At 65.0% G+C, this 95,270-nt stretch carries 85 protein-coding genes and 1 tRNA gene (1 of these 86 running past the window's edge); 40 read left to right on the forward strand and 46 right to left on the reverse strand.

The genetic code is table 11. The features are described from left to right. Positions 1–1,012: the 5' portion of a dipeptidase gene (locus ENHY17A_RS04190; protein ID WP_159710352.1), read on the reverse strand. It extends 203 nt beyond the left edge of the window; 1,012 of the gene's 1,215 nt are visible here — the first part of the coding sequence; its start codon is at positions 1,010–1,012; its stop codon lies beyond the left edge, outside the window. A 64-nt stretch (positions 1,013–1,076) separates the two neighbouring features. Next, positions 1,077–2,114, reverse strand: coding sequence for a ligase-associated DNA damage response exonuclease (locus tag ENHY17A_RS04195; protein ID WP_159710354.1), 1,038 nt, complete (start codon positions 2,112–2,114; stop codon positions 1,077–1,079). Between the two features lie 91 nt (positions 2,115–2,205). Here ENHY17A_RS04195 and ENHY17A_RS04200 point away from each other — a divergent pair, with 91 nt between their 5' ends. From ENHY17A_RS04200 to pdeM, 5 genes are all read left to right on the forward strand, one after another. Next, on the forward strand, positions 2,206–2,409 hold the full coding sequence (locus tag ENHY17A_RS04200) for a hypothetical protein (protein ID WP_159710356.1): 204 nt from the start codon (positions 2,206–2,208) through the stop codon (positions 2,407–2,409). Positions 2,410–2,532: 123 nt separating this feature from the next. Further along, positions 2,533–2,703: a hypothetical protein gene (locus tag ENHY17A_RS04205; RefSeq protein ID WP_159710358.1), complete on the forward strand. Its 171-nt coding sequence runs from the start codon at positions 2,533–2,535 to the stop codon at positions 2,701–2,703. Between the two features lie 101 nt (positions 2,704–2,804). Further along, on the forward strand, positions 2,805–5,219 hold the full coding sequence (locus ENHY17A_RS04210; RefSeq protein ID WP_159710360.1) for a ligase-associated DNA damage response DEXH box helicase: 2,415 nt from the start codon (positions 2,805–2,807) through the stop codon (positions 5,217–5,219). A gap of 51 nt (positions 5,220–5,270) precedes the next feature. Further along, a complete protein-coding gene (locus ENHY17A_RS04215) occupies positions 5,271–6,263 on the forward strand; it encodes a retroviral-like aspartic protease family protein (protein ID WP_159710362.1) in 993 nt (330 codons plus the stop codon). 44 nt (positions 6,264–6,307) lie between these two features. Beyond that, positions 6,308–6,970 carry a ligase-associated DNA damage response endonuclease PdeM gene (gene pdeM, locus ENHY17A_RS04220; RefSeq protein WP_159710364.1) on the forward strand — a complete coding sequence of 221 codons (663 nt, stop codon included), beginning with the start codon at positions 6,308–6,310 and terminating at the stop codon, positions 6,968–6,970. Here the strand turns inward: pdeM and ENHY17A_RS04225 are convergent. From ENHY17A_RS04225 to ENHY17A_RS04250, 6 genes are all read right to left on the reverse strand, one after another. Further along, positions 6,967–7,656 (reverse strand): head GIN domain-containing protein, encoded by a 690-nt coding sequence (locus tag ENHY17A_RS04225; protein WP_159710366.1) that lies wholly within the window; start codon positions 7,654–7,656, stop codon positions 6,967–6,969. The two genes, pdeM and ENHY17A_RS04225, sit on opposite strands and share 4 nt — an antisense overlap. Positions 7,657–7,696: 40 nt before the next feature. Next, complete coding sequence (locus tag ENHY17A_RS04230; RefSeq protein WP_159710368.1) at positions 7,697–8,443, reverse strand: head GIN domain-containing protein; 747 nt, start codon at positions 8,441–8,443, stop codon at positions 7,697–7,699. A 118-nt stretch (positions 8,444–8,561) separates the two neighbouring features. Next, complete coding sequence (locus ENHY17A_RS04235) at positions 8,562–9,095, reverse strand: CarD family transcriptional regulator (protein ID WP_159710370.1); 534 nt, start codon at positions 9,093–9,095, stop codon at positions 8,562–8,564. A 274-nt stretch (positions 9,096–9,369) separates the two neighbouring features. Further along, positions 9,370–9,711 (reverse strand): ferredoxin FdxA, encoded by a 342-nt coding sequence (gene fdxA, locus ENHY17A_RS04240; RefSeq protein WP_159710372.1) that lies wholly within the window; start codon positions 9,709–9,711, stop codon positions 9,370–9,372. Between the two features lie 33 nt (positions 9,712–9,744). Then, positions 9,745–10,059 (reverse strand): RNA-binding S4 domain-containing protein, encoded by a 315-nt coding sequence (locus ENHY17A_RS04245; RefSeq protein WP_236547741.1) that lies wholly within the window; start codon positions 10,057–10,059, stop codon positions 9,745–9,747. Then, positions 10,049–12,556, reverse strand: a complete 2,508-nt coding sequence (locus ENHY17A_RS04250; protein ID WP_236547742.1) for a helicase-related protein — start codon at positions 12,554–12,556, stop codon at positions 10,049–10,051. Before ENHY17A_RS04250 ends, ENHY17A_RS04245 begins: the two co-directional genes overlap by 11 nt. 245 nt (positions 12,557–12,801) lie before the next feature. Between ENHY17A_RS04250 and ENHY17A_RS04255 the strand changes: the two genes are divergently transcribed. Beyond that, positions 12,802–14,286, forward strand: coding sequence for a M23 family metallopeptidase (locus tag ENHY17A_RS04255; protein WP_328799126.1), 1,485 nt, complete (start codon positions 12,802–12,804; stop codon positions 14,284–14,286). A 57-nt stretch (positions 14,287–14,343) separates the two neighbouring features. Here the strand turns inward: ENHY17A_RS04255 and clpS are convergent, their stop codons facing one another. The 3 genes from clpS to ENHY17A_RS04270 form a co-directional block, all read right to left on the reverse strand. Further along, on the reverse strand, positions 14,344–14,673 hold the full coding sequence (gene clpS, locus ENHY17A_RS04260) for an ATP-dependent Clp protease adapter ClpS (RefSeq protein ID WP_159714119.1): 330 nt from the start codon (positions 14,671–14,673) through the stop codon (positions 14,344–14,346). 289 nt (positions 14,674–14,962) lie between these two features. After that, positions 14,963–15,760 carry a phasin family protein gene (locus ENHY17A_RS04265; protein WP_159710378.1) on the reverse strand — a complete coding sequence of 266 codons (798 nt, stop codon included), beginning with the start codon at positions 15,758–15,760 and terminating at the stop codon, positions 14,963–14,965. A gap of 114 nt (positions 15,761–15,874) precedes the next feature. Continuing rightward, positions 15,875–17,617, reverse strand: coding sequence for a PHA/PHB synthase family protein (locus ENHY17A_RS04270; RefSeq protein WP_159710380.1), 1,743 nt, complete (start codon positions 17,615–17,617; stop codon positions 15,875–15,877). A 169-nt stretch (positions 17,618–17,786) separates the two neighbouring features. Here ENHY17A_RS04270 and ENHY17A_RS04275 point away from each other — a divergent pair, with 169 nt between their 5' ends. Together ENHY17A_RS04275 and ENHY17A_RS04280 are read left to right on the forward strand one after the other, a co-directional pair. After that, a complete protein-coding gene (locus tag ENHY17A_RS04275; RefSeq protein WP_159710382.1) occupies positions 17,787–18,995 on the forward strand; it encodes an LL-diaminopimelate aminotransferase in 1,209 nt (402 codons plus the stop codon). Further along, the gene (locus tag ENHY17A_RS04280; protein WP_236547743.1) at positions 18,995–19,465 is read left to right on the forward strand and encodes an acyl-CoA thioesterase; all 471 of its coding nucleotides are present in this window, start codon (positions 18,995–18,997) and stop codon (positions 19,463–19,465) included. The genes ENHY17A_RS04275 and ENHY17A_RS04280 overlap by 1 nt, the downstream gene beginning before the upstream one ends. Before the next feature lie 107 nt (positions 19,466–19,572). On the opposite strand, the gene ENHY17A_RS04285 is transcribed toward ENHY17A_RS04280, so the two are convergent. Next, complete coding sequence (locus tag ENHY17A_RS04285) at positions 19,573–20,064, reverse strand: winged helix-turn-helix transcriptional regulator (protein ID WP_159710384.1); 492 nt, start codon at positions 20,062–20,064, stop codon at positions 19,573–19,575. A gap of 148 nt (positions 20,065–20,212) precedes the next feature. On the opposite strand from ENHY17A_RS04285, the gene ENHY17A_RS04290 reads away from it, so the two are divergent. From ENHY17A_RS04290 to ENHY17A_RS04315, 6 genes are all read left to right on the forward strand, one after another. Next, the gene (locus tag ENHY17A_RS04290) at positions 20,213–20,521 is read left to right on the forward strand and encodes a CC_3452 family protein (protein ID WP_159710386.1); all 309 of its coding nucleotides are present in this window, start codon (positions 20,213–20,215) and stop codon (positions 20,519–20,521) included. An 80-nt stretch (positions 20,522–20,601) separates the two neighbouring features. Next, positions 20,602–22,689: a RelA/SpoT family protein gene (locus ENHY17A_RS04295; protein ID WP_159710388.1), complete on the forward strand. Its 2,088-nt coding sequence runs from the start codon at positions 20,602–20,604 to the stop codon at positions 22,687–22,689. Positions 22,690–22,739: 50 nt separating this feature from the next. Next, complete coding sequence (locus tag ENHY17A_RS04300) at positions 22,740–23,132, forward strand: acyl-CoA thioesterase (RefSeq protein WP_159710390.1); 393 nt, start codon at positions 22,740–22,742, stop codon at positions 23,130–23,132. 46 nt (positions 23,133–23,178) lie between these two features. Beyond that, on the forward strand, positions 23,179–23,487 hold the full coding sequence (locus ENHY17A_RS04305; protein WP_159710392.1) for a hypothetical protein: 309 nt from the start codon (positions 23,179–23,181) through the stop codon (positions 23,485–23,487). After that, entirely contained in the window at positions 23,484–25,019 is a 1,536-nt protein-coding gene (locus ENHY17A_RS04310) for a methyl-accepting chemotaxis protein (RefSeq protein ID WP_159710394.1), read from the forward strand. Before ENHY17A_RS04305 ends, ENHY17A_RS04310 begins: the two co-directional genes overlap by 4 nt. A 49-nt stretch (positions 25,020–25,068) precedes the next feature. Then, complete coding sequence (locus ENHY17A_RS04315; RefSeq protein ID WP_159710396.1) at positions 25,069–26,130, forward strand: glycosyltransferase family 2 protein; 1,062 nt, start codon at positions 25,069–25,071, stop codon at positions 26,128–26,130. A gap of 67 nt (positions 26,131–26,197) precedes the next feature. Here the strand turns inward: ENHY17A_RS04315 and ENHY17A_RS04320 are convergent, their stop codons facing one another. Together ENHY17A_RS04320 and ENHY17A_RS04325 are read right to left on the reverse strand one after the other, a co-directional pair. Then, complete coding sequence (locus ENHY17A_RS04320; RefSeq protein WP_159710397.1) at positions 26,198–26,923, reverse strand: class I SAM-dependent methyltransferase; 726 nt, start codon at positions 26,921–26,923, stop codon at positions 26,198–26,200. 14 nt (positions 26,924–26,937) lie between these two features. Then, complete coding sequence (locus tag ENHY17A_RS04325; RefSeq protein WP_236547744.1) at positions 26,938–27,360, reverse strand: GtrA family protein; 423 nt, start codon at positions 27,358–27,360, stop codon at positions 26,938–26,940. A 71-nt stretch (positions 27,361–27,431) separates the two neighbouring features. Here ENHY17A_RS04325 and ENHY17A_RS04330 point away from each other — a divergent pair, with 71 nt between their 5' ends. Continuing rightward, on the forward strand, positions 27,432–29,258 hold the full coding sequence (locus tag ENHY17A_RS04330; RefSeq protein WP_159714125.1) for an AcrB/AcrD/AcrF family protein: 1,827 nt from the start codon (positions 27,432–27,434) through the stop codon (positions 29,256–29,258). On the opposite strand, the gene ENHY17A_RS04335 is transcribed toward ENHY17A_RS04330, so the two are convergent. The 6 genes from ENHY17A_RS04335 to ENHY17A_RS04360 form a co-directional block, all read right to left on the reverse strand. Next, positions 29,210–29,839, reverse strand: a complete 630-nt coding sequence (locus tag ENHY17A_RS04335) for a MarC family protein (RefSeq protein ID WP_159710399.1) — start codon at positions 29,837–29,839, stop codon at positions 29,210–29,212. The genes ENHY17A_RS04330 and ENHY17A_RS04335 overlap by 49 nt on opposite strands. Further along, positions 29,836–30,711, reverse strand: a complete 876-nt coding sequence (gene folD / locus ENHY17A_RS04340; RefSeq protein WP_159710401.1) for a bifunctional methylenetetrahydrofolate dehydrogenase/methenyltetrahydrofolate cyclohydrolase FolD — start codon at positions 30,709–30,711, stop codon at positions 29,836–29,838. The genes ENHY17A_RS04335 and folD overlap by 4 nt, the downstream gene beginning before the upstream one ends. Positions 30,712–30,727: 16 nt before the next feature. Beyond that, positions 30,728–31,033 carry a YggT family protein gene (locus tag ENHY17A_RS04345; protein WP_159710403.1) on the reverse strand — a complete coding sequence of 102 codons (306 nt, stop codon included), beginning with the start codon at positions 31,031–31,033 and terminating at the stop codon, positions 30,728–30,730. Between the two features lie 227 nt (positions 31,034–31,260). Then, entirely contained in the window at positions 31,261–32,160 is a 900-nt protein-coding gene (argB, locus tag ENHY17A_RS04350) for an acetylglutamate kinase (protein WP_159710405.1), read from the reverse strand. Between the two features lie 129 nt (positions 32,161–32,289). Further along, on the reverse strand, positions 32,290–32,949 hold the full coding sequence (locus ENHY17A_RS04355; protein WP_159710407.1) for a queuosine precursor transporter: 660 nt from the start codon (positions 32,947–32,949) through the stop codon (positions 32,290–32,292). Positions 32,950–33,129: 180 nt separating this feature from the next. Then, positions 33,130–33,567: a PepSY domain-containing protein gene (locus tag ENHY17A_RS04360; protein WP_159710409.1), complete on the reverse strand. Its 438-nt coding sequence runs from the start codon at positions 33,565–33,567 to the stop codon at positions 33,130–33,132. A gap of 166 nt (positions 33,568–33,733) precedes the next feature. Here ENHY17A_RS04360 and ENHY17A_RS04365 point away from each other — a divergent pair, with 166 nt between their 5' ends. Continuing rightward, a complete protein-coding gene (locus ENHY17A_RS04365) occupies positions 33,734–35,002 on the forward strand; it encodes a NupC/NupG family nucleoside CNT transporter (RefSeq protein ID WP_159710411.1) in 1,269 nt (422 codons plus the stop codon). Positions 35,003–35,116: 114 nt separating this feature from the next. On the opposite strand, the gene ENHY17A_RS04370 is transcribed toward ENHY17A_RS04365, so the two are convergent. Beyond that, positions 35,117–35,263 carry a hypothetical protein gene (locus ENHY17A_RS04370; RefSeq protein ID WP_201296339.1) on the reverse strand — a complete coding sequence of 49 codons (147 nt, stop codon included), beginning with the start codon at positions 35,261–35,263 and terminating at the stop codon, positions 35,117–35,119. Between the two features lie 10 nt (positions 35,264–35,273). Continuing rightward, positions 35,274–36,143: a 3-hydroxyacyl-CoA dehydrogenase NAD-binding domain-containing protein gene (locus ENHY17A_RS04375; protein ID WP_159710413.1), complete on the reverse strand. Its 870-nt coding sequence runs from the start codon at positions 36,141–36,143 to the stop codon at positions 35,274–35,276. A gap of 86 nt (positions 36,144–36,229) precedes the next feature. On the opposite strand from ENHY17A_RS04375, the gene ENHY17A_RS04380 reads away from it, so the two are divergent. Next, complete coding sequence (locus ENHY17A_RS04380) at positions 36,230–37,375, forward strand: DUF1176 domain-containing protein (RefSeq protein ID WP_159710415.1); 1,146 nt, start codon at positions 36,230–36,232, stop codon at positions 37,373–37,375. Positions 37,376–37,556: 181 nt separating this feature from the next. Here ENHY17A_RS04380 and egtD read toward each other — a convergent pair whose 3' ends face one another. From egtD to gluQRS, 5 genes are all read right to left on the reverse strand, one after another. Then, on the reverse strand, positions 37,557–38,534 hold the full coding sequence (gene egtD / locus ENHY17A_RS04385; protein ID WP_159710417.1) for an L-histidine N(alpha)-methyltransferase: 978 nt from the start codon (positions 38,532–38,534) through the stop codon (positions 37,557–37,559). A gap of 2 nt (positions 38,535–38,536) precedes the next feature. Beyond that, entirely contained in the window at positions 38,537–39,799 is a 1,263-nt protein-coding gene (egtB, locus tag ENHY17A_RS04390; RefSeq protein ID WP_159710419.1) for an ergothioneine biosynthesis protein EgtB, read from the reverse strand. A gap of 84 nt (positions 39,800–39,883) precedes the next feature. Continuing rightward, positions 39,884–40,450 carry a cob(I)yrinic acid a,c-diamide adenosyltransferase gene (locus ENHY17A_RS04395; RefSeq protein WP_159714127.1) on the reverse strand — a complete coding sequence of 189 codons (567 nt, stop codon included), beginning with the start codon at positions 40,448–40,450 and terminating at the stop codon, positions 39,884–39,886. A gap of 4 nt (positions 40,451–40,454) precedes the next feature. Then, complete coding sequence (locus ENHY17A_RS04400) at positions 40,455–40,685, reverse strand: twin transmembrane helix small protein (protein WP_159710421.1); 231 nt, start codon at positions 40,683–40,685, stop codon at positions 40,455–40,457. Positions 40,686–40,778: 93 nt separating this feature from the next. After that, positions 40,779–41,627 (reverse strand): tRNA glutamyl-Q(34) synthetase GluQRS, encoded by an 849-nt coding sequence (gluQRS, locus tag ENHY17A_RS04405; RefSeq protein ID WP_159710423.1) that lies wholly within the window; start codon positions 41,625–41,627, stop codon positions 40,779–40,781. A gap of 103 nt (positions 41,628–41,730) precedes the next feature. On the opposite strand from gluQRS, the gene ENHY17A_RS04410 reads away from it, so the two are divergent. The 7 genes from ENHY17A_RS04410 (at position 41,731) to ENHY17A_RS04440 (ending at position 50,557) form a co-directional block, all read left to right on the forward strand. Continuing rightward, positions 41,731–42,297, forward strand: a complete 567-nt coding sequence (locus ENHY17A_RS04410; RefSeq protein ID WP_159710425.1) for an HNH endonuclease — start codon at positions 41,731–41,733, stop codon at positions 42,295–42,297. Between the two features lie 188 nt (positions 42,298–42,485). Beyond that, complete coding sequence (locus tag ENHY17A_RS04415) at positions 42,486–44,555, forward strand: S9 family peptidase (RefSeq protein ID WP_159710427.1); 2,070 nt, start codon at positions 42,486–42,488, stop codon at positions 44,553–44,555. Between the two features lie 169 nt (positions 44,556–44,724). After that, the gene (locus ENHY17A_RS04420) at positions 44,725–46,842 is read left to right on the forward strand and encodes a transglycosylase domain-containing protein (RefSeq protein ID WP_159710429.1); all 2,118 of its coding nucleotides are present in this window, start codon (positions 44,725–44,727) and stop codon (positions 46,840–46,842) included. A 984-nt stretch (positions 46,843–47,826) separates the two neighbouring features. Further along, a complete protein-coding gene (locus ENHY17A_RS04425) occupies positions 47,827–48,180 on the forward strand; it encodes a glycine zipper 2TM domain-containing protein (RefSeq protein ID WP_159710431.1) in 354 nt (117 codons plus the stop codon). A 73-nt stretch (positions 48,181–48,253) separates the two neighbouring features. Then, a complete protein-coding gene (locus ENHY17A_RS04430; RefSeq protein ID WP_236547745.1) occupies positions 48,254–48,631 on the forward strand; it encodes a glycine zipper 2TM domain-containing protein in 378 nt (125 codons plus the stop codon). A gap of 16 nt (positions 48,632–48,647) precedes the next feature. Further along, a complete protein-coding gene (locus ENHY17A_RS04435; protein WP_159710433.1) occupies positions 48,648–49,073 on the forward strand; it encodes an OsmC family protein in 426 nt (141 codons plus the stop codon). Between the two features lie 152 nt (positions 49,074–49,225). Further along, on the forward strand, positions 49,226–50,557 hold the full coding sequence (locus tag ENHY17A_RS04440; protein ID WP_159710435.1) for a dicarboxylate/amino acid:cation symporter: 1,332 nt from the start codon (positions 49,226–49,228) through the stop codon (positions 50,555–50,557). Between the two features lie 17 nt (positions 50,558–50,574). Here the strand turns inward: ENHY17A_RS04440 and ENHY17A_RS04445 are convergent, their stop codons facing one another. From ENHY17A_RS04445 to ENHY17A_RS04455, 3 genes are read right to left on the reverse strand one after another with little or no spacing between them, the layout of a single operon-like run. Next, complete coding sequence (locus ENHY17A_RS04445) at positions 50,575–52,716, reverse strand: TonB-dependent receptor (RefSeq protein WP_236547746.1); 2,142 nt, start codon at positions 52,714–52,716, stop codon at positions 50,575–50,577. 40 nt (positions 52,717–52,756) lie between these two features. Beyond that, entirely contained in the window at positions 52,757–52,951 is a 195-nt protein-coding gene (locus ENHY17A_RS04450) for a hypothetical protein (RefSeq protein WP_159710439.1), read from the reverse strand. Beyond that, a complete protein-coding gene (locus ENHY17A_RS04455) occupies positions 52,948–54,108 on the reverse strand; it encodes a PepSY-associated TM helix domain-containing protein (protein ID WP_159710441.1) in 1,161 nt (386 codons plus the stop codon). Before ENHY17A_RS04455 ends, ENHY17A_RS04450 begins: the two co-directional genes overlap by 4 nt. A gap of 178 nt (positions 54,109–54,286) precedes the next feature. On the opposite strand from ENHY17A_RS04455, the gene ENHY17A_RS04460 reads away from it, so the two are divergent. From ENHY17A_RS04460 to ENHY17A_RS04470, 3 genes are read left to right on the forward strand one after another with little or no spacing between them, the layout of a single operon-like run. Next, positions 54,287–56,764, forward strand: coding sequence for a vitamin K epoxide reductase family protein (locus tag ENHY17A_RS04460; protein WP_159710443.1), 2,478 nt, complete (start codon positions 54,287–54,289; stop codon positions 56,762–56,764). 19 nt (positions 56,765–56,783) lie between these two features. Then, on the forward strand, positions 56,784–57,623 hold the full coding sequence (locus ENHY17A_RS04465) for a cytochrome c oxidase assembly protein (RefSeq protein ID WP_236547747.1): 840 nt from the start codon (positions 56,784–56,786) through the stop codon (positions 57,621–57,623). Next, positions 57,620–58,120, forward strand: a complete 501-nt coding sequence (locus ENHY17A_RS04470) for a CopD family protein (RefSeq protein WP_159710447.1) — start codon at positions 57,620–57,622, stop codon at positions 58,118–58,120. Before ENHY17A_RS04465 ends, ENHY17A_RS04470 begins: the two co-directional genes overlap by 4 nt. On the opposite strand, the gene ENHY17A_RS04475 is transcribed toward ENHY17A_RS04470, so the two are convergent. Beyond that, positions 58,072–58,602, reverse strand: coding sequence for a DUF2231 domain-containing protein (locus ENHY17A_RS04475; protein WP_159710449.1), 531 nt, complete (start codon positions 58,600–58,602; stop codon positions 58,072–58,074). The two genes, ENHY17A_RS04470 and ENHY17A_RS04475, sit on opposite strands and share 49 nt — an antisense overlap. 132 nt (positions 58,603–58,734) lie before the next feature. On the opposite strand from ENHY17A_RS04475, the gene ENHY17A_RS04480 reads away from it, so the two are divergent. The 3 genes from ENHY17A_RS04480 to ENHY17A_RS04490 are packed head-to-tail and all read left to right on the forward strand — an operon-like array spanning position 58,735 to position 62,017. Beyond that, positions 58,735–59,265, forward strand: coding sequence for a cytochrome c oxidase subunit II (locus ENHY17A_RS04480; protein WP_201296340.1), 531 nt, complete (start codon positions 58,735–58,737; stop codon positions 59,263–59,265). Beyond that, complete coding sequence (gene ctaD / locus ENHY17A_RS04485; protein ID WP_159710453.1) at positions 59,262–61,724, forward strand: cytochrome c oxidase subunit I; 2,463 nt, start codon at positions 59,262–59,264, stop codon at positions 61,722–61,724. The genes ENHY17A_RS04480 and ctaD overlap by 4 nt, the downstream gene beginning before the upstream one ends. Beyond that, positions 61,721–62,017 (forward strand): hypothetical protein, encoded by a 297-nt coding sequence (locus ENHY17A_RS04490; protein ID WP_159710455.1) that lies wholly within the window; start codon positions 61,721–61,723, stop codon positions 62,015–62,017. Before ctaD ends, ENHY17A_RS04490 begins: the two co-directional genes overlap by 4 nt. Before the next feature lie 5 nt (positions 62,018–62,022). Here ENHY17A_RS04490 and ENHY17A_RS04495 read toward each other — a convergent pair whose 3' ends face one another. The 5 genes from ENHY17A_RS04495 to kdpF are packed head-to-tail and all read right to left on the reverse strand — an operon-like array spanning position 62,023 to position 67,175. Then, on the reverse strand, positions 62,023–62,727 hold the full coding sequence (locus ENHY17A_RS04495) for a response regulator (protein WP_159710457.1): 705 nt from the start codon (positions 62,725–62,727) through the stop codon (positions 62,023–62,025). A 9-nt stretch (positions 62,728–62,736) separates the two neighbouring features. Next, positions 62,737–63,321, reverse strand: a complete 585-nt coding sequence (kdpC, locus tag ENHY17A_RS04500; protein WP_159710459.1) for a potassium-transporting ATPase subunit KdpC — start codon at positions 63,319–63,321, stop codon at positions 62,737–62,739. Positions 63,322–63,331: 10 nt separating this feature from the next. Further along, the gene (gene kdpB, locus ENHY17A_RS04505) at positions 63,332–65,359 is read right to left on the reverse strand and encodes a potassium-transporting ATPase subunit KdpB (RefSeq protein ID WP_159710461.1); all 2,028 of its coding nucleotides are present in this window, start codon (positions 65,357–65,359) and stop codon (positions 63,332–63,334) included. Between the two features lie 12 nt (positions 65,360–65,371). Continuing rightward, entirely contained in the window at positions 65,372–67,075 is a 1,704-nt protein-coding gene (gene kdpA / locus ENHY17A_RS04510; RefSeq protein WP_159710463.1) for a potassium-transporting ATPase subunit KdpA, read from the reverse strand. 10 nt (positions 67,076–67,085) lie between these two features. Next, positions 67,086–67,175, reverse strand: a complete 90-nt coding sequence (kdpF, locus tag ENHY17A_RS04515; RefSeq protein ID WP_159710465.1) for a K(+)-transporting ATPase subunit F — start codon at positions 67,173–67,175, stop codon at positions 67,086–67,088. A 252-nt stretch (positions 67,176–67,427) separates the two neighbouring features. Here kdpF and ENHY17A_RS04520 point away from each other — a divergent pair, with 252 nt between their 5' ends. Then, entirely contained in the window at positions 67,428–70,082 is a 2,655-nt protein-coding gene (locus ENHY17A_RS04520; RefSeq protein WP_159710467.1) for a sensor histidine kinase, read from the forward strand. 73 nt (positions 70,083–70,155) lie between these two features. Here the strand turns inward: ENHY17A_RS04520 and ENHY17A_RS04525 are convergent, their stop codons facing one another. Then, positions 70,156–73,260: a TonB-dependent receptor plug domain-containing protein gene (locus tag ENHY17A_RS04525; RefSeq protein ID WP_236547748.1), complete on the reverse strand. Its 3,105-nt coding sequence runs from the start codon at positions 73,258–73,260 to the stop codon at positions 70,156–70,158. Between the two features lie 430 nt (positions 73,261–73,690). Between ENHY17A_RS04525 and ENHY17A_RS04530 the strand changes: the two genes are divergently transcribed. From ENHY17A_RS04530 to dacB, 7 genes are all read left to right on the forward strand, one after another. After that, positions 73,691–76,078, forward strand: coding sequence for a penicillin acylase family protein (locus tag ENHY17A_RS04530; protein WP_159710469.1), 2,388 nt, complete (start codon positions 73,691–73,693; stop codon positions 76,076–76,078). Then, positions 76,078–77,670 carry an N-acyl-D-amino-acid deacylase family protein gene (locus ENHY17A_RS04535; protein WP_159714134.1) on the forward strand — a complete coding sequence of 531 codons (1,593 nt, stop codon included), beginning with the start codon at positions 76,078–76,080 and terminating at the stop codon, positions 77,668–77,670. Before ENHY17A_RS04530 ends, ENHY17A_RS04535 begins: the two co-directional genes overlap by 1 nt. A gap of 88 nt (positions 77,671–77,758) precedes the next feature. Then, positions 77,759–78,796, forward strand: coding sequence for an N-acetyltransferase DgcN (gene dgcN / locus ENHY17A_RS04540; RefSeq protein ID WP_159710471.1), 1,038 nt, complete (start codon positions 77,759–77,761; stop codon positions 78,794–78,796). After that, positions 78,754–79,752, forward strand: coding sequence for an N-acetyl-D-Glu racemase DgcA (gene dgcA / locus ENHY17A_RS04545; RefSeq protein WP_159710473.1), 999 nt, complete (start codon positions 78,754–78,756; stop codon positions 79,750–79,752). Before dgcN ends, dgcA begins: the two co-directional genes overlap by 43 nt. After that, positions 79,749–80,996, forward strand: a complete 1,248-nt coding sequence (locus ENHY17A_RS04550) for a dicarboxylate/amino acid:cation symporter (RefSeq protein ID WP_159710475.1) — start codon at positions 79,749–79,751, stop codon at positions 80,994–80,996. The genes dgcA and ENHY17A_RS04550 overlap by 4 nt, the downstream gene beginning before the upstream one ends. A gap of 34 nt (positions 80,997–81,030) precedes the next feature. Beyond that, positions 81,031–81,915 carry a LysR family transcriptional regulator gene (locus ENHY17A_RS04555; protein WP_159710477.1) on the forward strand — a complete coding sequence of 295 codons (885 nt, stop codon included), beginning with the start codon at positions 81,031–81,033 and terminating at the stop codon, positions 81,913–81,915. A 78-nt stretch (positions 81,916–81,993) separates the two neighbouring features. Then, complete coding sequence (gene dacB / locus ENHY17A_RS04560) at positions 81,994–83,424, forward strand: D-alanyl-D-alanine carboxypeptidase/D-alanyl-D-alanine endopeptidase (protein ID WP_159710479.1); 1,431 nt, start codon at positions 81,994–81,996, stop codon at positions 83,422–83,424. On the opposite strand, the gene ENHY17A_RS04565 is transcribed toward dacB, so the two are convergent. Together ENHY17A_RS04565 and ENHY17A_RS04570 are read right to left on the reverse strand one after the other, a co-directional pair. Beyond that, positions 83,398–84,444 (reverse strand): serine hydrolase domain-containing protein, encoded by a 1,047-nt coding sequence (locus tag ENHY17A_RS04565; protein WP_201296341.1) that lies wholly within the window; start codon positions 84,442–84,444, stop codon positions 83,398–83,400. The two genes, dacB and ENHY17A_RS04565, sit on opposite strands and share 27 nt — an antisense overlap. Positions 84,445–84,545: 101 nt before the next feature. Further along, a tRNA-Ser gene (locus ENHY17A_RS04570) sits at positions 84,546–84,637 on the reverse strand. 166 nt (positions 84,638–84,803) lie between these two features. On the opposite strand from ENHY17A_RS04570, the gene ENHY17A_RS04575 reads away from it, so the two are divergent. Continuing rightward, positions 84,804–85,595, forward strand: a complete 792-nt coding sequence (locus ENHY17A_RS04575) for a DUF1134 domain-containing protein (RefSeq protein WP_159710481.1) — start codon at positions 84,804–84,806, stop codon at positions 85,593–85,595. A gap of 1 nt (position 85,596) precedes the next feature. On the opposite strand, the gene ENHY17A_RS04580 is transcribed toward ENHY17A_RS04575, so the two are convergent. Next, positions 85,597–86,925 carry a dihydroorotase gene (locus ENHY17A_RS04580; RefSeq protein WP_159710483.1) on the reverse strand — a complete coding sequence of 443 codons (1,329 nt, stop codon included), beginning with the start codon at positions 86,923–86,925 and terminating at the stop codon, positions 85,597–85,599. 61 nt (positions 86,926–86,986) lie between these two features. Here ENHY17A_RS04580 and ygfZ point away from each other — a divergent pair, with 61 nt between their 5' ends. Then, positions 86,987–87,724, forward strand: a complete 738-nt coding sequence (gene ygfZ, locus ENHY17A_RS04585) for a CAF17-like 4Fe-4S cluster assembly/insertion protein YgfZ (protein ID WP_159710485.1) — start codon at positions 86,987–86,989, stop codon at positions 87,722–87,724. A 125-nt stretch (positions 87,725–87,849) separates the two neighbouring features. Here ygfZ and ENHY17A_RS04590 read toward each other — a convergent pair whose 3' ends face one another. The 6 genes from ENHY17A_RS04590 to ENHY17A_RS04615 form a co-directional block, all read right to left on the reverse strand. After that, positions 87,850–88,953: an OmpA family protein gene (locus ENHY17A_RS04590; protein WP_159714138.1), complete on the reverse strand. Its 1,104-nt coding sequence runs from the start codon at positions 88,951–88,953 to the stop codon at positions 87,850–87,852. A gap of 109 nt (positions 88,954–89,062) precedes the next feature. Next, positions 89,063–89,572 carry a DUF2793 domain-containing protein gene (locus tag ENHY17A_RS04595; protein WP_159710487.1) on the reverse strand — a complete coding sequence of 170 codons (510 nt, stop codon included), beginning with the start codon at positions 89,570–89,572 and terminating at the stop codon, positions 89,063–89,065. Positions 89,573–89,596: 24 nt separating this feature from the next. Then, positions 89,597–91,729: a phage tail protein gene (locus ENHY17A_RS04600; protein WP_159710489.1), complete on the reverse strand. Its 2,133-nt coding sequence runs from the start codon at positions 91,727–91,729 to the stop codon at positions 89,597–89,599. A 10-nt stretch (positions 91,730–91,739) separates the two neighbouring features. Beyond that, positions 91,740–92,144, reverse strand: a complete 405-nt coding sequence (locus ENHY17A_RS04605; RefSeq protein ID WP_236547749.1) for an NlpC/P60 family protein — start codon at positions 92,142–92,144, stop codon at positions 91,740–91,742. After that, the gene (locus ENHY17A_RS04610) at positions 92,141–92,968 is read right to left on the reverse strand and encodes a DUF2163 domain-containing protein (RefSeq protein WP_159710491.1); all 828 of its coding nucleotides are present in this window, start codon (positions 92,966–92,968) and stop codon (positions 92,141–92,143) included. The genes ENHY17A_RS04605 and ENHY17A_RS04610 overlap by 4 nt, the downstream gene beginning before the upstream one ends. Continuing rightward, on the reverse strand, positions 92,965–95,262 hold the full coding sequence (locus ENHY17A_RS04615) for a DUF2460 domain-containing protein (RefSeq protein WP_159714142.1): 2,298 nt from the start codon (positions 95,260–95,262) through the stop codon (positions 92,965–92,967). Before ENHY17A_RS04615 ends, ENHY17A_RS04610 begins: the two co-directional genes overlap by 4 nt. Positions 95,263–95,270 lie beyond the last annotated feature (8 nt).

Below are 95,270 nucleotides of genomic sequence, written 5' to 3' on the forward strand. Positions count from 1 at the left end.
AATCGCCGCCCAGCCCGACATGGTCGTGGCCTGCAACGCGCGCGATGTGTGCGACGTGATCAGCGACTTGGGTCACGGTCACCGGCGGTTCGGGATTGGCGCGGTCCCAGTTCGAAAGATCGGCACCAGCGCCGCCCAGCCGGGTGCGTTCTGCATCGCGGCCATTGCTCCATGCGCGCCAGTCGGTGGAGAGAAAGGCGGGATAGACCGCAACCATCACCACCCCGCCATTGCCCGCAATCGCCCGAAGCAGATCGTCGGGGATGTTGCGCGGGTGGTCGGTCACCGCGCGGGCATTGGAATGCGACGCGATCACCGGCGCCTTGCTGGCCGCGATCGCCGCGCGCATCGCCGCGTCGGACACATGGCTGACATCGACCAGCATGTTCAGCCGGTTCATCTCTGAAATCACCGCACGGCCGAAATCGGTCATCCCGCCCGCATTGCCAGCATCGCCGCTCGAATCGACCCAGCCGATACTCGCCGAATGGGTCAGGGTCATGTACCCGACGCCCATTGCCGCATATTCGCGCAGCACGCCCAGGCTGTCGTCGATCTGGTGGCCGCCCTCTACCCCCAGCATCGACGCGATCCTGCCCGCCTTCATCGCGGCGCGGACATCGGCGGCGGCACGCGCGAATTGCAGCCGGTCGGGGTGCGCGGCGACCATGCGGCGAACGATGTCGATCTGTTCCAGCGTCGCGGTGACGGCGTCCGCGCCCTTCATCGATGCAGGGACATAGACCGACCAGAATTGCCCGCCGACGCCCCCGCTCCGCATCCGCGCGAGATCGGTCTGGAGCGGCTTTGCGAGACGCGACGTATCGGCGGTCAAGTCGATCGCGGCCGGGTTCGACTCATATTGCTGGCGCAGCGCCCAGGGCAGGTCGTTATGCCCGTCGATCACCGGCGCGCGCTTCAACACGCGCTCGATCCGCGCCTTCATCGCCGGGTCGGGCCGCGGTGCGTCCTGCGCGGGCGCGAGAATAAGAGCGAGCGATGTAAGTAGCATGGACGACCCCCCGAAGCGATGTTGAACCCAAGGTTCAGGGTCGCGGGCGCGGTGTCAACCGCCGTTAGTCGTCCTCATCCTCGAACCCGACCAGATCGAGCGCGCGTGCCTTGATCTGGTGGAGCTGGCACCAATGGACCAATGCGTCCTCGCGGCCATGCGTCACCCACACTTCCTTGGGTGCGACCTCTTTCAGCGTCGTCGTCAATTCGTCCCAATCGGCATGGTCCGACAGGATGATGGGGAGTTCGACGTTGCGTTGCCGCGCACGCTGGCGCACCCGCATCCATCCGCTCGCCATCGCGGTGATCGGATCGGGCAGCCGCCGGGACCAGCGATCGTTGAGTGCGGAGGGCGGTGCCATCACGATCCGCCCCGCCAGCTCGCCCTTGGCAACGCCGGTCGCCGGGCGCAGCTCGCCCAGATCGACGCCATGTTCGACATACAAGTCGCACAATCGTTGGAGCGCGCCGTGGATGTAGATCGGATCGTCGAACCCCATGTCGCGCAACTCGCGGATCACCCGCTGCGCCTTGCCCAGTGCATAGGCACCGACGACGACACAGCGTTCCGGCTCGGCGCGCAACGCGGCGAGCAATTTGTCCATCTCGTCATGCGTTTCGGGGTGACGGAACACCGGCAGGCCGAATGTCGCCTCCGTGACGAAGATGTCGCACGGCACCACTTCGAACCGCGCGCAGGTGGGGTCGGGGCGGCGCTTGTAATCGCCCGATACGACGACGCGTTCGCCCGCATGGTCGAGCACGATCTGCGCCGAACCGAGCACATGGCCCGCGGGCACGAACCCGACATTGATCTCGCCCAAGCGCAGTGTCTCCCCATAGGCGACCGGATGCCCGTTCTGGTCGCCATAGCGCACCCCCATGATCGCCAGCGTTTCGGGCGTCGCCCATACCTCGCCATGCCCTCCGCGCGCATGATCGGCGTGGCCATGGGTGATGAGCGCGCGCGGCACCGGCACCGAGGGATCGACCCAAGCATCGGCAGCGGGAAGGTAGATGCCCTGCGGATGCGGATCGACCCAATGCCCGAGCCGGTCGGGGGATCGTGGCTTGGTCGGTTTCGGGCGAGCGGCGGGCATCGCATTGATATGGGGTGCGTTTCGGCAAGACGCCAGCGGATCGAAAGCGCCGCGCGCTTCGTTGGGGCACGAACGATAAGGACCAACCACCATGGCCGACACGAATCTCTGGGGCGTACTGACGATCCTCGGCCCCATCCTGCTCGCGGTCGCGATCATCTGGGCGATCCGCCACAACCGCGCCACCCCGACGGAGGAAGCGCATACCGAAGCCGCGACGAAGCACATGTACAACGAACAGGCGCGCGACGACGGGATGCACCCCGAACGCAACAGCGACCGCCCCGCGCAATAGCGTTCGGGCGATCCCCTAAAATGTGCGATACTCTGCCCCGCTGGCAAAGGACCAACGTGCCTGTCGGCATGAGTCGCATCCACGCGACCGCCGGTCCAGTCCGCCCGCATCGGGAGAAGATCGATGGGCAGCACCTGGGTGGCACTGACGATCGTCGCGGGACTGGCCTTCATGGTCGCGATCGGCTGGGCGATGTCTCACAATCGCGGGACACCGGAAGAGGAAGCCGCGACCGAAGAGGCCACGCACCGCATGTATGACGAGCAGGCGCGCGACGACGGGATGATGCGATAGGGTTTCTGGGTCGCTCCCCTCAGCCCGAACGGGGTTGGAGACAGGGCAGGAGTTGACCGAAATCGGTGCGTGCGCGTGATGCTTCTGACATAGCGATAGCCGTGCCCGCCGACTCGCTTCCCCAAATCCTGACCGACTGGTTTGCCGCGCGCGGGTGGGAGACGCGGCGGCATCAGCACGAAATGCTTGCCGCCGCACGCGCGGGATTGGATGCACTGCTGGTCGCGCCGACCGGATCGGGCAAGACGTTGGCCGGATTCCTCCCCAGCCTGGCGGACCTGATCGAGACGCCGGGCGACGGGCTCCACACATTGTATGTTTCGCCCCTCAAGGCGCTGGCGGTCGATGTTCAGCGCAACCTGCTCGCTCCGATTGAGGAAATGGCGCTCGACATCCGGGTCGAGACGCGCAGCGGCGACACCCCGTCCGACCGAAAAGCGCGGCAACGCGTGAAACCGCCGCAGATCCTGCTCACAACGCCCGAATCCTTGAGCCTGCTGCTCAGCTATCCCGACAGTTTCATCATGTTTGCGGGACTGAAAACCATCGTCATCGACGAGGTCCATGCCTTTGCCAGCGGCAAGCGCGGCGACCTGCTGAGCCTGTCGATGGCGCGGTTGCAGAAAATCGCGCCATCGATGCGCCGCGTCGGGCTGTCGGCGACGGTCGCCGATCCCGATCTCTACCGCGCCTGGTTGTCGCGCGACGGCGATGTAGAGTCGGTGGCCAAGGTGATCGGCGATCGCGGTGCCGATCCCGATATCGCCATCCTGCTGCCCGAAGGCCGCGTGCCTTGGTCGGGTCATTCCGGTCGCTACGCCGCGCCGCAGGTGATGGCGGAAATCGAAACGCACGAGACTACGATCATCTTTTGCAACACCCGCGGGCTGGCCGAGCTGATCTTTCAGGATCTGTGGAAGGTCAACGAGCTGAAGCTGCCGATCGGCATCCATCACGGCAGCCTGGACAAGGAAGCGCGGCGCAAGGTCGAACAGGCGATGGCCGACGGGCGACTGCGCGGGCTGGTCGCCACCGCCAGCCTCGACCTGGGGCTCGACTGGGGCAATGTCGATTGCGTGATCCAGATGGGCGCGCCCAAAGGTTCTTCGCGGCTGATCCAGCGCATCGGCCGCGCCAATCATCGGCTGGACGAGCCGTCCGAAGCGGTGGTCGTCCCCGGCAACCGCTTCGAATATCTTGAGGCGCGCGCCGCGCTCGACGCGGTGGAGGCGGGCGAACTGGACCACGAACAGTTTCGCCCCGGTGCGCTCGACGTGCTGGCGCAGCATCTGGTCGCCTGTGCCTGCGCCGCCCCGTTCGACGAGGGCGAGATGCTCGCGGAAATCCGCAACGCCAAACCCTATGCGACGGTCACACCGAAAATCTTTGCGAGTGTGCTGGGGTTCATTTCAGACGGCGGGTACTCGCTGCGCGCCTATGACCGGTTCAAACGGCTGACCAAAGGCGTCGACGGCGTCTGGCGGATCAGCCATCCCAAATTCGTCGCGCAGCACCGGCTGAACGCAGGCATCATCGTCGATGCCCCGGCGCTCGACGTGCGGTTCAAGAACGGACGGCGGCTGGGGCAAGTCGAGGAGGGGTTCGCGGCGTCGCTGTCGCCGGGCGATACCTTCTTCTTCTCCGGCATCAGCCTGGAGGTGGAACGCGTCGATGTCAGCGACCTGATCGTGCGCGCCAGCACCCGGCCCGCGCGCATCCCGACCTATTCGGGCGCGCGGCTGGCGCTGACCACCAATCTGGCCCAGCGCGTGCGGGGGTTCCTCCACGATCGTGACCAGTGGCAGCGCTTTCCGCCCGATGTCCGCGAATGGCTGGAGGTGCAGGACCGCCGCTCGGTACTGCCCAAACCGGGCCAATTGCTGGTCGAGACCTTTCCCCGCGATGGGCGGCATCACATGGTCGCCTATAGCTTCGAAGGCTGGAACGCGCACCAGTCGCTGGGAATGCTCATCACCCGGCGGATGGAGGCGCAGGGGCTGAAGCCGATCGGCTTCGTCGCCAATGATTATGCGCTGGCGTGCTACGGGCTGGAGCCGATCGCCGATCCGGCGTCGCTGTTCTCGCCCGACATCCTCGAGAACGAGTTTGTCGATTGGGTGCAGCAATCGGCGTTGCTCAAACGTGCCTTTCGCGAAGTCGCGGTGATCGGCGGGCTGGTAGAGCGCCAGATACCGGGCAAGCGCAAGACCGGGCGGCAGGTCACTTTCTCTACCGATCTGATCTACGACGTACTGCGAAAATACGAACCCGATCACCTGTTGTTGCGTGCCGCGTGGGAGGATGCCCGCGCGCGGATGACCGATGTGGGGCGTTTGGCCGACCTGCTCGACCGCGCGGGCGATACGATGCTGCACGTCGATCTCGACCGCATCAGTCCGCTGGCGGTGCCCGTGCTAGTTTTGATCGGGCGTGAGAACGTGGCGCAGGGGTCGACCGACGACGCGCTGTTGATCGAGGCAGAGGCCTTGGCGGCGGATGCGATGCGCGAGGATTGAGCGTTCGCGACGGCGATTGCTGCGCAGCATGGAACGGCGTATGATGCGTGCATGTTGCGGTGGGTCGCCCTGTTGGCCTTCACTGGCCTGACCGGCGCCCATCCTTTCGATCCGGCGCAACCCCAGAATATTGTCGCACCGGACAACCCCGCCGAGTCGGGCGCCGCGCCGGAGATCGATCCTGCTCTTTTCGAGACGCTGGAACTTTCGCCTCACGATCAGCGAATGGCGATCCCGGTCACGATCGGCGACAATAATGACTATCGCTTCGTGATCGACACCGGGGCGGAGCGAACCGTGATATCGCGTGAATTGGCCGACCGGCTTGCACTCGGGCCGGGACCGCAGGTCAATCTGGTATCGCTCAGCGGTCGCAGCCAGGTCGCCACCGTCGCGATTCCGGCCATCCGGTTCGGGCGCAAGCGTGACCCGAGGCGGGTGATGGCACCCGCTTTGTCCTATCGCCATCTTGGCGCGTCGGGATTGCTCGGGGTCGATATGCTCGAAGGACACAAAGTTTCGATCGACGTTGATCGTCGGACGATGCAGGTGCGCCCGTCGCGCCGTTCGGGTCGGGCTGGCGGGAGGATTTTCGGTCGCGCCGATCCCAACGAGATCGTGGTGCGCGCGTCTTCGCCCTTTGGGCAGTTGATCGTGACCGATGCCGATTACCGGGGAACGCGCATTCGCGTGGTGATCGATACCGGATCAGGTCTGAGCATCGGCAATATGGCAATGCGGCGGCTGGTGGGATCGCGGGGCATTGCGCTGGGACGGGTTCCAATCACCAGCGTTACGGGACAGCAGGTGATGGCCGAACTGCATCAGGTCGATCGGTTCCGCCTGGGCGGCATGCACCTGACCCACGCGCCGATGGCGTTCGGCGACCTTGAGCCGTTCCGCACATTGGGGCTGGACGAGGTGCCCGCGATGTTGCTCGGGATGGATGCGTTTCGAATGTTCCGCACCGTCGATATCGATTTCGCCAATCGCGATATCCGGTTCGAATTGCGCAGCCGGGGCATCAGTCTTCGGACTTCGTGACACGCGCGGTTGCTTTCGCCGACCAGGCACGGCAAGGCGGACGGATGGTTCCCCTTTCGTTCGGTGGCGTCGCGTTTCAGGCGCTTGCAGGCGGTGCGCTCTATTGGCCCGAACGCCGGGCGCTGCTGCTCGCGGATCTGCATCTGGAAAAGGGAAGCTGGTTCGCCGCGCGTGGCCAGATGCTTCCCCCTTATGATTCGATCGCGACGCTCGCGGCGGTGGCCGACGCGGTCGATCGGACGGATGCGCACGAACTCTGGTGCCTGGGGGACAGTTTCCATGATGCAAAGGGATGCGACCGGTTGCCCACCGATGCACAAACGGTGCTGCGGACGCTGTCGGCGCGTGTGGAATGGCACTGGATTGTGGGCAACCACGACCCGTCCTTCACCGATTGTTTCGGCGGTGATGTGATGGATGAGGCGGTGGTCGATGGGCTGGTGCTGCGTCACGAAGCATTGGGGGGCGAGGTGCGGCCGGAATTGTCCGGACATTTCCACCCGAAGCTGCGCATTTCGATGCGTGGGCGGAGCGTCGCGCGTCGCTGTTTCGTCGCGACCGCAACCAAGTTGATCCTGCCCGCGTTCGGCGCGCTGACCGGGGGGCTCGATGCGGGGCACCCGGAAATCACGCGCGCGGTGGGGCGAAAGGCCGAAGCGCTGGTGCCGCTGAACGACCGGTTGCTCCGGTTTCCGATCGCGGCCTAACGATTGGCGCAGGCCACCGGACCACGCCCCCGGACGGTGCATTTGGGCGTCCCGGACACGCTGATGCTGCCCAATCCCATCGCAGATATGTCGGCGGTATAGCGGGCGTTGAATGCGCCACTGCCCATGCCTTGCGACATGACGATCAGGTCGCGCGCCACCAACTGACCCGCATCGATCGCACCGGTGCCCGAATTGAGGAACCGCGCACGCCCCGTGGTGCCGCCCAGCGTCATCGCACCGGTGCCGTTCATCGTCGCGCTCAACTGATCCGCCTCGATTCTATCGACCGACAGCGCGCCCGCGCCCGCCACCGACAGGTCGACCGCCTGAGCGCGGATGCGGTCGATCCGCAACCGCCCGCCCCCTGCGACGGCGGCGGCACGCAACATCGGAGTGGTCACCCGCACCGTGACCTGCCCCTTGGCGTCGCCCGGATAGCCACCCCAGCCATTCGCCCCCGCGCTGACGATCAGCGTGCGACCCTCCACCCGGACATTGACGTGATCGATCGCGCGCGCATCGCCCGACACGATGCCGCTGGCACCCTTTCCGGTCGCGAGCGTGACATCGAACGGCCCCTCGACGCGCACCCGGTCAAAGCTGGTGAGCATCACCGTCCGGTCGCGCGCGTGGGCGGCGGTAGGAAGGGCAAGAGCGAGCAGGGCAAGCGACACACGGATCATCCGGCGACGCTGGCACTCATTTGCCGGTCAGCGCAAGCGTTTAGCTGACATTGCCGCAGCGGACTTCGCCCGAACCCATCTTGCTGACCTTGCACCGCGCATTGGCACCCAGATCGACATCGCCCGATCCCAGAATGCTGACCGATGCATCGCCGTTGACCAATGCGCGAACGTCGCCCGATCCCGCGATGTTGATGTCGGCGGCCCCGGCATTCAGTCCGGGAGCGTCGAAATTGCCCGATCCGGCGATCGACAGATCGATCCGGTCGATCTGGCCGCTGGCTGCAATCGTGCCCGACCCCGCGAGCGAGAACGCACCGCGACCCCCTTGCAGGATGCCGACCGTCATGTCGCCCGACCCGGCCAACTCGCCGTCGAAGTCACCCTGTGTGCGGTTGATCGTCAGGTCGCCCGATCCGGCCAGCGTTCCGCTGCGGATGGCGGGCATCGACACCAGGATGCGGACGTCGCCGTCATCGTCGCTGCCCCAGTTCCAGCCCGATCGATCCTTGCGTCCGACGATCAATCTGTCGCCGTCGATGCGGATTTCGAGCTTGTCGAGGATTTCGGCGTCGCCCTCTGCGCGGACCGAGAAATCGCCGCCGGTCGAAACTTCGATATCGTCGGCACCGCGCAGTTCGATCCGCGCGAAATCGCGCGCGGAATAGGTGCGGGCATTGCCGCTTCCCTGCGCCTCGATCACCGTGCCGGATTTGGAACCGACCGTCGCATCGCCGTTGCACGCGATCAGCGGCAGGGCAGATAAGGCGATCAACAGGCTGCGCATCGGAAATCTCCTCGTTAGTGTGGTATGTATATAATACACTAACGAGGACGTCAAACCAAAAGAGGCGAGCCCTTGTCAGGCCCGCCTCTCGTCGGTTCGGAAAAAGGGTGTCGCGCGGTTACGCGGGCACCTTGTCCTTGTTGTGGATCGTCGCTGCCGCACGCAGGATTTCGAGCAGCTTTTCGAGCGCGGTCGGCTCGTCCACCTGTTCCATCGCGGCGAGTTCGCGCGCGAGGCGGCTGGCAGCCGCTTCAAAGATCTGGCGTTCCGAATAGCTCTGCTCGGGCTGGTCGTCGGCACGGAACAGGTCGCGGACCACTTCGGCGATCGACACCAGGTCGCCCGAATTGATCTTGGCTTCATATTCCTGGGCACGGCGCGACCACATGGTGCGCTTCACCTTGGGCTTGCCCTTGAGCGTGTCGAGCGCTTCGCGAAGCGTCTTGTCGCTCGACAGCTTGCGCATGCCGACGCTTTCGGCCTTGTTGGTGGGCACGCGGAGCGTCATGCGCTCCTTTTCGAACCGAAGGACATAGAGTTCGAGCTGCATTCCGGCGATTTCGGACTTTTGCAGTTCGACGACACGGCCCACGCCGTGCTTGGGGTAAACGACATAATCGCCGACATCGAATAACAGGGCTTTGGAAGCCATGCGGAATACCTGCCTTTCATGGGTGAACACAGGACCGGAAGGAAATAGCGGGCGGCCAAATGGCGAACGACCCCGCAGCCGGGCCGGCGACGGTGATGTTTCGTACGTCTCCGAATAGCGCGGGCGCGACCTGTCCCTACGCGTCTTGGCCATCGTTTAGCAGATTCGTAACAAAATTACCAGCCCGGCGTCACATATGACGCAGGCACCCATGGCTGTGGATAACGAGGATAAACCCGAGCGATCAGGCCATTAGCGGCTTAAGCCGTTCCGGTCAGTCGCCCGCGCCGGGTTCGGGGGAGAAATATTTGTCGAACTTGCCCTCTTCGCCCTTGTGCGCGTCGGCATCCTCGGGCGTCTGGCCGCTATTGCTGGTGACGTTCGGCCATTGCGCCGAGAAGGTATTGTTGAGCTCCAGCCATTTTTCGAGGCCGTTTTCGGTATCGGGCAGGATGGCTTCGGCAGGGCATTCGGGCTCGCACACGCCGCAATCGATGCATTCGCTGGGATTGATCACCAGCATGTTCTCGCCCTCATAGAAGCAATCGACCGGGCAGACTTCCACGCAGTCCATATATTTGCAGCGGATGCAGGCGTCGGTGACGACATAGGTCATGGTCGGTCGGGCTCCTTGGGTCGAGCGATCCTGCTATTGCGCCCGCCCGTCCGCGTCAACGGCATTGGCCGCGCCGGTTTCTATCGCGGTATAAAGCGTCGCAGCCTCGCTGGCCGGACCGCGGCGATCGGGAAGCGCTTCGACCCGCACGATCCGCACCGCACCATTCCACGGCCAGGCGATGACCGATCCGATCCGCACGGTCGCATGCGCGCGGTCGATGCGGCGGCCGTCGATGCGCAACGTGCCCTTGTTGGCGATCGTCTGGGCCATGCTGCGCGTCTTGGCCAGGCGCGCGAACCAGAGGAAACGATCGACTCGCATCGTCGCGGTCGCGTCACTTGCCATAGGCTGACTTCAACTCGGCGAGCGCCGCAAAGGCATTGCCGGGGCGCGGCGGTGGTGCGGCGCGTTTTGGGGTGACCGGGCGTCCGCTCCATGCCCAGCGCCGCGCGCCCTCATGCGACTTGGCGGCGCGGAAGCCGAGCAAGGCCATCAGCCGCGCCTGGTTGTCCTCGTTCAGCCCGATCGAAGTGGCGAGTGCAGGGTCGGGGGCGAACGGCAGGCGTCCTTTCCGCGCGTCATGCACGGCGCGGGCGATGCGTTCGACCAGATCGATGCGGACGAGTTGATTGCCGATCGCGCGGAAGCCTGCAGGGGCAGGGTAGGGGCCGCGCGGCAGGATGGTGGCGCCGGGCGGCGGCAGGATCGGCAGCGCGCTCCCTCGCGCGGCGAGCAGCACTGACCGCCATTCCAGCGGTGCCGGCTTGAGCAGGGCAGCCGTGAACAAGTCGAGCGAACCGATCGTCACGCCCGCCTGACGCAGCCGCTTGCGCGATGCCGGGTCGAGTGCGGCCACCGCCTCCGCCAGCGAATCGCGGGCGGTCATCCCGCCGGCACCGGCCAGTCCGGCGGCGACCGCGCGCAGCGGGGGCGGCGCGTTCGGGTCGAGCGAGATGGCCTCCAACTTTGCCAGCCACGGCGCGCGCTTGCGATTGGCGGTGGCGAGCCACGCCTCGATCCGCCCGACCACCTTTTCGCGCGACGCTGGCGCAAGCGCAGCGATGGCGGCGTCCGGCGCGAGGCGCGGGCGGGCCAGCGATCCGCCGGGCTTCAGCATTGCCACCGAATGCCCCTGCCACACCAGTACCGGCACGGCGTCCTTGGCGATCACGTCGAACGCATCGTCGTTCGCATCCGCCACCAGCCCGGCGCGGTGCGCGAACTCCTTGTGCAATCGCTTTTCCGCCGCCGCGAGCAGCATTTTCTTGTCCGTCAGTCGCGCGTCGGGTGCGACGATGAAGCGGAAGCCCTCGATCCGCCCAATCGAGTGGCCCTCCACCTCGACCGCGCCGTCCCTAGATATTTCGACCGGCAGCAGATCGGGATCGGCACCGATCTGGCGCAGCAGCATCGTCGTACGCCGGTCGACGAAGCGCTGGGTCAACCGATCGTGCAGCGCGTCCGAAAGTCGTGTCTCGACCTCGCGCGTGCGGCTTGCCCAATGTTCGGGCTCGGCGAGCCAGTCGCTGCGGTGGGCGATATAGGCCCAGATGCGCACCCCCGTGATGCGCCCGGCGATCGTCTCGACATCGCCCTGAACATTGTCGAGCCGCGTGAGTTCGGCGGCGAACCAATCCTGCGGGATCACGCCTGCGCCTTCGCTCAGATGACCGAAGATACGCGCGATCAACCGGCTGTGCATTTCGCTACCCGATTTGCGGAAATCGGGCAGACCGCACGCTGCCCATAGCCGCCGCACCATCGCCGGGTGGCGACAGCGGTCGCGGACCCAGGGCTCGCCCTCCAGCCGCTTGAGCACGGCCAGATCGGTCGCCTCGGGCGCAGCCCGCAGTTCGACGCCGTGCGGGCGTTTCTCAAGACTGGCGACCAGCGCGTCGATGGAGGCGCAGTCAGGTGACCCTTCGCGCCAATAGAGGAAATCGAGCCGCGGGATGTGATGGCCCTCGATGGCCATGATCTCTTCGGGGGTGAAGGCGTTGGGGCCGTCCTCGGTCAATGCGCCGAACGTGCCGTCGCGCTGGTGCCGTCCGGCGCGGCCCGCGATCTGGGCCATTTCGGCGACGTTCAGTCGCCTCCGCTTGCGCCCGTCGAACTTGTTGAGCCCCGCGAACGCGACATGCGCCACGTCCATGTTCAGCCCCATGCCGATTGCGTCGGTCGCGACGAGATAATCGACCTCGCCCGCCTGAAACATCGCGACCTGCGCGTTGCGGGTGCGCGGGGACAATGCGCCCATCACCACTGCCGCGCCGCCGCGCATCCGGCGGATCGCTTCCGCTACGGCATAGACTTCCTCGGCGCTGAACGCGACGATCACCGACCGTTTGGGCAGTCGCGACAGCTTTTTCGCGCCCGCATAGCTGAGCGTGGAAAAGCGCGGGCGGCTCTCGATCTCGGCTTGCGGAAGCAGCGCTCGGATCATCGGCTTCAGCGCGCTCGATCCCAGGATCATCGTCTCGTCGCGGCCGCGCGCATGGAGCAGTCGGTCGGTGAACACATGCCCGCGCTCGGGGTCGGCCCCCAATTGTGCCTCGTCGATCGCGACGAACGACAGGTCCTTGTCGGTGGGCATGGACTCGGCGGTACACAGGAACCAGCGCGCGCCCGGCGGGACGATGCGCTCCTCGCCCGTGAGCAGCGCGACCTCTTTCGGCCCCTTCATCGCAACCACGCGGTCATAGACTTCGCGAGCCAGCAATCGCAGCGGAAAGCCGATCATCCCGCTCGAATGCGCGGCCATGCGCTCGACCGCGAGGTGCGTCTTGCCGGTGTTGGTGGGGCCAAGCACGGCGGTAACCGGATGGCGGTGGGGGCCGTTCATTTGGCCCAACATCGCGTGCCTGCCGTCCTGCTGCAAGGGCGAGGTTTGATCGACATTTCATCGGGTTGCATCGCGGGCGGGCGGTTCGTCGGTTGGGTGGCACCATTCGCCGCATCCGATGCGTCCGGCGGGTCCAGTTAATTTGACTTTAGTATTTGTGCTTCACAGGGTTTGGATTGGCCGGGGGTGGAGCTTTTCGGCGGTTTTCGGGGACAAGCGCCGTGTTTTTGCGCAGCGATATTGGTTTGGATCAGGCAGGGGGCACCAGTGCCCGCTCGTTCGGTCGTGCACCTGCCCCGCCCAAGCCGCTCACGCTGATCGACCGTATTCAGGATCGCTTCCCCGATTTCGATCCGGCACCCGATCTCGGCTCGCGTATCGGCAGCATCGAATGGTTCCGCGGCGTCGCGACCTGTGCCGGATTGATTACCGTCACGCTTTTGCTATCGCCCGGTTTCGAACGTCCGATCCACGGCGCGGTAACTGCGCCGCTGACCGGCACCGAATGGGAGGACGCACGCAGCCAGTCGATTTCGGCGCTGGCTTATGGCGCGACGACCGGCATGCGTGGCGAAGCGTCGGGACTGGTCCGGCCGCTGGCCGACACGCCCGAACGCCCGATCCTTGAGTTGACCGCGGTCGTTGGCGCGGGCCGTCGTTTCGCCAGCGCGCTGGAGCGAGCAGGGGTCGGCGCGGGCGATGCGTCGCGTGTCGCCGATCTGGTCGCAGGCGCGATCGATCCCACCGATATCAAGGCGGGGACGCGGGTCGACGTGACGCTGGGTCGCCGGGCCTCACGCAATCAGGCGCGTCCGCTCGAAAAGCTTGCCTTCCGCGCGCGGTTCGATTTGGCGGTCGAGGTCGCGCGCGTCGATGGCGGGCTGTCGCTCATCGAAATTCCGATCGCGGTCGATCATACGCCGCTGCGCATTCGCGGGCGGGTCGGCTCGAGCCTCTACCGCACCGCGCGCGCCGCAGGCGCGCCGGCGAAAGCGGTCGAGGCGTTCATCAAATCGATCGCCACCAAAGTGCCGATGTCGCGCATCGGCGCGAACGACGAATTCGACCTGATCGTCGAGCGCCAGCGCGCCGCGACCGGCGAAGAACAGCTCGGCAAGTTGCTCTTTGCTGGTCTCGACCAGGGCCGCCGCGAAGTTCAGCTCGTGCGTTGGGAGCGCGAAGGCCGCACCATGTGGTACGATCCCAAGGGGATGGGCGAACGCACCGAAGGCATGTTGATGCCCGCCCAGGGACGCCTGTCGTCCAGCTTCGGCTATCGCACGCATCCGGTGCTGGGTTTCCGCCGCCTGCACAAGGGCATGGACATCGCCGCGCCCACGGGCACCCCGATCCGCGCCGCGACCGACGGCACGGTACAGTTCGCCGGGCGTAATGGCGGCTACGGCAATTATGTGCGGATCAGCCATTCGGGCGGGCTTCAGACCGCTTATGGTCATATGAGCCGGATTTCGGTGCGCTCGGGCACCCGCGTCACGCGCGGACAAGTGATCGGCGCGGTGGGATCGACTGGCATGTCGACCGGGCCGCATCTCCATTACGAACTGTGGAAAAACGGCCAGGCGGTAAATCCGCGCTCGGTCAGCCTGTCGAGCACCGATCGTTTGACGGGGGGCGAACTCAACCGCTTCCGCGGCTTGGTGTCGAGCCTGCTCGGCACGCCGGTAGCGGGGACCGCGAAGGCGACATCAGAAAACGACGCGGAGGAATAGCCGCAGAAATCATCCCAGTACCGGCTTGCCAGTAACGGCTGGTAGGTCAGGCGAACTTTACGCCTTTTCAAGCGTGCACTGCAGCGGGTGGGTGTTCTGGCGGGCGAACTCGATCACCTGCGCGACCTTGGTTTCCGCGACTTCATAGGTGAAAACGCCGCACACCCCGACGCCGCGCTGGTGGACGTGGAGCATCACCTGGGTCGCTTGTTCGGCGTCCATGCGGAAGAAACGCTGGAGGACCAGCACGACGAATTCCATCGGCGTATAGTCGTCGTTGAGCAGCAGGACGCGGTACGGCGTCGGCTTTTTCGTCTTGGTGCGGGTGCGTGTCGCGACGCCGGTCGACAGATCGTCGTCACCGTCGTCGGGCGCGTCGTCCGTCATCAGCGGATAGAGGGGGTGCATTGTTCTCACGGCCCCAAAATATGGCAAGTCGCCCCCGCTTCGCAACCCGGTGATGTGCGATTTACCGCGATTGCGAAGATGAGGCACGTATTCCGTCATCCGTTTGTTTCGAGCGAAGTCGAGAAACGCGACCCAAGCGCTTGTTCCGCGCTTCTCGACTTCGCTCGAAGCGAACGGGGTGCAGTTTAGCCGTAGAACGAAAAAGGGCGACCCGTTTGCACGGACCGCCCTCTCCCTTGGATTGGTTCGAACGCTTGAAGCCGTCGGCTTACGCCGCCGTCTTCACCTTTTCGACCGCAACCGCATAGCGGCTCGACATCGGCTGTGCGGCGTCGCCGGCCAGCTTCATCATCGCTTCGGTGTTCTTCGAGGTCACCGCGATCATCGAGTCGAAGGTTTCGCGGACGAAATCGCTTTGCAGCTTGAAGAAGTCTGCGGGCGACTTGACGCTCGACATTTCCTTCATCGTGGCAGTCGCCTTTTCGAACGACTTGCGCGTGAAATCGGCGCTTTCCTGGCCGATGGTTTCCATGCCCTTGGCAGCGATCTTGCCCGATTCGACGAGCGCTTCGACGTTGCCCTTGGCGAACGCGTTCATCTCTTCGACGATCTTGGCGTTCTTTTCCATCTGGGCCTTGGCGCGCTCGTTAACGTCGCCGAACATCGCCTGGCTCTTGGTCATGGTTTCTTCGATGGTGGTCATGATGGGATTATCCTTGTTCGCTGATTTCTGGACGGTCTTCGCGGCGGTCTCGACGGCGGCTTTCACCGGCGCGGCCACCTTGGCGGCAACAGCCGCGGTCTTGGCGACGACCGTTTTGGCCTCGTCGCTGGCCTTGCGAACCGCGGTGGCACCCGTGTCGACGGCCTGAGTCACAGCCTTTTCGGCGGCGACCTGGACCGGCTTTTCGACCGGCTTGGGAGCCGGGACGGGTGCCGTTTCAGTCGCGGGAGCGGCGACCGGCGCGGCGGGCTTGGGCGCGGACGCCTTCGCTGCCGGGGTCGATGCGCCCTGCTTGCCTGCATTTGCCTTGGGTGCCGACTTGGTCGGGCCTTTGCTCGCCATCGCGCTGCTCCATTGCATTTGTTGCAATGCAGCAAATAGCGAATCTCACGCGCCGGTTCAAGTGTTTTTTGTGCGCTGCAACAAAGTTGTCATGCGCGCCTGTCCAGCGGCGTATCAGCGCGTCTTCACATAGCTTCCGGGTGCGTCCTCGAGTCCCTTGAGCTTGCCCTTGCCCGGTTGCCGAGCGCCCTTCGCCGCAATCCGGTTGGGCGCGCGTTCGGCGATCCATTTCGCCCAATCCGGCCACCAGCTTCCCTTGGTCTCGGTCGCGCCCGCGACGAATTCGGCCAGCGTCTCTACCTCTCCGTCGCAAGTCCAATATTGGTATTTCTGCGCGCTCGGCGGATTGACCACACCTGCGATATGTCCCGACCCGGCCAGCACGAAGCGGTTCTCCCCGCCGAAATGATGCGTCAGTTTCCATACGCTGGCGGCAGGCGCGATATGATCCTCCTTGCCCGCCTGAATATAGGTCGGGGTCGTCACCTTGGTCAGGTCGATCGGCGTGCCCGAAATCGCCATCGCCCCCGCCTGCACCAGCTTGTTGTCGCGGTAGAGGTCGGTCAGGTAATCGATGTGCCAGCCCGATGGCAGGTTGGTGACGTCCGAATTCCAGTGGAGCAGGTCGAACGGCACATAGTCCTGACCCAGCAGGTAATTGTTGGTGACGTAGTTCCAGATGAGGTCGCGCCCGCGCAGCAGATTGAAGGTCGCAGCCATATAGCGCCCATCGAGAAACCCGTCGGCGCCCAGCGATTTGATCAAGTCCATCTGCTCGTCACCGACGAACAGGTTGAGGTCGCCCGCATCGGCGAAATCGACCTGCGCGGTGAAGAACGTCGCCGAGGCCACCTTGTCCGCTTCGCCGCGCGCCGCAAGGACTGCGAGCGTTGCGGCAAGCGTCGTGCCCGCGACACAATAACCGATGGTGTGGACGGCCTCGACGCCCAGCAGGTCGCGCACCGTGTCGATCGCGTCGATCTGGCCGCGTTCGATATAATCGTCCCAGCGAATGTCCTTCATCGACGCATCCGCCGATTTCCACGAAACGACGAACACCGTCAGCCCCTGTTCGACCGCCCAGCGGATGAAGCTTTTTTCAGGATTGAGGTCGAGGATGTAGAAGCGGTTGATCCACGGCGGAAAGATCACCAGCGGCGTCTCGTACACCTTGTCCGTCGTCGGCGTGTACTGGATCAACTCGTAAAGCGGCGTGCGCTTGACCACCTTGCCCGGCGTGGTCGCCATGTCGCGCCCGACCTGAAACGCATTCGGATCGGTCTGGGTCATCTGACCCTTGGCGATGTCCTGCAGCATGTTCTGGAGGCCTTTCAGCAGACTCTCTCCCTTGGTCTCGACGATTTTCTCCAGCACGACCGGATTGGTCGCGGGGAAATTGGTCGGGCTCATTGCGTCGATGAACCCCTGCGTCGCGAAGCGGATCTGTTCCTTTTGCTTGGGGTGGACGCCGTCCAGGCCATCCACGCCCTTCACCAAATGGTCGGCGATCAGGAAATAGCTTTGGCGCAGGAAATCGAACACCGGTTCCTCGCGCCATTGCGGTGCCTTGAAGCGCTTGTCCTTGGCGTGTGCGGGATTTTCCTCGACCGCCTCGGTCGATGCGGGATCGAGGAAACGTTGCCACAGCTTCATCGTGTCGCCCCAGAATTCGGCCTGCGCGCGGGCAATGTTCTTGGGGTCGGCCCAGACGGGAATGCCCGGCGTCGCGGGCATCGCATCGACCGTATCCAGCCCATGCTCCATCATCATCTGCTGCGCGCGGCCCAGCACCCAGGTCCAGTGCTGCAGGTCCGCCAGATCGGGCGTGGGCGTGGGTTGGGCTTTGGTCTCGGCCATGTTCATCCTCTCTCGCCTCCCTCTACACCGGATCGTCACGCCAGCGAAGGCTGGCATCTCAGACGGTTACGCCGCCCGACAGATTTTCTGCACGATACCCCAGCTTTCGCTGGGGTGACGTCCGGTTTGGGTTTAGCTTAGATCGCGTTCGAACAAGGATCGTACCGAAATGTCCGAAGAATTCTACCGCATGAAGCGCCTGCCCCCTTACGTCATCGCCGAAGTCAACGGGATGCGGGCAGCGGCGCGCGCGGGCGGGGAGGACATCATCGATCTGGGCATGGGCAATCCCGACCTGCCGCCGCCCGAGCACGTCATCGAGAAGCTGGTCGAGGTCGCGCGCAAGCCCGATGCCCACGGCTATTCGCAGTCCAAGGGGATTCCGGGCCTTCGCCGCGCCCAGGCCAATTATTACGGCCGCCGGTTCGGGGTCGATGTCGATCCCGAAACCGAAGTCGTGGTGACGATGGGATCGAAGGAGGGGCTCGCCAGTCTGGCGACCGCGATCACCGCGCCCGGCGACGTCGTGCTGGCACCCAACCCGTCCTACCCCATCCACACTTTCGGGTTCATCATCGCCGGCGCGACGATCCGCAGCGTACCGACAACGCCCGACGACAACTATTTCCGCTCATTGGACCGCGCGATGGCCTTCACCGTGCCGCGCCCGAGCATATTGGTGGTCAACTATCCGTCGAACCCCACCGCGGAGACGGTCGACCTCGCTTTCTACGAACGGCTGGTGGCATGGGCAAAGGAGAATCAGGTCTGGGTCATTTCCGACCTTGCTTATTCCGAGCTTTATTATGACGGCAACCCGACCGTCTCGATCCTGCAAGTGCCGGGCGCGAAGGACATCGCGATCGAGTTCACGTCGCTATCCAAAACCTATTCGATGGCCGGGTGGCGGATGGGGTTCGCGGTCGGCAATGCAAAGCTGATCGCGGCGATGGCACGGGTAAAGTCCTATCTCGATTACGGTGCGTTCACCCCGATACAGGCCGCGGCCTGCGCCGCGCTCAACGGCCCGCAGGACATCGTCGAGAAGAACCGCGCACTCTATCACAAGCGCCGCGACGTGATGGTCGAGGCGTTCGGTCGCGCAGGCTGGGACATCCCGCCGCCACGCGCATCTATGTTCGCCTGGGCCCCCTTGCCGCCCGCGCTCAAGGAAATGGGCAGCCTCGAATTTTCCAAGCAACTCTTGACCGAAGCCAAGGTCGCGGTCGCGCCGGGCGTCGGATACGGCGAGGACGGGGAAGGCTATGTCCGCATCGCGATGGTCGAGAATGAACAACGGCTGCGACAGGCGGCGCGCAACATCAAACGCTATCTGCAATCGATGGGCGTCAATGTCGGGGAGAAGAAGGCAGGGTGATGCTTGATCGGACGGCAGGTTCGGGTAACCAGCCCGGCATGACCCCCCGCCCCGGCTTCGCTTTCTCCACCACATTCCGCGTCCGCTATGCCGAGATCGACGGGCAAAAGGTCGTCTTCAACTCGCGCTATCTCGAATATGCCGATGTCGCGGTGACCGATTTCTGGGACTGGACGGGAATTGCCGAAGGGGTCGGTACGGCGTGGCGGGAGAGCGAGTTTCACGTCCGCCGCGCGGAGGTCGATTATCTCAAGCCTTTCGTGTGGGGCGATACTGTCCAGGCATTCGTGCGGATCGAGAAGATCGGCAATACCAGCCTGACCAAGCGGTTCGAGCTGTGCCATGCGGATACTGGCGCGCTGCACGCGGTGATCTCGATGACCAGCGTCAATGTTCATTTACCGACGGGGAAGCCGACGCCTTTGCTGGCGGAGGTGCGGGCGTTCTTGGAGGGGTTGCCGACCGGCTGATCCACCAACTCCATTCGTTTCGAGCGACGTCGAGAAACGTGGGCTTGTTGCTTGGATCGCGTTTCTCGACTTCGCTCGAAACGAACGGATGTGGGACGGCGGTGCCGCTACTCCGCCGCCTCGGCGCTGGCGTCGCCGTACACCTCCTCCGGCAAGGCCCAGATCAGTTCGCGCTTGCCGAGCACCCGGCCGTCATGCGCGGTGACCGATACCGGGCGGATCGGCTTGCGGTCGCGCGCATCGACCAGGATCGGGGTAGCTTCCTTGCCGGTTTCCCAGCGCTCGCCCCATTGGCGAAGCGCGACCATCGTCGGCAGCAGCGCATAACCCTTGTCGGTCAGGCAGTACTCTACCTTGCGACGATCGTCGTCGCACGCCCGGCGCTCGAGGATACCGTGGTCGACCAGCCGCGCGAGGCGGTTGGCGAGGATGTTGCGCGCAATCCCCAGTTCGGACTGAAATTCCTCGAAATGTTTCAATCCGTTGAAACTGCCGCGCAGGATCAGGAACGACCACCGCTCGCCCATCGCCTCCAACGCCGCGGGGAGGCTGCACTTAACCGCGTCTTCGCGCAGAGATTCTCGCAGGGCAGGTTTCATGACAGGTCCAAGACTAGCGGCGTTTCGACGCGACACAAAGGGAAAGCTAACTTTTGCAACGCAGCACTGGTTTCTCGTTGCAACTTACATTTGTGTCAGATAGATATAGGTTGTCAATCGCAACCCTTTCTTCCCCGGAGTCGAACCGATGATCCGCCTGCTCTCCATCGCCGCCGTGGCTGCCGCCGCGCTCACCGCCACCGCACCGGCGCACGCGCAGACCGGCGGCTATTACACCGCCTCGTTGGCCGCAGCCCCTGCCAAAACCAAGCTGGTGACCCGCAGCACGATCTGGACTTGCAACGGCACGACCTGCACCGCGCCCAAGGCGGGCTCGCGCGATGCGATCATGTGCGAACTCGTCGTCCGCCAGACCGGCGCGCTGACCGGCTTCGCCGCAGGCGGCACCGCGTTCGATGCCGAAGCGCTGTCGAAGTGCAACAGCCGCGCGAAATAAGCGCGCCATCGGGCGGCAAAGCGCCGCGCGACACACCAAATTTATTGCAAAGCAGCAGCACCCGCCCCCATGTTGGGCGGGTGCTTCGCCAATATGAACTGGTCGATCGGGTCTTGGGCTACGATCCACAAGCCGATGAGGCATTGCTCAACCGCGCCTATGTCTTTTCGATGCAGGCACATGGCAGCCAGAAGCGCGCGTCGGGCGACCCCTATTTCAGCCACCCGATCGAAGTCGCCGGCATCCTGACCGACCTCCACCTCGACGACGAGACGATCGCGACCGCGATCCTGCACGACACGATCGAGGATACGGTGGCGACGCCGGAGGAAATCCTCAGCAAATTCGGCCCCGCCGTGGCGCGGCTGGTCGATGGCGTCACCAAGCTCAGCAAGATCGAGGCGCAGAGCGAGAGCGAACGCGCGGCGGAAAATCTGCGCAAATTCCTGCTCGCCATGTCCGACGACATCCGGGTGCTGCTGGTGAAGCTCGCCGATCGGCTCCACAACATGCGCACCCTCCATCACATCCCCAAGCCCGAAAAGCGGCGGCGGATCGCAAAGGAGACGATGGACATCTATGCTCCGCTCGCCGAGCGGATCGGGATGTACGAGTTCATGAAGGAGATGCAGACGCTCGCCTTCCAGCAACTCGAGCCCGAAGGCTATGAGTCGATCACGCGCCGGCTGGAGAGCCTGAAATCGGACGGCGGCGACCGCATCGCCAAGATTTCGTCGGGGCTGAAACTGCTGCTGGCGCGCAACGGGGTCGATGCGGAGATTTCGGGGCGTGAAAAGCATCCCTATTCGATCTGGCGCAAGATGTCCGAACGCCATGTCAGCCTGGAGCAACTGACCGACATCATGGCGTTCCGTGCGATCGTCGAGAATGAAGAGCAATGCTATCAGGCGTTGGGCGCGATCCACCGGCGCTGGCCGATGGTGCCGGGACGGTTCAAGGATTATATCTCGACGCCCAAGCGCAACGGATATCGCTCGCTCCATACCTCGGTGATCCATGCCGACAATATGCGGATCGAAATCCAGATCCGCACTGCCGAGATGCACGCCCAGGCCGAATATGGCCTGGCGGCGCACTGGGCGTACAAGCAGGACGGGGTGCGCCCCGATACGCAAGTGAGCTGGATTCGCGATCTCGTCGAAATCCTCGACAATACCGACAATCCCGACGAGCTGCTCGAACATACCCGCATGGCGATGTATGCCGATCGCATCTTTGCGTTCAGTCCCAAGGGCGAGCTGATCCAGTTGCCCAAGGGCGCGACCCCGATCGATTTCGCCTATGCCGTCCACACGGATCTGGGCGATCAGGCGGTGGGGGCGAAGGTCAATGGGCGCGTCGTGCCGCTGCGGACCGAAATCGAAAATGGCGATCAGGTGCAAATCCTGCGATCGAAAGCGCAGCAGCCGCAGCCCAATTGGCTGAATTTCGCGATCACCGGCAAGGCGCGCGCCGCGATCCGCCGCCATGTCCGCCACCGCGAGCGCGACGATTCGGTCGCGCTTGGCCGTAGTCTGTATGACGAGATCGTCGGACGCCTACCCGTCGCGGTCGGTCCGGACGCGCTGAACGCCGCGATCAAGCGCCTGAAGTTGACCGACGAAGCGACGCTGATGGAATCGATCGCGCGCAAGCAATTGACCGATGCCGAAGTGATGGAAGCGGTCATGCCCGGATCGACCGAGGGGATCGAGGCATCGACCCCGGTCCAGCGCCAGGCGATCTCGATCCGGGGGCTGACCCCCGGCATGGCGTACGATTTGTGCGACACGTGCCGCCCCATCCCCGGCGACCGCATTGTCGGGCTGCGCCGGGCAGGCGAGCCGATCGAGGTGCATACCATCCATTGCCAGCATCTGGCCGAAAGCGACGATTCGGATTGGGTCGATCTGAGCTGGGGCGAAGGCGCACAAGGGGGGACGGCGCGGATTGTCATTACACTCAAGAACGAACCCGGCGCGCTGGGCGCGGTCGCGACGATCATGGGCCAGCACAAGGCCAACATCCTGGGGCTGCGGCTCGATAATCGCGACACGACGTTCCACACCAATCTTGTCGATGTCGATGTGCGCGACGTCGCGCACCTGATGAAACTGATGTCGGCATTGCGTGCGGCCGACGCGGTCAGCGCGGTGGATCGCGGTTAATCATTCCGCGTTTCATTGACATTGATGTCAGCAATCCGCATCTTTGTGCGATGCCGCATGACCACAGCCTGACGATCGAACCGAACGACATCGACCATATGGGTCATGTCAACAATGCGGTCTATCTGTCCTGGGTGCAGGAAGCGGTCGTCGCCTATTGGGAAAAAATCGCGCCTGCCGAAGACGTGGCGCGTCACCTGTGGGTCGCGCTGAAGCACGAGATTACCTATCGCCGGCCGGCGTTTCTGGACGACGACGTGATCGCCACGGTGATCGCCGAGCGGGTGGAGGGCGCGCGTGCATTCTTCACCACCATCGTCAAACGCGGCGAGGATGTGCTGGCCGAGGTTCAGTCGAGCTGGTGTGCGCTCGATGCCGATACCCGCCGCCCGATCCGCGTCGCAAAGGAAATCGCGGCGCGCTTCATTCCGCAGACCGCGTAGTTTCAGCCTTAGCGGTCGGTTAACCACCACGAGTTAAGCGGAGTGCGTGATTGACGCATTCCGCCCCTCCCGCTTCCTGCTTGCGAGCCAGCTTGCGCTGGTGCTCGGCGGCGTCGGCTGGCTGACACTGCGCCCGCCGGTCGAAGGCGCGATGCTGATGATTCCGCTGTCGGATGCGGCACGCACGAGGTTGCCGCAACGCGTGATCGATCGCGGCGGGCAATTATTGAAGATGGGCGTGCTGCCGGGATCGTTCGTGGTGCATGGCCGCCGCGATGCGCTCGCCCAGCCCGATATGCTGCTGATCGCCGCCGACCGTGCGGCGTGCGGCGAAATTCCGGAGAGGGACCAATGAACGCGCGGATCGATATCCTCGACGCGCTCCGCCTTCAGGGCGTGCGTGCGATCGCGGCGGGTGGATGGCTGTTCACCTTGTGGCTCGCGGTCATGGGCTGGATGCTTGGGCGTGGCGATGCGCCGTTGGTCTTCGCCCTAGCGATCCTGGCCAATATCGCACCGACGCTGATGGCGGTTCAGCGCCGTCGCGACGCCAATGCGCGGCTGATCATGGGCACACTCGCCGCCGTTCATCCCGCGCTCGCCGTCTATCTTCTCGGTGGCCACATGTGGCAGATGGACGCGCATATGTACTTCTTCGTCGCGCTCGCCGGGCTTGCCGTGCTGTGCGACTGGCGACCGATCCTGCTGGCGAGTGGACTAATCGCCGCACATCATCTGCTGATCGGCTTTCTGGCACCCGGCTGGGCATTTACCGGGGGTGGGTCGTTCGGTCGAACGATCGTCCATGCGGTCGCGGTCGTGCTGCAATTCGCGATCCTCGCCTGGCTCGTCACGCGATTGCGCACGCTGACCGTCGCCCAGAGCGAACAACAGGACCGTGCGGAAGCGCTGACGCTGGAAGCGGAGACGCGCCGAACCGAAGCCGAAACCGCAGCCCACACCGCCCAAGCCGCCGAAGCCCGCGCGCGTCACGAACAGGCGCGTCGCGAGAGTATCGAGGTCGAGGCCGAAACCCGCCGCCGCGCCGAATGGGAGACGCTGGCCGATACGTTGCAATCCTCCGTCGCCGATGTCGTCGCCGCGATCCGGCATGCTTCGCGCAGCCTGGACTCATCGTCCGGCGCGCTGGGCGAACTGGCACGCAAGGCGAGCCGCGACACCGCCGACACTGCCATCGCCGCGAGCCAGTCGTCGAGCGGAGCGGAAGCGCTCGCAGGCAATCTCCATGAATTTACCGCCACGATCGGTTCGATCGTCGAACGGATCGATCGCCAGGCAACGCTGAGCGCCGATGCCCGCGCCGCATCCCGATCGGGCCATGACGCGGTACAGGCACTGAGCGCACGGACCGATTCGATCGCTCGCTTCGCGGAAACCATCCACGCTATCTCTACCCGGACCAACCTGCTTGCACTCAACGCCACGATCGAGGCGGCGCGCGCCGGCGAATCGGGCCGTGGCTTTGCGGTCGTCGCGCATGAGGTGAAACTGCTTGCCAGCCAGGCCGCACAGGCATCGGGCGAAATCCAGGCATTGTCCTCCACCGTGCGCGGCGGCGCCGATGTCGCCGATGGTGCATTGGGCGAGATGGCGGGATCGATCGTCGAGCTGTCCGATACCGCGATGGCGCTGCGCGCATCGGTCGATCAACAGCGCCAGACCGCCACCGCGATCGAGGCGACCGCCGCCGATACCGCGCTGGGCGCGACGTTCATGGCGCAACAAAGCCGCGCGGTCGCAGACGTGGCCGCCGAGACCGAGAAATTGTCGGATGCGGTCGCCAGCGACGCGCAGACCCTGGCGCAATCGGCAGAGCGGCTGGCCGCGACCACCGACGCCTTCATCGCCCGGCTGCGCGCTGCCTGAATGCGTGCCGACTAGGCGGCGCGCTCGCGCTGCGCTATTTGCCGCGCCCATGAACCGCCCTGCCCTCTCGATCGTCGTCCCCTGTTATAACGAGGAAGCCTGCCTCGAACTGCTGCATCAGCGGCTGTCTGGTGCGGCGCGCGCCGCGGTGAGCGAGGATTACGAGATCGTCCTCGTCAACGATGGGTCGAAGGACGGGAGCTGGCCGGTGATGCAGCGGCTTTCCGCCGCCGATCCGAAGCTGGTCGCGATCAACCTGTCGCGCAATCACGGGCATCAACTGGCGTTGACCGCGGGGCTCGACCTCTGCGCGGGCGCGCAGATCCTGATCATCGACGCCGATTTGCAAGATCCGCCCGAATTGCTGAGCGACATGCGCGCGACGATGGCGGCGCAGGACGCCGATGTCGTCTATGCCGTGCGCCGCAAGCGCGAGGGCGAGACGTTCTTCAAGAAGCTGACGGCAGCCGCCTTCTACCGCGTGCTCGACCGCGTGACCGATACGCCGATCCCGATCGACACCGGCGATTTTCGACTGATGAGCAGGCGTGCGCTCGACGCGCTGCTGTCGTTGCCCGAACAGGCGCGCTTCATTCGCGGGATGGTGGCGTGGGTCGGCTTTCGTCAGGTGCCGTTCGTCTATGACCGCGCCGAGCGCCATGCGGGGACCAGCAATTATCCGCTGGGCAAGATGATCCGCTTCGCACTCGACGCCGTTACCGGATTTTCGACCGCGCCATTGCGCTGGGCCAGCCATTTAGGGCTGATCCTGACCGGCGCGGCGATGCTGCTGTTCCTCTATATCGGGTTCGCATGGCTAACGGGCAGCGCGATTCAGGGTTGGACATCGACGATGCTGGTCGTGGTGTTCCTGGGCGCCGCGCAGATGTTCGTGTTGGGGATGATCGGCGAATATCTCGGGCGGCTTTACGTCGAGTCCAAGCGGCGGCCGCTCTATCTGGTCGCCGATGTCGCGGGGCCGGTTCAGGGTAAAGCGACGTTGGGGTACAAGGCCGAAGTGGTAACGCTTGGGCGGCAGCTACCGACGTCCGCTAGTAGCGACGCAACCCCTCCCCCGTTCGTTTCGAGCGAAGTCGAGAAACGCGACTGAAGCACCCGGCCCACGTTTCTCGACTTCGCTCGAAACGAACGGGGTTTGGTTCGGTGCGAGGTGGTGGTTATTTCCGCGCCAGCGTCAAGATCGACAACCCCGGCGTCAGCGGCACACGGCCCACAAGATGCCGTTCGACCCGGAATATCCTTTCGAAAATCGTGTTGAGAAATTTGGGCGGCGGTGAATCGTCGCTGTCGTCCTTGGCCGTAAGCTTTCCCGCCAGCCGCGACGCGACTGCCGCGGGAAACAGCAGCGAGTTGAACCAGCTCAACCCGTTATGCCGCAGCCCCGCCGCGCGGATCGCAGCCTCGAGCGTCGCTTTCGAATAGCGCCGCTTGTGGTGGTTCACCACGTCATGCGCCGACCACATCCATTGATGCGCGGGGACCGCGATCAGGATTGCGCCGCCCGGTTTCAAGCATTCGGCCATCGCCTTCAGCGCGGCCACATCATCCTCGATATGCTCGACCACATCGAGCACAGCGATCATGTCATAGGTGCCCCGCTCGACGCCCGTCAGTTCGGGGAGCGGTGCGGCACCGACCGGCTTGCCCAGTCGCTCGCTGGCAATGTCGCGCGCCGCTTCGTCGATCTCGATCGCATCGACGTCGCCGAACTGCGCCAACATGGGGAGGTTGTGCCCGGTCCCGCAGCCGATCTCCAATATGCGCGCATTCGCGGGCAGCTTGGCCTCTCGCGTCACATAATCGGCCAGGATGTCGCGGCGCGCGCGATACCACCAATGGTGGCTGTCATGCGCGGCCATCCGGTCATAGACGATGCGGTCCATCAGCGATTGGCCATCTACTTGAACACCCACAAGCGGTTGAGCGTAAAGGTCGCAAGTGGCGTCACGAACAGGATCGGCAGCACCGGCGTCCAGCGCGGCAATTCGAACCCGCGCACCAATGCCCAAGTGAAGAAGGCGTTCATCGCATAGCTGATCAGCGATACGACGACGAAGCGTCCGGTGGTCGCCGCCACATTGTCGCGGCTGCCATGCCCGCGAAAGCTGAAACGGCTGTGCATGACGTAACCGATCGCAACACACACGACATAGGCAGCGAACACCGCGATCTGTTCGTGCACGGGCGTCAGTGCGACCATCGCGGCATAAAGCCCGGCCCCCAACGCGGTCACGAAGCCGCCGGTGATGGCGAAGCGCAGCAACTGGCCGAACACCGGGTTCGACCGCCATCCATCGATCTTGTGGAATATCGTCGTCACGTGCGCCTTGCCCTAGACATGCTCGCCGCCCTAGAGCGCCCGCAAAGCAAGGGAAAGCGATTTTGACCGGCGTGACCAGTGGCCCGCACAAGCTCGAAGCGTGGATCGACCGCCATTGGGTGCGGTTGGCGCTGGGCGCGATCGCGATCATGGCGGGCTGGTTTCTGTGGCAGCGTTGGGGCGCGATCCAGTGGCTGGCGCTGGGCGATACCGACGACAATCTGCGGCTCGCACAGGTCCGCGCATGGCTGGACGGTCAGGGCTGGTACGACCTGCGCCAATATCGGCTGAGCCCGCCAGAGGGGTTCAACATCCACTGGTCGCGCATCCCCGATTTGCCGATCGCCGGGCTGATTGTGCTGACCGAGCCGTTCGTCGGACGCGCGATCGCGGAGCGGATCGCGGTGGGTGGTGCGCCGCTAATCCCGCTGTTCGTTGCGCTGATGGCGCTGGCGTTCACCGTGCGCAAGCTGGTCGCGGGCGCGGCATGGCAGCTCACCTTCATCTTTTTCACCGGCTGCACCGCGACGCTGTTGATGTTCATGCCGCTGCGCATCGACCATCATAATTGGCAGCTTGCGTGCCTCAGCCTGACGCTCGCCGGGCTTGCCGATCCGCGCAAGGCGCGCGGCGGCGCGATCATCGGGCTGTCGAGCGCGTTCAGCCTGTCGATCGGGCTCGAAATGCTGCCTTATTGCGTGATGGCGGGCGCCATCACGGGCCTGCGCTGGGTGATCGACCGCGACGAAGCCCGCCGGTTGCAAGTCTATGCGCTCACGCTTGTCGGCGGCTGTACGCTGGGTTTCGCGGCATTCGCGTCGAACGACAATTGGGCGATGCGCTGCGATGCGCTGACCCCCGTCTGGCTCGCGGCGATGGTCGCAGCGGGAGGAGCGCTGTTCGTCGCCGCGCGGGTCGATCCCGCCAATCGCTGGGTGCGGCTGGGATTGCTGGGGCTGGCTGGCGGCGTCATCGGCGGCGGTTTCGCGTTGCTGTTCCCGCACTGCCTGTCGCGCCCCGAAGGCGTGTCGGACGAACTGATGGCAAGCTGGCTGAACAATGTACGCGAGGCCAAGCCGATCTACGAACATCCCTGGCGCGCGATCGTGCCGCTGGCGACGATCCCCGTCATCGGCATGATCGGCGCGGGGCTCGCCTTATGGCGCGCAAATACTCATGACCGCATCGTCGGCTGGATCGCGGTCGCCCTATTCGGCGCCTTCGCCTTCCTGATGCTGTTCTGGCAAGTCCGCGCCGGACCTGCCGCGCAGTTGCTCGCGCTGCCGGGTGCGACCGCGCTGGCATGGATGGCGCTGGCGCTTGTCACCGACCATCCCAAGCGTTGGGTCCGCATCGGCGCGGGGGCTGCGGTGGTGCTGACCGTCGCGGGGCTGTTCGTCAGCTATATCATCCGCCAGTTGAACGTCGATCCGCCGTCGAAGATGATGCAGACCGTCAGCCGCGCCAACCGCCAATGCGCGATGCTGTCGTCAATGCAGGCGCTGAACCGCGCGCTGCCGCCGACGACTTTGTTCACCCATGTCGATCTCGGCCCGCGCCTGATCGCGACGACGCATCATTCGGCGATTGCGGGGCCGTATCACCGCAACGGCGATTCGATCTTGGCGGTGCATAATGCGTTCAAGGGCAGCCCGGAGACGTTCCTGGCGAACGCCCGCAAATACGGCGCGACGCATCTGCTGACCTGCCCGATGATGGCGGAGACGACGGTCTATCGCGCACGCGCGCCGGGCGGCTTCTACGACCGGATGGCGAAGGGAGAGAATTTCCCGTTCCTCGTCCCCGTTCCGCTACCGCGCCGGTCGCCCTACCGGCTGTGGCGGATCGATTACGACGCCGCGCCGAAGCTGCCGATCAGCCCATCCACCACGAACTGAACCGACAGCGCCGCAAGCAGCACGCCCAATAGCCGGGTGATCACCGCCTCGATCTTGGCACCCAATACCCGCATCATCGGCCCTGCCGCGATCAGGGCGGCCAGCGTCAGCGCCAGCACCGTCACCGCTGCGCCGCCGACCACCAGCCGTTCCTCGACCGTCGGATTCTGCGACCAGAGCAGCATAATCGCCGCGATCGATCCCGGACCCGCGATCATCGGCATCGCCATCGGAAAGATCGACACATCCTCGATCTCGTCGTCGTCCAGCACCTTTTGCGCGCGTTCCTCGCGACGCTGAGTGCGTTTTTCGAACACCATTTCCAGCGCGATCAGGAACAGCATGATGCCACCCGCGATGCGGAAGCTGTCGAGGCTGATACCCAGCGCACGCAGCAATTGCTGGCCGAATAGCGCGAACACCACCAGGATCGCGGTCGCGACCAGCACGGCGCGGATCGCCATCGCGCGACGATGCGTGGCGCTCGCGCCCTTGGTCAGCCCAGCGTAGATCGGTGCGCAGCCCGGCGGATCGATGACGACGAACAGCGTCAGAAACGCCGAGATATACAGCTCGATCACAACGCCCCCTCGTCAAATGCGATGCCTTCGCGGCGGTGCGCCGCAACCAGCGTGTTGCGTAGCAGGCAGGCGATGGTCATCGGCCCGACCCCGCCCGGCACCGGGGTGATCGCACCCGCGACCGACGCCGCGCCGTCGAAGTCGACATCGCCGACCAGCCGCCCGTCAACCCGGTTGATCCCGACGTCGATCACCGTCGCGCCCGGCTTGATCCATTCGCCCTTTACGAACTGCGCGCGTCCGACAGCAGCGATCACGATATCGGCGCGGTGGACATGGCTCGACAGGTCGCGCGTGCGCGAATGAGCGATAGTTACGGTGCAGTTCGCGGCGGTCAGCAGCGCCGCCATCGGCTTGCCGACGATGTTCGACCGCCCGATCACCACCGCGTCCAGCCCCGACAGATCGCCCAGCCGCTCCATCAGCAGCATCAGGCACCCGAGCGGCGTACACGGCACGAAGCCGGGCATTCCGGTCGCCAGCCGCCCGGCATTGACCGGGTGGAACCCGTCCACATCCTTGTCGGGGTCGACCGCGCGCAGCACCCGCGTCTCGTCGAGATGATCGGGCAGCGGCAACTGAACGAGGATACCGTCCACCTGGGGGTCAGCGTTCAATTGCTCGACCAGCGCGATCAGCGCGTCCTGGCCGATATCGGCGGGCAGGCGGTGTTCGAAGCTTTCCATTCCGGCGGCAAGCGTCGCCTTGCCCTTCGAGCGGACATAGATCGAGGATGCGGGGTCTTCGCCGACCAGCACCACGGCTAGTCCCGCCTTGCGCCCGCTCTGCGCGGTGAAGTCCGCCGCGGCCACGGCGATGCGCCCGCGCAACGCTTCGGCGAATGCCTTGCCGTCGATGATGTCCGCGCTCATGGCCTCGCTCCCGCGATCAATAGACCGTCGGCGCCATCAGCGATTGGGCGATCGACGGGATGACGATGTCGGACAGGATGAAGATGATCAGCAGCACGACGAGTGGCGACAGGTCGAGCGCGCCGAAATCGGGCATGATCCGGCGAATGGGGCGATAGATCGGCTCGGTCAGCTTGCGTAAGCCTTCCCACAGCGACCGCACGAAATCATTGCTGGTGTTGATGACGTTGAACGCGATCAGCCACGACAGCACCGCCTGGATCACGATGATCCACCACAGCACGTTGAGCAGCACCTGGACGATTTGCAACAGGACGAGCAACGATCGGTCTCCGGAAAAATGGGCGCGGCCTGCCTAGCGGATTGGCGAAGCCCGCGACAAGCCCTGTGGGCGATTCGCCCACCCCATCCCGTTGGTGTCGAGTAGGGTTCGAGCGAAGTCGAGAAACCGTATCGAGACAGTGTTGTCGCCCTCCCCTCCCTCGATACGCCTTCTCGACAAGCTCGAAGGCCACTCGGGACGAACGGTAAAGGGGGATATTGTGAGCCTCAGGCCCGAACCAGCGTCCCCGCACCCCGCGCCGTGAAAATCTCTAGCAGCATCGCGTGCGGCACACGTCCGTCGAGGATGACGGCGGCCTCGACCCCCGCCTCGACCGCAGCGATGCAGGTATCGACCTTGGGGATCATGCCCCCCGAAATCGTGCCGTCGGCCTTCAGCGCCTCGATTCCCGCCCGGTCCAGGTCGGTCAGCAGCGCCTTGTCCTTGTCCAGCACGCCCGCCACGTCGGTCAGCAGGAAGAAGCGCCGCGCGCCCAGTGCTCCCGCAATCGCGCCCGCCATCGTGTCGGCGTTGATGTTGTAGGTCGCGCCGTCCGCGCCCAGCGCGACGGGGGCTACGATCGGAATAAAATGGTCGTCGGTCAGCTTGCGCAGGATCGTCGCATCGACCTTCACCGGCTCGCCGACGAAGCCCAGATCGACATGGCGCTCGATCCCCGAATTGGGGTCGGGCTCGGTACGTTTGACCTTTTCGGCGAGCACCAGATTGGCGTCCTTGCCCGAAATGCCCACCGCGCGCCCGCCAAGTGCTGCGATCCAGCCGACGATTTCCTTGTTGATCTTGCCCGCCAGCACCATTTCCGCGACTTCGGCGGTCTCGGCATCGGTGACGCGCAGGCCACCGACGAATTGCGATTCGACGCCCAGCCGTTTGAGCATCGCGCCGATCTGCGGCCCGCCGCCATGGACGACGACCGGGTTGATGCCGACCGCCTTCAACAACACGACATCCTCGGCGAAATCGCGTTGCGCTTCGGGATCGCCCATCGCGTGCCCGCCATATTTGATCACGAACGTCTCGCCCGCGTAACGCTGGAGATAGGGCAAGGCTTCGACAAGCGTTTCCGCCTTGGCAAGCATCGCGGGATCGGGTGCGTGGTCGGTCATTGGCTGGCCAATCAAATAAAATCGTCATTCCCGCGAAGGCGGGAATCCATAATCGCCGACATGGGTTATGGATTCCCGCCTTCGCGGGAATGACAGAACAGGGTCAAGAGATAATTGGATCGCTGCCGCTCAAGCCCGCTCGAACGTGCCGGCGCCGCGATCCAGCTTGTGGCCCAGCGCCACGAACGCGATGATCAGCGGCGGCACCAGTACGATCGACAGCACGACCTTTGCCAGCATCTGGCCCGCGAGCAGCCCGGCGATCGGGAACACGCCGTAAAAGGCGACGAAGACGAAGATCAGCGTATCGACGATCTGGCTCAGCACGCTGGCGACCCCGGCGCGCAGCCAAACGAGACTGCCCTCTTTTCGGCGCAGCGCGTCGAAGATAGTGACGTTCAACGTCTGCGAAATACCATAAGCGAGCAGGCCGCCGAGCCAGATTCGCGGCGTGCCGGTCATCATCAGCTGAAACGCTTCGAGCCGGGCAGGCTCCATCTTCGACGAGGCGGGCAAAGCGAGCACGATCAGCGACAGCACCAGCGACGCCAGCAGCGGAATGAAGCCGATCTGCACCAGCCGCGTCGCGGTTTTTCGTCCGTGCAATTCGGCGACGGCGCTCGACACCACCACCAGCAGCAAAAACGCGAAGATCCCGGCTTCGACGGCCAGCGGCCCCAAGGCGACCTGCTTGTTGCCCAGCACGCCCGCGATGCAGCACATGCCGCCGTAGAAGATGCCGAAGAAGAAGAGCGAGCGCGAAATCGGCGCGGGCGATGATCCTGTCATCGCCCGCTGCTAGCGCGAATCGCAGGAGCCGAAAAGCCCCGATGGGTGGGAGCGCAATACCCCATCCCCGTTCGTGCTGAGTAGCCGCGCAGCGGCGTATCGAAGCACTGTCCTTACTTGGCACAAAGAAAAGGACAGTGCTTCGACAAGCTCAGCACGAACGGGGATAGGGCATTCCGATCAATCGCGTTCGATGATCCGCAAGGTTCGCCGATCGAGTTTCAGGTCGTTGTCGCGCCCGTTCCGCATCCGGGCGTCGTCGACTTCCCAATAGCCGTCGCTGTCGAGCTTGACCGACTCCCAGCGCGTATAGCCCTGTTGGCGCAGCGCCCGTTCGATCGCGGCCTGCTCGCGGGCGTTGGCCGGGCGGTCACCATCGCGGCGCACGATCCGCATCGAACGCGGGTCGATCTTCAGATCATATTCGCCGCCATTGCGCGTGCGTGCATCATCGATCTCCCACAGCCGGTCGTCGAGTTCGATATCGTCCCAGCGCACGAAGCCCGCCTGTCGCAACACCTGTTCGATGCGCGCACGCTCGCGCGGGTTGGGATCGCGCAGTTCGAGTGCGGCGGTGGGCATCGACAGTGATGCGGCGATCATCAGGGTCAGCGACATGGCAGGAGAACGTCCTTGTTCCGGTGTGATTTCATCACATCAATGCCCGGCCGTTCGTCTTGTTCCGGAAACGCGCCATCTGGTGTGCCGCCCAAAACCCTCTATGGTCGCGCGCTTGTGCCCGCGTCGCGGGTGGTTCGAGTTCACCCTGGGGCGGGGCTAATTGATGGAACGTTTTCTGATCGGCATCGCCGGGATCGCCGTGATCCTGGCCATTGCGGTGCTGCTGTCTTCCAATCGCCGCGCGATCCGCCTGCGCGTGGTCGGTGCGGCATTTGCGCTGCAAGTGGTGATCGCGACGCTCGTCCTCTACGTCCCCGCCGGTCGCGCGGCGATCAACGGGGCATCGAATGGCGTGTCGGCACTGCTCGGCTATGCCAAGAACGGCACCGATTTCCTGTTCGGCCCGCTCGCCTCGCCAGAGATTGGCGGCAACAGCTTCGCGATCGCGGCGCTTCCCGTGATCGTGTTCTTCGCCAGCCTGATCTCGATCCTCTATTATCTGGGCGTGATGCAGTTGATCGTGCGCTGGGTGGGTGGCGCAATCGAGAAAGTGACCGGAATTTCCAAGGTCGAATCGCTGTGTTCGGCCGCCAACATCTTCGTCGGGCAAAGCGAATCGCCTTTGGTGGTCAAACCCTATCTGGCGAGCCTGAACCCGTCACAGCTCTTCGCGATCATGACCGTCGGCATGGCGGGCGTCGCGGGGACGATCCTCGCGGCTTACGCGACGTTCCTCGGTAGCGACTACCTGCCCTTCCTGCTCGCGGCATCGTTCATGGCCGCGCCCGGCGGGTTGCTGATGGCCAAGATCATGATGCCCGACGTGCCCGTTCCCGCTGCGGGCGAACTCCCGCTTGAGGGCGGCAGCGACGACGAAGCCGTGCGGCTGGCCGACGAAGTGGTCGAGGAGGAAAAGGCCGCCAACGTCATCATGGCTGCGGCGATGGGGGCGCAGACCGGCGTGAAACTGGCCGTCGCGGTCGGCGCGATGGTGCTGGCGTTCGTGGCACTGGTGGCGCTGGCCAACGGACTGCTCGGCGCGGTCGGCGGCATCTTCGGTTATCCCGAATTGAGCTTCCAGGCGATCGTGGGCACGATTTTCGCGCCGATCATGTTTCTGCTCAACATCCCCTGGGAAGAAGCGCAGATCGCAGGCGGGTTGTTCGGGACCAAGGTGGTGCTCAACGAATTCGTGGCCTTCATCGATCTCGGCAACCTGACCCAGCTCAGCGACCGCAGCCGCGCGATCATCACCTTTGCGCTATGCGGTTTCGCCAATTTCTCGTCGATCGCGATCCAGATGGCGGTCACCGGCAGCCTGGCCCCCAACCAGCGTCCGATGATCGCCAAGCTGGGGATCAAGGCGCTGATCGCGGGGAGCCTCGCAAACCTGATGTCGGCGGCGCTTGCGGGGCTGTTGCTGCCGGGTTGATCGATAACGCTTCATCCCATTCCCGTTTGTTTCGAGCGAAGTCGAGAAACGTGCCACAGGCGTTGCGCAACGTTTCTCGACTTCGCTCGAAACAAACGGGGTGGGGTGGCCTCCTCACTCGTCGGTCCGCCGTTTGACCTTGTTGGGCAAATCCTTGCCCTTGGTCCGGCGCGAGGGCAACTGGACGGGATTTTTCTTCTTCCACTCGGCATAGGTCATCGGACCTTCGGGCGTATCGATGATGGTGTCGTCGATGCTCATGGCATCCCCCTCAGCGCGTCGGCACGGGTTCGTCACCCGAATAATCGTAAAACCCCTTGCCGACCTTTCGCCCGTACCAGCCAGCCTCGACATATTTGACGAGCACCGGCGCGGGGCGGAATTTGGGGTCGCCGGTGCCCTCGAACAGCACGCGGGTAATCTCCAGACAGGTGTCGAGCCCGATGAAGTCGGCCAGCGTCAGCGGACCCATCGGATGGTTCAGGCCCAGGCGGCAAGCGGTGTCGATGTCGCGGATGGTCGCGACGCCTTCACCGAGCGCGAAGCACGCTTCGTTGAGCATCGGCATCAGCACGCGGTTGACGATGAAGCCCGGCGCGTCGTTGGCATGGACGATTTCCTTCCCCAGCGACTGGCCGAATTTCTCCACCGCCGACACCGTCGCGTCGCTAGTCGCCAGCCCGCGGATCAGTTCGATCAGGCCCATGACGGGCACGGGGTTGAAGAAATGCACCCCCATGAAGCGTGCCGGATCATGGCTTGCCTGGGCCAGCCGCGTGATCGGGATCGACGAGGTGTTGGACGCCAGGATCGCAGTATCCGACAGCACCGCACCGACGCTTTCGAAAATCTTGCGCTTGATCTCCTCGCGCTCGGTGGCGGCTTCGATCACCAGTTCGCACACGCCCATCGCCGACACATCCGCGACAGGTTCGATATTGGCCAGCGTCGCGTCGCGCGCGTCGACCGTGATCTTTTCCTTCGCCACCAGCCGGTCGAGCGATTTGCCAATCCCCGCCTTGCCTTTTTCCGCCTGTGCCAGCCCGATGTCGGACAACAGCACGCGGTAACCCGAGGCGGCTGCAACCTGCGCGATCCCCGCCCCCATTTGACCCGCACCGATCACGCCCACCGTCTTCATCGCATTCTCCATCGTCTTTTTCGGGAATTTACGCCGCGATAGCGACTTTTCGGGAACGATGCAGCGCGTTAATCCTTCCCTCCATCATGAAGTTCGCCTTGCCGCTCGTTGCGCTGATCCTCGCTGCCTGCAATACCGATCCGCAGCCGCAGGAAAGCGATGCGCGCGCGCGGGCCGCCGCCCAACCCAATGTGCCTGCGCAACCCGGTGCGCCCAGCCCAACGCCGTCGCCCAGCGAGGCTGCCGAACCGGTCATCGCCCCCGCGCTCGCCAGCACAGGCCCGCGCGCCACGCCGGGCGAGATGCGGACCTTTCGCGACTGGGTGGTCGGGTGCGACAATCGCCTGTCCTGCACCGCCGTCGCGCTCGGCCCCGACGATGCCGAATTTCCGACGCTGAGGGTCGTGGTGATGCGCGCGGGCGGCGGTGCGCTGCCCCGCGTAATCGTCGATTCGAACGACGATATCGCCGCACCCGTCACGATCACTATCGACGGCAAACCCGTCGCCAAAGGCGGACGCAATGACGACGAAGGCGTGATCTTTACCGGCGAGGAGGCTGGGCGGCTGATCGAGGCGATCGCCCAGGGCAAGGCAGGTCGGATCGGCCACGGCAAGACGGAGGACGCCATCGCGCTGAACGGCGCGGCGGCGGCACTGCGCCACATGGACGAACAACAGCGCCTGACGGGTACGACCGCGGCACTGATTGCGCGCGGCAAGGACCGCCCGACCGCTTCGCCCCCCGCATTGCCGGTCGTCGCGCGTGTTCGCCCATCGGGTCGCGCCACTCGCCCCACGCCCGCGCAGGTCACCGCGATGCGGCGAGCCGCCGATTGCCAGATCGAATTTCTCGACGAAGCGCAGACCCGGCCCGAGGCGCATGCGTTGGGCGGAAGCGCGACGCTGATCCTGCTGCCATGCGGTGCGGGTGCGTATAATTTCATGTCGGCGGTGTTCGTGATCGGCAAAGACGGCGTGCTGCGTCCGGCGACCTTCGACACATCGGTGGGCTTCGATGTCGAGGCGGGAGCGGTGCCGCAACTGGTGAATTCCGGCTTCGGCGAGGGGCGCCTGACCAATTATTCCAAAGGTCGCGGGATCGGCGATTGCGGCATCGGCCAGGATTTCGTCTGGGACGGTCAGCGCTTTCGCCTGATCGAGCAAAGCGAAATGACCGAATGTCGCGGATCGACACGGTTGGTGACGACATGGCGGGCAGAGGTTCGGTAAGGCATATCAATGCCCCCTGTTTCGTCACCCCGGCCGAAGTGCCGGGGTCCACTTGGCAGCCCGCTCAATCGCAAGAAAGCCTGGACGCTGCGCTTGTCGCACGGTGGACCCCGGCACTTCGGCCGGGGCGACGGAATTTTTTGGGTCGATCGATTACCTCACAACCGAATGGCGACCAGCTTCAGGGCGCGGGCGGCCTAGGCTGTGCTTCACCCAACAGCAGCGCGAACGCATCGTCGGGCGCGCTCCATTCGCCGATGACGGTCCATCCGCCGGCGTCCATCAGCATCCGGGCATCGCGCGGGCCGTATTTGTGGCTGTTTTCGGTGTGGATGCCCTCGCCCTTGCGGATCTGGAAATTGCGTCCATCGACGCTGAACGCCATGTCGCGCGTCGCGATCAGGTGCATCTCGATGCGCGACGCGTCTTCGTTCCACCTCGCTTCGTGGACGAAGCCATCGACTGGGATGTCGCCGTCCAGCTCGCGGTTGATACGTTCCAGCAAGTTCAGGTTGAACGCCGCCGTCACCCCCTGTGCATCGTCATAGGCGGGGACCAGGATGTCCGCCGATTTCACCCGGTCGATCCCGATCAGCAATTGCGCAGCCTCGCCCAGCGACCCGCGCATCGACCGGAGGAGATCGACCGCGGCATAGCGTGTGAGGTTGCCGATCGTCGAACCGGGGAAAAAACCCAGCTTGGGCAAGCTCCCGACATCGCGCGGCAAGGTCACCGGCGACATGAAATTGGCCTCTAGCGGATAAACGTCGATCGCCGGAAACCGCGCCGCTAGATCGCGCGCCGATGCCCGCAGAAAATCCCCCGAAATGTCGATCGGCACATAGGCCGAGGGCGAAATCGCCGACAGCAACAAGGGCGTCTTGGCCGATGACCCCGATCCGAATTCGACCACCGCGCGCCCCGGTCCGATCGCGTCGGCCAAGTCTGGCCCCGCCGATTTCAGCAACGCCGCTTCGGTGCGCGTCGGATAATATTCGGGCAGGTCGGTGATCGCCTCGAACAGTTCGGAACCCCGCCGATCGTAGAACCAGCGCGCCTGAATCGCACGCGGAGTACGCCCCAACCCTTCTACCACATCGCGGCGGAATTCGGGATCGACCAAACCATGCTGGCCGTCTTCGGCCTCCTGCTTCAACATCGTCACAAATCCTTGGCCAGCCGAACGCCGGTGAATTGCCAACGCTGGTGGGGGTAGAAAAAATTGCGGTAGCTGGCGCGCACATGCCCGCGCGGCGTCGCGCACGATCCGCCCTTCAGCACGAACTGCCCGCTCATGAACTTGCCATTATACTCGCCCACCGCGCCTTCGCAGGCCGCGAAACCCGGATAGGGACGGTACGCGCTGCCGGTCCATTCCCACACATCGCCGAACCAGGCCGGACCACCGGTCGAGGGGCGAGGTTCGACCGGCCCGGCGCAGTCGAGCAGATTACCCTCGCGCGGATCGCCCGCGCGCGCGGCGGACTCCCATTCGAATTCGGTCGGCAATCGCGCGCCCGCCCAACTGGCATAGGCGTCGGCTTCGAACAGACTGACATGCGTCACCGGCGCGGCGGGGTCGATCGCGCGCCGCCCGTCGAGTCCGAAACGCGTCCAGCCACCATCGTCACCGCGTGCCCAGTAAAGCGGCGCGTCGATGCCCTCCGCCTGCACCCACGCCCAGCCATCCGACAGCCAATGACGGGCGTCGCGATAGCCGCCATCGTCAATGAACGCGGCCCATTCGCCATTGGTCACGGTGCGGTCGGCGATGGCGTGGGGGTGGAGCAGCGCGCGATGCCGCGGCCCTTCGCAATCGAAGGCGAAGCCGTCGACATCATGCCCGATCTCGACCAGTCCCTCGCGCCCTTCGATCCAGCCGAGCGGTCCTGGCATTTGCACAGGCCGCTTGCGGTCGCCTTGCCAGATCGCAGGCTCGCATGGGTTTTCGGACAACAGGTGCAGGATGTCGGTCAGCAGCAATTCCTGATGCTGCTCCTCGTGATGGCATCCCAGCGCCACCAGATCGCGCGCCGCATCGGGCAGGATTTCGAACGCCGCCAGCACCGCTCCGTTGATGGCCGCGCGATAGTTCAGCACCTCGTCCAGGCTGGGGCGGGTGATCATTCCCCGCCGTCCGCGCGCGTGCCGCCTGCCTTCGGCCTCGTAATAGCTGTTGAACAGGAACGGATAGCGCGCGTCGTACAGCCGATATTCGGGCACATGATCGCGCAGCACGAAGGTTTCGAAGAACCAGCTCGTGTGCGCCAGATGCCATTTGGCGGGCGATGCGTCGTCCATCGACTGAACGGTGGCGTCGGCGTCGGACAGGGGTGCGGCCAGCGCCTCGGTCAGATGACGGACGTCCGAAAACCGCGCGGCAAGCGCCGATGCGGGGCTGGCAATGGTGGATTGCGGTCGCATCGCCTCTCCCTCATGCGATGACACGCGAGCGACGGATGCGAAGCGCCGCCCAGCTTCATTTACGGCGCAGAAAAGCGCGCCGACCTAGCGCGAAGCGCCCGGCACCCAAAGAACGTCGCCACCCGCCTTTTTGTTCACGTCGCGCGCAAGAATAAAAAGCAGGTCGGACAAGCGGTTAACATAGGTTAGCGCAAAAGGATTGAGCGACCGTCCTGCGTTGGTGGCAACACAAGCCCGTTCGGCCCGCCGAACGATCGCGCGCGCCAGATGCAGCGCCGCTGCACCGGGCGTTCCGGCGGGCAGAATGAAGCTTTTGAGCGGGTCGAGATCGGCGTTGACCCGGTCGATCGTCGCCTCCAGCCATTCGACCTGGGCAGCGACGATCCTGAGCGTCATTTCCGAGGGTTGGAAATCATCGCCCGGCGTCGCAATGTCGGCGCCCAGATCGAACAGGTCGTTCTGGACCCGCGCCAGCAAAGCGTCATGCAGCCCGTCCAATGCCGCGCGGGCAACCCCGATCGCGGAATTCGCTTCGTCCACATCGCCGATCGCCGCAAACAGCGGATCGGACTTTGCCCGCCGCGACCCATCGACCAGCCCGCTGGTCCCGTCGTCGCCGGTGCGGGTGTAGATTTTGTTGAGCTTGACGATCGTCCTAGCGCCCGCCGCCCAGCACCAGCAGCGCCAGACAGACGATCAGGATGGTCACGCCCTGAAAGATCACGCGCTGCTGCATCATCTTGTTCGATTTGACCGCGGACGTGGCCGGCGCATCGCCCTTCAGTTCCGCCTCCGTCGTCTTCAGGAAGATGACGATACCACGAACGAGCGCGACGAGCGTCGCGATCATGCCCGCGATGATGAGCAGGGGAAGGATGGTGGACATGGGTCGGATATAGCGCGTCGGAGCGAATGTTCCAACCGGACCAACGGCGATAATTCCCGCTCGCTCTGATCGGATTTGATCACCGATGGCAGGTCAGAAGAGTTGCCCGCGAAGGCCGTCAGCGACCTTCCGCCCATCCTCTCCTGCTTCGCGCATCGCCGCCAGCGTCGGCGCGCCGTCGCGCTTGGCCAGCCGCTTGCCTTCCCTATCCACCAGCGACGGGTGATGGTGATAGGCGGGCGTCGGCAATCCCAGCAGCGCTTGCAACAACCGTTGAACATGCGTCGCGTGAAACAGATCGACGCCCCGCACCACGTCGCTCACGCCTTGTGCGGCGTCGTCCACCGTGACCGCCAGATGATAGCTGGTCCCGGCATCCTTGCGCGCCAGCACCACATCACCCAGCGACAGCGGGTCGGCGACGATGGGGCCTGCCCATTCGTCATGCCAGTCGAGCGGCCCCGCCAGCGCCACCGCGCGGCCCATGTCGATCCGCCATGCATGATCTTCGGTGGCCAGTCGCGTGGCACGTTCGGCGTCCGACAATCCCCGGCACGTCCCCGGATAAAGCGGCCCGTCCGGCCCGTGCGGTGCCGACTGGCTCCCCGCAATCTCACGCGCAATGTCGGCACGGGTGCAGAAACAGGGATAGACGACCCCCAGCCCCTTCAACCGGTCGAGCGCCTCGGCATAGAGCTTCATCCGCTCCGACTGAACTACCACCGGTTCGTCCCAATCGATCCCCAGCCAGCGTAGATCGTCAAAGATCGCCTGCACATGCTCCGCCCGGCACCGCCCCCGGTCGATATCCTCGATCCGCAACAAAAACCGCCCGCCGTGCGCCCGCGCGAAATCATGCGCCATCAGCGCGGAATAGCCATGCCCCAAATGCAGCCGCCCGGTCGGGCTGGGCGCAAATCGCGTAACGACGGCTTCGTGCATTCAGGACTCTTGACCGCGAGTCACGGCTCGTGCTGTCATGCGGCTGTCACGCCTGTCCGCCAAGGACACGGACGAACGACGCGGGAAAGGGGGAACGTCCTTCATGTACCATCCCGATCTGATCCGGCACCCGGACGGATGCCCGGCGCTCGTCCTCAACGCCGATTATACGCCGCTCAGCTATTATCCGTTGTCGGTCTGGCCGTGGCAGACCGCGATCAAGGCGGTGTGGCTGGAGCGGGTCGATATCGTATCGCATTACGAGCGAGAGGTGCGAAGTCCCAGCGCGACGATGAAGCTGCCCTCGGTGATCGCGCTCAAACAATTCGTTCGTCCTTCCGCCTATCCGGCCTTTACCCGTTTCAACCTGTTCCTGCGCGACAAGTTCGTCTGCCAATATTGCGGCTCTCCGCGCGACCTGACCTTCGACCATGTCATCCCCCGTGCACAAGGGGGCCGCACGACGTGGGAAAATGTCGCGACCGCGTGCGCGCCGTGCAACCTGCGCAAAGGGGGCCGCACGCCCAAGCAAGCACATATGCCGCTCCACATCGCGCCCATCCGTCCGACTAGCTGGCATTTGCAGGAACATGGCCGGTCCTTTCCGCCCAATCATCTGCATGAAACCTGGCACGACTGGCTCTATTGGGACATCGAACTGGAGGCGTGAGCGCCCGCCTAACCTGCCGCGCTCCCGCGCAGGCGGGAGCCTAGGGCCATGAAGTGCGGCGCCCACGACCCTGGACTCCCGCCTTCGCGGGAGTATGGATCCGGGGTGCTCGCTCTCCGAATCATTTCGCTTCCCGACTCATATCGCACGCGATAGCCTCCCGGCTTCATCCTGGGAGGGAATTCATCATGTCGATCAAATCGTTCACGCGCACTGTCTTGCTGTGCGCCAGTCCGTTGGCGTTGCTCGTTCCATCCGCGCTGTTCGCCCAGCAATCGGGGGCGCAACAGCTCATCCCGCGCGAACTGATCTTCGGCAATCCCAGCCGATCGGGGGCGCAAGTCAGCCCCGACGGCAAGCATGTGTCGTGGCTCGCGCCGGTCGATGGCGTGATGAACGTGTGGGTCGCGCCGATCGCCACCCCGACCCAAGGCAAAGCCGTCACCGCCGACAAGTCGCGCGGCATCAGCCAGTATTTCTGGGCACCCGATGGCAGCCATGTCCTGTTTTTGCAGGACGCGGGCGGGAACGAGAATTTCCACGTCTTCGCCGTTCCCGCAATGGGCGGCACCGCACGCGACCTGACGCCGGTCGCGGGTACCGTTCGCGCCGAAGTGCTCGGCGTCAGCGAGCTCCGCCCCGATGTCGTGCTGGTTGGCCTGAACGACCGCAACCCGCAATTCTTCGACCCCTACGAAATCAATTACCGCACGGGTGAGAAGAAGCTGGTGATGGAAAATCCCGGCTATGGCGGGCTGGTCGCCGATAACATGCACAAGATCCGCTTCGGCATGAAGCAGGTGCCGGGCGGCGGGTCGGTGGTCGACCGGCTGGAGGCCGACGGGAGTTGGAAGACCGCGTTCAGGATCGAGAACGAAGACGCCTTCACCACCAACCCGATCGGCTTCGACCGCGACGGCAAGACGCTGTTCATGGTCGACAGCCGCGGTCGCGACAAGGCGGCTTTGGTCCGGATGGACCCGGAGACGCTGAAGACCGACATCATCGCCGAAAGCGACCGCGCCGACATTCAGGGCATCCTGCCCGACCCGCGGACCCACGCGCCGATCGCCTATTCGGTCAATTATCTGAAGAACGAATGGACCGCGCTGACGCCGGAGGCCAAGGCCGACCTCGATTTCCTGCGCGGCAAGCTGCCGGGCGAATTCGCCATCACCTCGATCACCGACGACGGACGGCTGGCGACGGTTTCTTCCTTCGCTGCGGAGGCACCTGGCACGTCCTGGCTCTACGATCGTCAGGCCAAAACGCTCGCCAAACTGTTCGACGTCCGCCCCGATCTCTCCAAATACGCGCTGCAACCGATGACGCCGGTGGAAATCCCGAGCGGCGACGGCAAGACGCTCGTCAGCTACCTGACGCTGCCTGCAGGGGCCGACACCAATGGCGATGGCAAGGCGGACAGGCCCGCGCCGTTGGTCCTGAACGTCCATGGCGGTCCGTGGGCCCGCGACAATTACGGCTATAACGGCGCGCATCAATGGCTCGCCGATCGCGGCTATGCGGTGCTTTCGGTCAATTATCGTGGCTCTACGGGTTTCGGCAAAGGCTTCGTCAATTCCGCCATCGGCGAATGGTCGGGCGCGATGCACCAGGATTTGATCGACGCGGTCGACTGGGCAATCAAATCAGGCGTCACCACGCCGGACAAGGTCGCGATCATGGGCGGCTCCTATGGCGGCTATGCGACGCTGGTCGGCGTCACCTTCACGCCCGATCGCTTTGCCTGCGGGGTCGATATCGTCGGGCCTTCAAATTTGAAGACGCTGATGGAAAGCTTCCCCGCATACTGGCGCCCGATCCTGGAGGGCACCTTCTACAAGCATATCGGCGACCCCAATAAGCCCGAGGATGTGAAGCGGATGATGGCGCAGTCGCCGATCAGCCGCGTGGACGCGATCAAAGTACCGTTGCTGATCGGCCAGGGCGCGAACGACCCGCGCGTGGTGAAGGCCGAAAGCGACCAGATCGTCGATGCCATGCGCGCCAAGAAACTGCCGGTGACGTACGTGAACTATCCGGACGAGGGCCACGGCTTTCAGCGTCCGGCCAACCGGCTGAGCTTCTTCGCGATTACCGAGGGCTTCCTCTCGCAATGCCTGGGCGGCAAGGTCGAGCCGATCGGCGACGACTTCACGGGATCGTCGCTGGAGGTGCTGGAAGGCGCGCAGCATGTGCCGGGGCTGGCGGGCGCGTTGCCCAAGGCCGCAGCAGGGACGACGCCGACAACGGAGTAACCACCTGACCCCGTTCGTGCTGAGCCTGTCGAAGCACTGTCCTTTCTTCGTGCCAAGAAGGACAGCACTTCGACAAGCTCAGTGCGAACGGGTTTTTTGGGCACCGATTGCCACCGTTCACCATCTTGCCGCCCCTGTCCTATCTCTATAATACAGCGCGGCTAGCACCATGAATTACGACCGCCCCATCTCCGCAGACCGCGACCCGCTGCCTTACCCGCATAGCCGGCGCGAGGCGCGCTATCGCGGGATGCCGGTCGGCGATTTCGACGGGTACGACACGCCCCCACCCCCGCCCGAGCCGCCCAGAAAGCCGCGCCGCTGGGGTCGCTGGATCGTGCGCGGGCTCGCGGCATTCCTGGCGCTGCTGATCGTCTCGATTGCCTATCTCGCGATCACCGCGCCGCTGTCGCAGTCGTTGAAGCCACCCGCGCCGCCATCGATCACCTTGCTGTCGGCAGAGGGCACGCCGATCGCCAAATCGGGCGCAGTCATCGGCGACCCGGTCGATGCGACCGCGCTTCCCGATCATGTTCCCGGCGCGTTCCTGGCGATCGAGGACCGGCGCTTTTACGGTCATCTGGGGATCGACCCGCGCGGCATATTGCGCGCCTTCTGGAACAACAGCTTCACCGACAATAGCCGCCAGGGTGGCAGCACCATCACCCAGCAACTGGCCAAGAATGCGTTTCTGGATTCGGACCAGACCTTCACCCGCAAAGCCCGCGAGGCGATGATCGCGCTGTGGCTGGAGGCGTGGCTGACCAAGGACGAAATCCTCTCTCGCTACCTGTCCGCGGTCTATTTCGGCGACAATGTTTACGGCCTTGATGCCGCCGCGAACCATTATTTCAGCCGCGATCCGGATGATCTGACCATCGGCCAGGCAGCGATGTTGGCGGGGCTGGTCAAGGCGCCCAGTCGCCTTGCCCCCACCGGCAATCTGTCGGGCGCACGCGCGCGTCAGGAACTGGTGGTCGCGGCGATGGCGGAAACCGGCGTCATCACTCCGGCTGAGGCGGACGACGTCTCCCCTGCCACGCTTCGCGTCCGCGCGCGCGGCACGCGACTGCCCACCGGCGGCTATTTCGCCGACTGGGTCATGCCCGCTGCGCGCGACCGGGCAGGCGAGATCGCCACCGAACAGACCGTCACCACCACGCTGGAAACCCGCGTCCAGCGCGCCGCCGAAGCCGCCGTCCGCCGTGCAGGGCTGCGCGAAGCACAGGTCGCGATCGTCGCGATGCGCCCCGATGGTCGGGTCGTCGGCATGGTCGGGGGCAAGGACTACGCCAAAAGCCCGTTCAACCGTGCGACCCAGGCCCGCCGCCAGCCGGGTTCGACCTTCAAACTGTTCGTCTATCTCGCCGCGCTGCGCGATGGCATGTCGCCCGACACGATGATCGAGGACGAACCCGTCACCATCGGCGAATGGTCGCCCAAGAATGACGGCAATCGCTATCGCGGTGAGATCACATTACGTCAGGCATTCGCCGCGTCGTCGAACGTCGCCGCTGCGCGGCTGACCCAGCAGGTCGGGCCCGCCGCCGTGATCCGCGCCGCGCGCGACCTGGGCCTATCGACCGAAATCCCGAACGAAGCGTCGATCGCGCTCGGCACTTCGTCGGTGTCGCTGCTCGAACTCACCGCCGCCTATGCCGCGATCGCCGCAGGCGAAGCGCCGGTACGCCCGCGCGGACTGGACGATGCCCGCGAACAGAATTGGCTCGATCGGTTGCGCGACGACACCAGCCCATTGTCGCGCCGCGAAGTCGAAGGGATGCGCTCGCTGCTGGCGGCGGGGATCGAACGCGGCACGGGCCGCGCCGCTGCGCTCAACGTCGAGGCGTTCGGCAAGACCGGCACCACCCAGGACTACCGCGACGCGCTGTTCGTCGGCTTTACCGAGGATCTGGTGGTCGGTGTGTGGCTGGGCAATGACGACAACTCGCCCAATAGCGGCCTGGCAGGCGGCGGCGTCGCCGCGCGGATCTGGCGCGACGTGATGGTGAATGCGACCGACGCCAGCGCGCCCGCGCGTCCGGCGGTGGTCGAAGCCGAATCGGACGAGGATATCGGCAACCTCAGCAGCAACATCCTGGACGGCATCCTGCCCCAAGACCCGCAAGCGCTGGAATTCGAAGGCGATATCGGCGGCATGGGCCTGAACCTGCGCCTCGACCGCGAAGGCGGCATCCAGTTGCGCGGCGGCGAACCCCGGCGCGACGAGCCGTTGCCCGAAGAGACGGAACCGCGGATGCGTGAGGACGAACCGGGCGCGTTCTGAACCGCTGCGTCGCCGGTCGCAATGCCGGCGCGTCAATGAGGCGGGGCGTGCCGGGCACCCATCGCCCAACGCAAAAGGGAGCCGACATCGCTGCCAGCTCCCCAGTGTCGCCGTATCCGGCGGCGGATGCTCCCTCATCGGGCGCGTCGCCGCCTTCGCTCGGCGGCTTCACATCAGCTTGGCTCGAACCGGCAAGGGCGTGAGCGGTTGCATGATGTGAGGTCGGTCACCGGGGCCGGTTGCCGGTCCGCGCCGACCCGAGGGTCGATGCTTCCCACATTTCCGGCCTCGGCGGCCAGCTCCGCTTCGCTGCCCAAGGGCATCTTCCGCGTTGCTTTTGGCCATTTCGTCGATCGCAAATTCCCAGGACGTTTCCGTCCAAGCAAAGCGCGTTCATGTATCCGTGGCCTGCCTCCCGCACGGCGAACCGTTTGTTCGGCTTTGGTCGTTCTTCTCAGACCCGGTTCGTCCGGTCATTCCAAACCGATAACGCGAGCGTCACCCATTCTTCCTAGAACCCTTCGATCCGGTCGATCCGACCGACCGACCCAATTCGACTCAGGCAGTTTCCCTAAGGCACCCACTTGCGTCTGACGAGCCACAAGTGATTGACTTTCCTCTGGTTTCCCGTCGTTCCGTCGATCGCTTGCAGACAGATGGTGTCACCCTTTGCGAGTCGCACAAAGGGGTAATCGACGCGGTCCTGCCTGTGGATAACGTGGATAACGGGGACAGGCGGGTGTCGCGTGGCGCGCGGTCTCGCGACCATCGGGAATCGTTGGTCGCGCACGGGCACCGTTTCGCCGCGCAGGCGCTGCGGACCATCTGTGGTTCAGGTCGCACCGTTCATTCCGGGGCCGCTTGCTCGTAATCAATTCGGGTGAGTTCGGAATGCCCGGTTTTCCTGTCATTCCGTTCATGAAACTTACTCGCGCGTCGATGCGTTGGGAGCATCTATTCCGAGGTAAGGAAGGGAGTATTCAAATGAACAAGCTCATGATCGCAGCCGTCGCTGCCGCCGTCGCCATCCCGGCAGGGGTCAGCGTTTCGGAAACCAACCGCGTCGAGATTTCCTCGTCGACCGCCAGCGCGGCATCGTTCGACCAGAATCGCCGCTATCGCGAATGGAAGGGCCGTGACGGTCGCCATTATTGCACGCGTCCCGATGGCACGACCGGCCTGCTGGTCGGCGGCGTCGCAGGGGCACTGGTCGGTCGTACGATCGATACCCGCGGCGACCGTACGCTCGGCACGCTCCTGGGTGCAGGTGCGGGCGCACTTGCCGGTCGCGAAGTCGAGCGTAGTGGCCAGAAACGCGAGTGCCGCGCGCGCCGTTAATCGCAAACCATCAGGGGCGTCCCAGCCGGGGCGCCCCTTTTGCCGTGGGTGGGAAAACAGAGGGAGAGAAGACATGAAGAAGTTGATGATTGTCGCCAGTGCTGTGGCAACCGCGATGACGCTGGGTGCGTGCAGCCAATATGGCAGCGGTTACGACCGGCCGGGCTATGTCGGCGACAATTGGGATGCCCCGCGTTATTATCGCGATGGCCCCAATTACACCGAACGCCGCCTGAGCCGCAACGATCGCGTCTATCGCGGATCGGATGGCCGTTATTATTGCCAGCGTCCCGACGGTACGTCCGGTCTGGTGATCGGTGCGGCAGCCGGTGGCGCATTGGGTGCGGTGATCGCGCCCGGCGGATCGTCGCTGCTCGGCGCGCTGATCGGGGGTGCCGCAGGTGCCGCGATCGGCGAATCGGTCGAAAAGGGCGAAGTCCGCTGCCGCTAAACGAAGGAAGTTTGCCATGACCATCCGCAGCGGCTCTGCCCGCTACGACGGCCTGGGCAAGGACGGGAAAGGGCACGTCTCGACACAGTCGGGCGTGCTCTCCGACCAGCCTTACGGCTTCAACACCCGGTTCGAAAACGAACCCGGCACCAATCCCGAAGAGTTGATCGCGGCTGCACACGCGAGTTGCTTCACCATGGCGCTGTCGTTTGCGCTGGCCAAGGCCGGCCATTCGGCAGGCAGTCTGGAGACCACGGCCAAGGTCGCGCTCGAAAAGGACGGGGACGGGTTCAAAATCACGCGGTCCGATCTGACGCTGTCGGGCCATGTCGACGGCATCGAAGAAGCCGAATTCCGTCGCATCGCCGACGAGGCGAAGGCGGGTTGTCCGGTATCCAAGGTGCTGAACGCCGAAATCTCGCTGGAAACCAGCTTCGGCTGATCTCTGGGCGGTTTCCCCAATTTTGATGACGGGTCGATGCCACGCGGCGTCGGCCCGTTTCCGATTCCACCCCGCGACCCGATGATTTGCCGTCGTCCCCCACCTGCCCTATCGCCGCGTGACTCGCCCGACGACAGGATGACCACCCCCTTATGTTGCACGCCGCCGCCGACACGCCGCCCGTCGTCAGAAAGCCCTGGTATTTCGCCCTTTACGCACAGGTTCTGATCGCGATCGTCGCGGGCATCCTTCTGGGGCATTTCGCACCCGAAACCGGCGAAGCGATGAAGCCGCTGGGCGATGCGTTCATCAAACTGATCAAGATGATCATCGCGCCGGTCATCTTCCTGACCATCGTCACCGGCATCGCGGGGATGCGCGACCTGGCATCGGTCGGGCGCGTCGCGGGCAAGGCGTTCGCCTATTTCCTGTTTTTCTCCACGCTGGCGCTGATCATCGGGATGATCGTCGCCAATGTCGTCCAGCCCGGCGCGGGGCTGAACATCGATCCCGCGACGCTCGACGGATCAGCGGTTGCAACCTATGCGTCACAGGCGAAAGATTCGACGCTGACCGCGTTCCTGCTCAACATCATTCCCGACACCTTCACCGGCGCACTGACGCAGAGCAATATCCTGCAGGTGCTGTTCGTCGCGATCCTGTTCGGCATCGCGCTGGCGATGATCGGCGAGCGCGGCGAACGCGTGCTCGACCTGCTCAACGACGTCTCCACCGCCTTTTTCAAGGTCGTGGCCATCGTGATGAAGGCAGCCCCCATCGGCGCATTCGGCGCAATGGCGTTCACGATCGGCGCTTACGGCGTGGAGGCGCTGAGCAGCCTCGCGGCGCTGATCGGTACCTTCTACCTGACCTCGTTCCTGTTCGTGATCGTCATCCTGGGTTCGGTCTGCGCGCTGTGCGGATTTTCGATCTTCAAACTGATGGCCTATCTGAAGGCCGAATTGCTGCTGGTGCTCGGCACCTCGTCGTCGGAAAGCGCGCTACCCAGCCTCATCGAAAAGATGGAGCGCGCGGGCTGCCCTAAATCAATCGTCGGGCTGGTCGTGCCGACCGGCTACAGCTTCAACCTCGACGGCACCAACATCTATATGACGCTGGCCGCGCTGTTCATCGCTCAGGCCGTCGGGGTCGACCTGTCGATCGGCGAGCAGTTGCTGTTGCTCAGCGTGGCGATGCTGTCGTCCAAGGGTGCCGCGGGCGTCACCGGTGCGGGCTTCATCACGCTGGCGGCGACGCTGACCATCGTACCCAGCGTGCCGGTGGCGGGCATGGCCCTGATCCTGGGCATCGATCGGTTCATGAGCGAATGCCGCAGCCTGACCAACTTCATCGGCAACGCGGTCGCGACCGTCGTCGTCGCCAAATGGGAAGGCGGGTTGGACAAAGCGCAGTTCGATGCTGCGATGGCGGGCCGCTCGCCACGCATCGACGAGGTCGATGCGAGCGAGGTGCCCGCCGGCTGAGGTCCGCTGGACCGGGTTCAGAAATCCGCGGAGATCGACGCCTTTACCGTCCGCGGCATTCCCTGGAGCAACGCCGCGCCAAACGTGTCGAAGGCCGATGCCCAGAAGCGTTGGTTCGCCACATTGTCGACGGTCAGGCGCAATGTCACCGGGGTCTCGCCCGCCGCAAACACATAACGCGCACCGACATCGAAGCGGGTCCAATCGTCGAGGCGCAGCGTGTTGGTCGCATTCGCCCATTGCCGACCAGTGTGGACGACGCGCCCCGTCAACGTCGCACCGGGGGCGAAGGGCAGATCCCATTCCATATTGGCGTTGGCGGTCCAGTCGGGCACGCCCGCGACCTCCGCGCCATCCACGAATGCGGCATCGGTGACCGCGACGCCCGAGATCAGGCGCAGTCCCGGCGCGACTTCGCCGTTCAGAGTGAACTCGACCCCCGAATGGCGCTGGATGCCGATATAGCCATATCGACCGGGATTGCCCGCTTCGCCCGCGATCGTGCCTTCGCCCGGACGTTCGATCCGGTACAGCGCCACCCCGGCAAAAATCGGTCCGAGCGCCAGCTTTCCGCCGATTTCATATTGCACCGATCTGCGCGGCGCGAGCGGCGTGCCCGAATTTTCGAGTCCGGGATCGATCGGCGCATTCGGCCCCTGCTGAAGCGCCTCGATACGGTTGGCATAGAGGGAGAAGCCGTTTGCCGGCTTGACGACGATGCCGACGACCGGGGTGATCGCATCCTCGTCATAGCTTGCCGCTGGATCGGGCTGCCCGCCATTATAGGCGTTATACCCCTCCACCCGGATCGACTGGAGGCGAAGCCCCCCGGTCAGCAGCACGCGATCGTCCCATAAGCCGATCGTGTCGGACGCAAACGCGCTCAACAACCGCGTGCGCGATATCGGGAAAGGATCGTCGAGATCGCCGCCGACCAGAGTCGAGCTGGGCAAGGCGACCTGAACCGGATCGTAGAGATTGTTCGCGAAACCGGCGAAACCGGGACCATAACGGAAATCGAACGCGTTGCGGTTGACCTGCCACACGGCATTGCCGCCGAAATTGATCTCGTGGGTGATGCCGGTGCCCAGCTTTACGCGCAGCCCAGCCTCGACCGCTTCGTTATTGTCGGTGCGCGGTACGATCAGCGCATTGCCGTTCGACTCCCCCGTCGCCGCATCGAGTATGGTGAGACCCGAATAAATCCCGTCCTCGCGCCCGTCGCGCGCACCGCCGCGGGCATAGAGCAACGCATTGTCGGCCAGATCGTACTCGGCCGAGAAGGTGCCGAACATGTCGCGCATCTCGGTGAAGCTGAAATCCTGGGCATAATTGGCATCCGCGTCCGGCACGGCGGGAATCGCGGCACTGCCCAACGTCACCTTCGGCCGCAAGCGATCGACGCGGACAAGCTGATAGCCGAGGTCGAGCGCGAGGCGAAGGCGGTCGCCGCGCCAATCGAACCCGGCGCCCAGCACCTGGCTGCGACGATCCTCTCCATCGATCGTCACTTCGCCATCACGGTACGCACCGTTGATGCGGACACCGAATTCGCCGCCATTGCCGAAACGACGCGATACATCGAAACTGCCGCCAAAATGCGCGTCGCCGCTATAGCCCAGGGTCGCACGCGTCAGCGGCGCGTCCCCTGCACGCTTGAGGATCAAATTGACGCTGCCCCCCAGTCCGGAGCCGCCGGGGGCGGCACCGTTCAGAAATGCGCTCGCGCCATTCAATACCTGAACGCTGTCGAACAGTTCGGGCGCGACCAGCTGGCGCGGTGCGATGCCGTACAGACCGTTCAACCCGACATCGTCGGCGAACAGCGGGAACCCGCGCACCACGAATTGTTCGGACGCATTGCCGAAGCCGTAGGTGGTGCGGATCGTCGGATCGTTCTCCAGTACCTGACCCAGCGTCTGGGGCTGCTGGTTGAGGATCAGCGTCTCGTCATAGCTGCGGATCGAAAAGGGCAGGTCTTCGGCCGGCTTGTCGCCCAGCACACCCGCGCTGCCGCCATTGTCGACCTCGGTCGCGTTTTCGGCCTGGGCCGTCACGACGATATCCGTCGCGCGCTCCGCATCCTGCGCATAAGCGGGCGCGGCAAGCACCGTGGCGATGACGAAGGCGGGCAGCGCGGCAAGACGGACGGTCATCATTTCAGCTTTCGAGACATTCGGATTGAGAGAAGAATTTGGGTCAGCCGCGACGGCGCCAAGCGATGGCAACGACCGCGACGGGAAGCGAAAGGAACAGCCAGGCGATCAGGTCGCGCACGCCGTCGCCGGTCAGCCCGGCGATCAGGCCGATCAGACTGGTGAGTGCGATAAGGCCGGGAATCGCGAACAGGCGCGCGGCAGAACGCTGGCGCGGGCGGGCGGCGGGCGCGTTCATGCCGCTGCCCCAATGCGCGACGCGCCGCTGTGGATTTCCTCGATCCGGCGTTCGACTTCGCCCGGACGACGACGCAGCCACAGCAAGATGCCGGTCCACAAAACCCAGATCGTCGCCAGCGTCAGCAGCGCCCACAAGATCTTTAGCGGCAATCCGCCATAATCGCCGAAGTGCAGCGGCTTCGACAGCATCAACGCTTGATTGAGTGCCGGCATCGCGCGCGCATCGGTCAATGCGCCGGTTTCTGCATCGATCAGCGCAGGCGTCAGCAGGTGCTGGGTCAGCGGCGTATCGCCCTGAAAGAACACCGCATAATGATGCCCCGAACTCCACGCCCCGCCGGGAAAGGCGATGAACTGCGGCGCGCGGCCGGGAAGCGCTGCCTGCGCCTGCGCCATCGCGCGGTCGAGCGAGCCGTAACGGGCAGGCGGCAGCGGCTCGGCATCGGCATACGCTGCGGCCATCGCGGCCACTTCGCCATCGCGCCAATTGTCGGTCAGCGGGTCGGCAAAGGCGTTGATCGCGCCGGTCGCGCCGACCACCAATGCCCAGGCGAGCGTGACGATGCCGATCAGATTATGCTGGTCCAGCCGCCCCACCCGCTTGCTGCGCCGCGTACGAAGTGTCCCGAAATCGAGCCGCCGCATGAACGGCGCGTAAAGCACCACGCCGGATATGAGCGCGACGACGAACAGCAACCCCATTACCCCCAGGAACAACATGCCCGGCAGGCCCAGGAACATGTCGGTATGAAGTTGCAGCAGGAACTCCATCACCCCGCCCGCAGGCGCCGGGCCCAATGCTTCGCCGGTTGCCCGGTCGAAGAACAACAGGCTCATCTCCGCACCCGGTGCGTCGGGGGACGGCCCGGTCGTGACCGTCAACAACGCGCTGTCCTGGCTGAACGCCATGAACAGGGGCACCTCGCCCGGTCGCTCGGCGAGCGCGGTCGCGAGCATCGTGTCGAGTGGCAATCCCGCCTGCGACGAAGGCGCGCCGCCGATCCGTGCTTCGTAATCCTGCCCCATCGCCGCTTCGATTTCGTCGTGAAAGATCAACGGGAGCCCGGTGACGCACAGCATCAGCAGGAACAGCGTCGGCACGATGCTGCTCCATTTATGCACCAGGTACCAGCGGCGGATGGCGATGCGAGTCACGCCGCGCCGACTAAGTCAGCACGCCTCAGTCGTCAATGACAATCATTCGCATTAGCGTTCGCAGCCCCTGCGGTGGGCGTGATCGATGCTGGAAAATTGGCGCGGTACTGATCGATGCGCGCGCGACGGATCGAAATTCGGACGCGTGGCGTTTGCTTCAGGAACAAGGGGTATCGTTATGCGACCAATCGTGCTGTTGACCGGTGCGGCGGGCAATCTGGGCCGTTCGATCGCGCAAGGGTTGGCGCGCGACTATCAGGTCGTCGGACTGGACCGCGAGGCCGCCGAGATTGACGGCATGACCGTGATCGAAGCCGACCTGACCTCCGCCGAGTCGATCCGATCCGCGCTGGGCAAGGTTCGCGATACGCATGGCGACACCATCGCAAGCGTCGTCCATCTCGCCGCCTATTTCGATTTTACCGGCGAGGATCACCCGCTCTACGACAAACTGAACGTCGAGGGGACGGGGCATCTGCTCGACGCGCTTCAGGCGTTCGATGTCGGGCAGTTCGTCTATGCCAGCACGATGCTGGTCCACGCGCCGGGCGAGCCCGGCGAAGCGATCGACGAAAACCAGCCGATCGAACCCGGCTGGGCCTATCCCAAATCCAAGGCCAAAGCAGAGGCTGCGATTGCCGAGCATCATGGGCGCATCCCCTATGTGCTGCTGCGGCTCGCGGGCATTTACGACGAAGCAACGATGGTGCCGACGCTCGCGCAGCAGGTTGCGCGCATCTATGCCCGCGATTTCGAGAGCCATTTTTATTCGGGCGACACCGATGCGGGGCAGGCGATGCTCTACCGCGACGACATGGTGGACGCGATACGGCGGACGGTCGATCGGCGCGAGGCACTGGAAAGCGGCACAGCGATCCTGATCGGCGAGGAAGAGGCGATCGGTTACGACGATTTGCAAGACCGCTTCGGCCAACTGATCCACGGCGAGGCGGAATGGGCGACGATCCGCCTGCCCGGACCGGTTGCGGCGGCGGGCACGTGGGCGCAGGCCAAGCTCGAACCGGTCATCCCCGATGCGATCGATCAGGGCGAGGAACCCTTCATCAAGCCGTTCATGACGCGGATGGCGAGCGATCATTATGCGCTGAACATCACGCGCGCCCGGCAGTTGCTGGGCTGGGAACCCCGCCACAGCCTGGCCGATACGCTGCCGAAGATCGTCGCCAAGCTGAAGGACGATCCGCTAGGCTGGTACGAAAAGAACGGGGTCACCCCGCCCGACTGGATGACCGAGGCGGACGACGCGGGGTTCGATCCCCACACCCTTTACGAGACCGACGCCAAGCGCCGCCAAGGCGAACATGGACGCTTCCGCTGGGCGCACGCGGTCAACATCGCGCTTGGGCTGTGGGTGCTGACCCAGCCGAGCATCGTCGATGTGACCGACCCTTTGCTGATCGCAGCGGAAATGCTGATCGGCGCGGGGATCGTGCTGTTCGCGACGATCTCTTTGTCGTGGCGCGCGGTGTGGGCGCGCTATGCCACCGCCGGGCTCGGCATCCTGTTGATGTTCGCGCCATTTGCGCTGTGGAGCGACAATGCCGCGGCCTATACGTCCGACACCTTGGTCGGGATGCTGGTGTTTGGATTGGCGCTGGCGAGCTTCCCCGAGCCCGGACCGTCACCGCTTGCTGCCAATGCGGGACCGACCGTGCCGCCGGGATGGAGCTACAACCCGTCAGGCTGGATTCAGCGTATGCCGATCATCGCGCTGGCGCTGCTCGGGCTGTTCGTCTCGCGCTATCTGGGCGCGTATCAGCTCGAGCATGTACCCGGCGTGTGGGAGCCGTTCTTTGCGGGCGATCGTGCCAATCCGCAGAACGGCACCGAGGAAATCATCACCTCCGACGTGTCGAAGATGATCCCCGTGCCCGACGCGGCGCTGGGCGCCTGGGTGTACGGGATCGAAGTCGTCACCGGCCTGATCGGCTCGGCGCGGCGGTGGCGGACGATGCCGTGGCTGGTGATCGCGTTCGGAATCCTGATCGTGCCGCTCGGCCTCGTCTCAATCTTCTTCATCATCATCCAGCCGATCGCAATCGGGACGTGGAGCACGCTGACGCTGATCGGCGCTTCCGCGATGCTGATCCAGATCCCCTATTCGATCGACGAATTGCTCGCGTCAGCGCAGTTCATCGATCGGCGGCATAAAGCGGGCAAGAACTGGCTGCGCGTGCTGTTCGTGGGCGACACCGACCAGAAGTCCGATGCCGACGCCTCCGCCACCGCCACCGCCACCGACGAATTCGATCGCCCAACCGGGGAAATGGTCAAGGACTTCTTCGTCGGGGGCGTGTCGCTGCCGTGGAATCTGGTGCTGGTCGTTCCCATCGGCGTCGCGTTGATGCTGAGCCGCGTGACCTTCGGCACCGAGGGCACGCTGGCGCATTCGGACCATGTCATCGGCGCGCTGATCCTGACCACCCTGTCGGTTGCCGCAGCGGAAGTGACGCGACCGGCGCGCTATTTCCTCGTGCCGCTGGCGCTGGCGTTGATCGCTTCGCCCTTCCTGTTCGGCGCGCCGACGGGGGCGATGCTGTTCAACGTGATGGCGGGCGTGGCATTGGTCGTGCTTTCCCGCAATCGGGGGGCCATCCGCGAACACTATGGGAATTGGGACAAGCGGATCGTATGACGGTGGCCGAGGGGACGCCGTGATCGATCTGAACGACATTGCCTATTGCGGACCGGCACCGGTGCCGGGCGAAATCTGGAGCGCGTGGAACAGCGACCCCACGCTGGTCGGCGCGTTGTGCGCCGCATTCGTGGTCGCATCGATGCAGGGCGCGGTGCCGCGCAACCGGATGCTGGCGGCGATCGGCGTGCTGGCCATCGCCTTCGTCTCCCCCTTCTGCGCCATGACCAGCGCGTTGTTTTCGGCACGGGCGGCGCATCACCTGGTGGTTATTGCGGTCGCGGCGCCAATGATTGCGTGGGCAATCCCATTTTACCCAAACCGTTGGTGTCGAGTAGGGTTCGAGCGAAGTCGAGAAGCCATATCGAGACAGGCATCCCTCGATACGGTTTCTCGACAAGCTCGAAGCCTACTCGGGACAAGCGGGGAGGGGCGGCGTGCATCGCTGCCCCTAGCCCCCACCTTCATCGCCGCGACCGTGACGCTGTGGGGGTGGCACGTTCCTGCCTTCTACACCGCGGCGCTCACCGAAACCTGGCTCTACTGGCTGATGCAGCTTAGCCTGCTCGGCACCGCGACCCTGTTCTGGCGCGCGCTGTTCACCGCGCCTGCGCCGCAAGCGTTGATCGCGATCGCCGCGACGATCGGCCAGATGGGATTGCTCGGCGCGCTCCTCACCTTTGCGCCCGAGCCGATGTATCTCCACCATATGGTTGCGCCCGTCGCCTGGGGGCTGACGCCGCTTGCCGACCAGCAACTGGCGGGGCTCATCATGTGGGTGCCGGGGAATATTCCCTATGCCATCCTCGGCTGGGTGATCGCACGGCGGATGTGGCGGTTGCAGGAGGCGGCGGCGTGAGTCTCGCCATCGCGCTTTTCAAATTCCTGCACATCGCGGCGCTGCTGGTCTGGTGCGCGGGGCTGATCGCATTGCCGATCATGCTCGCGCAGCATCAGCATGGCGACAGTCAGGACCGTTATGCGCGCATCCGCAAATTCACCCATTACAGCTATACGCATCTGGTGACGCCCGCCGCAGTCCTTGCGGTGGCGGCCGGAACCGTACTGATCTTCCTGCGCGAAACCTTTGTGCCCTGGTTCTTTGCCAAGATGGCGTTCGTCGGCGCGCTGGTCGTCCTCCACGCGCTGATCGGCAATGTCGTGGTTCAGATGGGCGAGGAAAAAGGCGATGTCATCGCCCCGCGTCCCTATCTGCCCGTGGCGCTGGTGATCGGCGTGATCGTCGCGATCCTGACGCTGGTGCTCGCCAAGCCGGTGATCTCGCCGGGCAGCGCGCCGGAATGGCTTCAGTCGCCGCGCAACGAATCGCTTTTGGTCGAAGAGGTGCCGACTTGATAGTCGAACACCAATTTGCCCCCATGCCACCCGGCAAAGCCCGTGAACCCGGCGGCGAACACCGACAACAGGATGCCGTAAGGCAGCAACGTCTGCTCATATCCGTACAGCCGGAAACCCCAGTTCGCGCCCAGAATCGCGAGCAGGGTCATGGCAATGATGAAATGCGTCCAGCTTGCCGCGCGGGCGCGGATGCCGGGGACCATCAGCAGCTCGACCGTGCCCGACGCCCCCGCCAGCAGCCCCATCAGGAACGCCATTCCGGCGGCCCAGAGCGCCGCGCGTGCCCAGAACACATCGCCCGTCCACCAGTAGAACAGGTCCGCACCCAGCGTGCACATGGTGAGCGCGATGGGAAACGAGACGAACATCGCGTGGATCGGATGTCCCGCGACCGCGATCTTCGATTCCGCGCGGTTGAAACTGGGGTTGGCGCTGATCGGATCGATCAGTCGTTCCTCTTCGCGCAATCCCTTCGACATCTCGGCTCCCGTTTTCGTGTTGCCACCTTAACGCCGATCGCGGCCTTTCTTTCAACCGGTTGTTCGGGACCGCTGTCGACTCTCGACACCGCAGGCCCGGCTGCGGGCACGATTGCGACGCTCTGGTGGGTGATGCTCGCAGGATCGGTGGCGATCCTGACGCTGGTCCTGGCACTGCTGGCGCTAGCCTTTACGCGCAAGGGCGGCGCCTCGCCATCGCAGCGAATATGGATCGTCTGGCTGGGGCTCGCCTTTCCCGGCGCGGTGCTGGCGGCATTGCTCGCTTATGGTCTGGTCGTGGGCGAGAAACTGTTGCCGCGCGCCGGGCCGGAAGTCGTACAGGTCGCCGCCGAGGCCGAGCGCTGGCGCTGGACTTTCACCCAATCCGCCCCCGACGGCACGCGGTTCGTGAGCGTCGGTACGCTCCACATCCCCGCCAACCGCCCGGTCGATGTCGCGATCACCACTCGCGACGTGATCCACAGTTTCTGGGTGCCGCGCCTGGCGGGCAAGCTCGACGCGATCCCCGGTCGCATCAACGTGCTGCGGATCGAGGCGAGCGCGCCCGGTACCTATGAAGCGCAATGTGCCGAATATTGCGGCATCGGTCATTCGGGGCATAATTTCCGCGTGATCGCGCATGACTGGGGTTCGGGGCAATGAAGGCGCTGAGGCTCCACCGCGAATTCTCGAAAATCTGGGGCACGCAGGGCGGCTGGCGCGGGTCGATCGAGAGCGTAAACCATTCGGACATCGGCAAGCGCCTGATGCTCGCCGCCTTCTTCTTCTTCCTCGTCGGCGGCGTGCTGTCGATGCTGATCCGCGCGCAACTCGCGACGCCCGACAGCGCATTCGCCGGACCCGAAGTCTACAACCAGATCTTCACGATGCATGGCAGCATCATGATGTTCCTGTTCGCGATCCCGATGTTCGAAGGCTTCGCGATCTACATGCTGCCCAAGATGCTCGGCGCGCGCGACCTCGCCTTTCCGCGTCTGTCGGCTTACGGTTGGTGGTGTTATTTGTTCGGCGCGTCGATGCTGTGCGTGTCGATGCTTCTGGGGCTGGCCCCCGACAGCGGCTGGTTCATGTACACGCCGCTATCGTCCAAACCCTATTCGCCGGGCATCAACAGCGATTTCTGGCTGATCGGCATCACCTTCGTCGAAGTGTCGGCGATTGCGGCTGCGGTCGACATCACCGTATCGATCCTGAAAATGCGCGCGCCGGGCATGACGCTGGCGAAGATGCCGCTGTTCGCCTGGTATCTGCTGGTCACCGCCGTGATGATGCTGATCGGTTTCCCGCCGCTGATCCTGGGGTCGATTCTGCTCGAACTCGAACGCGCGTTCGGCTGGCCGTTCTTCGATGCTGCGCGCGGGGGCGACTCGCTTTTGTGGCAGCACCTGTTCTGGCTATTCGGCCATCCCGAGGTTTACATCATCTTCCTGCCTGCAGCCGGCGCGATCTCGATGATCATTCCCGTCATGGCGCGGACCAAGATCGTCGGTTACGGCGCGATCGTCGCCGCGCTCATCGCGCTGGGGTTCCTCAGTTTCGGGCTGTGGGTCCACCACATGTTCACGGTCGGCATCCCGCACATGGCGTTGGCGTTCTTCTCCGCTGCCTCGACGCTGGTTGCGATCCCGACGGGCGTTCAGATCTTCGCCTGGCTGGGGACGCTGTGGGCAGGACGTCCGCAGATGAAGCTGCCGATGCTGCATCTGGTCGGTTTTTTCGTGACCTTCGTGATGGGCGGGCTGACGGGCGTCATGGTCGCGGTCGTGCCGTTCGACTGGCAGGCGCACGACACCGCCTTTATCACCGCACATCTTCACTACGTTCTGTTCGGCGGGTTCGTCTTCCCGATGTTTGCCGCCACCTATTACTGGTTGCCGCAGATCACGGGTCGCGCGCGCTGGTTCAAGCTCGGGGAGGTCGCCTTCTGGCTGATCTTCATTGGCTTCCATGCGACCTTTTTCCTGATGCATTTGGTCGGGCTGCTCGGCCAGCCGCGGCGGATCGAAACCTATCCGGCGGAAGTCGGCTGGACGTGGATCAACCTGATCTCCTCGATCGGCAGCTTCGTGCTGGCGATCGGCATCGCGCTGTTCGTGATCGACGTGGCGCTCCAGATTTGGCTGGCGCACCGGTCGAAGCGCAATCCGTGGGGCGCGACCACGCTGGAATGGGCGATGATGCAGCCGTCGCCGACCTATAACATCGCCGCGATCCCGACGGTGGAGGATCGCGATCCACTGGAAAAGGAACCTGACCTTGCGCTGAAACTCGCGCGCGGCGAAGGCTATCTGGCGACCCCACGCTACAATTGGCGTGAGACGCTGGCGATCGACACCGCGAGCGCGAAGGTGGATCATGTCATCATTTTGCCGGGCAACACGCGATTGCCGCTGTGGACCGGGCTCGTGACCGGTGTCTTCTTCCTCGCCATCCTCATCAAGCTTTACTGGATCGTACCCGCCGCGGCGGTCGGTATCGCGATCCTCGCCTGGCGCTGGGCCTGGGTGCTGGGCCACCGCGAGACCGTCGGCGAGGTCGATATCGGTCATGGCCAGCGCGCGTTGACGCATCCCGAATGCGACGACCGGCCCGGCTGGTGGGGCAGCGTGTTCCTGCTCGCCGCCGACGGGACGTTCTTCGCCTCGCTGCTGTTCGGTTACGCATTTCTGTGGACCATCGCCCCGAACTGGCCGCCGCCCGCGCTGATCGCGCCGTCGGCGGTCTCGCTGGGACTGGGGGCGATCGGAGCGGCAATCATCTGGATGCTGCGAGGCCGCTTCATGCGCGGTGGTACGGCGTTGCTCGCGAGCAGCGGCGGGCTGGCGCTGCTCGCGACCGCCATGATTGCGATCCTGCTGCGCGCACCTGCGCCTGCTGACCATGCATACGGCGCGATTCTCGCCGTGCTGGCGAGCTATGCGCTGCTCCATTTGGCGATCGCCGTGATTATGATCGGTTTCGTCTGGATGCGCGCGCGCGTCGGATTGCCCGAAAGCGGATTGCGCAGCGAGCGCCGAATCGTGCGGCTATGGGTCGATTACGCCGCGATGGTCGGTGCAGCAGCGGTGCTGGCGACTGAACTGCCGGGATGGCTCGCATGACCGGACTGCTGCGCGCCTGCACGGGACTGATCGTGTGGGCAGTGATATTCTCCCTGCTCTACGGAATCGAAGGGATGGGGTGTGCCGCACCATGGGACCGGCGCGTGCTGCGGGCGTCGCTGGTGATCGTGTGGCTGGTCGGCGTCGCCGCGCTTGCTGCATTAAGCTGGCAATGGACTCGCGTCCGTCCGCACCGCGATGTCGAGCGCATCGGGCAATGGCTGGCCATCGCGGGGTTGATCGCTACCATCGTCACTGGACTGCCGGTCGCCACGCTCAGCCTCTGCGTCTGACAGCGTCACGCGTTTTCGCTGCGATCGGCCATCGGTTTCAGCCGGTAACCGACGCCGGGTTCGTTGACGATCAGGCGCGGTCGGGCGGGATCAAGCTCCAGCTTCTGGCGCAGGCTGCGGACCGCGATGCGGAGATATTCGACATTGGCCTCCTGCGCCGGTCCCCACACTTCGCGGAGCAACTGGGCGTGGCCGATCACCCGGTCGGGATTGTGCACGAGTGCGGCGAGAATGCCGTATTCCTTGGGGGTCAAATGGACCTCTTCGCCCGCGCGAAGAACGCGGCGATGGGTCAGGTCGATTTCGACCTCGCCGACTCGAAACGGTCCATCGCTTTCGCCGCGATCGCGGTGGCGCAGCGCAGTGCGCAGGCGGGCGAGCAGTTCCTCGGTGTCGAATGGCTTGGTCAGATAATCGTCGGCGCCCAGATCGAGCGCCGCGACCTTTTCCGCGGTGTCGGTTCGCGCCGAGACGATGATCAGCGCCGCGCCCTTCGCGCGGATCAACTGGATCAATTCCAGCCCGTCGCGGTCGGGCAACCCCAAATCCAGCAATACCGCATCGGGGCGCGCAATATCGACCAGCGACAGCGCCTCGCGCGCGGTCGCGGCCTCCACCACTTTATAGTCGGCGCGCTCTGCCGCGACCCGCAACAGGCGGCGGATCGCGGCATCGTCCTCGACGATCAGGAGCGCGGCAGAATGGGCCATTCCCGTGGTTTAGGGTCGGGCTGCGGTGCGGTCGAGCGCGATGTTCAGCAGCAGCACGTTGACGCGCGGTTCGCCGATAAAGCCGAGCAGCGGGCGTTCGACAAGGGCTTCGGCCAGCCCCCGGACCTGAACGGCGGGGATGCCGCGAGCGGCAGCGACGCGCGACGCTTGCAAAAAGGCCGCCTCAGGACTGATGTGGGGATCGAGCCCCGAGGCGGAGGTGGTCACCAGATCAGGAGGGATCGAACCCTCTGGTGATGTCCCGAGTGTCGCGATGTCGCCCTGAACCCGCTCGGTCAGCGCCTTTGCACCGGGGCCGAGGTTGGAGCCCGACGATGCCATCGCGTCGTATCCGTCGCCCGCCGCCGAGGGGCGGCCACGAAAATAGGCATCGCTCGTGAAGTTCTGGCCGATCAGCGCTGAACCGATGACGGTGCCGTTCTCGTTGCGGATCAGGCTGCCATTGGCTTGTGCGGGGAACAGCACCTGGCCGATGCCCGTCATTGCGAGCGGGTACAGCAGACCGAGCAACAGCGCGAAGCCGACGGTCAAGGCGAGAGCGGGACGAAGCGCGGATTTGATGTCTTGGACCATGTCGAAATCCTCAGGCGAGGTTGAGCGTGCTGACGACGATGTCGATCAGCTTGATGCCGACGAACGGCGCGACGAGGCCACCGATTCCGTAAATGGCGAGATTACGACCGAGCAGTGCCCCCGCATCCATCGGGCGATAGGTCACGCCCTTGAGCGCAAGCGGGACGAGGCATGGGATGATGAGCGCGTTGAAGATGATCGCCGACAGGATTGCGCTTTCGGGGCTCGACAGCCCCATCACGTTGAGCACGCCCAGGCCGGGATAGAGCGCAACGAACAATGCCGGAATGATCGCGAAATATTTCGCCACGTCGTTGGCGACCGAAAAGGTCGTCAGGCTCCCGCGCGTCATCAGCAACTGTTTGCCCAGCCCCACGATCTCGATCAGCTTGGTCGGGTCGCTGTCGAGATCGACCATGTTGCCCGCTTCCCGCGCCGCCTGCGTGCCCGTGTTCATCGCCACGCCGACATCGGCCTGCGCCAGCGCTGGCGCGTCGTTGGTGCCGTCGCCGCACATCGCGACCAGTTTTCCGCCCGCCTGTTCCTTGCGGATCAGCGCAAGCTTGTCCTCGGGCGTTGCTTCCGCGAGGAAGTCGTCCACGCCTGCCTCTGCGGCGATGGCAGCGGCGGTCAGCGGATTGTCGCCGGTGATCATCACGGTGCGGATGCCCATCCGGCGCAACTCGGCGAAGCGTTCGCGTACCCCGGACTTGACCACATCCTTCAACGCCACCGCACCCAATAGTTCACCGCCATCGACGACCGCGAGCGGAGTCATACCGCCGCGCGCGATCTCCTCCGTGATATTGCGCAATTCGGTTGCCGCGGGTGTGTCGCCCAAGCCGGGATGCGCGCGCAGCACGCTGTCCACTGCGCCTTTCTGAACGACTCGGATGCCGGTCTTCACCCCCGACAGCCGCGTCTGTGCGGTAAACGGGATGACCTCTGCGGCATCGGGAAGCGTGATGTCGGCCAGCGCGTGCTTCTCGCGCGCCAGCACCACGATCGATCGGCCTTCGGGCGTCTCGTCGGCCAGGCTGGCGAGCATCGCGGCGCCGGCCAGTCGATTGGCATCGACACCGGGCAGCGCGCGAAATTCGCTCGCCGCGCGGTCGCCGATGGTGATCGTACCGGTTTTGTCGAGTAGCAGCACATCGACATCGCCTGCAGCCTCGACCGCGCGCCCCGATTTGGCGAGCACGTTGAAGCGAACCAGCCGGTCCATGCCCGCAATGCCGATCGCCGACAGCAAAGCGGCGATGGTCGTCGGGATCAGCGTGATCAGCAGCGCCGCGAGCATCGCTACCGGAATGCTGCCGCCTGCATAGATCGCGAAGGCAGGAATGGTCGCGACCGCGATCAGGAAGATGATGGTCAGGCCGACCAGCAGGATGGTCAACGCGATTTCGTTGGGCGTCTTCTGTCGCGCCGCACCCTCGACCAGTGCGATCATGCGGTCGAGGAAACCCTGTCCGGGCTCCTGCGTCACCCGCACCTTGATCCGGTCGGAAATGACGCGCGTGCCTGCGGTCACTGCGGAACGGTCGCCGCCTGCTTCGCGGATGACGGGCGCGCTTTCGCCGGTGATTGCGCTTTCGTTGACGCTCGCCACCCCCTCGATCACTTCGCCGTCGGCAGGGATCAGGTCGCCGGTTTCGACCAGCACGATTTCGCCGCGCGACAATTGCGTCGCGGCAACCGGTTCCCAGGTGTCACCGACCCCGGTCAGCAATTTCGCCTTAAGGTCCGATTTGGTGGCGCGAAGGCTGGCCGCCTGCGCCTTGCCGCGTCCCTCGGCCAGTGCCTCCGCGAACGTACCGAACAACACCGTCGCCCACAGCCACAGCACGAGTTGGACCTGGAAGCCGATGCCAAGTCCCTCGCCGCCGATCAGTAGCAGCACGGTGACCAGCACCGCGACGATCGCGGTTACGAACAGCACGGGATTGCGGATCAGTTCGCGGGACGACAATTTGCGGAACGCGCCGCCCAGCGCGGGCACGATCAGATCGCGCGAGAACATCGTTGCGGATGCCATCTTCGATAATCCTTAGAAAAGCTGGCCGCCGGCGACCGCGATATGATCGGCGATCGGTCCCAGCGCGAGTGAAGGCAGGAAGGTCAGGCCACCCATCACCAGGATGATGCCGACCAGCAGGCCGATCCACAGCCCGCCCGTGGTGGGAAACGAGCCAGAGGAAGCGGGCGTGTGCTTCTTGGCGGCCAGGCTTCCCGCGATGGCGAGCACGGGGACGATCACGAAGAACCGCCCCAGCCACATCGCGACGCCCAGCAGCGCGTTGTACCAGGCTGTCCCCGCCGTCAGACCCGCAAAGGCCGAACCGTTGTTGCCGGTGGCCGAGGAGAAGCCGTAGAGGATTTCCGAAAACCCGTGCGGCCCGGAATTGAGCGGACCCGCAAGCCCGGCGGGATTGACGACGCTCAGTGCCGTGAACCCCAGGATCGACAGCGGAAGGATGGCGATGGCGAGCACCGCGAGTTTGACCTCCCGCGCCTCGATCTTCTTCCCGACATATTCGGGCGTGCGACCGACCATCAGCCCCGCGACGAACACCGCCAGGATCGCAAACAGCAGGAAGCCGTAGATCCCTGCGCCGACGCCGCCGACGATGACCTCGCCCAACTGAATATTGAACAGCGGCACCATGCCACCGAGCGACGTGAAGCTGTCATGCATCGCATTGACCGCCCCGCACGACGCAGCGGTGGTGACGACCGCGAACAACACGCTGGCGGCAATGCCGAAGCGGACTTCCTTGCCCTCCATATTGGCGCCCTCGACGCCGAGGTTGTGGAGCGCGGGATTGCCATAGGCTTCCATCGCATAAGCGAGCGTCACGCCACCCAGGAACAGGATCGCCATCGCCCCTAGGATCGCCCAGCCCTGGCGCGTGTCGCCCACCGCCTTGCCGAAGGTCCAGGTCAGCCCGACCCCGATCACGAAGATCGACAGCATCTGGAGCAGATTGGTGAGCGCGGTCGGGTTTTCGAACGGATGCGCCGAATTGGCGTTGAAGAAGCCGCCGCCGTTGGTGCCGAGCATCTTGATCGCTTCCTGCGAAGCGACGGGGCCGAGCGCGATATTCTGCTGCGCGCCCTCGATCGTCGTCGCCGCGACCATCGCATCGAACGTCTGCGGCACGCCCCCTGCCATCAACACGATCGCATAGACGATACACGCCGGCAGCAGCAGGTACAGCGTCACGCGTGTCACATCCGCCCAGAAATTGCCCAGCCCGCTGGCTTCGCGCCGGGCGAAGCCGCGAAACAGGGCAAACGCGACCGCGATGCCGGTCGCTGCCGACAGGAAATTCTGGATCACCAGCCCGACCATCTGGCTGAAGTTCGACAGCGCGACTTCGCCCGCATACCATTGCCAGTTGGTGTTGGTGGTGAAGCTGACCGCGGTGTTGAACGCGCCATCCGCGCCGACCCCCGCCAGCCCGCGGGGGTTCATCGGCAGCACGCCCTGCAACCGCAGCACGGCATAGGTGAACAGCAGCAGTGCGAGGTTGAACAGGATCAGGTGCAGTGCATAGCGCCGCCAGCTTTGTTCGGCTTGCGGGTCGATTCCGCCGAGTTTGTAGAATCCCCGCTCGACCGTGCCGAGCACGATGTGCAGCGGCGTCCGCCTTCCCTCGTATAGCGCGTGAAGATACCAGCCCACCGGTTTGACCAGCGCGGCCAGGGTGACGACGAACAGCGCGATCAGCGCCCAGCCTTGCACGGTCATTGCTGGCCTTTCAGAACCGCTCGGGCCGCAGCAGCACGGCAACGAGATAGAGGAGAAGTGCGACCGCGGTCGCAGCGGCGAGCGCAAGGGGAAGCGTCATCGCCTCACGCCCCGTCGCACAAGCGGACAAAGGCGAAAGTCAACGCGACGAGCCCGCCCAGAATGGTGAGCCAGATCAGGTCGGGCATGGATGATCCTTCCGTGACGCGGCGACATCCGCCGTTCGCTCACCGAGTTAGGCGTGTGCGGCGTAAAGCTTCGAGGGGGAAAAGCCCGTGTCCGCATAAGCAAAGCGTAAAGTTCGCGAGGTCGGCGGTGACAGGAGCGGCAGCCTGTGCCTAGATCACAGGCAATGAACCAGCCCCGCGACCGCCCTTCCCCCGACGCCCTACTGCGTGCCACCCGGCGCGAGCGGCGGGGCAAGCTCAAGATTTTTCTGGGCGCGGCACCCGGCGTCGGCAAAACCTATGAAATGCTGCGCGAAGGTGCGGAGCGCATGCGCGGCGGCGTCGATGTGGTTGTCGGCGTGGTGGAAACGCATGGCCGCGCGGAAACGCAGGCGCTGGTCGAACCCCTCGAAATCCTGCCGCGCCGCGCCATCGACTATCGCGGGCACCGGCTTGAGGAAATGGACCTCGACGCGCTGCTGGCCCGTCGCCCCGGCCTCGCGCTCGTCGACGAACTGGCGCACACCAATGTCGAGGGGAGCCGCCACCCCAAACGCTGGCAGGACGTTGAGGAACTGCTGGAGGCGGGGATCGACGTCTATTCCACGCTCAACATCCAGCACGTCGAAAGCCTGAACGACGTGGTTGCGGGCTTTACCCGCGTCCGCGTCAGAGAGACGGTGCCCGACGGCATTTTCGACGATGCCGAGGTCGAAGTGGTCGACCTGCCCCCCGACGAACTGATCGAGCGGTTGAAGGCGGGCAAGGTCTATATCCCGGCAGAGGCGACGCGTGCGCTCGACCGGTTTTTCTCCAAGGCCAATCTGTCGGCCTTGCGCGAAATGGCGTTGCGCCGCGCGGCGCAGAGCGTCGATGCGTCGATGCTCGACCATCTCGATTCCCAGGCGATAACCGGCACCTATGCGGGGGGCGAACGCGTGCTGGTCGCGGTGAGCGAATTGCCCGGTGCGGACGCGCTAGTGCGTGCCGGCAAACGACTGGCCGATGCGATGAAGGCGCCCTGGCAGGCGGTGTTCATCGAAACCCCGCGCGCCGCCGGGTTCGATGCAGCGGCCAAACAGCGGGTCGCCGATAGTTTGCGACTGGCCGCCAGCCTGGGCGCGACGATCGCCACCGTTCCCGCGACCGGGGTTGTCGACGGGTTGCGCACCCATGTTGCGGGAATGAGGGCGACCCAGTTGGTGCTGGGTAAATCGGTGCGTAGCTGGTGGTTCGAGCTGCGCCACGGATCGGTGGTGGAGGCGATGCTGCGCGGCTGCGAGGGGCTGGCGGTGCATGTCATCCCGGCGGGCGAAGCGCATGGCGCGGGACCGCCGCGCACCTCGGCGCGGCTGCCGAAGGAAGCACGCGATCCGACTGCCTGGGGCGTGATCGCGGGGTTGCTCGGACTGACGATCGCGCTGGGCTATGCGGCCGAACCCTGGATCGGGCGCGGCGGCACCGACCTGTTATTCCTGCTGCCGGTGCTGGTGGCCGCCGCGCGATACGGGCTCACGCTGGGTGCGGTAACCGCGCTGCTGGCCGGGATCGTCTATAATTTCTTCTTCCTGCCGCCGCTCTACACCTTCTCGATCGCCGATCCGCAAAGCCTGCTTACCGTATTCGTGCTGATCGGGGTTGCGACCTTGGTCGCCAATCTGGCGGGGCGGTTGAAGGCACGCGCAACGCTGGGCGCTCGCAGCGCGCACGAAAACGCCGCGATCGCCGCGTTCGGCCAGGCACTGGCACGGGTGTCGGATTGGGAAGGCACCAGCCAGACGGTGTGCGACGAAATGCACCGGCTGCTCGGCGTGCCCGTAATCCTGCTGTACGAACGCAGCGGCCGCATCGCGCGCGTCTCCGCCTGTCCTGACGACGCGGCGGCGCTGGGTCCGCTCGATCAGGCGGCGGCCGAATGGGCCTGGTCACGTGGTGAAGTCACGGGCGTCGGATCGTCGACGCTGGTCGCATCCGAATGGCAGTTTCACCCGTTGCAGACCGCGCTCGGCGTGCTGGCGGTGGTTGGGTTGGCCGGCCGCGACGGGCGCGATCCGATCGGCCCCGATCGCGCGACTTTGCTTTCGACCTTGCTGGGCCAGGCCGCACTGGCACACGAGCGGCTGCGGCTGGAAGATGAGTTGCGAGAGATCGCGACGCTGCGCGAACGCGATCGGCTGCGCGCGGCGCTACTGTCCTCCATCGGCCACGACCTGCGCACGCCGCTCACCGCCGCCGCCGCCGCGGTCGATGCAGTCGCGAACGAAGCCCCCGACGCCCCGTCGATCCCGCTGGCGCGCGCTGGGGTCGCACGGCTCCGCCATTTCCTCGACGACCTGATCGGCATGGTGCGGATCGATTCGGGCCAGATCGAACCGCGCTTCGAAGCGATCGACCTGACCGATGCGGTGGCCAGCGCAGTCCACGACCTGAAGCACCAATTGCGCGGCCATCATCTCGATTTCGCGGTTCCGCCCGATCTGCCGCTGGTGCGCGCCGATCCGGTGCTGCTGCACCATATCCTGATCAATCTGCTGTCGAACGCGGTGGTGCACGGCGTCGAAGGAGGCCGAATCGCCGTCAAGGGCAGCCGCGTGCAGGATGAAATCCGCCTGATCGTCGCCGACGACGGCCCTGGCCTGGGCACCGACGCCGACCGCGTGTTCGGCCAGTTTCAGCGGGGCGACGGAGACGACCGGAGCGGCGGCAGCGGGCTGGGCCTCGCCATCGCCAAGGCGTTCGCCGAAGCGATGGCGGCGCGGCTGACGGCTGCGAACGGTGCCGATGGCGGCGCGACCTTCACGTTGAACTTTACGCTGATTCGCGAGCCGGACGCAGCCTAGCAATCGGCACCGTTCCGATCCGCTCGTCCGCCGGAGGCCGTCTCGCTGACGACCTCCAACTTCTGTATTCAAATCAACGCGTTTCCATCCGGATGCCGACGCGGAACTGACGCCCCAGCAGGTCCGAATACGTGCTGTTCGCCGCCAGCCCGGTTTCGGGCAGGATCAGCGCCTCGCGGTTGAACAGGTTGGTCACGTTGACGAAGAATTGCGCTTCGGACGAACGGCCGAACCGAATTTTCTGCGTTACGTTCAAGTCGGCATAGAACAGCCCGCTGACCCGGTTCGATTCATAGGTCGGAGCCGACGTGGTGGAAACCGGGCAGGTCGTCTGGCACTCGATACCGTTGGCGACATATTTGCCCGCGCTCACCCCGCGACCGACCGCGCTGATCGAGAAGTCGTCGGTGTCGTAGCTGGCGTTGACGCGGTAGATCCAGGTCGGTGTACCGCCTTGTCCGCCATTAACCCCGACCGAATTGGTCACGACCGACTGGGGAACGCCGCTGTCGAAGCGGTTCTCGATATAGCGGGTGGCGACCCCGCGGATGGTGAAGGTGCCGTTGGTCTGTGCGAACAACTGGTCGAGCGGCAGGCGATAGGAGGCGTCGATATCGACCCCGCGGACCTGCTGGCTCGCTGCGTTGAACGGCTGGCTGCGGATGATCAGATAGGGTTGCGCGGCATTCTGCGTGCGGCCTGCATCGATGCTGATCGCATCGCAGAATTCGGCATTGCCGAGATAGCACAGGTTGACGATCTGCTGCGCGCTGAAGGTGCTGATCCCCTGGTCGACATTGATGTCGAAATAATCGACCGACAGGTTGAAGCCGGGCAGGAAGCGCGGAGAGAGCACGACGCCGACATTCCACTGATCCGATTTTTCAGGCTCCAGGTCGGGGTTGCCGGTGGCAAAGCCCGAATAGCTGTAGCCTGCCTGTGGCGGCTGGCCGGCAGCAACGAAGGGAGGGCTTTCATTATTGACGAAACCGGGATTGCCGACCGAATCGCTGTTCGCCGAACCCGCCTGGAACAGGTCGTTGAGATTGGGGGCGCGGATATCGCGCGACCGCGTGACGCGGAAGCGGATGTCGTCGATCGGCTGCCAGGTTGCGCCTGCCTTCCACGTCGTCACATAGCCTGCGGTGGAATAATCGGTCGCGCGAACCGCGCCGTTGAATTCCAGACCCAGACCCAGCGGCACGACGGTTTCCAGATAGGCTTCCTTGACGTCGTAACGACCGATGCTGGCCAGATAATTGCCGACCGACCAGCGGTTCGACGCACCCGTGACGTTGCCGTTGCCGTCAAGGATTGGAACCGGTTGAAACTCGTCCGGCACGAAGCCGTCGATCTTTTCCTCGCGATATTCGGCACCGACCGCAAAGCTCACGTCCCCGGCCCAGGTGGCGAATGGCGTGAAGGAAAGATTGGCACCCGCCGCGATCTGCTCCAGCGTCTGTTCGCGATACGGATCGCCGAGCACATAGGGGATCGCCGCAGGATTGGCGACGCCGAGGCCCAGTCGGTTGAGCGGCACGCAGGCGCGATCGTCATTTGCGCCGCTTGCGTCCAGGTTAATCGTACATTGGATCGACCCGACGGCAAAGCCCCCGGGATTGCCAGCCCGCGCAAACGCCACATTGGTTGCAGCCGCAAGTCGCGAGATGTTCTGGATGTTGCGCAACTGCTCGACCGTGTCGACGCGGCCATATTGTCCGTAAATGTTCCACGGCGCGGCCTTTCCGAACAGGCCGAGATCGCCCTCTGCACCCACGGTATAGCGTTGTGTCTCGCGCTCGTTGTCGACCGCGCGAAACGGCAGGTCGGCGAAGGTCGTCGCGACCGTGACACTGGTGATGCCCTGAAGTCGCGTCGGCCCGAGTGCGTTGTAGAGGAACGCGTTGCAGGTGATCGGTGCCGCCGCCGAGGTGGCCGCCGTGCCGCAACCGGTTGCGGTCAGGACCGCGCCCGTCGCCAGGTTCGGCCCGGCGTTGAAGAACACTTCCTGACGGTTGTACGATCCTTCGGCAAACAGTTCGATGCCGTCGGTGACTTCGTAGCTCAGCCGACCGAACACGCCGTGCCGGTCGTCCTCGGGATCCAGGCCGATGCGCCGTCCCGAATCATTGACACGCCAGTCGCCGCCCTGGGTGCGCAGCGGCACGGCCGAGCCGCCGGGTACCGGGAAGGTCAGCGCGCCATATTGATATTGCAGCACTTCGCCGTTCGACCCGAAATAGGTGCCGCGCAACCGGTTGGCGACGCCGCCTGCCGAGTTGGTGATCAACCCGCCCGGCGTGGAATTCGCCGCGCCCGCGTTCCGCACGAAGAGGTAGAACGGCACGCTGGAATTGGTGGTCGCATTATAGGCCGGGTTCTCGAACCGCAGGAAGCCGGTCTCGTTCCAGTCTCGGTCGACCGAGAAGATGCCGTCGCGATGCGCCAGTTCGGCGCTCAGCAGCACATGCCCGCGACCCCCTGCGAACGACATGCCGCCTGCAACCCCAAACGAATAGTTGAAGCCGTCGCCCTCTTCGGTGATGCCGCTGTCGACGCTGACCTTCAGCCCTTCATATTTCTTGTTGAGGACGAAGTTGACGACGCCTGCGACCGCGTCGGAGCCGTAGGCTGCCGATGCGCCGCCGGTGACGACCTCGACCCGCTCGATCAATGCCTGGGGGATGGTGTTGACATCGACCAGGCCGTTGATCGTCGATGGCACCGAACGACGACCATCCAGCAACACCAGCGTGCGTTCCGACCCCAGGTTGCGCAGGTTGAGCGCGTTGATGCCCGCCTGGCCGCTCGACAGGTTCAGGCGCGAGTTGGCGGGGCGGGTTGAGCCCGCCATCGACGGCAACTGGTTGACGAAATCGGCGATGTTGTTCGACGGCGACGTGTTCTGGATATCCTCCAGCGTCAGCACGGTCAGCGGGGTTGGTGCCTGGAACCCGTCGCGAGCGATGCGCGTACCGGTAACCGTGACATCACCTTCGGCGACTTCCTCCTCGGGGGTTTGCGGCACGTCCTGCGACGCGGACTGCGCGGCGGCGGTGTTGAGCGCCGTTACTTCCTGTGCGGATGCGGGTGACGTCAAGGCGACGAGCAAGGATGCGGCGCTGACCGACATAGAAAGGCGGATCAGGCGATTGGTGGATTGGACGCGATAATTCATGGAAGCCCCCGCTACCGATGATGACGGGACTGACCGTCATCCTGTTGCAACGATACCGCCCTAGATGTCGCGATGACGCCATCCGAGCATTCGATTGCCGCTTCCCCGTTCTTGCCGTGCCCGCCTTGCGGGAACATGTCGGCCCGAACTGCTGAAATTGGCTCCCTGCCAGCCGCCGCTCGCCCGCCCAAAATGGGTCGTTCGCGATCGGTCGGCCAAGTGCAAAGCGTGCAGGCGGGGTGCAAAGATCGTCAAGGCTTGGGGTGCTTCTATGCCTTTGCTAGTCCATAGCCGCAGGGCATGATGCTTTGTATCCATAGCCTTTCCCTATGACGGTCACAGGCCTTGCCATGGGACGCAAGGCCCAGCCCGCCTAGACTGGCCGTCATCATCCATGCGGATCGCGATATGCTGATCGAGGAGGAAGAATTTGCTCGACCGCCGCTCCTTTCTGATGGGCTCGACGGCGCTGCTGGCCGTGTCGCCTGAAATCGCGCGCGCCGCACAGACGGCGAAACGGGCGACGGTAAAGGGCGCGTCCGCCCCGATCGAGATCATCGACGATGCGATGGGTATCCCGCATATCCGCGCGAGCACCAAGCGGGATGCGTTCTTCGGCCAAGGCTATGTTGTCGCGCGCGACCGGCTGTTCCAGATCGATCTGGGTCGCCGGGGAGAGATGGGGCGGATGGCGGAGGCGTTCGGGCCGGGCTTTGCTGAGGCGGACCGGCGCGCGCGGCTGTTCCATTATCGCGGCGACATCGACGGCGAACTGGCGGGCATCCCGGCGGAAGTGCTGGAATGCGCGCAGGGCTATGTCGATGGGGTCAACGCCCGGATGGCGGAGGTGGAGGCGAACCCCACGTTGCTTCCGGCCGAATACCGCATCCTCAAGCTTAAACCGATGCGCTGGCACCTCACCGACATGGTGATCGCGCGCGGGGCGTCTTCGGGCAATATGACCGACGAGGTGCGCCGCGCGCGGTTGCATGCGATGGGGCTGGCGCATCTCGACGCGCTGATCGCCCCGTTGCGTCCCGCCTGGACGCTGACCGTGCCGGAGGGACTCGATACGGGCGCGGTGTCGGAGGCCGATCTAGGCGTGCTGCTAGCAACCCGCGGCGGGCTTCCGTTCAGCACCTCTACGCCAGCGGCCAACCCCGACGATCCCGACCAGGGGCCGGATGACGACGCGATCGAACGCGGCAATGCCGGCAGCAATGCGTGGACCGTCGATGGTAGCCGAACCGCGAGCGGGCGACCGATCCTCGCCAACGACCCACATCTGGGCATTGGCGGGTTCGGGCCGCGCCATGTGTCGCATCTGACCGCGCCCGGCCTCGACGTCATCGGTGGCGGCGCGCCCGGCCTGCCCGGCATCATGCAGGGGCATACCGACCGTTTCGCGTTCGGCCGCACCAATTTCCATATCGATGGCGAGGATCTGTTCATCCTCGAAACCCATCCCGACGATCCGAACCGTTATCGCCACGACGGCGAATGGAAGCGATTCACCGTCCACCGCGACACGATCAAAGTGGCGGGCGAGGCCGACCGGGTGGTCGAGCAAGTTTATTCCGTGCACGGCCCCGTCGTCGCGCGCGACCCCGCCCGACGACGGGCAAGTGCGGTGGCATCGATCGACTATCGGCCGGGCGGCTGCGGCTGGTTCGCGATGATCGCGATCAACCTGTCGCGCGACTGGGAAAGCCTGAAATCGGCGTTCCGCATCCATCCGTCGCCGACCAATTTCCATTATGCCGACATCGACGGCAACACCGGCTGGCAAGTGATCGGCCACGCCCCGGTCAGGAAGCGTGGCGACGGGCTGATGCCGGTGCCCGGCGACGGCAGCTACGACTGGACCGGGCGGATCATGTATGATCGGCTGCCGTCGAGCTATAATCCCGCACCCGGCTGGTTCGCGTCGGCCAACCAGAACAACATTCCCGCGGATTATCCGTTCAAGGCCAACCCGCTCGCCTTCTCGTTCCGCGATCCGTACCGATACGACCGGATCAAATCTGTGCTGGAGGTCCAGGACAAGCACAGTATCGCCGACAGCGTGACCTTGCTCCACGACACTTATTCAACGCCCGCGCGCCAGCTTCAGGCGTTGTTGCCGAAGACGGCGGACGGCGATGCCGGCTTGGCCCTGGCGATGCTGCGCGACTGGGACGGACGCATTGAGGGGGATAGCGGCGCGGCGGCGCTCTACCAGATCCTGTGGCGCGAACTCGGCAATCGCCTGCGCGGGCTCATCATCCCCGAACGCGCACGCGAGCTGGTGGATTCGCTGTCGCCCTCGGTCGTTCTCGGCCTGATCGCACATCCCGATGCCCGGCTGGGCGCGGAGCCGGTGAAGGCGCGCGATACGCTGCTGCTCACCGCGCTCGGCACTGCATGGTTCAGCGCGAAGCGGCTGATGGGGGACGATCCCGCCGCGTGGCGCTGGGCAACACTGCACCGCGTCCGCATCGCGCATCCGCTCTCCAGCATCCCCGCCATCGCCGCGGCCTTCCCGCCGATCGAGGGTGAGGGCACGGGCGGCGATTCCTATACGCCGATGGCGCGCTGGATTCCGTCGTCGAGCTGGCGGGTATCGGGCGGGGCCAGCTATCTGATGGTGTGCGATGTGGGCGCGTGGGATAACAGCGTGTTCCTGATGCTGCCCGGCCAGTCCGCCGATCCCAACTCGCCGCATTACCGGGATTTCTACCGCCCCTGGGTCAACGAGCAGATGCAGCCGTTGCTGTTCAGTCGTGCGCGGGTCGATGCGGCGGCGAAATCGCGCACGACGTTGGTGCCTGCGCCGTGATGAAGCCGGTCGCGCTTGCCGGACTGGCGTTGCTGACGCTGGGCGCGGCCCCCGCGCAGACCCGCGTCGATGTCGTTATCCGCGGTGGCACCATCTACACGGGTGCGGAAACGCCGCCCGTCACCGGCGATGTCGAGATTGTCGGCGACCGCATCGTCTATGTCGGAACTTCGCGGCGAACACCGGCTTCCAAGGTCGTGGATGCGCGCGGCAAGATCGTCGCACCCGGCTTCATCGATCCGCATACCCATCCCGATAGCTATATCCGCGCGGCGGACGCCGAGAAGCGGCTTAACCTGCCCTGGCTGGCACAGGGTGTCTCGACCATCGTGATCGGCGTCGATGGCGGCGGCACGCCCGATGTGGCGGCGGAAGCGGCCAAGCTTGCGGCAAGCGGGATCGGCACCAATTTCGCACATATGGTCGGCTTCGGCGCGATCCGCAGCCGTGTTCTGGGCCAGGACGATCGCGCGCCGACGCCTGCCGAACTCACAACGATGCGCGGCCTTGCCGCCAAGGCGATGTGCGAAGGCGCGACCGGATTATCGACCGGACTGTTCTATGCCCCGCAGAGTTTCGCCACGACCGACGAAGTGATCGCGGTGGCGCGCGAAGTGGGGTCGCGCGGCGGGCTGTACGATACGCATCAGCGCGACGAATCCACCTATTCGATCGGTCTGATCGCATCCACCGAAGAAGCGTTGAGGATCGGGCGCGAAGCAAAAATTCCGGTGCATTTCGCGCATCTCAAGGCGCTGGGCGTCGATCTTCACGGCCAGGCGCCAAAACTGATCGCGACGATTGAGGCTGCGCGAAAGGCGGGGCAGCAAGTGACCGCCGACCAATATCCCTGGCTCGCCTCGGGCACCAGCCTGGACGCGGCGCTCGTCCCGCGCTGGGCGGTCGATGGCGGGTACAAGGCGATGATCACGCGGTTCGACGAGCCCGCCACGTTGTCACGCATTCGCACAGAAATGGCGGAGAATTTGCGCCGTCGCGGTGGCGCGACATCAATCCTGCTGACCGCGCAGGGACAGCCCTGGACCGGCCGCACGCTGGCGCAGATGGGTACGACGTGGAAACTCGACCCCATCGACGCCGCAATTCGCATCCTCCGCACGCCGAATGCGGCAGGCACCGGCGCCCGGGGTGTCGGCGTCGCCTCGTTCAACATGGCGCAGGGCGATGTCGACCTGATCATGCAGCAGCCCTGGGTGCTGACCGCGTCTGACGGATCGGACGGCCACCCGCGCCAGTACGCGACCTTCCCCGAGAAATATCAGCGCTATGTCCGGGAGCGCAACGTCATCGACATGGCGGCATTCATCCGCCGTTCGACCGGCCTCACCGCCGACATCTACAAAATCTCCGAACGCGGCTATCTGAAGCCCGGCCATTATGCCGATGTCGTCGTGTTCGATCCGGTGAACTTCGCGCCGCGTGCCGATTATGTGAAGCCGCGCATGCCCAGCGTCGGGGTCGAGGCGCTGTTCGTCAACGGCCGGCTCGCGCTCGACAAGGGGAAGGCGACGGGCGTCGCCGCTGGGCGCGCATTGCTGCGCCCGCGCCCCGCCAATTGTCCCGCAGCATAGCCGCGCGTTATAGGACGCGCGCGCACCGCGATTGTTCGCCCGCGCGCGTTCGCGCTTACTCCTGCGTTTCCACTGATCGAGATCCGCGATGATCGCTGCGCCCTACCTCCTCTATCTCGGCCATTCCGACGATCCGGTCGGGATCAAGACATCGCGCGGGCTGGCCGCGTTTCGCCGCGACGATTGCGTTGGCGAGTTTCGCCACGACGATTGCCCGCTGACGCTGGGCCTGCCGCGTTTGTCGATCGACGAAGCGCGCGCGGCTGGTGCACGGACACTGGTGCTCGGCATCGCCAATGCGGGTGGGACGCTGGGTCAGTCGCTGATCGACGATGCCTTGGCGGCGATCGCGGCGGGAATGGACGTGGCGTCGGGCCTCCACCAGCGCCTGCGCGACAATCCCCGGCTGGTGGCGGCAGCGGAGACCGCCGGTGTGCGCCTGATCGATGTGCGCGATCCGCCCGCCGATCTGAAAGTCGGCACCGGAAAGCGGCGCGCGGGCAACCGGCTGCTTACCGTCGGCACTGATTGTTCGGTCGGCAAGATGTATGCGACGCTGTGCTTTCGGGACGCCTTCGTCGCGCGCGGCGTGAAGGCCGATTTCCGAGCCACCGGCCAGACCGGAATCCTGATTGCGGGCGACGGCGTGCCGCTGGACGCGGTGGTCGCCGACTTCATTTCGGGCGCGATCGAAATGCTTGCCCCCGCGCGCGAAGATGACGGCTGGGATCTGATCGAGGGGCAGGGATCTTTGTTCCACGCCTCGTTCGCAGGCGTGTCGACCGGGCTGCTTCACGGCGCGCAGGCCAAGGCGCTGGTGATGTGCCACGACCCCGCACGCGAACATATGCGCGGCCTGCCGCATTTCGCGGTGCCCGATCTCGCCGAGTGCATCGAGACGAACCTGAGCGTCGCGCGGCTGACCAGCCCCGAAGTGCGCGCCGTCGGCATCGCGCTCAATACCGTGTCGCTGGACGAAGCTGCGGCGCGGCGGCTGTGCGAGGAGACTTCCGCGCGGCTGGGCCTGCCGACCACCGACCCGTATCGCTTCGGCGCCGACACCATCGTGGACTGGACCCTCGAATGCTTCGCACCCTCGACGCACGCCACGACCGCTACCGGCTGAAAGCCCCGTTCCGCATCTCGCGGGGGGTGAAGACCGAGGCCGATGTCGTCACCGTCACAATCCGGCAGGGCGACCATGTCGGGCGCGGCGAGGGCGTGCCCTATTCCCGCTATGGCGAAAGCATCGAAAGCGCGCTGGCTGCGATCGAGAACGTCCGCGACCTGATCGAAGAGGGTGCGGACCGCGGTGCGTTGGCGGCCGCCATGCCCGCAAGTGCCGCTCGCAACGCCATCGACAATGCGCTGTGGGATCTGGAATCGAAGCGGGCGGGGCGCAGCGTCGCGGCGCTCGCGGGCCTGCCCGATCCGGTCGCCATCCCCTCGGCAATCACCATTGGCCTCGACGCCCCGCAGGCGATGGCTGCCGCCGCCTCGCGCGCCGCCGATGTGCCGCTGCTCAAGGTGAAAGTCGATGCCAGCGACCCGCGCGCCCAGATCGCCGCCGTCCGCGACGTCGCGCCCGATCCGCGGCTGATCGTCGATCCCAACGAAAGCTGGACGATCGACATCATCGCCGAACTCCACGATTTCCTGATTGCGGCGCGCGTCGATCTGCTCGAACAGCCGCTGCCCGCCGGAGCCGACGCCGCACTCGCCGATTTCGCCACGCCGCTGTCGATCTGTGCCGACGAATCGCTCCACACCACGCGCGACCTGGAGCAACTCGTCGGCCGCTACAGCCATGTGAACATCAAACTCGACAAGACCGGCGGGCTGACCGAGGCGCTGGTGCTGGCGCGCATGGCAAAGGCACGCGGGTTCGGCCTGATGGTCGGCTGCATGGTCGCATCGTCGCTGGGAATCGTCCCCGCAATGGCACTGGCGGGCGAGGCGGAGTTCGTCGATCTCGACGGGCCGCTCTGGCTGGCCGAGGATTACGAAGGCGGCGTGACCGATATCGCGGGTATGCTACACCCGGCGCGCAAAGGGTTCTGGGGCGACGGGGTTAGCGGATGACGATGGTGCGCGCGTGGTTTGCGATTCCGCTGTGGAAACGCGTGGTCGGCGCGCTCGTCCTCGGCATCCTGCTCGGTGCGCTCGCGCCTGCATGGGCGCCCGCGGTGCAGATACTGGGCGACATCTTCGTTCGACTGATCAAGATGCTGGTGGTGCCGGTCGCGCTGGTCACCATCGCCGCAGGGATCGCGACGATCGGCGATCCGCGGCGGCTGGGGCCGATCGGCGGGCGTACCGTCGCGCTGTTCGCGATGACGACGCTGATCGCGGTGACGGTCGGGATGACGCTGGGGCTGCTGATCCGGCCCGGCGAAGGAATCGTGCTGGGCGGCGTCACCGCGCACGCGCTGGGTGCGCCCGTCACCCCCTATGACCAGTTGCTCGGCATCATCCCCGCCAACATCATCGACGCACTGGCGCGCGGAGACATGCTGGCGATCATTTTCGTCGCGGTACTGCTGGGCATCGGCAGCGTCGTCGCAGGCGAGGCTGGTAAACCAGTCGTCGCGCTGCTCCAGTCGCTGTCCAACGTCCTGCTGCACATCGTCCGCATCGTGATGGAATTCACCCCGTTCGGCGTGTTCGCGCTGATTGCGAACGCCATCGCCACCAATGGCGCGGCATTGTTCGTCAATGTCGGCTGGCTGGCACTGTGCGTGATCCTCGGCTCGCTGATCCAGATGGCGATCCACAGCGGCCTGCTCGCCAGCGTCGCGCGGCTGTCGGTCGCGCGCTTCTATCGCGGCATCACCGATGCGCTCGCGGTCGCCTTCTCCACCGCCTCTTCCTCCGCCACGCTGCCGGTCGCGATGCGGGTTGCCAGCGACAATCTTGGCGTCGCGAAACCCATCGCCTTCACTGTGCTGCCGCTGGGCGCGAGCATCGGCAAGGACGGAACCGCGCTTTATGTCGGCCTGATGGGCCAGTTCGCGTTGCAGGCGCTGGGCATCACCCCCGACTGGGTGATGCTGGCGATCATGCTCGCAACCGGCGCGCTCGCCGCATTCGGCACCGCGCCGGTGCCCTCGGCGTCGCTGTTCATGCTCGCGGCGATGCTCGCCTCGGTCGGGGTAAGCGCCGAGCAGACCGCACTGATCGTCGGGCTGGTCCTGCCGTTCGACCGGTTGCTCGACATGACCCGTACCGTGCCCAGCGCCTCGGCCAACTTGACCGTGACCACGCTTGTCGCCCATGCCGAAGGGGCAATCGACCGCGAGCGGTTCAGCGGACAAGCCACCGCGTGACGCGGGCAGTGCGCATGACTATGCTCGGCCAAGCATGAACCTGCGCCACATCGAGATTTTCCACGCCGTCTATGTGAACGGATCGGTCAGCGCTGCGGCGCGGGCGCTCAACATTTCACAGCCCTCGGTATCGAAGACGCTGCGCCACGCCGAATCGCTGCTGGGGTTTGAGCTGTTTCAACGCGCGGCCGGACGATTGATCCCGACCGACGACGCGCACGCATTGTTTTCCGAGGTCAGCGAGATTCAGGACCGCGTCCACGCCCTGCGTGAAGCGGGCCGCAACCTGCGTCGCGGCGAAGGTGGGATGCTGCGGATCTCGGCATTACCGTCGCTCGCACTGGGGGCGCTGCCGACCGCGGTATCGCATTTCCTGACCGCGCATCCCAAGGTCCGCTTCGACCTTCAGACCGTGCATCACGACGACCTGCTTCGGAAATTGCACGAGCGCGAGACCGATGTCGCCATCGCTTACGAAGTCCCGCCCGCCGCCCCCATCGGCCATAAATGGCTGGGCGAAGGCGAATTGGTCGTGCTCTACCGCGAAGAGGATATGCCCGACGCGCCGCCGCGGCTGGAACTGGAGGCGCTGTGCGGTCGCCCCTTCATCAGCCTGGCGGCAAGCGGCCCGATCGGCTTGTTGTTCAGTGCCGAACTCGACCGGCGCGGGGTCGTGCTCGACGAAGTGGTGTCGGCGCGCACCTTCTACATCGCGACCGCTTTGGTGCGGGCAGGCGTCGGACTGACCGTGGTGGATAGCTTCACCGCGGAAGCCGCGATGGGACCGGGACTGGCGATGCGCGGGCTCAAACCCTCGATCACCTTCGACGTCCATGCGATGTTCCTGCTCAATCGCCCGCCGACTGCACTCGCGCTCGATTTCCTCAAGACGATGGGTCGCGTCGTCGAGGGTGAATGACGCGCGGTTATGACCGCCCGACCATTGCGAATGCGCGTGCCCCTTGCGAAGCCGCACCCGTCCGATAGCCTGAGGTCCATGATCCGTGCGCCCCTCGCAGCCCTGCTGCTCCTCACCCTGCCCCAGCCCGCTGCCGCCAGCGATCCGATCGAGGATGCCGTCCGCGCCAAGCTGGCGGAGGCCGGACCCGGCACGCGCTTCGGCCTCGTCGTGGTGGACGATCAGGGGCGGGAGATCGTGGCGATCGCCCCCGACGACCGCTTCGTCCCCGCCTCTAATACCAAGATGTACTCGACCGCGCTCGCCTATGAAACGCTCAGCGTCGATGGCCCCGATGCGGCGGGCGGGACGCAAGTCCGTTTGAGCGAAGGGCCGCGCCCCGACGTGATCCTGGTCGGGCGCGGCGATCCGCGGCTGTCGGGTGCTACGGATTGCACGGTCGATTGCCTCTCCACGCTCGCCGATGCGGTCGCGGCGCGGACGCGCGTGGTGGGCGATGTGATCGGCGACGACACGCTCTTTCCCGACGAGCGCTGGCCGTCGGGGATGAGCTGGAATAACATGACCAGCCGCTACGGCACCGCCATTTCCGCACTGTCGATCGACGACAACGAATGGCGCGTTACGGTGACGCCCGGGGCGATCGGAGAGGCCGCGCGCATCGACGGCGATGGGTATGAGGCGATCGACAATCACGTCACCACTGGCACGGAGACCGACCTGTCGACGATGCGGATGCCGGGCAGCGGGCGGCTGCGCGTCTGGGGGACGATCGCTGCCAGGGCAACGCCCGAACTGGTCCGCGTCGGCATCGAAGACCCCGCCCACCGTGCCGCCTGGCTGATGCGCCGGATGTTGGAGGCGCGCGACGTGCGCGTGACCGGCGATGTCGGCACCCGCCACCGCGCGATCTCGCCTTCCGATGACCCTGCGCGTGGCGCGCCAGCGCCACGCGTGCCCGAACAGCCCGCGCTTGCCACGCTGACGCCGCCCGCGCTGTCCGACACGCTGACGATCACCAACAAGGTCAGCCAGAATCTCTACGCCGATCTGCTGCTGCGTCGCGCATCGGCAATCACCGGCAGCGGATCGGTCGCCGATGGACAGGCAGCGGTGGAGGCGATGCTGACGCGCGCAGGCGTCGCGCGGCACCAGTACGACTTTTCCGACGGCTCCGGCATGTCCACGTATAACCGTCTGTCGCCGCGCGGCACCGTCACGTTTCTGCGCTGGACGCAGACTCGCCCCTGGGGCGCGGCGTTTCGCGAAACGCTTCCGATCGCGGGCAAGGACGGCACGCTGTCCCGCCGCTTCACCGACACGCCGCTCGAAGGCAGGCTGTTCGCCAAGACCGGCAGCCTGAATGCGTCGAACGCGCTGTCGGGCTTCGTCACCGCCAAGAGCGGCCGGACACTGACCTTTGCAAGCTTCGCCAACGACATGCCCGCCGACAAATCGGTGCGCGACACGGTGGACGCCGCGCTAAACTTGATCGCCGAGGCCTATTGAGCCATCCCACGCGGCGATGACCGCGTTGCCGGTCTCGCGGCGCAACTGGGCGATGCCGCTGTCCGAATGGCGGGTCGGATGCACCCGGTTGGTGAGCAATGTCCAGGCAAGCCCACGCTCGAAATCCACCCACAACCCGGTGCCCGTAAAGCCGGTATGCCCGATCGTCGCGTCCGAGCACGCATCGCCGCCCGGCCAGCCATCGGCACGCGCCTCCCAGCCCAATGTGCGGTTGGCGTGAACCCGCGTGCGGATCGCGTCGAGCTCGGATGACGAAGCGCTTCCATTGAGCAACCCGGCCGCGAAATCGAGCACGCCTGCGACTGTCCCGAACAGCCCGGCATGACCGGTGCGGCCACCCATCGCGAAGCAATTTTCGTCATGCACCGCGCCTTTCATCACGTGGCCGCGCCAGGCGCATCGCTCGGTCGCGACGGCGGGGCCGGGCGGCGGCCCCCAGGACAGCCCCTCGCCCAGTGGCAACGCGTCCAGCGTGCCGCCCGTCAGCCGCTCGACCGCAATCCCCAGCAAGATGAAATTGATGTCGGAATAAACGGGCGGCCCGTGCCGCCATTCGCGTTGCAGCACGAACGCGCGCAGCTGGTCGGGATCGTCGCCATAGGTATAGATCGGCTCAACCGCGGGGAGGAAGGTGCGGTGCGACAGGCAGTCGCGAAACGTCAGCCGCCGCTCCGCCGCGCCGCCCACGTCATATTGCCTCAGGTCGGGGATGGCATCGATCAACGGCCGGTCCAGGTCGATCCGCCCTTCTTCAGCCAGCCGCAGAACGAAGCGAGTCGTCGCCATCACCTTGGTCAGCGACGCGAGGTCGAACCAGTGGTCAATCGTCAGCGGCTCTTTGCACGGGTCGGTTTGCGCGAACCCGGCAACGCGCGTCGCGCATTGCCCATCCGCCGACACAATTCCCAGGATCGCCCCCGAAACCCGCCCCGCCACCACACTGGCAGCGGCAGGCGCAAATGCCAGTTCGGCAACATGGGTCAGTGACAATCCGGTCAAACAACGCCTCCAGCGCAGGTTAAACCGCACCTGTCGATCACGTTGCCTGTTCGGTCAATCCCAGGTGCGCCACGGCTGAATCGGCGGCAATCACGCTGGCGTGGCGGAGACGGAGGGATTCGAACCCTCGGTACCCTTTAAGAGGTACGACGCTTTAGCAAAGCGTTGGTTTCAGCCACTCACCCACGTCTCCGGACCGGTGCCGAGCGCGGGCTATAGCGAGCGCGCCCGCACCGATCAACACCCGTTTACAGGCGAGTTCGGCGCGAAATCGACTCGGGTCATCGCCCGTTCATTGCGCTTCGCCGATGATCGCGCATAGTCGGTTCGGCAGTGCGCGTTGCGCGGGGGTAGTTGATATGCGTGGAATTTGGGTAGCGGCGATGGCCGCGTTGTTCGTGGCGGCGACGCCCGCGGCTGCACAGATGCAGACGGTCGATCCCAACGACGCGATCGATCGCGACCTGCAACCCGGCTATCAGGACAATTATCAGGCACCGCAGCTGCCAGTCGAACCGGTGGAACCCGTCTATCAGGATCAGCCCGTACCGGTCGATCCCGCACCCGCCGCTCCCATCCAGCAAGGGGAACCGCGCGTCGCCGATCAGCTCGACATCGCGCCGCCCAGCGCGATGCCCGGTGCGGCGGACCAGGCCCGTGCAGCCGCCTCAACCTATCGCCGCGACGACCTGATCGGGGCAGCCGAAGGCGTATTCGGCAAGGGCGCGGCGGGACTTGCGGGCATCATGGAGGATATCCTGCGCGAACAGGGCGAACCCAACGCCTATATCGCCGGGCGAGAGGCATCGGGCGCGTTCATCGTCGGGCTGCGCTATGGCTCCGGGATCATGCACCACGCGATCGAGGGCCAGCGCCCGGTGTATTGGACCGGCCCGTCGGTCGGGTTCGACGTCGGCGGCGACGCGGCCAACGTGTTCGTACTCGTTTACAACCTTTACGACTCGCAGGAACTCTACAAACGCTATCCGCAAGGCGAAGGCCGGGTCTATTTCGTCGGCGGATTCTCGGCCAGCTACATGCGGCGCGGCGACGTGGTGCTGATCCCGGTGCGTCTCGGCGTCGGATGGCGGCTAGGCGTCAATGCCGGTTACATGAACTTCACAGAGAAATCGCGCTGGCTGCCCTTCTGATCTAGCCGGGGAATTCGGTCGCCTCGAAACGAACGGGGCGACCGCTCGCGGCCTCGGCCAATTGGCCGTCCCACATCACGCGCTTTCCACGCACGATCGTCCCCATTGGCTTTCCGGTCAGCGTGCGCCCGGTAAAAGGCGACCAGCCGCAGCGCGACGCCAGCCATGCCTCGTCGATCGTCCAGCGCGCCTTCAGATCGACGATCGTGAAATCGGCATCATAGCCGACCGCAATCCGCCCCTTGCCCGCAATCCCGAAAATCCGCTGCGCGCCCGCACTGGTCAAATCGATCAACCGCGCCAGCGTCAACCGCCCGTTCGCGACATGGTCGAGCAGCAGCGGGAGCAAGGTCTGGACGCCCGGCATGCCGCTGGGGCTCGCCGGATACGGTTTGGCCTTTTCCTCGACCGTATGCGGGGCATGGTCCGATCCGATGACGTCGGGCACGCCCTGCGTCAGCCAATGCCACAGCCCGTCCCTATGCGCGCCAGACCGGATCGGCGGGTTCATCTGGGCATAGCTGCCCAGTTCGGGATAGGCCTCTTCGCCCGCAAGCGTCAGATGCTGGGGCGTGACTTCGCAGCTCGCGATGTCCTTGTTCGCGCCCAGTAACTCCAGTTCAGCGGGCGTCGTCACATGCAGCACATGGATCCGCCGCCGCGCCGCGCGCGCCAACGCCAGAATGCGACGTGTCGCCAACATTGCGCTTTCATCGTCGCGCCACACCGGGTGCGATGACGGATCGCCCGCGACACGCAAGTCCGCACGATCGTTCATCCGCGCCTCGTCCTCGGCATGGATCGCCACCCGGCGCTGGCCGGATGCCAGCACGCGCGCCAGTTCGGAATCCTCGGCAACCAGCAGGCTGCCGGTCGATGCGCCCATGAAAATCTTGACCCCCGCCGTACCTGGCAGGCGTTCCAGTTCCGCAAGATGCTCGGCATTGGCCGACGTCGCGCCGACATAAAATGCATGGTCGCACCACATCCGGTCGCGCGCGCGCGCCAGCTTGTCGGCGACCGCCTCCGCGGTATCGGTGTTGGGATTGGTGTTGGGCATTTCGAAGACTGCGGTCACCCCGCCCAGCACTGCGGCACGGCTGCCGCTTTCCAGGTCTTCCTTATGCTCCAGCCCCGGCTCGCGGAAATGAACCTGCGTGTCGATCACGCCGGGCAGGATGTCGAGCCCGGTGCAATCGATCGTCTCGCCCGCATCGCCGTTCGCGCCGATCGCGACGATCTTCCCACCCGACACGCCGATGTCAGCGCGGACTGGGCCGCTCGGGGTGTGCACCGTCCCATTGGTCAGGATCAGGTCGTAGCTGGGCATGATGGGGCTTTCCTAATCGTCCGGCCTTTCGCCGACACGCCGGAGACCCTAACTCCTGACCATGACCGATACCACCCCCGGCACCTGGCTTGCCGATCGTGCGCTGATCCGCGTGTCCGGCGACGATATTCGCGGCTTCCTGCAAGGACTGGTGACGCAGGACGTGCGTCGGGTCGCGCCGGATGCGCCGCAATGGAGCGGACTGCTCACCGCGCAAGGAAAAGCGCTGTTCGATTTTCTGCTGTGGGATGATGGCAACGCGATCCTGATCGATTGCGAAGCCGCACAACGCGACGCGCTGATCCGGCGGCTGTCAATCTACCGTCTGCGCCGCCCGATTTCGATCGAAGCCGTGGAGGGCGGCGTACATTGGTCGCGATCGGACAATCGCGGCGTGCCCGACCCGCGGCTACCCGCACTCGGCAATCGCTGGCTGGCCGAACCCGGCGAGCCAGCGACCGATTGGCGAGCCCACCGGCTCTCGCTCGGCGTGACCGAAGGAGCCGACGAGCTTGGCCAGGATCTGACGCTCTGGCTTGAGGCAAACGCGCGAGAATTGAACGGCACCGCGTTCGACAAGGGCTGCTTCATCGGCCAGGAAAACACCGCACGCATGCATTATCGCGGCAAGGTCAACCGGCGGCTGATCGTCGCGCCAATCGCGGAGGCCGAGCCCAAGATTCGGGTCGCCTATCCTGACTTGGGCGAGATGGTCGCGCTACGTCGTATCGAAGCACTCGGCGACGCGCTGGTCCCCTACTGGATACAGGCGGCGCTGGACGCTCAGTCCACGGACTGAACTGCACCTAAAACCGATCGATCAATGGTCCATCCTATCCAGGTCGCGCGAATTCCCGACACAAAGAAAAAGGGAGGCCGGATTGCTCCAACCTCCCCAATTCTCGTTCCCGAAGGAAGCGTGGCTTACATGCCCGAACCCGGACCGTAGGTGATTTCCACACGACGGTTCTGGAGTTCGCGAACACCGTCTGCGGTGTCGACGCGCGGACGGCTTTCGCCGAACGCTTCGGTGGTCATCACACCATCCGGGATGCCACGCGAGCCGAGATAGGCGCGCGTTGCATCTGCACGACGCTGCGAGAGACCGACGTTGTAGCTTGCTGCACCCGAGCGATCGGCGTGACCTGCCAGCATGACCTGCGCATTACCGCAGTTCTGATAGGCCGACACGGCGTTGTCGAGGATGCCACCGGCTTCCGGCGTGATGTCCGAGCGATCCCACTCGAAGAACACGATGTACGGGCCAGGCGTGCAGACGACCGGTTCCGGAGCCGGAGCGGGCTCAGGTGCGGGCGGCGGCAGCGGAGCAGGCTCCGGAGCGGGCGGCGGCGGCGGCGGCGGAGCGCCGAAGTTGAACGTCAGGCCACCGAGCAGGCTGTGCGAACGGAAACGCGAGTTGAGTTCCGCACCCGTCGCTGCCACGACATTGACGTCGTCGGCATTGAAGAAGCGATACTTGAAGGTCACGTCGACATTGTCGCTCAACGGAGCGCGAACGCCCGCGATTGCCTGCCAGGCGAAGACAGTGTCGCTGTCATCGATCAGAGTCGATGGCAGGATGCCATATTCGTTGTACTTGACGCGAGCGACACCGGCACCACCGCCGACGAAGCCCTGAAGACCATCGTCGTCGCCGAAGTCGAGCATCGCGTTGACCATGAAGCTCAACGCAGACGCATCGCCGTAAGCCTGGTTTTCATAGACGCCGACCGGACGTGCGGGAAACGCAACGCTGGTGGTGTGCGATTCAACATTCGCTTCGCGGTAGCTGACTTCTGCTTCCAGACGGAAACCGCCGAAGTCATAGCCAACCAGGCCGCCAACGTCCCAACCATAGTCCGAATCGGTGCTCAGGATCTGAGCATCGGTGCTTTCAAGCGTGAAATCGATATCTTCGACGATCATCGCACCGCCTTCGACGCCAACATACCACGCATTGTCGCGGGCGAGGGCGGGAGTGGCGAGTGCAGTCGTCGCAAGTGCCGCTGTGAGGGCAAGCTTACGCATCATAAAATCCCCTTTCGTTGTTGTCCATACGGACAGCGCAAACTCCCTACTCAAAGGTTGGTTTCCGCGCAAGCGAACAAAAATCGGGAACTGTTGCAGGAACGCCACATTATTCGATAGTTGGCGCAATCAGGCCGTGTGACACGAGCCGCTCGATAATAGCCGAAATCGCGGCGCGCGCCTCCGTATCGGACACGCTTCCCCCCATCACGGCGTCGATCGCTGCTCGACGTGGACCGACGACCTGCCGGCCTTCGATGACGAGGGCGTGGCCCGCCAAGATCCCGGACGTCCACTCGCCCGCCTCGAACCGAACCGGGCCGGTTCCCGCCAGCCAGACGCACATGCCTTCGAACGGCTCGGCAAAGCGCCACCCCCCTTGCGTCCAGCAGGCGAGATTTGTTTCCGCTCCGGACCATGCGCCGGTCGGATCGACGCCGACGATGTGACATTCGCCGGGAAGCGGCGTCGCTGGCGGCGCGCTCGCATCGATTGTGGTCACCACCGGCTGGACCAGAAAGTCGATCGTCGCCAGCGCTTCGTTGTGGAACAGTTCCTTCTGCGCCTGCCCGGCGTGCAACAGCGGCAGGGCCAATCGATGCGTCGTCGATACGTCCATGATTCAAATTCCTTCCAAGCGAATTCAGCTTCTTTCCGGTGCCGTGATGACCAGCGGCAACGAAACCCCCGCCGTCCCCTGCTGTCGAACTTCCAATCCGGACGCGTCATCGGCCACGACCAATTGCGCGACCTCGGTCGTCGTCTCGACGCCGTTCCACGTTACCCGATAACGCTCCCGCTCTTCGGCCAGCGGCACATCGATCAGGTCGCGCCAGTGCCACCCGTCACGACTCCGCCTGACCCAACTTGCACGCCGCTCACCCATCCCGTCGCTGACGACGCGGCCATGGACCGGCATCGGCGGGCGCACCGACCACCCTGTAACTTGTTCCACAACATCGATCCCGCCCTCGCCATCGCCCGTACCGATGGCCGACACGCGCACCGCCCGGCCTTCGATTGCACCAATCCCGCTCAGTGGCAGCAGTGTGGCCTGTTCGATCAGGACGAAGCGGTCGCCGGGCAACTGCGCGCCGATCGCGAACTCGGTTCCACGTCGGCCACGCCACAGCTCGGACAATCGCCACCGACCCGCCCCGACGGGCTCGGCGCGGCCGAATTGCATCAACTCGTCACCCACCATCGCCAGGTTCGCGCCCATATCGAGCGCTGCGATATCCGCATTTGTCAGCGATGCCTGCGGGTTGGTCAGCGTTATTTCAAAGGTGCCGTTGCGGTCGATCAGCGTCGCCGGGGCCGCCCCAACCGCAGTCTCGATCCTGCCCATCACCGCCACCTCGGCGGTGCGGCCCGCCGCTTGCCAGCTCGCGCCATCGTCGATGCTGGTCGACAGCGCCGCGCCGCGCCAACCGGCCCCGGTTCCGCACGCCGCCACGAACAATTGCGGGGTGCTCGCGACGCCTTCTGCGGGCGGAAGCTCGATCACCGCGATCCGCGTTTGGCCAGCGCTCAGGTCGGGCGCAACCCGCGCCTGTCCCGAACTGGCCGGCACGGGAACCGCGCCGAAGGCCAATCGCACCAGGTCGACCCGCACCACCATCCGCTCGACCGTGACCGCACGGACCCGCCATCGTCCGGCTTCGCCCGTAACGACGGCGATGGCTCCGGGCGCAATCCCCATCCATCGCCAATCGAGCGCGATCGTCCGGGTCTCGCGCCCGGCATCGCGACGTTCGATCGCGGCAAGCGCCAATCCGCGCGCGACTTCCGCCGCCATCGCCATGGGCGCATCGATCATGATCTCCTGCGCGCCGCTACCCGCGCGCCTTACGCGCTGGCTTCCCACTTGATAGTCGCGCGATGGATCATGGTGGCGCATCACCAGGCCAGTCGGCGCAGCATAAGCCGGCGCGATCAAACGCGTCGCGATGCGCTCCTCGCCTTCTGCCGCTACATTAACGGCCTCCAGCGGCTGCGCGGCTTCGGTTCCGACGCGCCAGAATAGATGCCGATCGCTCGCGATCCACCCGCCTGAGACCTCGGCCAGCGTCTCGACGACGCCGCGCTTGCTCTCCCCTGCTGCGGCAAAGCCACCGAACTGCGGCCCGCCAGCGGTCCCACCAACCTCCGGCGCAATCGCGTCCACGATCGTTCCGGCATCGATCGTTCCAGCATCCGCCTCGATCTCGAATGTCAGCGACGGAATGCGGTTTCCGAACTCACCCAGCGCCATGTCCTCGAACACGGCATAGGCATGACCGCGATGTGCGGGCGTTCCCGCCATGCCTTCGGCCGATGCGATCAACGGATCGATCGGCTGGTCGGGATCGCCCGTATGCAATCGGAACCCGGTGCTCGTCTTCCAGTCGCCCGCCGCCCCCCGCAACAATTTGCCGTCGGCCCAGATCCGCAACACGCGACGCACGGGTCGAGCCGACAACAATACTGCGAACGACGCCGAATAGCTGTAGCTGGTCGTGGCGGAACGGCCCTTGCCGCCGCCGGTCGTCGATCGGTTTTCCTTCAACTCGGTGGCCCAGATCACCGTGCCCGCAACCCGCATCGTGCCGAACAGTTTCGGCACCTGGCTGCCATAGCTCGAAGTCTGGATCGCCAGATCGGTCAGCCGCGGCCCCTCGCGTCCCCGCGGCGCAAAGATCGCGGCATCGGCCTGCTGCCCGACGACCGCGCCGATCATCGCCCCGATCGGCCCGCCGATCGCCCCCCCGACCACGGTCAGCGCCAGTGTCGCCATTCGCCCCTCCTCAATCTTGGTCCGGACAGCGCCAGCACGCCGTCACCGGCCACGGCATCGGCCCCGGTCGTTCGACGACCCGTCCCAACCCCGCATCGGCATGGATCAGCCCGGTGTCGCTCTTGATTCCCAAATGCCATTGCCGCGCACCGATCCGGAACAGGATCGCGTCGCCCGGCTCGGGATCGGCCGTCATCATCAGCCCGGCCAGGACGGCTACCCGTTCGAACTCGTCCAGCCGACCGCTCGTCAGCCGGTATCCGCTCGGCGCCGCAATCATCACGCCCGCGGTTGCGAACGCCGCACGGATCAGCCCGACGCAATCGAGGCCGAAGGCCGGATCGCGACCATGCAGCCGAAACCGCGTCCCCACCAACCCACGCGCCGCCTCCATGACGACCGCGTTTGCGCTCACCCCCCCGGATACCGGGTCAACAGATCGATCCCCGGCAGATAGGGCTCACCCTGGAAATTCACCGCATTGGCAAAGCGCCCGACGCACGTCTCCAGCCGCTTGTCGCACCCCTGCTCGATCCGGACATGTGCGCCGACAGGATCGAACCGCGGTTCGCGCCGCAGCGTCACGGTCACCCCAGACGACGCAAGCACCGCATCTTCCAATCCCGAATTTCCGCCACCGAACCATAATATCCGCCCTTCGGCATAGGCGTTGGAACTTGCCTCAGGCACGTCCAGGGTCAGCACCCGCCCCTCTGCGGCGGCGACCCGCGCGAACTGCCGTCGCCCTGCCATCGCCACCCGGCACCGCATATCGCCCAGCTCCGCGCGGCAGTCGGGCGACGTCCGCTCGCTCACCGGTGCATCGAGAATCGCCAGCGCACCGCGAAGCTCTGCGCTGAATCCACCCGCGCTCAATTCCACCGCCCCGAAACTTCCACCGCCCAGCATCAGATGCGCCCCGCTCGCCCAATCCGCCGCCAGCACCTCGACCACCGCGCCGTCCCATCGCCCCGCGATCAGCGCGTCTTCGGTAATGGAATCGCCCCCCAGTGCGCCCGACACTTCCATCCCGCCGCCGCCCGCCGCGTCACCACGGGTGATTGCCGACGGCACCATCCCAGGGGCCGCACGATAAAGCCGGTGGTCGATCACCAGATCGCGGTCGTGCGACGTCAGCCCGATCGCAACCCCGTCGCACCGCTCGATCCACCAGCAAAAGGCGATGTTGGTCAGATCGCCCGCTAGCCATTCCGGCGTCTCTGTGTCCGGCACACTCATGCCTCGCGCAGTTCGATCAGCGGTACGGAGGGCGCAGCACCAGCCCGGAACGTCGCACGGTTGACCGTCAGCCGATCCTCGGCAAACCGCACCGGCACGTCGAACAGATAGCCCGCCGTGACCAGCGCGCCTTCCCCGGGTGCGTAGTCCAACACCACTTCCCCGCGCGCCTCGATCGCAAATCCCTGCGTCTCCACCCCGTCGATCGCAACCCGCACGCTGCCCGCCACGGGGCGAGTAATCCGCCGCGCCTGGTCGCCATAATGTTTGACCAGCGGAAACACCGCATGGTCGCCGTCGCCAATCCCGATCAACTGGTCGGTCGCCGATGGCGCACCATCGCCCGAACTGGCATCGAACGGATCGCGCAATCGAAACCCCCTCGACGGTCCCATCCGCGCACGAAAAAACGCCAACAGTTCAGCAATATCGCCTTCGCTGCGCAGCCCCGGCCCGACATCGTAGTGCGTCCGCGCCTCCGCCCATTCGGCGTTGCGTTTTTCATGCCCGCCTGCACTGGCGACGATCGCCGTCGACCAGCCCGGGCTGACTTCCGCCTCGCGCCCCAGCGCCAGCGGGAATGCGACATCGTCGAACGCCTGCACCGCCTTCTCCTCATCGAAATGGACATATCCGTCGCGCATCACCTGCGGCAGAGCCCAGACATAGGTTTCCGCCACCCCCCGCTTACGCGCGGCATCCGCCGCCGCATCGATGGGTCGCCACTGCGCGCGCTGGTCGGGGCGCAAAACAAAGCCTGAGAAATAATGCTGCCTTCCGACCGGATAGCCGAGCTGCTCGGTCGCCGCCGCGACGCCCCGCGCGGTCGCACTGGTCAGCCCTTCCGCCGCCCAGTCGTAATCCTCGAGCTGCAGGACATCGAACGCCGGGCTCGCCCAGCCGACCGGCAGATTCGCCCGCCGCATCTCGGGCGTCTTCCTGTCGAGGATCGTCGGCAGATAGGCGAGCAGCAGGGATTCCGCCCCCGGCACCTCTTCCCGCACCGCCGCAACCAAAGCCGCGGTCGATGCCGCCAGCATCGCCCCCGCTTGGTCGAGCAACGCCTTCTGCCCCGCGTCCATCGGCAGCCGAGCATCCGCTATGATCGGCGGATCACCGCCGAACGCCGCTCGCGCCGCGTCGTCGTACAGGCACGGTGCCTGGGTCTGGGGCTGCACCCACCACCACGGCTCGCCGACCTGAAACCTGACCGCCAGCCCCGCATCGCGCCCGATCGCCACGAACGCCCGCGCCACCGCCTTCAGGTAGTTCATTGCCCCGACATGCGCCGGCGACAGCAGCGTCGACGGCGGCTCCCATCCGGTCAGCGCGGGCGATCCGTCCCACGCGCGCTGCTTCCAGTCGTTCCAACAATGCGCGTTGAACAACTCGTAGCTCAGCGACCAGATGATGTTGAACCCCAGCGCCTTCGCCCGCGCCGCGAAATCGCGGTGCCACCGCACACAGGGGGCACACAGGACGCCACCGGCCAGGCTGACGTAGAACCCGCCACCCAACGGCTCGAGCCGGAAATAATGGCTCATCCCCAAATAATGGACGATCGATCCGCGATACCCCAAATGCAGCGCATTTCTCAGCAACCGCTCGGGCGTCATGTGATAGCTGTCGTCATAACCGCTGGCGATGCTCAGCCCATGTTCGGGCACCACTGCATCGCCGATCGACAGCACCGAACCCGATCCTTCGCAAACGATACCGGACAGCTCGACCCAGCCCTCGACCGGTGTGGCCAACGGCTCGGGCGTCGCGTCAAAATCGCCTGCCACCAAGGACACGAACACCCGATCGACATCGCCCGCAAAGACCGGAACGCCTTCGTCCGGCAACAGGTAGCCGCCCACCAGCGCGTCGAAATTCAGGCTGATGAATGCATCCTCGGGCGACCCGCTGGCATAATTCCACAACCGCACATACCAGGCCCGCGGGCTGCCATCGGCATCGCGACCCTCGATCGTCAGCACCGGGCCGTTGATCGCATCCAGCGCCCGCACGCCCCCCGACCGCCATCGGAACGACAATTTGCATCGCCGGAAATCCCGCCGCGTCTCGTATCGCAGCAACGGATGATCGTGCGTGTCTTCCGCCGCCCAGATCAGCCCCGCCAGATCGTCCTTGCGATAGAAGACGCAATCCACCCTCAGCGCATCCGGGGCGGTCGTCACCACACTCGCCATCATCGGTCGCGGAAAATTGACCGTCCAGTACGCCGGATCGAAGCGAGAGATAACACTCTCGCGCTGCCCCCGCCGAGCATCCGCCAGCCAAAAACCCATCCCCCACC

This window comes from Sphingomonas sp. AX6, assembly GCF_902506605.1.
Taxonomy (GTDB): domain Bacteria; phylum Pseudomonadota; class Alphaproteobacteria; order Sphingomonadales; family Sphingomonadaceae; genus Sphingomonas.

Bases quoted from the DNA above. Each gene is read 5' to 3' on its own strand.
- ENHY17A_RS04195 (WP_159710354.1), bottom strand. From the start codon at position 2,114: ATGCCCGCCGCTCGCCCGAAACCGACCAAGCCACGATCCCCCGACCGG.
- ENHY17A_RS04200 (WP_159710356.1), top strand. From the start codon at position 2,206: ATGGCCGACACGAATCTCTGGGGCGTACTGACGATCCTCGGCCCCATC.
- ENHY17A_RS04205 (WP_159710358.1), top strand. From the start codon at position 2,533: ATGGGCAGCACCTGGGTGGCACTGACGATCGTCGCGGGACTGGCCTTC.
- ENHY17A_RS04215 (WP_159710362.1), top strand. From the start codon at position 5,271: ATGTTGCGGTGGGTCGCCCTGTTGGCCTTCACTGGCCTGACCGGCGCC.
- pdeM (WP_159710364.1), top strand. From the start codon at position 6,308: ATGGTTCCCCTTTCGTTCGGTGGCGTCGCGTTTCAGGCGCTTGCAGGC.
- ENHY17A_RS04225 (WP_159710366.1), bottom strand. From the start codon at position 7,656: ATGATCCGTGTGTCGCTTGCCCTGCTCGCTCTTGCCCTTCCTACCGCC.
- ENHY17A_RS04230 (WP_159710368.1), bottom strand. From the start codon at position 8,443: ATGCGCAGCCTGTTGATCGCCTTATCTGCCCTGCCGCTGATCGCGTGC.
- ENHY17A_RS04235 (WP_159710370.1), bottom strand. From the start codon at position 9,095: ATGGCTTCCAAAGCCCTGTTATTCGATGTCGGCGATTATGTCGTTTAC.
- fdxA (WP_159710372.1), bottom strand. From the start codon at position 9,711: ATGACCTATGTCGTCACCGACGCCTGCATCCGCTGCAAATATATGGAC.
- ENHY17A_RS04245 (WP_236547741.1), bottom strand. From the start codon at position 10,059: ATGGCAAGTGACGCGACCGCGACGATGCGAGTCGATCGTTTCCTCTGG.
- ENHY17A_RS04250 (WP_236547742.1), bottom strand. From the start codon at position 12,556: ATGAACGGCCCCCACCGCCATCCGGTTACCGCCGTGCTTGGCCCCACC.
- clpS (WP_159714119.1), bottom strand. From the start codon at position 14,673: ATGACGGACGACGCGCCCGACGACGGTGACGACGATCTGTCGACCGGC.
- ENHY17A_RS04265 (WP_159710378.1), bottom strand. From the start codon at position 15,760: ATGGCGAGCAAAGGCCCGACCAAGTCGGCACCCAAGGCAAATGCAGGC.
- ENHY17A_RS04270 (WP_159710380.1), bottom strand. From the start codon at position 17,617: ATGGCCGAGACCAAAGCCCAACCCACGCCCACGCCCGATCTGGCGGAC.
- ENHY17A_RS04275 (WP_159710382.1), top strand. From the start codon at position 17,787: ATGTCCGAAGAATTCTACCGCATGAAGCGCCTGCCCCCTTACGTCATC.
- ENHY17A_RS04280 (WP_236547743.1), top strand. From the start codon at position 18,995: ATGCTTGATCGGACGGCAGGTTCGGGTAACCAGCCCGGCATGACCCCC.
- ENHY17A_RS04285 (WP_159710384.1), bottom strand. From the start codon at position 20,064: ATGAAACCTGCCCTGCGAGAATCTCTGCGCGAAGACGCGGTTAAGTGC.
- ENHY17A_RS04290 (WP_159710386.1), top strand. From the start codon at position 20,213: ATGATCCGCCTGCTCTCCATCGCCGCCGTGGCTGCCGCCGCGCTCACC.
- ENHY17A_RS04300 (WP_159710390.1), top strand. From the start codon at position 22,740: ATGCCGCATGACCACAGCCTGACGATCGAACCGAACGACATCGACCAT.
- ENHY17A_RS04310 (WP_159710394.1), top strand. From the start codon at position 23,484: ATGAACGCGCGGATCGATATCCTCGACGCGCTCCGCCTTCAGGGCGTG.
- ENHY17A_RS04315 (WP_159710396.1), top strand. From the start codon at position 25,069: ATGAACCGCCCTGCCCTCTCGATCGTCGTCCCCTGTTATAACGAGGAA.
- ENHY17A_RS04320 (WP_159710397.1), bottom strand. From the start codon at position 26,923: ATGGACCGCATCGTCTATGACCGGATGGCCGCGCATGACAGCCACCAT.
- folD (WP_159710401.1), bottom strand. From the start codon at position 30,711: ATGAGCGCGGACATCATCGACGGCAAGGCATTCGCCGAAGCGTTGCGC.
- argB (WP_159710405.1), bottom strand. From the start codon at position 32,160: ATGACCGACCACGCACCCGATCCCGCGATGCTTGCCAAGGCGGAAACG.
- ENHY17A_RS04355 (WP_159710407.1), bottom strand. From the start codon at position 32,949: ATGACAGGATCATCGCCCGCGCCGATTTCGCGCTCGCTCTTCTTCTTC.
- ENHY17A_RS04360 (WP_159710409.1), bottom strand. From the start codon at position 33,567: ATGTCGCTGACCCTGATGATCGCCGCATCACTGTCGATGCCCACCGCC.
- ENHY17A_RS04365 (WP_159710411.1), top strand. From the start codon at position 33,734: ATGGAACGTTTTCTGATCGGCATCGCCGGGATCGCCGTGATCCTGGCC.
- ENHY17A_RS04370 (WP_201296339.1), bottom strand. From the start codon at position 35,263: ATGAGCATCGACGACACCATCATCGATACGCCCGAAGGTCCGATGACC.
- ENHY17A_RS04375 (WP_159710413.1), bottom strand. From the start codon at position 36,143: ATGAAGACGGTGGGCGTGATCGGTGCGGGTCAAATGGGGGCGGGGATC.
- ENHY17A_RS04380 (WP_159710415.1), top strand. From the start codon at position 36,230: ATGAAGTTCGCCTTGCCGCTCGTTGCGCTGATCCTCGCTGCCTGCAAT.
- egtD (WP_159710417.1), bottom strand. From the start codon at position 38,534: ATGTTGAAGCAGGAGGCCGAAGACGGCCAGCATGGTTTGGTCGATCCC.
- egtB (WP_159710419.1), bottom strand. From the start codon at position 39,799: ATGCGACCGCAATCCACCATTGCCAGCCCCGCATCGGCGCTTGCCGCG.
- ENHY17A_RS04400 (WP_159710421.1), bottom strand. From the start codon at position 40,685: ATGTCCACCATCCTTCCCCTGCTCATCATCGCGGGCATGATCGCGACG.
- gluQRS (WP_159710423.1), bottom strand. From the start codon at position 41,627: ATGCACGAAGCCGTCGTTACGCGATTTGCGCCCAGCCCGACCGGGCGG.
- ENHY17A_RS04410 (WP_159710425.1), top strand. From the start codon at position 41,731: ATGTACCATCCCGATCTGATCCGGCACCCGGACGGATGCCCGGCGCTC.
- ENHY17A_RS04415 (WP_159710427.1), top strand. From the start codon at position 42,486: ATGTCGATCAAATCGTTCACGCGCACTGTCTTGCTGTGCGCCAGTCCG.
- ENHY17A_RS04420 (WP_159710429.1), top strand. From the start codon at position 44,725: ATGAATTACGACCGCCCCATCTCCGCAGACCGCGACCCGCTGCCTTAC.
- ENHY17A_RS04425 (WP_159710431.1), top strand. From the start codon at position 47,827: ATGAACAAGCTCATGATCGCAGCCGTCGCTGCCGCCGTCGCCATCCCG.
- ENHY17A_RS04430 (WP_236547745.1), top strand. From the start codon at position 48,254: ATGAAGAAGTTGATGATTGTCGCCAGTGCTGTGGCAACCGCGATGACG.
- ENHY17A_RS04435 (WP_159710433.1), top strand. From the start codon at position 48,648: ATGACCATCCGCAGCGGCTCTGCCCGCTACGACGGCCTGGGCAAGGAC.
- ENHY17A_RS04440 (WP_159710435.1), top strand. From the start codon at position 49,226: ATGTTGCACGCCGCCGCCGACACGCCGCCCGTCGTCAGAAAGCCCTGG.
- ENHY17A_RS04445 (WP_236547746.1), bottom strand. From the start codon at position 52,716: ATGATGACCGTCCGTCTTGCCGCGCTGCCCGCCTTCGTCATCGCCACG.
- ENHY17A_RS04450 (WP_159710439.1), bottom strand. From the start codon at position 52,951: ATGAACGCGCCCGCCGCCCGCCCGCGCCAGCGTTCTGCCGCGCGCCTG.
- ENHY17A_RS04460 (WP_159710443.1), top strand. From the start codon at position 54,287: ATGCGACCAATCGTGCTGTTGACCGGTGCGGCGGGCAATCTGGGCCGT.
- ENHY17A_RS04475 (WP_159710449.1), bottom strand. From the start codon at position 58,602: ATGTCGAAGGGATTGCGCGAAGAGGAACGACTGATCGATCCGATCAGC.
- ENHY17A_RS04480 (WP_201296340.1), top strand. From the start codon at position 58,735: ATGCTCGCAGGATCGGTGGCGATCCTGACGCTGGTCCTGGCACTGCTG.
- ctaD (WP_159710453.1), top strand. From the start codon at position 59,262: ATGAAGGCGCTGAGGCTCCACCGCGAATTCTCGAAAATCTGGGGCACG.
- ENHY17A_RS04490 (WP_159710455.1), top strand. From the start codon at position 61,721: ATGACCGGACTGCTGCGCGCCTGCACGGGACTGATCGTGTGGGCAGTG.
- ENHY17A_RS04495 (WP_159710457.1), bottom strand. From the start codon at position 62,727: ATGGCCCATTCTGCCGCGCTCCTGATCGTCGAGGACGATGCCGCGATC.
- kdpC (WP_159710459.1), bottom strand. From the start codon at position 63,321: ATGGTCCAAGACATCAAATCCGCGCTTCGTCCCGCTCTCGCCTTGACC.
- kdpB (WP_159710461.1), bottom strand. From the start codon at position 65,359: ATGGCATCCGCAACGATGTTCTCGCGCGATCTGATCGTGCCCGCGCTG.
- kdpA (WP_159710463.1), bottom strand. From the start codon at position 67,075: ATGACCGTGCAAGGCTGGGCGCTGATCGCGCTGTTCGTCGTCACCCTG.
- kdpF (WP_159710465.1), bottom strand. From the start codon at position 67,175: ATGACGCTTCCCCTTGCGCTCGCCGCTGCGACCGCGGTCGCACTTCTC.
- ENHY17A_RS04520 (WP_159710467.1), top strand. From the start codon at position 67,428: ATGAACCAGCCCCGCGACCGCCCTTCCCCCGACGCCCTACTGCGTGCC.
- ENHY17A_RS04525 (WP_236547748.1), bottom strand. From the start codon at position 73,260: ATGAATTATCGCGTCCAATCCACCAATCGCCTGATCCGCCTTTCTATG.
- ENHY17A_RS04535 (WP_159714134.1), top strand. From the start codon at position 76,078: ATGAAGCCGGTCGCGCTTGCCGGACTGGCGTTGCTGACGCTGGGCGCG.
- dgcN (WP_159710471.1), top strand. From the start codon at position 77,759: ATGATCGCTGCGCCCTACCTCCTCTATCTCGGCCATTCCGACGATCCG.
- dgcA (WP_159710473.1), top strand. From the start codon at position 78,754: ATGCTTCGCACCCTCGACGCACGCCACGACCGCTACCGGCTGAAAGCC.
- ENHY17A_RS04550 (WP_159710475.1), top strand. From the start codon at position 79,749: ATGACGATGGTGCGCGCGTGGTTTGCGATTCCGCTGTGGAAACGCGTG.
- ENHY17A_RS04555 (WP_159710477.1), top strand. From the start codon at position 81,031: ATGAACCTGCGCCACATCGAGATTTTCCACGCCGTCTATGTGAACGGA.
- dacB (WP_159710479.1), top strand. From the start codon at position 81,994: ATGATCCGTGCGCCCCTCGCAGCCCTGCTGCTCCTCACCCTGCCCCAG.
- ENHY17A_RS04575 (WP_159710481.1), top strand. From the start codon at position 84,804: ATGCGTGGAATTTGGGTAGCGGCGATGGCCGCGTTGTTCGTGGCGGCG.
- ENHY17A_RS04580 (WP_159710483.1), bottom strand. From the start codon at position 86,925: ATGCCCAGCTACGACCTGATCCTGACCAATGGGACGGTGCACACCCCG.
- ygfZ (WP_159710485.1), top strand. From the start codon at position 86,987: ATGACCGATACCACCCCCGGCACCTGGCTTGCCGATCGTGCGCTGATC.
- ENHY17A_RS04590 (WP_159714138.1), bottom strand. From the start codon at position 88,953: ATGCGTAAGCTTGCCCTCACAGCGGCACTTGCGACGACTGCACTCGCC.
- ENHY17A_RS04595 (WP_159710487.1), bottom strand. From the start codon at position 89,572: ATGGACGTATCGACGACGCATCGATTGGCCCTGCCGCTGTTGCACGCC.
- ENHY17A_RS04600 (WP_159710489.1), bottom strand. From the start codon at position 91,729: ATGGCGACACTGGCGCTGACCGTGGTCGGGGGGGCGATCGGCGGGCCG.
- ENHY17A_RS04610 (WP_159710491.1), bottom strand. From the start codon at position 92,968: ATGAGTGTGCCGGACACAGAGACGCCGGAATGGCTAGCGGGCGATCTG.
- ENHY17A_RS04615 (WP_159714142.1), bottom strand. From the start codon at position 95,262: ATGGGTTTTTGGCTGGCGGATGCTCGGCGGGGGCAGCGCGAGAGTGTT.